Raw genomic sequence first — 100381 nt, forward strand, 5'->3', positions numbered from 1 at the left:
AGCCTGTCGCGGCCTGTCAATTCTGGCGGGCGCGGCGCGCAACGACTTTCGGTAAGATCCGTTGCGCCATCCGAGGCCGTTCATACCAGTGCGCTTTTCAAGAGCGCCATCCATACAAGCGAAGCATCGTTCACATGCCACTCCGTCTGACTTCCCGTCTCAACCGCACTGCGAAGCGCGTCGCACCGTCCGCTCCCGCCCGCCCGCTGCGCCATCACCGCGCACGTACACGGGCGCTCGCCGAGCATACGCACGCGCACAGCCGGCTGGACGGCATCCGCGCCTGGTTCCACGCGTTCTTCTCGATGATGAGCGCGCAGGCGTTCGCACGCCGCGCCGGCCTGCGCTCGCTGCTGCAGAAGCCGTCGTCGCTGCGCGCGCTCGCGCTGCGCCGCACGCTGGGCCCGCAGCGCCGCATCAACCGCCCGCGCCGCCTCGCGGCCAGCAACGGCTGGTTCGGGTTCAGCGCACGCTGAAGCCGCGCCGGCGGGCAGCGCTCGCCACGATCGCAGCGATGCCGTCATCCCGCCGGCGATCGACGCGCATAAAAAACCCCGGCATGCCGGGGTTTTTTGTTTCGGGCGGACGACGCTTACGCGACGCGTGCCGTCGGCTCCACGCCGGCCGCTTCGGCCAGTGCGAGCGCCTTGTCGGTCGCTTCCCACGAGAATTCCGGCTCTTCGCGGCCGAAGTGGCCGTAAGCTGCCGTCTTCTCGTAGATCGGGCGCAGCAGGTCGAGCATCTTGATGATGCCCTTCGGACGCAGGTCGAAATGCTCGCGCACGAGCTTCGTGATCACCGCATCCGACACGCGGCCCGTGCCGAACGTGTTGACCATCACCGAGGTCGGCTCGGCCACGCCGATCGCGTACGACACCTGGATCAGCGCGCGCGAGGCGAGGCCTGCCGCGACGATGTTCTTCGCGACGTAACGGCCGGCATACGCTGCCGAACGGTCGACCTTCGACGGATCCTTGCCCGAGAACGCGCCGCCGCCGTGCGGTGCGGCACCGCCGTAGGTGTCGACGATGATCTTGCGGCCCGTCAGGCCGCAGTCGCCCTGCGGACCGCCGATCACGAACCGGCCGGTCGGGTTCACCAGGAACTTGATGTCGCCCTTGATCAGGTCGGCCGGCAGCGTCGGCTTGATGATTTCCTCGATCACGGCTTCGCGCAGCGCCGGCAGTTCGATGTCCGGTGCATGCTGCGTCGACAGCACGACGGTGTCGATCGAATCGGGCTTGCCGTCGACGTAGCGGATCGTCACTTGCGACTTCGCGTCCGGGCGCAGCCACGGCAGGCGGCCGTCGCGGCGCAGGCTCGCCTGGCGCTCGACGAGACGGTGCGACAGGTGGATCGGCAGCGGCATCAGTTCCGGCGTTTCGTCGCATGCGTAACCGAACATCAGACCCTGGTCGCCCGCGCCTTGATCGAGGTTGTCGTCATGCGCGCGGTCGACGCCTTGCGCGATGTCCGGCGACTGCTTGTCGTACGCGACGAGCACCGCGCAACCCTTGTAGTCGATGCCGTAGTCGGTGTTGTCGTAGCCGATGCGCTTGATGGTGTCGCGCGCGATCTGGATGTAATCGATGTTGGCCGTCGTGGTGATTTCACCGGCCAGAACGACGAGACCCGTGTTGCACAGCGTTTCGGCTGCAACGCGGGAGTATTTGTCCTGCTCGAGGATGGCGTCGAGAATCGCGTCCGAGATTTGGTCCGCGACTTTGTCCGGATGGCCTTCGGAGACGGATTCGGACGTGAAGAGATAATCGTTTGCCACTTTTTCAGGCTCCTGTGTGGTTACGGTTGGTTTCACGTAGCCAGCTTCGTTGGGCCTGAAGCGGCGACGCTTTAGCGGATTACCAGGACCGGGCAGCGCGCTTCGCGCCAGCCGGCTTCGCCCCGCAAGTTGTCAGTTAACTCGGCGAAGCCCGTATTATAGCGGCTTTCGTGAATTGTCACAGAGCGCCACTCGTGCTGCATCGTCCGCTGTCCTACCCCCCTGTTCGCAACGTGCCGGCCAGCCGGCCCCACGGAGATTCCGCATGCTAGGCCGCCTCGGCACGCACCTCGCCATCGGCTTGCTGAAGCTGCTCGCCCTGCTGCCGTACGGCTTGACCGCACGGTTCGGCGACGGCCTCGGCTGGCTGCTGTACCAGATTCCCAGCCGGCGAAAGCGCATCGTACATACCAATCTGAAACTCTGCTTCCCCGACTGGAGCGACGAACGGCGCGAGGAAGTGGCGGGCCAGCACTTCCGCCACGCGATCCGCAGCTACGTCGAGCGCAGCTACCAGTGGTTCGCGTCGGAACAGGCCTACCGCAAGCTGTTCACGATCGACAGCGAGATCGACCTGAGCGATCCGGACATGCCGCCCACCCTCCTGCTCGGTCTCCATTTCGTCGGCATCGAGGCCGGCTCGATGGCGATCAATCTCGCACTCGGCCGTGTGTGCGGATCGCTCTACACGCCGATGAAGAACCCGGAAATCGACGCCGCCGCCAAAGCCGGCCGCAGCCGCTTCGGTGCGGAACTGGCGGGCCGCGCAGACAGCGCGCGTATCGTGCTGCGCTGGCTGCGCGACCGCAAGCCCGTGATGCTCGGCGCGGACATGGACTACGGGATGCGCAACTCGACGTTCGTCCCCTTCTTCGGCGTGCCGGCGTGCACGCTGACGGCCGTCGGCCGGCTCGCCAAGACGGGCCGCGCGCAGGTCGTGCCGTTCATCGGCGAGGTGCTGCCGAACTACAAGGGCTACCGGCTGAAGGTGTTCAAGCCGTGGGACAACTACCCGACCGGCGACGACGATCTCGACGCGCGGCGGATGAACGAATTCCTCGAGGAGCAGATTCCGCTGATGCCGGAGCAGTATTACTGGGTGCACAAGCGCTTCAAGACGCGCCCGCCCGGCGAGCCGAGCCTCTACTGAGCCGAACCCGCGGGCGCGCGGCACGATGCGCGCCTGCAGCCGTGCCACCTTCGGCGCGCCTTGCGCGCGCCCCTGCCAGAGACCGTGGGCCGATTGCTGCGCGAGCCACGGATCCGCCGTCCCGCCGCTTTCCCCGCCTAGCCACCCGAATGACGCCCCGCCCGCGCAGGACGCCCCTGTCGGCTGCATGTATCATTTGCGGTTGAGATCAGCACGACGAACGACGCCGCACGCCATCGCGGCACGCCGCGTCCGCCGTGCCGACCGCCCTGTTCGCCATGGAATTCCGGACCCAGTGAAACTCTCGTTCACCAAGATGCACGGCGCGGGCAACGACTTCGTCGTGCTCGACAGCTATTCGCGCGCGCTGCCGCCGCTCACCGAGGCGCAGGTGCGCGCGCTCGCCGACCGACACTTCGGCATCGGCGCCGACCAGTTGCTGCTCGTCGAGAAACCGACCGTCGACGGCGCGGATTTCAAGTACCGGATCTTCAATTGCGACGGCGGCGAGGTCGAGCACTGCGGCAACGGCGCGCGCTGCTTCGTGAAGTTCGTCAGCGACCGCGGCCTGACCGACAAGCGCAGCGTGCGCGTGCAGGTGATGAAGGGCCTGATCACACTGACGATGCAGGACGACGGCGAAGTCGTCGTCGACATGGGCGCACCCATATTCGCGCCGGCGCAGGTGCCGTTCGACGCCTCGGGGCTCGACGGCCGGACGGAAGGTAACGACACCCTGTGGCCGCTCGACGTCGGCGGCGCGACGCGCTGGATCTCGACGGTGTCGATGGGCAACCCGCACGCGGTGCAGGTCGTCGAAGACGCCGAAGCGTATCCGGTGCTCGAAGAAGGCCCGCTGATCGAGCTTCACGTCCGCTTCCCGCAGCGCGTGAATGCCGGCTTCATGCAGATCGTGTCGCGCAACGAGGTGAAGCTGCGCGTGTACGAGCGCGGCGCGGGCGAGACGCTCGCGTGCGGCACCGGCGCGTGCGCGGCGGTGGCGGCCGGCATCCGGCGCGGCCTGCTCGATTCGCCGGTAACCGTGCACACGCACGGCGGCACGCTGACGATCAGCTGGGACGGCGCGCGCGACGAAACCGCCGCGCTGATGATGGCCGGGCCCGCCGCGACCGTGTTCGAAGGCGAGATCGACCTGAACGTCTGACCCTGCAACGTCCTGATAACTGAACGCTCCAGCCACATGAACGATCGCGAAGTCGCTGACTACCTGCTCGCCAATCCCGAATTCTTCGCGCAACACGCGGAACTGCTCGCGACGATCCGTCTCGCGAATCCGCACGGCAAGGCCGCGATCTCGCTGCAGGAGCGGCAGATGGAAATGCTGCGCGACAAGAACAAGCATCTCGAGCGCCGGCTCGCCGAGCTCGTGCGCTACGGCCACGAGAACGACAGCCTGTCCGCGAAGTTCAGCCGCTGGACCGCGCGCGTGATCGCGGAACGCGATCCGTACGCGCTGCCGCGCACGATCGCCGACGGCATCGCCGAGGTGTTCGACGTGCCGCAAACCGCGCTGCGCGTGTGGGACGTCGCCGACACCTACTCGCAGGCCGACTTCGCGCGCCAGGTCGGCGAGGAAGTGCGCCTGTTCACGAACGGGCTGTCGACGCCGTACTGCGGCGCGAACACCGGATTCGAAGCGGCCCAGTGGCTCGCACCCGCGCTCGCGGCGCCGGCCGCGAATGCGGCGGAAGGCGCTGAAGCCGCGCCGGCCGGCGACGGCGCGGCCACGTCGGTCGCGCTGCTCGCGCTGCGCGCGCCGCTCGGCGGCACCGACGCCCCCGCGTTCGGCCTGCTGGTGCTCGGCTCGCCCGATCCGCGCCGCTTCCACGACGGGATGGCGACCGACTTCCTCGCACAGATCGCGACGCTCGCGAGCGCCGCGCTCACGCGCCTCCTGCCGCACTGATGCCGCGCCCATGACCGACGATCCGATCGCCGCCTACCTGTCGAACCTGAAGCACGTCAGGCAGCTGTCGGAACACACGCTGCGTGCGTATACGCACGAACTCGACGAACTGAAGAAGCTCGCCGCCGGCCGCCCGCTCGAGGCGCTCACGGCTGCCGACATGCGCGGCGCGGTCGCGCGCGCGCATGCGGGCGGGCTGTCCGCGCGCTCGATCTCGCACCGGCTGTCCGCGTGGCGCGCGTTCTACCGCTGGCTCGCGCAGCGCATCGAGATGCCGGCGAACCCCGTCGCCGCGGTGCGTGCGCCGAAGCGCCCGAAAACCCTGCCGAAGGCACTTTCGGTCGACGACGCATCGGCACTGATGGACGCGCCGCTCGCCGGTACGACCGAAGGCATCCGCGATCACGCGATCCTCGAACTCTTCTATTCGTCCGGGTTGCGCCTCGCCGAACTGGTCGGGCTCGACGTCATGTACACGCAGGCGGACGGCTACCGCTCGGCCGGCTGGCTCGATCTCGCCGAGGCCGAAGTCACCGTGCGCGGCAAGGGCAACAAGGAACGCAAGGTGCCGGTCGGCCGCAAGGCGATCGAGGCGCTGAACGCGTGGCTCGCCGTGCGCGGCGAATTCGTGAAGCACGATCCGCATCCGCTGTTCGTGTCCGTGCGCGGCAACCGGATGGCGCCCGGCGTCGTGCGCGACCGCGTGAAGCGCGCGGCGCTGGCCGCGGGCATTCCCGCCAACGTCCACCCGCACGTGCTGCGCCATTCGTTCGCAACGCACGTGCTGCAGTCGAGCGGCGACCTGCGCGCGGTGCAGGAACTGCTGGGCCACGCGAGCGTCTCCGCCACGCAGGTCTATACGTCGCTCGACTTCCAGCATCTCGCGAAAATTTACGACAGCGCGCATCCGCGCGCGAAGAAGCGCGACTGACGCGCTTCCCGTGTTACCCGCCGCGCGCGGCGACCGGCCAAGGTCGGCTTCGCGCACGGCCCCTTTCGATCTCATCATGCAAACCGTCACCCTCAAGCCGTCCAAGGAAAAATCGCTGCTGCGCCGCCATCCGTGGATCTACGCCAATGCGATCGACCGCGTCGACGGCAAGCCCGCGCCCGGCGCGACCGTGATCGTCCGCGCGCACGACGGCCGCTTCCTCGCGCGCGGCGCGTACAGCCCGCAGTCGCAGATCCGCGTGCGCGTGTGGAGCTTCGACGAGAACGAACCGATCGATCACGCCTTCTTCAAGCGCCGCGTGCAGCGCGCGGTCGCGCACCGCACGACGATGGTGTCGGGCACGGGCGCGGTGCGGCTCGTGTTCGGCGAAGCCGACGGGCTGCCGGGGCTGATCGTCGACTATTACGTCGCGGACACGGCCGAGCCGGGCGCCGCACCGCGCGGCCAGCTCGTGTGCCAGTTCATGGCGGCGGGCGTCGAGGCGTGGAAGGACGCGATCGTCGCGGCACTCAGCGGCGCGACCGGCTGCCCGAACGTGTACGAACGCTCGGACGTGTCGATCCGCGACAAGGAAGGGCTCGAACAGACGACCGGCGTGCTCGCCGGCGACGCGCCGCCCGCGACGCTGATCGCGAACGAAAACGGCGTGCGTTATCACGTCGACGTGCCGAACGGCCACAAGACGGGCTTCTACGTCGACCAGCGCGATAACCGCGCACTCGTCGCGCAATACGCGGCCGGCCGCGACGTGCTCAACTGCTTCTGCTACACGGGCGGCTTCTCGCTCGCGGCGCTCAAGGGCGGCGCGAACCGTGTCGTGTCGATCGACTCGTCGGGCGACGCGCTCGCGCTCGCGCAGCAGAACGTCGTCGCGAACGGCTTCGATGCCGAGCGCGCGACCTGGCTCGACGCGGACGCGTTCAAGACACTGCGCCGCCTCGTCGACGAAGGCGAGCGCTTCGACCTGATCGTGCTCGATCCGCCGAAGTTCGCGCCGACCCGCGACAGCGTCGACCGCGCATCACGCGCATACAAGGACATCAACCTGAGCGGCTTCAAGCTGCTGCGTCCGGGCGGCCTGCTGTTCACGTATTCCTGCTCGGGCGCGATCGACATGGACCTGTTCCAGAAGATCGTCGCGGGCGCGGCCGCCGACGCGAAGGTTGACGCGCGGATCCTGAAGCGGCTCGGCGCGGGCGTCGATCACCCGCTGCTCGCCGCGTTCCCGGAAGGCGAATATCTGAAGGGCCTGCTGTTGCAAATCGTCTGATCGCCCCGATCTACGCGCACACCCGCGTCCGCCGGGCCGCCCGGCTGGCGGCCACGCGCTCGAGCCTGTCGTCCGGACGACAGGCGAAGGCTTGACAGGTATGTTTCAATGGATGGTTGTGCGCCCCGGCTTGCGAGTCGACGGCGCGACGCACACATCCTGGTTTTGACCCCGATTCACGAACCACAGGCGACCGACATGGCCACTCCCGTCACCATCCTCACCGGCTTCCTCGGCAGCGGCAAGACGACCCTGCTCAAGCGCATCCTGAACGAACAGCACGGCATGAAGATCGCCGTGATCGAGAACGAGTTCGGCGAAGAAAACATCGACAACGAGATCCTCGTTCAGGACACGAACGAGCAGATCATCCAGATGAGCAACGGCTGCATCTGCTGCACGATCCGCGGCGACCTCGCACGCGCGCTCGGCGATCTGGCCGCGAAGAAGCGCGAAGGCAAGCTCGACTTCGACCGCATCGTGATCGAAACGACCGGCCTTGCGAACCCGGGCCCCGTCGCGCAAACCTTCTTCATCGACAGCGAAATCGCCGACGATTTCCTGCTCGACGCGGTCATCACGCTGGTCGACGCCAAGCACGCGAACGCGCAGCTCGACGAACACGAAGTGGTGCAGCGCCAGGTCGGCTTCGCCGATCGCCTGTTCATCACGAAGTCGGACCTGGTCGACGACCAGGCCGTCGCGGCGCTCAAGCACCGCCTGATGCACATGAACCCGAAGGCGACGATCAAGGTCGTGAACTTCGGCGAAGCCGACATCAAGGAAATCTTCGACCTGCGCGGCTTCAACCTGAATGCGAAGCTCGAGATCGATCCGGACTTCCTCGCCGAGGACGACCACGCGCACCATCACCACGATCACGACCATGATCACGATCACGCGCATTGCGACCACGATCACGGTCAATGCGCGCACGATCACGACCACGGCCACCACCACGCGCACCACGACGACAAGATCAAGTCGTTCGTGTACCGCAACGACCGCCCGTTCGACCCGAACAAGCTGGAAGACTTCCTCGGCGGCATCCTGCAGATCTACGGCGAACGGATGCTGCGCTACAAGGGCGTGCTGTACATGAAGGGCGTCGACCGCAAGGTCGTGTTCCAGGGCGTGCACCAGATGATGGGCAGCGACCTCGCCGCGAAGTGGCTGCCGGTCGAGAAGAAGACCAACAAGATGGTGTTCATCGGCGTCGACCTGCCGCAGGACCTGATCACCGACGGCCTCGACGCCTGCCTCGCCTGAGCCTTCTGGCCCGGCGTCGCGCGCCTTCCATGCGGCCGCCTTCCGGGGCGGCCGCGGCGCTTGCGCGGTGCCTTTTCCGGGCAGGGTTTCGCCGTCATCGCTTTTTCGCGATTTGCGCGTTATATTTTCTAGATATTGGCGCAGCCGACGGGGATCGACCCGATACGGCGCCCGCTTGCGATTCAGTTACAATACGTGCCCGCTGGAGTACGGCAATAACAGGCCCGGTTCTTGCTGAACCATTGACCGGGCATCGCAACCGCGCCGGATCGCCCATCCGCCACCCGGCCGCGGCCGATGCGATCTGCCGCGCAGCACACCGGTTCGCCGCGCGCGCAAATCCGCGCCAGGGCTATCCTGGTATTTGAGAACCGGTTTTCCAGAGGCTTTCGGCCCCGCGGCGGCATATCGCAAATGATTGCAAGCGCAGTTGCGGGTAATCCCAAAGTGCAGGCAATATCTCTTGATTTGCCGCACATTGAAGAAGCAAGCAGATGACGAAGAAACTCTTGACCGAAGCCGAAATCCTGAAGATGAGCGACAAGGATTACATGAATGAGGATCAGCTCGCCTTCTTCAAAAATCGGCTCGAACAGTTGCAGGCGGACATCCTCAAGAACGCAGGCCAGACGACCGAGAACCTGCGCGAGACGGTGATCGTGCCCGATCCCGCCGATCGCGCGACGATCGAGGAAGAGCACGCGCTCGAACTGCGCACGCGCGATCGCGAACGCAAGCTCCTCAAGAAGGTTCAACAGTCGCTCGCCCGCATCGATTCCGGCGATTACGGCTGGTGCGAGGAAACCGGCGAGCCGATCGGCATCCCGCGCCTGCTCGCGCGCCCGACGGCCACGCTGTCGCTCGAGGCGCAAGAGCGCCGCGAACTGCGCCAGAAGCTGTTCGGCGACTGATCGAGCGGCGTTCCGCTCCGACACGCTGCTTCCCGAAAGCGCGCGGCCTGCCGCGCGCTTTTTGTTTTTCCGGCACCGGTTCCCGGCCCGCCGGCCGATTTGCCCCCCCCTCTTGATATCCCGGCGCCCGCCCTAAAATGAATCGGACGCGCGCCGGGCCGCTCCCCGGCGCACTGCGATTCAAGCGGCGGCGCCCCGCGCCGCCCGACTCTTCCCCGTTTTTCTCAAGGAACGCAGATGGAGCAATTTCACGGCACGACCATCGTTTCGGTCCGGCGCGGCGACAAGGTCGCGCTTGGCGGCGACGGCCAGGTAACCCTCGGCAACATCGTCATGAAGGGTGGCGCGCGGAAAGTGCGGCGGATCTACAACAACCAGGTACTGGTCGGATTCGCGGGCGGCACCGCCGATGCGTTCTCGCTGCTCGATCGCTTCGAGGCGAAGCTCGAGAAGCACCAGGGCAACCTGACCCGCGCGGCCGTCGAGCTCGCGAAGGACTGGCGCACCGACCGGATGCTGCGCCGCCTCGAGGCGATGCTGATCACGGCCGATGCGACCACCACACTCGTGATCACCGGCAATGGCGACGTGCTCGACCCGGAAGGCGGCATTTGTGCGATCGGTTCGGGCGGCGCCTATGCGCAAGCTGCGGCCCGCGCGCTCGCGGAGAACACCGAGCTGTCCCCGCGCGAGATCGTCGAGAAATCGCTCGAGATCGCCGGCGACATGTGCATCTACACGAACCACAACCGCATCATCGAAACGATCGAGTAAGGACCGCACCATGAGCACCATGACCCCTGCCGAGATCGTCTCGGAACTCGACAAGCACATCATCGGCCAGAACAAGGCGAAGAAGGCCGTCGCGGTCGCGCTGCGCAACCGCTGGCGCCGCCAGCAGGTCGCCGATCCGCTGCGCACGGAAATCACGCCGAAGAACATCCTGATGATCGGGCCGACCGGTGTCGGCAAGACCGAAATCGCGCGCCGCCTTGCGAAGCTCGCCGACGCGCCGTTCATCAAGATCGAGGCGACCAAGTTCACCGAAGTCGGCTACGTCGGCCGCGACGTCGACAGCATCGTGCGCGACCTGATCGAGATCTCGGTCAAGCAGACGCGCGAATCCGAGATGCGCAAGGTGCGCAGCAAGGCAACCGACCAGGCGGAAGACCGCATCCTCGACATCCTGCTGCCGCAACCGCGCGCGGTGGGCTTCGGCGGCAACGCGGATCACGCGAACGACGACAACAACGCGACGCGCCAGACCTTCCGCAAGCGCCTGCGCGAAGGCCAGCTCGACGACAAGGAAGTCGAACTCGACCTCGAGCAGCCGACGGCCGGCATGGAAATCATGGCGCCGCCGGGGATGGAGGAAATGACCGAGCAGATCCGCTCGATGTTCTCGAACCTCGGCAGCGGCAAGAAGCAGCGCCGCAAGGTGAAGATCAAGGAAGCGCTGAAGCTGCTGACCGACGAGGAAGCGGCGAAGATGCTCAACGACGAGGAAGTGAAGACGAAGGCCGTGCAGAACGTCGAGCAGAACGGCATCGTGTTCCTCGACGAGATCGACAAGATCACGTCGCGCAACAACGAAGGCAGCGGCGGCGAAGTGTCGCGCCAGGGCGTGCAGCGCGACCTGCTGCCACTCGTCGAAGGCACGACGATCAACACGAAGTACGGGATGGTGAAGACCGATCACATCCTGTTCATCGCGAGCGGCGCGTTCCACCTGGCCAAGCCGAGCGACCTGATTCCCGAACTGCAGGGGCGCTTTCCGATCCGCGTCGAACTCGATTCGCTGTCGGTGGAAGACTTCGAGGCGATCCTCGACGCGACCGACGCGAGCCTCGTCAAGCAGTACCAGGCGCTGCTCGCCACCGAAGACGTGCAGCTCGAGTTCGCCGAAGACGGCATCCGCCGCCTCGCCGAGATCGCGTACGCGGTCAACGAGAAGACCGAGAACATCGGTGCGCGCCGGCTGTATACGGTGATCGAGAAGCTGCTCGAGGAAGTGTCGTTCTCGGCCGGCAATCACGCCAGCGAGCGCGTCACGATCGACGCGAAGTACGTCGATCGCGCGCTCGGCGAAGTGTCGCAGGACGAAGACCTGTCGCGCTACGTGCTGTAACGCACGCGGCGTCGAATGCGAAACGGGCGGCCCGGCGGGCCGCCCGTTTTCGTTGGTGCGCCCGGCCGATGCCGCCGCGCCCCTTACTGCCGCACCGGCTTCTTCGCGAGCTTGCGTTGCAGCGTGCGGCGGTGCATGTTCAGCGCGCGCGCGGTCGCCGAGATGTTGTTGTTGTTCTCCGCCAGCACGCGCTGGATGTGCTCCCATTCGAGCCGGTCGACCGACAGCACGACCGGATTCTCGAGCGCCTCGTCTGCCTGCACTTCGCTCGCGTTGGTCTGCAGCGCGGCCAGGATCGACTCGATGTTCGCGGGCTTCGCCAGATAGTTGTCGGCGCCTTCCTTCACCGCCTGCACGGCGGTCGCGATGCTCGCGTAGCCGGTCAGCACGAGAATCCGCGCGTCGGGCTGCAGGTCGCACAGCGGCGCGATCAGGCTCAGGCCCGAATCGTCGCCGAGATGCAGGTCGACGGTGATGAACTGGAACTTGCCGCCGGCCGCCAGCCGCAGCGCCGCCTCCTTGTCGTGCGCCTGCTGGACCGCATAGCCGCGGCGCTCGAGGCCGCGCGCGAGCGTGCCCGCGAACACCTCGTTGTCGTCGATCACCAGGAAATTGTTCTCGCTCATGTGGTTTCTCCGTCTACGTGTTGGTTGAGGCGGCCGGCACCGCGATACGCGCCACCGGCAGGCGCAGCACCGCGCGCGTGCCGCGGCCGGGGGTGCCGGCCGGGCGGCCGTCCGGCGTGGCCGTCGCTCGTTCGGTCGCGCGCTGGCCCGACGCACCTGCCGCGTGTCCGTTCGCGCCGCCATGGCTGCGCCCGTTGCCGCCCCCCGCGCGCGGCGTGACATCGGACAGCTCGATCTCGCCGCCGAGACGCACGGCCGCGCTGAACGCGAGGTACAGGCCGACCCCGTGGCCGCCCTGCGTGCTGTCGACCGGCATCGAGCCGAGCGATTCGCGCAGCGCGGCCGGAATACCGGGGCCGTCGTCGCATACCTCGAATTCGATCTGGTCCGCAGCCCGCTCGTGGTGCGCAAGCTTCGCGGCCAGCGTCACGCGGTGCGGGCTCGCCCGCGCGGCGTTGTCGAGCAGGATCGTCAGGATCTGGCCGGCCGCGACCGTGTCGTCGAGCCCAACGCCCGACGGGCGCGCGCCGAGCAGTTCGAACTGCACGTGCGGATGCCTCAGGCGCCAGTGCTCGACGAACGTGTCGAGCCAGTCGTCCACCGGCTGGCGGCTCGCCGGCGCGCTCGCCCGGCTGCGCAGGCGCGCGAGCGCCGACGTGCAGAGCGTCATCTGTTCTTCCAGCACCTTCAGGTCGGCCTCGTAGCGCGCGAGCCCCGGATCGGCGCGTGCCGCATCGCGCAGCTCCTCCGCAAGCATTGCGATCGTCGACAGCGGCGTACCCATCTCGTGCGCGACGGTGGCGGCCTGCACGCCGAGCGCGACCGCCCGCTCGTCGCGCAGCAGGTGCGCCTGCGCTTCGCCGAGCGCCGCATCGCGCTGGCGCAACGCGTTCGACATGCGCGCGACGAACCATGCGATCAGCCCGACGCTGACCATGAAGTTCGCCCACATCCCCGTGCGGTAGTAGTCGAACAGATTCGCCGGATTGTCCATGTTGAGCGGCACCGAATCGAATCCGAGCGCCGCGTAGCACGCGACCGCGAACGCCGCGAGCCAGATCATCAGGTGCCACGGCAGCACGGCCGCCGCGATCGCGAGCGACGGCAGGTACAGCGACACGAACGGGTTGGTCGTGCCGCCCGACAGGAACAGCAGCGCCGACAGCGCGCCGAGGTCGACCCACAGCTGGCCGAGCAGCTCGAAATTGGTCTCGGGCCGCGCGCGCAGCACGCGCACCCAGGTCAGCGCGTTGAAAACGATTTCGAGCGCGATGACCATCAGCATCGCCGGCAACGGCAGATGCACGCCGAAATAGGTCTGCACGACGCCGATCGTCACGAGCTGGCCGATGATCGCGAGATTGCGCAGCCAGAACAGGTGACTGAGGTTGACGCGCCCGGTGGTGGTAATTCGTTGCATCCGGGCAGTTTACCCGTTTAGCGCCCGGCACCTCTATCGGGGGCCGGTTCAGCGAAGACGGACGGCGCACCGGACGAGCCGGCGTCGAGTCGGGTTGCACGGGCCCGCGCCGTCAGCCGGCCTCGCGTGCCATGCGCTGGGCGATCTCGGCGGCGAGGCACTCCGGGCAGAGGCAGCGCGTACCGGCCGCCGGCGGCGCGCCGCCGGACAGGGTCGGCATCGACGCGCACCAGCAGTCGAATGGCTGGGTGTGAGCGCCGCAGTCGAAGCCGCGCCCGCAGCGCGGGCAACGCGCGCGGCGCGGCGTCGAGCGGGCGTCGGCGGCGGTATCGGTCATGGCGGAAACGCGGAAGCGGGCAGGAACGTCACCCTACGCGACAAGCATAGCGCGGCGGACGGATTTTGCACGTCGGCCGCTCGGCCGATGCATGCCGCCGACGCAGGCCGTCGCGCTGTCCACCCCGCCGCCGCGGCCGCCCCGCGCGGGGTCCGGCACCAGGGCCGGCGGGCCGCCGCGCGTGGCGACCGGCCCGCGCGATCGGCCGTCCGGCCAGCCCAAAAACCCGATGCTGCGCTGCGCCACTCCTGTACAATTCGCCCTGTTTCAACCGTTCCCAGCCAGAGCCGCCGCCATGTCCGAGCCCATCGACCTCTCGCAGATCGCCCCCACGCTGAAGGCAGAAATCCTCGCGGAGGCACTGCCGTACATCCGCCGCTACCACGGCAAGACCGTGGTGATCAAATACGGCGGCAACGCGATGACGGAAGAGCGGCTCAAGCAAGGCTTCGCGCGCGACGTGATCCTGCTGAAACTGGTCGGCATCAATCCGGTGATCGTCCACGGCGGCGGCCCACAGATCGATCACGCGCTGAAGAAGATCGGCAAGGCCGGCACCTTCATCCAGGGCATGCGCGTGACCGACGAAGAGACGATGGAAGTCGTCGAATGGGTGCTGGGCGGCGAAGTCCAGCAGGACATCGTGATGCTGATCAACCACTTCGGCGGCCATGCGGTGGGCCTGACGGGCAAGGACGGCGGCCTGATCCACGCACGCAAGCTGCTGATGCCGGACCGCGACAATCCGGGCCAGTACATCGACATCGGCCAGGTCGGCGAAGTCGAGGCGATCAACCCGGCGGTCGTGAAGGCGCTGCAGGACGACGCGTTCATCCCGGTGATCTCGCCGATCGGCTTCGGCGAGGACGGCCTCTCGTACAACATCAACGCGGACCTCGTCGCGGGCAAGCTCGCGACGGTGCTGAACGCCGAGAAGCTGCTGATGATGACCAACATCCCCGGCGTGATGGACAAGGACGGCAACCTGCTGACCGACCTGTCGGCGCGCGAGATCGACGCGCTGTTCGCGGACGGCACGATCTCGGGCGGCATGCTGCCGAAGATCTCGTCGGCGCTCGACGCTGCAAAGAGCGGCGTGAAGTCGGTGCACATCGTCGACGGCCGGATCGAGCACTCGGTGCTGCTGGAAATCCTGACCGAGCAGCCGTTCGGCACGATGATCCGCTCGCATTGAGCGCGCGCCGCAAAACCTCCAGCCCCGACCTGCCGGCGTCGCTGCGACGCCGGCGCATCTCCCGCAGCCGGCCGCGCGCCGGCGCGCCCGTCTGGCTGTTCGATCTCGACAACACGCTCCATCACGCATCGCACGCGATCTTTCCGGAGATCAACCGCGCGATGACGCAGTACATCATCGACACGCTCCACGTCGGGCGAGCCGAAGCCGACCGGCTGCGCACCGGCTACACGCAGCGCTACGGCGCCGCGCTCCTCGGCCTCGCGCGCCATCACCCGATCGATCCGCACGACTTCCTGCGCGTCGTCCACACGTTTTCCGACCTGCCCGCGATGCTGCGCGCCGAGCGCGGCCTCGCGCGCATCGTCGCCGCGCTGCCGGGCCGCAAGTTCGTGCTGACCAACGCGCCCGAGAACTACGCGCGCGCGGTGCTGCGCGAGTTGCGCATCGAGCGCCTGTTCGAGCGCGTGATCGCGATCGAGCACATGCGCGACCGTCGCACATGGCGCGCGAAGCCCGACCACACGATGCTGCGCCGGATTCTGCGCGCCGCGCATGCGCGGCTCGAAGACGCGATCCTCGTCGAAGATACCCGCAGCCACCTGAAGCGCTACAAGCGCCTCGGCATCGGCACGGTGTGGATCACCGGGCACCTGCCGGGCCATCTGCCGAACATCGGCCGCCCGCAATATGTCGACCAGCGCATTCGTTCGTTAAAATCGCTCCGACTGGGCACACGATCGGGGCGACAGAAATGCAGCCGACTTACCCGCAGGACCAAGCCGTAAAGGAAGACCAGGCCACGCCGTCCCGCACGCGCCCGAAGCCGGGCGAGCGTCGCGTGATGATCCTGCAGACGCTCGCCGCGATGCTCGAGGCGCCGAAGCCCGAAAAAATCACGACGGCCGCGCTCGCGGCCCGCCTCGACGTGTCGGAAGCCGCGCTGTACCGGCATTTCACCAGCAAGGCGAAGATGTACGAAGGCCTGATCGAGTTCATCGAGCAGGCACTGTTCGGGCTCGTCAACCAGATCGTCGCGAAGGAGCCGAACGGCGTGCAGCAGGCGCGCACGATCGCGCTGACGATGCTCAATTTCGCGGCGAAGAATCCGGGCATGACGCGCGTGCTGACGGGCGAGGCGCTGGTCGGCGAGGACGAGCGGCTCACCGAGCGCGTGAACCAGCTGCTCGACCGGATCGAGGCGACCGTCAAGCAGTGCCTGCGGGTCGCGCGTACCGAGGCGCAGGCGCCCGATGGCGCCGCGCCGTTCGTGCTGCCGGCCGATTACGATCCCGCCGCGCGCGCGAGCCTGCTCGTCAGCTACGTGATCGGCAAGTGGCACCGGTTCGCGAAAGGCGGCTTCCAGAGGCCGCCCGGCGAGCAGGCCGATGCGCATTTGCGGCTGATCCTGCAGTAGCCGGGCGCAGCCGGCCCGCGAAATCCGCGCTCCGCGGAATTCCGCTATACTCCTCCGACCTGCCACCTTGGGTGGCGGGTCGGAAGCGCGCCGATTTGCTGACTCGATTGCGGGCGCGCGAACCGACCAGGGCCTTGATGCGTCTTCGTCCCGGCGGTTCACTACAAATGCGGCTAAAGAGGTCGTCAGCCGCGCACCTTCGCCTCCGCGCATCGCCGACACCGTTTAGCCGCCCAGTCATAAGGCGGAACGAATGGAATCGATCGGCATCGTCGCTCCACAGACCATGCACTTCGCCGAACCGCTGCGCTTGCAAAGCGGCAGCGTGATCGGCAACTATCAGCTCGTCGTCGAGACGTACGGCGAACTCAACGCCGCGCGCTCGAACGCGGTGCTCGTCTGCCACGCGCTCAACGCGTCGCACCACGTCGCCGGCGTCTACGCGGACGATCCGCGCAGCACCGGCTGGTGGGACAACATGGTCGGCCCGGGCAAGCCGCTCGACACCAACCGCTTCTTCGTGATCGGCGTGAACAACCTCGGCTCGTGCTTCGGCTCGACCGGCCCGATGAGCATCGATCCGTCGTCCGGCAAGCCGTATGGCGCACGCTTTCCGGTCGTCACCGTCGAGGACTGGGTGCATGCGCAGGCGCGCGTCGCCGACGCGTTCGGCATCGAGCGCTTTGCCGCCGTGATGGGTGGCAGCCTCGGCGGGATGCAGGCGCTCGCATGGAGCCTGATGTATCCGGACCGCGTCGCCCACTGTATCGACATCGCGTCGACGCCGAAGCTGTCCGCGCAGAACATCGCGTTCAACGAGGTCGCGCGCTCCGCGATCCTGTCCGATCCCGACTTCCACGGCGGCAACTACTACGCGCACGGCGTGAAGCCGAAGCGGGGCCTGCGCGTCGCGCGGATGATCGGCCACATCACGTATCTCTCCGACGACGACATGGCCGAGAAATTCGGCCGTGCGCTGCGCCGCGCGGACGGCGCGCTCGACGCGTACAACTTCAGCTTCGACGTCGAATTCGAGGTCGAGTCGTACCTGCGCTACCAGGGCGACAAGTTCGCCGACTACTTCGACGCGAACACCTACCTGCTGATCACGCGCGCGCTCGACTACTTCGACCCGGCCAAGGCGTTCGACGGCAACCTGACGGCCGCGCTCGCGCACACGCAGGCGAAATACCTGATCGCGAGCTTCTCGACCGACTGGCGCTTCGCGCCCGCGCGGTCGCGCGAGATCGTGAAAGCGCTGCTCGACAACAAGCGCACGGTCAGCTACGCGGAGATCGACGCGCCGCACGGCCACGACGCGTTCCTGCTCGACGACGCGCGTTATCACAACCTGCTCCGCGCGTATTACGAACGAATCGCCAACGAGGTGGGTGCATGAACCAGCAAGCGCTGAACTCCCTGTCCGCACGCGCGGACTTCCGTGCGATCGCCCGCTGGGTCGAACCGCGCTCGACCGTGCTCGATCTCGGCTGCGGCGACGGCTCGCTGCTGTCGCTGCTGTCCGAGGAACTGGACGTGTCCGGTTACGGGATCGAACTGAATGACGCCGGCGTGCTCGCGAGCACGAAGAACGGGATCAACGTGATCCAGCAGAACCTCGAGGACGGCCTGCGCCTGTTCGAGGATCACAGCTTCGATTTCGCGATCCTGTCGCAAACGCTGCAGACGATCCACCAGACGGCCGCGATCCTGCGCGAAACCGCGCGTGTCGGACGCGAATGCATCGTTTCGTTCCCGAACTTCGGCTACTGGGCGCACCGGCTGTCGGTGCTGCGCGGCCGGATGCCGGTGTCGAAGTCGCTGCCTTACCAGTGGCACAACACGCCGAACGTCCGGGTGCTGACGATCAAGGATTTCGAGGCGCTCGCGCCCGAAGTCGGCGTCACGATCCTCGACCGCATCGTGCTGCACGAAGGCCAGCCGATTCGATGGGGAGCCAACTGGCGTGGTAGTCTTGCTGTCTACCGCGTCAAGCGCAGCTGAGCCGGGGAGCCGTTGACGGATGATCCGGCCCGCACCCGCGTGCGGCCGCCCCTCCTGCGCCGCCCGCGCTGCCTGCGCCGCCGCCGCAATCAGTCAACGCTACCCAGTTTCTGTCCATGTCCAAAAGGCCACACGAGGCGCCCGCACTCACCGCTCACGAGGATCACCCCGGCTGGCGCGCCTATCTGAACACGCACATGCTGATCTGCGTGTTCCTGGGCTTCACGTCCGGTCTGCCGCTCTTCACGCTCGTCTACCTCGTGCAGGCATGGCTGCGCTCCGAGGGCGTGAACCTGAAGGAAATCGGCCTGTTCGCGCTGATCCAGTTCCCGTATACGTGGAAGTTCCTGTGGGCGCCGCTGATGGACCGCTACGTCCCGCGCCTGCCCGGCTGGCGGCCGGGACGCCGGCGCGGCTGGCTGCTGCTCACGCAGGTGCTGGTCGCCGGCGCGATCGCCGCGCTCGGCTTCGTGTCGCCGCGCGACTCGATCTGGACGGTCGCCGCGCTCACCACGCTCGTCGCGTTCTTCGGCGCAAGCGCGGACGTCGTGATCGACGCCTACCGTCGCGAGCTGCTGCGCGACACCGAGCAGGGCCTCGGCAACGCGATACACGTGAACGCGTACAAGCTCGCCGCGCTGATCCCCGGTTCGCTCGCGCTGATCCTGTCCGACCACATGCCGTGGGACGTCGTGTTCGCGATCACCGGCGCATTCATGCTGCCGGGCATCCTGATGACGCTCGTCGTGCGCGAGCCCGAGGTGATCGGCGCGCCGCCGCGCAACCTGCGCGACGCGATCGTGCTGCCGTTCCGCGAATTCATCCAGCGCGACGGCTGGCGCGGTGCGCTGCTCGTCATCGCGTTCATCTTCCTGTTCAAGATCGGCGACACGATGGCCACCACGCTGTCGACGTCGTTCTTCCTCGATATCGGCTTCACGCGCACCGAAATCGGCATCGTCGCGAAAACCACCGCGCTCGTCGCGAGCGTTGCCGGCGGCATCATCGGCGGCATCTGGCTCGTGAAGATCGGCATCGGCCGCGGGCTGTGGATCTTCGGCGCGCTGCAGATGGTGTCGACGCTCGGCTTCGCGTGGCTCGCGCAGGTCGGCCCCGGCTCGCCGGTGCTCGCGGTGCTTTACGACTTCACGGTCGCGGCAAGTCACGCGCTCGCGTCGTTCCTGTCGGTCTTCGGCTTCGAGGTCACGCCGCATCTGAGCCCGATGACGGTCGCGCTCGCGCTCGTCTACGCCGCCGAAACGTTCACCACCGGCCTGACGATGGCCGCGTTCGTCGCGTATATCGCGAGCACGACCGATCCGCGCTACACGGCCACGCAGTTCGCGCTGTTCACGAGTCTCGCGTCCGTGCCGCGCACGCTCGCCTCGGCCGCGAGCGGCTTCATCGTCGCGAAGATCGGCTGGTTGGACTACTTCATCGTGTGCACCGCGCTCGCGATCCCCGGCATGCTGCTGCTGTTCAAGATCGCGCCCTGGAACGGCACCGCGCGCAACGGCGAGGCCAGCCGTGCGCAATGATCGACTGCATCGCGCGGCACGCGTCGCCGCCGCGCTGAGCGTCGGCCTCGCGACGCTCGGCGCGGCGGGAAGCGTGCATGCGACCGACACAAGTGCGGCTGCGGCCGGCTCCGCGCCCGCCATCGCGCCGGCTGCGCCGTCCACGCCCGCCGCTCCGGTTGCGCAGTCCGCCGCCGAAGCCGCGCAGCCGACCGGCGCCGCCGTGCCTGCGAAGGCCTACACGTCGACGTCGCAGCAGGTGCGCTACGGCAACGCGATCGCGTTCCGCACGCTGATCCCGTCGCCGCTGCTCGAGCAGCTCACCACGAGCGAATACGCGCAGATCGTGCAGGCGGCCGCCGACAGTGACCGTCTGCTGCCCGCCAACCAGCCGCGCGTGAAGCGACTGCGCGCGATCGTCATGAAGCTCGCGCCGTATTCGGTGAAGTGGAACGATCGTGTGAAGAACTGGGCATGGGACGTCAACGCGATCCGCTCGCGCGACATCCGCGTCACGTGCCTGCCGGGCGGCAAGGTGCTCGTGTACGGCGGGATGCTCGATCGCGTCCGCCTGAACGACGACGAGTTCGGTGTGCTGCTCGCGCACGGCATCGCGCATGCGCTGCGCGAACACGCACGCAGCAATTTCAGCACGACGTCGCAAACGTCGCTGCGCGCGGCCTCGCTGCCGCCGCTGTTCGGCGTCGGCGAGCCGCTGCCGCAGGCGCTGAACCTCGGCGCGCGTCTGCAGACGCTGCGCTACGACCCGACCGACGAAACCGAAGCCGACGTGATCGGCGGCGACATTGCCGCCCGCGCGGGCTTCGATCCGCGCGCGGCGATCACGCTGTGGGACAAGCTCGCGGCGGCGACGCGCGCGAACAGGACATCGGGCTTCATCTACATGCACCCGTACAACGCCGCGCGGCGGCAGGATCTGCTGAACCGCCTGCCGGACCTGATGCCGCTGTATGCGAAGGCAGTCGGCAAACGGGTCGACACGCTCCCCGACTACGCGGGCATCAGCGCGCAGCGGCGCAAGATCGTGCGGCGCTGAGCGCCGCATCCGGCGGCTTCCCGCCGCGCATCGCCGGCGCGCGTCAGCGGCGTATGAGGCCGGGCGCTACGCGCCGACTTCCGACTCGACGGGCCGGCTGCCGCTTTCGCGCATCCAGCGCACGTCGTCTCCCGGGCTGCGGCCGAACAGCCGCTTGAACTCCCGGCTGAACTGCGATGCGCTCGCATAGCCGACCCGCGCCGCGGCGGCACCTGCCCCGAGACCGTCCTGCACCATCATCAGCCGCGCCTGGTGCAGGCGCGCGGCCTTCACGTACTGCATCGGCGACGTCGCCGTCACGTGCTTGAACTGCGCGTGAAACACCGCAAGGCTCATCCCGGCCTCGCGCGCGAGCGTCTCGACGTCGAGATCGGCCTTCAGGTCCGCATGGATGCGCCGCAGCGCCTTCGCGATGCGGCCGAAATGATGTTGCTGAACGAGCGCCGCGCGAATCGCGTCGCCCTGCGCGCCCGTCAGCACGCGATACGCGATCTCGCGCATGATCGCCGGCCCGAGCACGCGCGTGTCGTGCGGCGACGCGAGCACTTCGAGCAGCCGCACCACCGCGTCGGCGAGCGGCGCATCCAGCGGCGTCGAACAGACGCCGTGCGGCTCGCCGACCGCCGCACCGAGCGTCTCGTCGAGCAGGATCGCGAGTTCGGCGATCACCGCGAGATCGACGCGGATCGAGATCGCGAGAAACGGCTCGTCCATGCTCGCAAAGGTCTCGCATTCGAACGGCAGCGGCACCGACAGCACGAGATACTGCTGCGCGTCGTAGACGAACGAGCGATCGCCGAGATAGCCGAGCTTGCGACCCTGGCACACCACGATGATGCTCGGCTCGTACAGCACCGGCATGCGCGGCACCGGACGGCTCACGCGGATGAAGCGCACGCCGTCGAGCGCCGCCAGCGTATCGCCGTCGTTCGGTGCGAGACGCGAATGCAGCTCGATCATGCGGCGCCGCACACGGTCGCCCGCGTCTTCTGAAAGGGGCTGGAAGCTCATCGGCGTCATCCTGTCCTGCAAGAGAATCAGGCTCGCAATGTAGCACCTTGAAAGCGTTTTTACGGCCGTTCGCGCGCAATTCGAGAGGAATAGGCAAATCTTCGAGACCTTCGTGTATTTCGCCGACGCCGCTCGCTCCTTACGATGGGCACCTGTCTCGCCGCGTCGCCACATGACGCGGCGGCAGTCTGATTCGCCGGATGTTTTCCCGGACAAGGAGCCCCTGCATGAGCACAACCTACGCTTACGCGGCGACCGACGCGCAGTCACCGCTCGCCCCGTTCGAATTCCAGCGCCGCGCGCTGCGCGACCTCGACGTCCAGATCGAGGTGCTCTACTGCGGCGTCTGCCACTCGGACCTGCATCAGGCCCGCAACGAATGGCGCAACACGATCTACCCGGTCGTGCCGGGCCATGAAATCGTCGGCCGCGTGACCGCGACCGGCCCGCAGGTGTCGCGCTTCAAGGTCGGCGAGCTGGTCGGCGTCGGCTGTCTCGTCGATTCGTGCCGCACCTGCCCCAGCTGCGCGGAAGGCCTCGAGCAGTATTGCGAGAACGGCTTCGTCGGCACCTACAACGGCCAGGATCGCGTGACCGGCGATGTCACGTACGGCGGCTATTCGACGCAGCTCGTCGTCGACGAGGCATTCGTGCTGCGCGTGCCCGAGACGCTCGACCCGGCCGGCGCCGCGCCGCTGCTGTGCGCGGGGATCACGACCTATTCGCCGCTGCGCCAGTGGAACGTCGGCCCCGGCAAGAAGGTCGGGATCGTCGGCCTCGGCGGGCTTGGCCACATGGGCGTGAAACTCGCGCGCGCGATGGGCGCGCACGTCGTGCTGTTCACGACGTCGCCGTCGAAGATCGAGGACGGCAAGCGCGTCGGCGCGCATGAAGTGGTGATCTCGAAGGACGAGGCGCAGATGAACGCGCACCTGAACAGCTTCGATTTCATCCTGAACACGGTCGCCGCGCAGCACGACCTGAACCCGTTCCTGCACCTGCTGAAGCGCGACGGCACGATGACGCTCGTCGGCGCGCCGGAGCACGACCATCCGTCGCCGCAGGTGTTCAACCTGATCTTCAAGCGCCGCCGCCTCGCGGGCTCGCTGATCGGCGGGATCGCGGAGACGCAGGAAATGCTCGATTTCTGCGCGAAGCATGGCATCACGTCGGATATCGAGACGATTCCGATGCAGCAGATCAACACCGCTTACGAGCGGATGCTGAAGAGCGACGTGAAGTACCGGTTCGTGATCGACATGGCGTCGATCAAGCAGTAAGCCACGCGCCAAACGAAACGGGCCGCATGTTCGACATGCGGCCCGTTCTGCATCCGGCGACCGGACGGCCCGACGGCTACGCGCGCGGCGGTGCGCCGACGATCACTTCTTGTAGTCGTAATCCACCGTCAGCGGCGCGTGATCGCTGAACTTGATGCCCTTGAAGATCGACGTGCTTTTCGCGGTACCGGCCACACCGGGCGTCGCGATCTGGTAGTCGATCCGCCACCCGACGTTCTTCGCATACGCCTGGCCGCGGTTGCTCCACCACGTGTACTGCTCGGGGCGCTGGTCGAGCGTGCGGAACACGTCGACGTAGCCGACATCGTCGAACAGCTTCGTGAGCCACTCGCGTTCTTCCGGCAGGCAGCCCGAGTTCTTCTGGTTGCTCTTCCAGTTCTTGATGTCGATTTCCTTGTGCACGATGTTCACGTCGCCGCACAGGATCACCTCGCGCTTCTTCTTCAGCTCGGCGAGGTGCGGCATGAATTCGTCCATGAAGCGGTACTTCGCCTGCTGGCGCTCTTCGCCGCTCGAGCCGGACGGCACGTACACCGACACGACCGACAGCTTGCCGTAGCGCGCCTCGACGTAGCGCCCCTCGGAATCGAATTCGCTGCTGCCGAAGCCGATGATCACGTCATCGGGCTCGTGGCGGCTGTACACGCCCGCGCCGCTGTAGCCCTTCTTCTCGGCGTGGTGGAAATAGCTCCTGAAGCCGTGCGGCTCGACGAATTCGGCCGGCAGGTCGTCGGCCGATACCTTGATTTCCTGCACGCACACGCAATCGGCGTTCTGTTCGCCGAGCCATTCGAAGAAGCCCTTCTTCGCGGCGGAGCGGATGCCGTTCAGGTTGGCGGTAATCACTCGCATCATGTCGGGTTCCGTTGTTCAGTTCAGTTCGATGTTGTTACAGGATCGCAGGCTAGCGGATCTTCACGCCTTCGAGCTCGGGCTTCGGCAGCGGGAATTCCAGCTTCATGTCGGTCATCGTGCGCAGCAGCAGCTCGGCGATCATCACGTTGCGGTGCGTCTTCGAGTCCGCCGGGATCACGTACCACGGCGCATGCTCGGCCGACGTCGCGGCGAGCGTGTCGCGGTACGCGGACTGATATGCGTCCCAGCGCTTGCGCGCGTCGAGATCGGAGATGTCGAACTTCCAGTGCTTGGTCGGATCGTCGATACGCGCCTGCAGCCGCGCGCGCTGTTCGTCCTTCGAGATGTGCAGGAAGCACTTGATGATGGTCGTGCCGTTCTCGACCAGCATCGTCTCGAAATCGCGGATCTGCCGGTAACGGCGCTCGCACTCCTTGCTGTCGATCGCGTCGAGCACGCGCGGCACGAGCACGTCTTCATAGTGGCTGCGGTTGAAGATCGCCAGCTCGCCCGCGGCCGGCGCTTGCGCATGCACGCGCCACAGGAAGTCGTGCGCGGCTTCGATCGGCGTCGGCGCCTTGAACGACACGACGCGCAGGCCGAGCGGATCGACCTCGCGGAACACGGCGCGCACGGTGCCGTCCTTGCCGCTGGTATCCATCCCCTGCAGCACGAGCAGCACGCGCTTCTTCTGCTGCGTGTGCAGACGTTCCTGCTGCACGTCGAGCTCGATCGACACGGCCGACAGCCGTTCGCGGTCGGCATCCTTCGACCCCGACGAGAACGGCTTCGCAGCCGGGTCGAACGCATCGAGCGTGAATGCGGCGGCTTCCTTCTCGCGCGTGCTGTACGGCACGCGGAAATCGTCGAGCGACGGTTGTTTCGCCATTCGTTCCTCCGTTGGACGGTGCAAGGCACACGCGCACACGATAACGCATGCACCAAAACGACGGGCCGCCCCGAACAGGTTCGGCGGCGGCCCGTCGTCAGGCGCGGTTCAGGCGCGCGGCCATGCTCAGCCGAGCTTCTTCTTCAGCAACTCGTTGACCTGCTGCGGATTGGCCTTGCCCTTGGTCGCCTTCATCGCCTGGCCGATCAGCGCGTTGAACGCCTTTTCCTTGCCCGCGCGGAATTCCTCGACCGACTTCGCGTTCGCCGCGAGCACCTCGTCGATGATCGCTTCCAGCGCGCCGGTGTCGGAGATCTGCTTCAGCCCCTTCGCATCGATGATGCGGTCGGCCGCGCCGTCGTCGGTCGCCTTCTCGTCCCAGATCGTCGAGAAGATTTCCTTCGCGATCTTGTTCGAGATCGTGCCGTCGGCGATGCGCTGCAGCACGAGTGCGAGCTGGGCCGCCGATACCGGAATCGCGTCGATCTCGATGCCGTCGCGGTTCAGCTGCGACGATACGTCGCCCATCAGCCAGTTCGCGGCGATCTTCGCGTTCGCCGCGCCGGCCTTTGCGACCACGGCCTCGAAATACGCGGCCATCGCCTTGCTCGACGTCAGCACGCCCGCGTCGTACGCGGACACGCCGTACTGCTCGACGAAGCGCTGCTGCATCGCGGCCGGCAGCTCGGGCATCCCGGACTGCACGCGCTCGATCCAGTCCTGGCCGATCACGAGCGGCATCAGGTCCGGATCGGGGAAGTAGCGGTAGTCGTGCGCGTCTTCCTTGCTGCGCATCGAACGCGTCTCGCGCTTGTCCGGATCGTAGAGGCGCGTTTCCTGCACGACTTCGCCGCCGTCCTCGATCAGCTCGATCTGGCGGCGCACTTCGTAGTTGATCGCTTCCTCGAGGAACCGGAACGAGTTCAGGTTCTTGATCTCGGCGCGCGTGCCGAACTTCTCCTGGCCGACCGGCCGCACCGACACGTTCGCGTCGCAGCGGAACGAGCCTTCCTGCATGTTGCCGTCGCAGATGCCGAGCCACACGACGAGCGCGTGCAGCGCCTTCGCATAGGCCACGGCCTCGGCCGCGCTACGCATTTCCGGCTCGGTGACGATCTCGAGCAGCGGCGTGCCCGCGCGGTTCAGGTCGATCCCCGTCATACCGGCGAAGTCTTCGTGCAGCGACTTGCCCGCGTCTTCCTCGAGGTGCGCGCGGGTCAGGTTGACCGTCTTCTCGTACGCTTCCTTGCCGGCCTTTTCGTTGGCGGGCACCTGGATCGTGATCGAGCCGCCCTGCACGACCGGAATCTCGTACTGGCTGATCTGATAGCCCTTCGGCAGGTCGGGGTAGAAATAATTCTTGCGCGCGAAGATGCTGCGCGGCGCGATGGTCGAGCCGATCGCGAGGCCGAAGCGGATCGCGCGTTCGACCGCGCCGCGGTTCAGCACCGGCAGCACGCCCGGCAGCGCCAGGTCGACCGGGCAGGCCTGCGTGTTCGGCTCGGCGCCGAACTGCGTCGACGCGCCGGAGAAAATCTTCGAGACGGTCGACAGTTGCGCGTGCGTCTCGAGACCGATGACGACTTCCCATTGAGTCATATGCTTACACCCCCGCCGGAACTTGCTTGTGCCAGTCGGTCGCGCGCTGGAACGCGTCGGCGACCTGCAGCATCCGGGCTTCGTTGAAATAGTTGCCGATGATCTGCAGACCGACCGGGCGCTTCGCGTTCGCGCCGGCGCCGAAGCCGCACGGCACGCTCATGCCGGGCAGGCCTGCGAGGCTCACCGACAGCGTGTAGATATCCGCGAGATACATCTGCACCGGATCGTCGCCCTTCGCGCCGAGATCCCATGCGACCGTCGGCGACGCCGGGCCCATGATCACGTCGCAGGACTTGAACGCTTCCTGGAAATCGTTCGCGATGATGCGGCGGATCTTCTGCGCCTGCAGGTAGTACGCGTCGTAGTAGCCGTGCGACAGCACGTAGGTGCCGACCAGGATCCGGCGCTTCACCTCGGGGCCGAAGCCTTCGGCGCGCGACTTCTTGTACATGTCGAGCAGGTCGCCGTACTGCGCGGCGCGGTGGCCGAAGCGCACGCCGTCGAAACGCGACAGGTTCGACGACGCCTCGGCCGGCGCGATCACGTAATACACGGGGATCGACAGTTCCGTCTTCGGCAGCGACACCGGCACGAGTGTTGCGCCGAGCGCCTCGTATTGCTTGAGCGCCGCGTCGATCGACGCGCGCACGTCGTCGGCGAGGCCGTCGCCGAAGTATTCCTTCGGCAGGCCGATGCGCAGGCCCGCGAGCGGCTTGCCCGCATCGTTGCCCGGCGCCCACGGCTGGCCGAGGTGGCGCGTGAAGTCTTCATCGTCGCGCTCGAGGCTCGTCGAGTCGCGCTCGTCGAAGCCGGCCATCGCATTCAGCAGCAGCGCGCAGTCGGACGCGCTCTGCGCCATCGGGCCGCCCTGGTCGAGCGACGACGCGAACGCGATCATCCCGTAGCGCGACACGCGGCCGTAGGTCGGCTTGATGCCCGTCACGCCCGCGAACGACGCGGGCTGGCGGATCGAGCCGCCGGTGTCGGTGCCGGTCGCGGCCGGCGCGAGGCGCGCGGCGATGGCGGCCGAGCTGCCGCCCGAGCTGCCGCCCGGCACGGCGGTCGTGTCCCACGGGTTCTTCACCGCGCCGAACGCCGAATTCTCGTTGGACGAGCCCATCGCGAACTCGTCCATGTTGGTCTTGCCGAGCGTGACCATGCCGGCCGCCTGCAGGCGGGCGACGACGGTCGCGTCGAACGGGCTTTCGTAGTTCGCGAGCATCTTCGAGCCCGCGGTCGAGCGCCAGCCGCGCGTGACGAACACGTCCTTGTGCGCGATCGGCAGGCCGGTCAGCGCGCCGCCCGCGCCGCGCGCGAGTTCGGCGTCGGCGGCCTTCGCCTGCGCGAGGGTGAGGTCGGCGTCGACATGGACGAACGCGTTCAGGTCGCGTGCCGCGTCGATCCGTTTCAGGTAGAGCTGCGCGAGCTCGACGGCCGAGCATTCCTTGGCGGCGAGCGCGGCGCGCAGTTCGGTCAGGCTTTTTGCGTGCATTGAGTGGTTTTCCTGGGAATTCTGGGTGGCGCGCGGCGCGAAGGCGGCGCGCTTGTCATCGAATGCTTACTCGATCACCTTCGGCACGAGATAGAGGCCGTCCTGGACGGCCGGCGCCGGACGCTGGTTGTCGTCGCGATTGACGACTTCCGTCACGGCGTCGTCGCGCAGGCGCTGCGCGACTTCCTGGATCTGTTCGATCGGGTGGGCGAGCGGCGCGATGCCGGCGGTGTCGACCGCCTGCATCTGCTCGACGAGGCCGAAGAATTCATTGAGCTGGCCGAGCGTATGCTCGGCGTCGGCGTCGGCCATTTCGAGTCGCGCCAGGTGCGCGATGCGTTTCACATCGGTCAGGGTCAGGGCCATGCGATCACCGGAAAAACAAGGCTGCGCAGCGCATGAAAACCGCGCTGCGGCGGGGGGTTGGAGGGTGCGATCCCACCCTCAAAAATCAGGGCCGAAGCGGCAAAAATACCGTCCGTTTCGATTCAAATACCGAGAAATTATAAGGTATCATTACGCGTTCGACCCAAACCCGGCAGCCTTTTCCCGCACCGTTTCGCCCCGCTTCGGCAAGCCGTGCGTGCTTCGTGCGATCCCCGGTAGCCATCACTCGCAGCTTCGTGCGCCGCGGCGGCCGCTTCCGCCACGCTTCCCGAGGCTGTTATTTTTTCCGCTGCCGCCCTCAGCGTTCGCTATGCAGGGCCGGCCCAGAGCGAAACAGGATTCTGAATGTTCGGTTTTTTGCGCAGCTACTTCTCCAACGATCTGGCGATCGACCTCGGCACCGCAAACACCCTGATCTACATGCGCGGCAAGGGCATCGTGCTCGATGAGCCGTCCGTCGTGTCGATTCGCCAGGAAGGCGGCCCCAACGGCAAGAAGACGATCCAGGCGGTCGGCAAGGAAGCCAAGCAGATGCTCGGCAAGGTGCCGGGCAACATCGAGGCGATCCGCCCGATGAAGGACGGCGTGATCGCCGACTTCACCGTCACCGAGCAGATGATCAAGCAGTTCATCAAGACGGCGCACGAGTCGCGCATGTTCTCGCCGTCGCCGCGCATCATCATCTGCGTGCCGTGCGGCTCGACCCAGGTCGAGCGTCGCGCGATCAAGGAAGCCGCGCATGGCGCCGGCGCGTCGCAGGTCTACCTGATCGAGGAACCGATGGCGGCTGCGATCGGCGCGGGCCTGCCGGTGTCGGAAGCCACGGGCTCGATGGTCGTCGACATCGGCGGCGGCACGACGGAAGTCGGCGTGATCTCGCTTGGCGGCATCGTGTACAAGGGCTCGGTGCGCGTCGGCGGCGACAAGTTCGACGAGGCGATCGTCAACTACATCCGCCGCAACTACGGGATGCTGATCGGCGAGCAGACGGCCGAGGCGATCAAGAAGGAAATCGGCTCCGCGTTCCCGGGCTCCGAAGTCAAGGAAATGGAAGTGAAGGGCCGCAACCTGTCGGAAGGCATTCCGCGCAGCTTCACGATCTCCAGCAACGAAATCCTCGAAGCACTGACCGATCCGCTGAACCAGATCGTGTCGTCGGTAAAGATCGCGCTCGAGCAGACGCCGCCGGAACTCGGCGCCGACATCGCCGAGCGCGGGATGATGCTGACGGGCGGCGGTGCGCTGCTGCGCGACCTCGATCGCCTGCTCGCGGAAGAAACCGGCCTGCCGGTGCTCGTCGCCGAAGATCCGCTCACCTGCGTCGTACGCGGTTCGGGCATGGCGCTCGAGCGCATGGACAAGCTGGGCAGCATCTTCTCGTACGAGTGATCGCCTAAGCAGTCCCGTTTGATATGACGCACCCGCGGCGTGGCCGGATCGCTCGTTCAGAACGAACCGCCACGCCGTTTGCGCGTCTGAGCATTATTTAACCGATCCCACGCGCCCGGCGCCGACCATGGAATACAGTCCGCCGCCCCTCTTCAAGCAAGGTCCGCCCGCGCTCGCGCGGCTCATCTTCTTCGTCGCCCTCGCCATCGCGCTCCTCGTGTCGGACGCGCGCTTCAGCACGCTCGAAATCGTCCGCGGCGTGCTGGGCACCGTGCTGTACCCGCTGCAGCGCGCGGCGCTCGTGCCGCGTGACTTGTTCATGGGCGCGGCCGACATCGCCGTCACGGGTGCATCGCTGCGCCACGAGAACGACGCGCTGCGCAAGCGCAACCTGCAGCTGTCCACGCAGGCCAACCAGGCCGCGGTGCTCACGCAGGAAAACATGCATCTGCGCGCGGTGCTCGAGTTGCGCCAGCACATCGCGACGCAATCGACGCCCGTCGAGATCCAGTACGACACCAGCGACCCGTTCACGCAGAAGATCGTGATCGGGCAAGGTTCGCAGCAAGGCATCCAGAACGGCGCACCGGTCGTCAGCGAGGACGGCGTGATCGGCCAGATCACGCGCGTGTTCCCGCTGCAGGCCGAAGTCACGCTGATCACCGACCGCGATCTCGCGATCCCCGTGCAGGTGCTGCGCACCGGCCTGCGCAGCGTGATCTACGGGACGCCGAAGGGCGATTCGCTCGACCTGCGCTTCGTGCCGACGAGCTCGGACCTCGTCGCCGGCGACGAACTCGTCACGAGCGGCCTCGACGGCGTGTACCCGCCGGGCCTGCCGGTCGCGAAGGTCGTGCGCGTCGACAAGCTCGCCGATACCGCATTCGCGCGCGTGACCTGCGCGCCGGTCGCCGCCGTGCGCGGCGCGCGCCAGATGCTCGTGCTGCACTACCAGAACGACGTCCCGCCGCGCCCGGTCGAGCCCGACCCGGCCGCCGAGAAGAACGCGAAGGGCAAGAAGGGCGCCAAGGCCGCCGCGAAGGGTGACAAGGCAGAAAAGGCCGACGCGAACGCGAAGGCGGCCGCCGCGGCCGCGCCCGGCGCGAAACCCGCGCCGTCGGCACCCGTCGCTCCGGCCAAGCCCGCCGTCGCGCCCGCGAAGCCCGCGGCCGGGCAACCAGGAGCCCAGCGATGAACCGCCCGCAATACATCCTGCAGCCGGTCAACCCGTATTTCATCGTCTTCAGCCTCGCCGCCGCGTTCCTGCTGAACCTGATGCCGTGGGGCCGCCTGCCGGGCGTGCCCGACTTCGTCGCGCTCGTGCTGCTGTTCTGGAACATCCACCAGCCGCGCAAGGTCGGGATGGGTGTCGCGTTCGCGCTCGGCATCCTGATGGACGTGCATGACGCGGGGCTGCTCGGCGAGCACGCGCTTGCCTATACGCTGCTGTCGTACGGCGCGATCACGATCCACCGCCGCGTGCTGTGGATGCCGATCGGCGTGCAGGTGCTGTACGTCACGCCGCTGCTCGTCGTCGCGCAGCTGGTGCCGTTCGTGATCCGCCTCGTGATGGGCGCCGCGTTTCCCGGCTGGCGCTATCTGGTGGACGGCTTCGTCGAGGCCGCGCTGTGGCCGATCGCGAGCCACCTGCTGCTGATGCCGCAACGCCGCCCGGTCGACCCGGACGATACGCGCCCCATCTGAGCCGGACCGACCTTGAATACCTGCCGCCCCCACGCCCGCGCGCCGCGCTCCGGGGCGGCTCCTCGCCCGCGCGTGGTCGCCGCGCACGGGCCAGATCGATCGTAACCGCATGACCGAATTCAACGACACCCAACAGCAGCTCTCGAAGTTCCGCCTGCGCGTCGCGGCGGCGGGCGTGTTCGTGTTCGTCTGCTTCGGGCTGCTCGCGAGCCGCTTCTTCTATCTGCAGTTGATGCAGCACGGCAAATACGCGCTGCAGGCCGAGGAAAACCGCATCTCGGTCGCGCCGATCGTGCCGAACCGCGGGATCATCACCGATCGCAACGGCGTGGTCCTCGCGAAAAACTATTCGGCGTACACGCTCGAGATCACGCCGTCGAAGCTCGACGACACGCTCGACAACACGATCGACAAGCTGTCCGCGATCATCCCGATCGACGCGCGCGACCGCCGCCGCTTCAAGAAGCTGCAGGAAGACTCGAAGAACTTCGAGAGCCTGCCGATCCGCACGCGCCTCACGGACGCGGAAGTCGCGCGCTTCACGGCGCAGCGCTTCCGCTTCCCCGGCGTCGACGTGCGCGCGCGCCTGTTCCGCCAATATCCGCTCGGCACGACCGCCGCGCACGTGATCGGTTACATCGGCCGGATCTCGAAGCGCGACCAGGATCGCATCGACGCGATCAGCGACGACAACGACAGCGACCAGGAACACTACGATCCGCGTCGCGACGCGAACAACTACAAGGGCACCGACTACATCGGCAAGATCGGCGTCGAGCAGAGCTACGAAACCGAGCTGCATGGCCTCACGGGCTTCGAGGAAGTCGAGGTGACGGCCGGCGGCCGGCCCGTGCGCACGCTGTCGCGCACGCAGGCGACGCCCGGCAACAACCTCGTGCTGTCGCTCGACATCGGGCTGCAGCAGGTCGCCGAGCAGGCGTTTGCCGGCAAGCGCGGCGCGCTCGTCGCGATCGAGCCGAAGTCGGGCGACGTGCTCGCGTTCGTGTCGTCGCCGAGCTTCGACCCGAATTCGTTCGTCGACGGCATCGACCAGCAGACCTGGGACGAGCTGAACAACTCCACCGACAAGCCGCTCCTGAACCGCCCGCTGCACGGCACCTACCCGCCCGGCTCGACGTACAAGCCGTTCATGGCGCTGGCCGGCCTGACGCTCGGCAAGCGCTCGCCGGGCTGGGGCTTCCAGGATCCCGGCTACTTCACGTTCGGTGGTCACACGTTCCGCAACGACGTGCGCTCGGGCCAGGGCTGGGTCGACATGAACAAGGCGATCATGGTGTCGAACGACACCTACTTCTACATGCTCGCGCGCGACCTCGGCGTGAACGCGATCGCGAACTTCATGAAGCCGTTCGGTTTCGGCCAGATCACCGGCATCGACATCCAGGGCGAGGCGCGCGGGATCCTGCCGTCGACCGACTGGAAGAAGAAGGCGTTCAAGAAGGCCGCTCAGCAGAAGTGGTTCGACGGGGAGACGATCAGCCTCGGGATCGGCCAGGGCTACAACTCGTTCACGATCCTGCAGCTCGCGCACGCCACCGCGACGCTCGCGAACAACGGCGTCGTGATGAAGCCCCACCTCGTGAAGGAGGTCGAGGATCCGATCACGCGCGGGCGCCATCTGACCGTGCCGAAGGAAAGCGAAACCATTCCGCTCAAGCAGGCCGACATCGACGTGGTGAAGCGCGGGATGGAGAACGTGATCGAGAACCCGTCCGGCACCGCGTACAAGGTGTTCCGCGGCGCGCCGTACCTCGCGGCCGGCAAGACCGGCACCGCGCAGGTGTTCTCGCTGCAGGGCTCGAACTATAAGGGCCACCTGCTCGCCGAGCACTTGCGCGACCATGCGCTGTTCATCGCGTACGCGCCGGTCGACCATCCGCAGATCGCCATCGCGCTGATCGTCGAGAACGGCGGTTGGGGCGCGCAGGCCGCGGGCCCGATCGCGCGCCGCGTGCTCGATTTCTACCTCGTCGATCGCCAGAAACCGGAGAACGAGGCGGCCGCCGTCGCCGCCGCTGCGTCGGCGACCGAGCCGATCAACGCGCCGGTGATCGGCGATGCCTCGAAGACCGTGTCCGTCGCGGCCGGCTTCAAGGCGCTTCCCCAGCCCGTCGTGCCGGTCGCGGCCAGCGCGGCGGATGCGGCATCGGCCGCGTCGGCGCCCGATGCATCGGGCGCGGCCGGGGCAAGCGCGGCGCAGCCCGCCGTCGCGAGCGCAGCAGCGCCGATGGCCGCGAGCCTGCCGCCGATCCGGCGCCCGCACCGGCCTCGCCGGCCCGCCAGCGACGCGCAGCCGCTCGCCACCGCGCCGCGCGACGACAACTCCCGTGCCCCGGCCGCCGCGAAAGCGGCGAACGCCGGCACCGCTCATTAACGGAGAAAGGCATGCAATTCGACAAGCGCGCCTGGCTCGACAAGATCAAGCAGATGTTCGCGGGCTTCGACCGCCCGCTCGCCCTCATCGTGTTCCTGCTGCTGTGCGTCGGCATCGTCACGCTGTACAGCGCGTCGATCGACATGCCGGGCCGCGTCGAGGACCAATTGCGCAACATCCTGCTGACGTTCGTGCTGATGTGGGTGATCGCCAACATTCCGCCGACGACGCTGATGCGCTTCGCGGTCCCGCTGTATTCGTTCGGGGTCGCGCTGCTGGTCGCGGTCGCGCTGTTCGGGATGACCAAGAAGGGCGCGAAGCGCTGGCTGAACGTCGGCGTCGTGATCCAGCCGTCGGAAATCCTCAAGATCGCGACACCGCTGATGCTCGCGTGGTATTACCAGCGCCGCGAAGGCGGGCTGCGCTGGTACGACTTCGTCGCCGCGTTCGGGATCCTGATGGTGCCGGTCGGGTTGATCGCCAAGCAGCCCGATCTCGGCACGGGCCTGCTCGTGTTCGCGGCCGGCTTCTTCGTGATCTACCTCGCCGGCCTGTCATTCAAGCTGATCGTGCCGGTGCTCGTCGCGGGCGTGATCGCGGTCGGCTCGATCGCCGTATTCGAAGAGCGCATCTGCCAGCCCGAAGTGCAGTGGCCGCTGATGCACGACTACCAGAAGCACCGTGTGTGCACGTTGCTCGACCCGACCTCCGACCCGCTCGGCAAGGGCTTCCATACGATCCAGGCCGTGATCGCGATCGGCTCGGGCGGCGTGCTCGGCAAGGGCTACCTGAAGGGCACGCAGGCCCACCTCGAGTTCATTCCGGAGAAACATACCGACTTCATCTTCGCGGTGTTCTCGGAGGAATGGGGGCTCGTCGGCGGCCTCGTGCTGCTGACGCTCTACATGGCGCTGATCGCGCGCGGGCTCTACATCGCCGCGCAGGGCGCGACGCTGTTCGGACGTCTGCTCGCGGGCTCGCTCACGCTCGCGTTCTTCGTCTATGCGTTCGTCAACATCGGGATGGTGAGTGGCGTGCTGCCCGTCGTCGGCGTGCCGTTGCCGTTCATGAGCTACGGCGGCACCGCGCTCACGACGCTCGGCATCGCGATCGGGATGATCATGAGCGTCGGGCGACAGCGGCGGCTGATGAAGAGCTGACGCCGCGCACGGCACGCAGTCGCCAGCGGAGCAGTCGCGGCAATGAAAAACGGCGCACGAGGCGCCGTTTTTCATTGGGCAGGTCGAATGCAGTGCGTGCCGCCCGCTCACTACGGCGTCGCGCGCGGGTTCCCATGGTCCGCGCCCGATGCCGGCTCCTGCGTCTTCAGGCGCGCGCTCAGCTCCTTGAATTTCAGCCCGGCCGTCTCGTCGCCCTGCGCGGCCGCGGCCGCGTAATACGCGCGCGCGATGTTCAGGTTCTGCGTGACGCCGTCGCCGCCGCGCTCGTAGAACGACGCGGTCACGTACTGCGCGGTCGGCTCGCCCGCGTCGGCTGCCTGCTTGTACCACGCGAACGCCTGCCGGTTGTCGCGCTGCGTGCCACGCCCGTCGAGGAACTGGTTCGCGAGCGACAGCTCGGCCTGCACGTGCCCCTGCTTCGCCGCGCGCAGGAACCAGCGGTGTGCTTCGGCCGGATTACGCGCGACAAACTCACCGTCGTCGAACATCCGCCCGTACACGTACTGCGCATGCGACATATTCGCGTCGGCCGCCCGCTTCAGCCAGCGCAGCCCTTCGTCGACGTTCGCGGTCACGCCGACGCCGGTGAGCAGCATCATCGCGTAGTTGAACTGCGCGAGCCGGTCGCCGCGTTCGGCCGCGTCGTGGAACTGCACCAGCGCCGCGCGATAGTCGCCGGCGTTGTAGTCGGCCACCGCCGATTGGGTCTCGCGCGCCGGGTCCGGCTTCGCATGCGGCGCATTCTGCGCGACCGCCGCGACGCACACGGCCCACAGCCCGAGCATCGTGCCGATGCGCCCGCGTACGCCGGCCGTACGCCGCGCGCGTCCGGATCCCGCGCCGTCGCTGCCGTTCATGACCGCACCTCCTGCAGCGCCTGGCGCGTCGCACGCAGCAGCCAGCTCACGTCGGCCGACAGCGTGATCATCCGGTAGCCAGCCTCGCGATACTGGCGCGCGGTTGCCGTATCGTTCGCGAAGATGCCGACCGCGACGCCGGCCTGCTTGCCGGCCGCGAGCACGCGCGCCATCGCGGTTTCGACGTCCGGGTGGCGGCTGTCGCCGAGATGCCCGAGGCTCGCCGCCAGATCGGCCGGGCCGACGAACAGGCAGTCGACGCCCGGCGTCGCGGCGATCCGCTCGACTTCATCGATGCCCCGCGCCGATTCGATCTGCACGATCACCGCGACCTGCGCATTCGCCGTCTGCAGGTAATCGCGGCGCATGCCGAACGCCGCCGCACGCACCATGCCGGCCACGCCGCGCAGCCCGTCGGGGGAATCCGGCGACGGGAAGCGCGTGAGACGCACGGCGTGCGCGGCCTCGTCGGGCGTCTCGATGCACGGGAACATCAGCGTGCGCGCGCCGGCGTCGAGCGCGCGCTTCACGAGCCACGGCTCGCGCCCCGGCACGCGCACCACGGGCTCGCTCGGCAGGTGCGCCGCCGCCAGCGCGCGCAGTTGCGACGCGACGTCGCGGCTGTCGTTCGGCGCGTGCTCCATGTCGATGCAGAGCCAGTCGTAGCCGGCGTGCGCGAGCGCTTCCGCGACCGAATCGCTGCCGAGCGACAGCCACAGGCCGTACAGCGGCTCGTCGCCGTCGTGCAGACGTTGTTTGAGGGAATTGGTGAGCGTGCTCATCGATACGGCCTCCTGGACGGAACGGCAATCGAACGGGACAAGCAACAAGCAAAGCGGGCGTAACACGCCGGGCCGCCATGCACGGCGGCGCCGGACCGGGGCCCTGAACGTTGGTCGGACGTAGGCGGCCGATCTGACAGCGCGGGTCGCGCGGATGCGTTTTCCGGTGCCACGCAACGATCATAGCGCGGCGTTACGCGGAATGTGGGAACAGGTGGAAAGCGGCGCCGGACGAGGCCGCACGGCGCGGTGGCAGGCAGCCCGCACCGGTTGGCGAGGCTGCCGGAAGGGCAATATCAGCGGCCGGGCTGGCGCTCGACGTCGGCCCAGCAGTTCGGCGTTTCGTACAGACGCACACGTTCCAGGCGCAGGTTCACGCCGTAGTGCGCGTCGTACACGTTCGCGAGGATGTCGAATGCGATCGCCGCGAGGTTCTCGACGGTCGGGATCCGGTCGAGCACGACGGTCTTGTGGTCGGCCATCTGCTCGAGGAACGAGCGCACGACTTCGTCGCGCGCGTAGACCAGGAACGCGTGATCCCACTTGTTGACGAGGTGCTCGACCGCGAGCGCCTTCACGTCGGCGAAATCCATCACCATGCCGCGGTCGGGCGCCCCCTCGGTATCGACGAGATCGCCGCGCAGCGTGACTTCGAGCACGTAGCGATGGCCGTGCAGGTTCCGGCACTGGCTGCGGTGATCGGGAATGCGGTGGCCCGCATCGAATTCGAGTTTTCGGGTAATCAGCACGATGTCAAAAGCCGTGGCTCAGGGAATGTTCAGATATTTGTGGGTCTGCATCGACAGCCGCCACTGCGGATGCCGCTTGCACCAGTCGATCGCGAGCTTCGTATTGAGATCGCGCGACGGGCCGTCCATCGGCTGCACGAGAAAATACTCGAAATCGAGCTTCGCGTAGTCGGCCAGCCGCTGGTTGTCCTGCGGGATCACGACCTTCAGCTCGTTGCCCTTCGTGACGACGAGCGGCGCGTCGGCCTTCGGGCTCACGCAGATCCAGTCGATCGTCTCGAGCACCGGCAGCGAGCCATTGGTCTCGATCGCGATCTCGAAGCCTGCTGCATGCAGCGCGTCGACGAGCGGCTGGTCGAGCTGCAGCATCGGCTCGCCGCCCGTGCAGACGACGAAGCGATGCGCTTCGCCGTCCGGCCACAGGCCGGCGATCGTCGCGACGAGCGCTTCGGCGTCCTTGAACTTGCCGCCGTTCTCGCCATCGGTGCCGACGAAGTCCGTATCGCAGAAACGACACACGGCGTCCGCACGATCCTCTTCGCGGCCCGACCACAGATTGCAGCCGGCGAACCGGCAGAACACGGCCGGACGGCCCGCGTTCGCGCCCTCGCCTTGCAACGTGTAGAAAATTTCCTTGACCGCGTAAGTCATCGTGCTTCGTCCGGCTTGCGCCGCTCGTTGTCGATCAGAATCCGTTATTCATCCAGCGCCGCCGACGCACCCGCGTCACAGCGGCGCTTCGGTCACCCGCTCGCCCTTCAGGTAGGCCTCGTAGCCACGCTTGCGCAGCTTGCAGGCCGGGCATTCGCCGCAGCCGAAGCCCCAGTCGTGCAGTTCCGCGCGCTCGCCCACGTAGCACGTGTGCGTCTCGACGCGGATCAGTTCGACGAGTGCCTCCCCGCCGAGTTGCTCGGCGAGTTGCCAGGTCTGCGCCTTGTCCAGCCACATCAGCGGGGTCTCGAGCACGACACGCGTGTCCATGCCGAGGTTCAGCGCGACCTGCAGCGCCTTCATCGTGTCGTCGCGGCAGTCCGGGTAGCCCGAGAAATCGGTCTCGCACATTCCGCCAACCAGCACGCGCAGACCGCGGCGATAGGCGATCGCGGCCGCGATCGTCATGAACAGCAGGTTGCGGCCCGGCACGAACGTGTTCGGCAAGCCGTTCGCCGAGGTCTCGATCTCGATCGTGCGCGTCATCGCGGTATCGCTGATCGCGCCAAGCACCGACAGATCGATCATGTGATCGTCGCCGAGGCGGTCCGACCACGCCGGAAACTTGCGCTTCAGCGCTTCGCGCACGCCTTCGCGACACTCGAGTTCGACGCGATGACGCTGGCCGTAATCGAAGCCGAGCGTCTCGACCGTCTGGTAGCGTTCCAGGGCCCAGGCCACGCACGTGGCGGAATCCTGCCCGCCGGAAAACAACACGAGCGCGCCGTCTTTAGCGTCTGTCCGAATCACCGTGATACTCCGTGAATGTGTAGGCTCGCGTCGCACTGCGCCCCGAGGCCGGCTGCCGCCGGGCGGCCCGACGCGGCCGGCCTGCGCCGGCCCGACCAGTATAGGCAGCGCGGTCAGCCGCGAATGCGGCGGCGCGCTTATACCGCTCATCGCGCGGCATCGTTGCCGCGCACCACGGCAGGCGCGCCACGGGCGACCGGCCATGCGCATGAAGCGATGCGCTAAGTCATTGAGCGGGCACGGATTTTATCATGCCCCGGCGAATGCTGCCGGGCACGCCGCCCACGACACGCAATACCCACCACAAACGAAAAACCCCAAGAATCTTCCGATTCTTGGGGTTTTAAATGCTGGTGGCCTGGGACGGAATCGAACCATCGACACGCGGATTTTCAATCCGCTGCTCTACCAACTGAGCTACCGGGCCAACGAAGAATGAAAGTATATCGAGCTATTCGTTCCTGAGCAAGTGTTTTCGCGAAATATTTTATGCGGCGCCTTCGGACGGTTTCTTGCCGAGCTCGACGCCGAGTTGCTTGAGCTTGCGATAGAGGTGCGTGCGCTCGAGGCCCGTCTTTTCCGCGACGCGCGTCATGCTGCCGTTCTCGCGTGCGAGGTGATATTCGAAGTACGCGCGCTCGAATGCGTCGCGCGCTTCGCGCAACGGGATGTCGAACGGAATCGCGGCCGTCTGGCCCGCGAGGCCGAGCGCCGTGGCCATGTCGTCGCCGAGCGTCGGCAGCGCGGCCGCGGATGCGACTGCCGCCTGCCCCGATGCTTGCCCGACACCGGCTTTCGCGGCCGCGTTGACGGACACCGGCGCCGCGCCGCGCGCGAGACCGTGCTCGACGGACTTCAGCAGCTTCTGCAGCGCGATCGGCTTCTCGAGGAAATCGAGTGCGCCGATCTTCGTCGCCTCGACGGCCGTGTCGATCGTCGCGTGCCCGGACATCATGATCACGGGCATCGTCAACAGGCCCTGCGCCGCCCATTCCTTGAGCAGCGTGACGCCGTCGGTATCGGGCATCCAGATATCGAGCAGCACGAGATCGGGCGCCTGATTCAGGCGGTATTCCCGCGCGGCCTGCGCGTTCTCCGCCGCCTCGACGACATGTCCTTCATCGCTGAGGATCTCCGAGAGCAATTCCCGGATGCCCATTTCATCATCTACCACCAGGATGGTTGCCATTTACGCTGCCTTTGTCTGCATACTTGCTTTTGTCTTGGCGGGAGCCGTCCCGCCCTGCGCGCCAGATTCGGCGCCTGGCGTATCGCTCGCCATCTGCAGGAACAGGATCGACACCTGCGCACCCTCGACGGTCTCGCCGTGCATGCGATTGCGCAGATCGATCCGCGCGCCGTGCTCGTCGACGATTTTCTTGACCGTGGCCAGCCCGAGCCCCGTGCCCTTCGCCTTCGTCGTCACGTAAGGCTCGAACGCACGGGTCAGGATGCGTGCCGGAAAACCGGGCCCGTTGTCGGACACGGTAAGACGGACCGCGACGCGCGTTTTGCCCTCGGCGTCGGGGTCGCCATATTCTACTGTCTTGGTTTCGATCAACACACGCGGATGCGCGACTTCCGCGACCGAGTCCTGCGCGTTCTGCAGCAGGTTGTGAATCACCTGGCGCAGTTGCGTCGCGTCGCCGCGAATCACCGGCAGCGACGGCGCGAGTTCGGCGACGATCGCGCTCTTGCCTTCGCCGACACCATACAACCCGAGCACCTCGCTTGCCAGTTCGTTCAGCTGTAGGTTCGCGAGCACCGCCGGCGGCGTGCGCGCATATTCGCGGAAATCGTCGACCATCCGCTTCATCGCGGCCACCTGGTTGACGATCATCGTCGCGCCGCGCTTGAGCACGTCCGCATCGGGCGGCGCGAGCTTGTCGGACAGCTTCATCTGCAACCGCTCGGCCGACAACTGGATCGGCGTCAGCGGGTTCTTGATCTCGTGCGCGAGCCGCCGCGCGACCTCGCCCCATGCGACCGAACGCTGCGCGGAAATCACGTCGGAGATGTCGTCGAAGACGACGACGTAGCCGGACGTCTGTGGATCGTCGGCCTCGCCCTCGACCGTCGACACGAGGCGTGTGCCGCGCACGAGCAAGGTCAGCGGATCGGCTTCGCCCGGCACCTCGATCGCGAACTGCTGCTGCCAGTGACCGCGATCGCCGCTGCCGCCGTCCGAAGCCGCTTCGCGATCGGCGAATGCCTTGCGCACCATCGCGCCGAATTCCGCGACGACGCCGATCCGGTCGAGCGCCGTGCCGATCATCGCGCCGAACGGCTGCCGGAAGATCCGCTCGGCGCCGCGGTTGGCCGTCGTCAGCCGGAACTGGCGATCGAGCACGAACACGCCGGCCGTCAGGTTCGCGAGGATGCTCTCGAGATACGTCTTCGAATGCTCGAGCGCGATTCGGTTCTTCTCGACCGCCTGCCGCGCCTCGGACAGCTGGCGCGTCATCGCGTTGAACGACTGCGTGAGGAAACCGAGCTCGTCGCGCGACTTGATCTCGCGCTTCGGCGTGTAGTCGCCTTCGGTGATCTCCTTCGTGCCCTGCGCGAGCAGGAACAGCGGCCGCGCGAGCTGCTGGCCGAGTGCGAGCGCGAGCATCATCGCGATGAAGGTCGCGAGGAACAGCGCGAGCGTCAGCGTGCCGATGTACATCTTGCGCAGCCCGGTGCGGCCGAGCGCTTTTTCCTGGTACTCGCGATACGCGCGCTGCACCGCGTCGGCGTTGTGCGCGAGCGTGGGCGGCACCGGCTGTGTGAGCTGCAGGAATCGCTCCGCCGGTTGCAGCAGCGACGTCGTCGCATCGGGTATCGGCCGCACGACGCGCAGCCGCAGCGCACCCTTCGCGCCGTGCGCGCGCGGGTCGCCGTCGACCTCGCCCTCGATCGCCGCGTACGCGCCGTGTTCGCGCGCCTGGCTCAGCATCAGCGGAGTCGGCAGGTCGTCCGGAATCAGCGCGGCGAAATTGCCCGATGCCTGCGCGACGATGTGCAGGTCGGGCGCCGCGCCGGAGCCGCCGCGGCTCGGCTCGACAATCGTCGCATCCTGCACGCCGAACTGGTCGCGCAGGCGCAAGAGCGTGAGTGTCGTGCCGTTCGTGTTCGCATCGACGCTCGCGAGCTGGTCCGACATCAGCCGCGCCTTCGTCTGCAGGTCGGACAGCGACGCGTCGAGCATCCCGCGGCCGAGGTTCAGGCCGGCGGTCAGCGCGGTCTCGACGTTCACGTCAAACCACGACTCGATACTGCGCGACACGAACTGGTACGACACGATGTAGATGATCCCGCCCGGCACCACGCCGACGAGCGCGAAGAACACCGCGAGCTTCGCGAGCAGCCGCGTGCCGAACTTGCCCTTCCTCAGGCGCACGACGATCATCCCGATCAGCCCGAGCACCACCAGCAGGAACACGAGCGCAACGATGATGTTCATCGCGTACAGCCACGAGTAGTAGCGGTCGAAGAATTCGGTGTTCGCGCTCGCGGCCGCGAGCAGCACGAGCAGCAGCAGCGCCGTGAGCGCGACGGTCGAGACGATCACACGAACGAGGAGGCTCTTCCCGCTGGCCGCGCGGCGCACTTTATTTAGCACGTTCGGTCACCGTGAAAGTGAAGCGCTTCCAGTCCGACCCGAGCGTCCAGTCGCGGTTGTTCACCGCATCGACCTGGAACGGTTTCGGCATCAGCGCCGTATCGAGCTGCATCCGCACCGAGGCGGTGTAGGTTTCGCCGGCGCGCACCTGGTTGCGGTCGATCACGTGCCACGACGTGATGTGCCGGACGACCGCGAGCGCATCCTTCAGAGACGGGAAGCCGAGTTGCAGCCCGCCCGTCGACACGCGGTATTCGCGCGTGAGCGGCTGGAACGACAGGCGGATCGTCTGCGACACCGACACCGGCTGCTCGTCGAACCAGTACCAGCGCGCGCGGCCCAGTTCGAAATCGGTCGTGAAGTAAAGCGGGATGCCCTTGTTGACGGCATCCTCGAGGTTCGGATTCAGCTCGAAATCGAAGCGGGCATCGAGGCTCCAGCCGCTTCCGTCAGCCTGCAGCGATGCGCGCTGCACGGCGATCGACTCGGCACGCGCCGGCCGAACGACAGTCAGGCACAGCGCCAACGCGACCAGCAGGACGGCCGCGAGCCGAAGTGGAAAAAGGTGTTTGATCGTCACCGTTTCTGAAACCGCGCGTAGAAGAATCCGTCGTGATCGGTGTTCTGGTCGAGTGCGCCGGCCGCCCCGCCGTGCACGCCGCCCGGCAGCAGTTGGCCGGGCGCGTCCAATCGTACCGCATCTTCACAGGCCGCTTCAAACCAGCGAGCCTGCAACTCACCTTCCTCGGGGAAGATCGAACAGGTCACGTAGAGCAGTTCGCCGCCTGGCTTCACGAGCGGCCACAACGCTGTCAGGATGCGACGCTGCTCCGCGACGAGCGCGGCAATATCGGCTTCGCGGCGCAGCCAGCGAATGTCGGGATGACGACGCACGATGCCGGACGCCGAGCACGGCACGTCGGCCAGGATGCGGTCGAACGGACGGCCGTCGTACCACGCGTCCGGCGCGCCCGCGTCGCCCACGCGCACGTCCGCCGCGAGAGACAGACGCGCGAGGTTCTCGCCGATACGCGCCGCGCGGGTCGCGTCGCTTTCGAGTGCGACGACTTCGGCGTCGGCCAGCTCGAGGATATGCCCGGTCTTGCCGCCCGGCGCCGCGCACGCGTCGAGCACGCGCATGCCGTCGCGCGCACCGAGCCATTCGGCCGCAAGCTGAGCACCGGCATCCTGCACCGACACGACGCCGTCGGCAAAGCCCGGAATGCGGTCAACCGGCAGCGCCGACGCGAGCCGCACCGCATGGCGACCGATCCCGGTCGCCTCGATTCCGCTCGCGCGCAGCGTATCGAGATACGCATCGACGGTTGCGCGGCGCGCGTTCACGCGCAGCGTCAGCGGACCCTGGCGCTCGCCGGCCGCAAGAATCGTCTGCCAGGCTTCCGGCCACGCACGCTTCACCGCATCGACCCACCAAGTGCGGTAATTCCAGCGTGCGACGGGATCGTTCTGCATCGCCGCGACGAGCGCGTCGCGCTCACGCTGGAAACGCCGCAGCACGGCGTTGACCAGCCCCTTCGCGAACGCAAATTCGCGCCGTGCGCCGATCACGCTGACGGCCTGGTCGACGATGGTGAATGCCGGATACGCCGCCGCGTCCTCCGGATCGAGCAGCAGCGCAAGCGCACCGGCGAGCACCGCATGCACATGCGCGGGCGGCGCCTTGCTGACCAGCCGGCCGATCAGCCAATCCGCACTGCCGAGACGACGCATCGTCCGATACGCGACGTCCTGCGTCGCGCCGCGCGCCAGCGCCTGCGCGCCGGCCGGCATCTGCGCGAACACCGCGGCCAGTGCCGCCGGCAGCGCGGTACCGCGCCGCACCGCATCGACGGCCTGCGCGGCCGCGTCGAGCGCGAAGCCCAGCGAATCGGGCGCGAGATGCAGCGCGGGCAGGCGCGCGGCGCGGCCGGAGGAAGACTGAGCGGAGGAGCGGGTTCGTGTCATCGGAGCAAAATCGGCAAACGGGTGCCGCGAGCGGCGGAAACCCAGCGGCCGCATGGCCGCCGCGATTCCAAACCGCGCATTGTAGCGTGCGATCATGCGGCCCCTTTACGGGGCGCACAAATGAAACACCCCGCAGCGCGGGGCATGCGGGGTGATGTGTCGAGCGCGACGCGACTTAGTCGAAGCGGCCGGTGCGCGCCATCTCCATCAGGCGCGCGATGCGCTCCTCGGTCGCCGGGTGCGTGGAGAACAGATTCTGCAGACCGCCGCCGTGAAGCGGGTTCATGATCATCATCTGCGCGGTGGCCGGATGCGCTTCGGCCGCCTGGAACGGGATGCCGGCCGCATAGCGATGGATCTTGTCGAGCGCGGTGGCGAGCGACTGCGGATCTCCCGAGATCTGCGCGCCGCCGCGGTCGGCCTCGAACTCGCGCGCTCGCGAGATCGCCATCTGGATCAGCGCACCGGCGATCGGTGCGAGCAACGCGACTGCGATCCCCGCGATCGGGTTGGCCGGACGGCCGTTTTCGTCGCGACCGCCGAAGAACATCGCGAAGTTGGCCAGCGCCGAAATCGCGCCTGCCATCGTCGCGGTGATCGTCGAAATCAGGATGTCGCGATGCTTCACGTGCGCGAGCTCATGCGCCATCACGCCGCGCATCTCGCGCTCGGACAGCACACGCAGGATGCCCGTCGTCGCGGCGACCGCCGCGTGCTCGGGGTTGCGGCCCGTGGCGAACGCGTTCGGCGCGTCCTCATTGATCAGGTAGACGCGCGGCATCGGCAGGTTCGCACGCGTGGCGAGCTCGCGCACCATCCGGTAGAACTGCGGCGCCGTGTTCTCGTCGACCTCCTGCGCGTTGTACATGCGCAGCACCATCTTGTCGGAGAACCAGTACGAGAAGAAATTCATGCCGAGCGCGAACAGCAGCGCGATCGTCATGCCGCGCGAGCCGCCGATCATGCCGCCGATCACGATGAACAGGGCCGTGATCGCGGCCATCAGCATCGCCGTTTTGACCCAATTGAACATACCCACTCCTTATCCGTCAGGGGACCCGCCGCACATTACGATGCACGGCGGAAAATTGTAAGCGATTTGTTAGATAAGGTCTTGCCGGAAAAATTCAATTTCAGCGTTGCGTCGCCGCGAGCCGCAACCCGAGGCCGACGAAGGCGCTGCCCACCGTGCGGTCAAGCCACTTCCTGACGCCCGGCTTGCCGGAAAAGCGCTGCGTGACGCTGCCCGCGACCCACGCGACGATGCAGCTCCAGATCGTGCTCATCACGAGGAACACCGAACCGAGAGCCAGGAACGCCAGCGCCTTGTGCGGGCTGTCGGCCGACACGAACTGCGGGAAGAACGACACGAAGAACAGCACGACCTTCGGGTTCAGCACGTTGGTCCAGAAACCCTGCATGAACAGCTGGCGCAGCGGCTTCGCGGCCGTGGCCCGCGCCGCCTCGGCGCCTGCCGGCGCGGCGGCCTGCCTCGCGAGGATCATGCGCACGCCGAGATAGATCAGGTAAGCGGCACCGACCAGCTTGATCACCATGAACGCGGCGGCCGACGCCGCGAGCAGCGCAGTCAGGCCGAACGCGCACGCAAGCGCGTGCACGCAGCAGCCGGCGGAGATGCCGAGCGCGGACATCAGCCCCGCGCCACGGCCCTGCGCGACGCTGCGGCCGACGATGTACGCCGTATCGGGGCCGGGCGTGACGTTCAGCAGGAAAACCGCGAGCACGAAGAAGCCGAAATGGGTGATGCCAAGCATGAAAACCTCGAAATCGGAAAGCGCAGGGAAATTCTACGCGCGCCTGCTGCGCCGTGCGACTCGGCCATCCGGCCAATTGCGCACGACCGGCATGTCGGGTCGAATGACGCTCACAGCCCGTCGGGCAACGCGAAGCGCTGGCCCGCGGCGAGCGGCGAGCCGGCCAGGAATTCGCGCGCGGGCAGCCGCTTGCCGCCCGGCTTCTGCAGTTGCGTGACGCGCAGCGCGCCGCCACCGCATGCGACGACCACGCCTTCCGGCGAAGCCTCGACGATCGTGCCGGGCACCGCGTCGACAATCCCGCCGCGCGCCGCCACGGGCTCGGCCGCCCACAGCTTGATTGCCGCGCCGTCGAGCATCGCGACGCCGCCCGGGAACGGGTCGAACGCGCGCACCTGGCGCGCGAGCACGTCGGCCGGCTTGCGCCAGTCGAGCGCCGCTTCGTGCTTGCCGATCTTTTCCGCGTAAGTCACGCCGTCGGCCGGTTGCGGGGTGGCGGGCAGCGCGCCGTCGCGCTCGAGCCGCACCAGGGCGTCGACGATCAGGCGCGCGCCGTCGGCGGCCAGCCGGTCGTGAAGCGTCGCGGTCGTATCGTCGGCCGCAATCGCGACGCGCGCTTCGTCGATCATCGCGCCGGTGTCAAGGCCGGCGTCCATCTGCATCAGCGTGACGCCCGTCTCGGCGTCACCGGCCTCGATCGCGCGATGGATCGGCGCGGCGCCGCGCCAGCGCGGCAGCAGTGACGCGTGGATGTTGATGCAGCCGGCGCGCGGAATGTCGAGCACTTCCTGCGGCAGCAGCAGGCCGTATGCGGCGACCACCATCACGTCGTGCGGTGTCGTGCGCAGCAGCTCGATCGCGTCGGCCGCCTCCGTCGGGTACTTGCCCGCGCGGCGCAGCGACGTCGGCTGCGCGACGGACATTCCGTGCTCGACGGCATAGCGCTTCACGGCGCTCGCCTGCAGTTTCATCCCGCGCCCGGCGGGACGGTCGGGCTGGGTGAGCACGAGCGGCACCGGAAAACCGGCCTCATGGATCGCGGCGAGTGCGGCCGCGGCGAATTCCGGCGTGCCGGCAAAAATCACGCGCAACGTATGGGTCATGACAGCGTTCGGGATCGGTCTGGGCAAACGCGCGTCACATCGCGCGTTCGAGTTTCTTCATCTTCGTCTTGATACGGTTCTGCTTCAGCGGCGACAGGTATTCGACGAACACGCGACCCATCAGGTGATCCATCTCGTGCTGCACGCACACGGCGAGAAGGCCCTCGCAGTCGAGCTCGAAGGTCTCGCCCTGCTCGTTGAGCGCACGCACACGCACGTGGTCGGGACGCTCGACTTCGTCGTAGATCCCGGGTACCGACAGGCAGCCCTCCTCGTAGATCTGTTTCACGTCGCTCGACCAGATGATCTCGGGATTGATGAACGCGCGCAGCTCGTTCTTCTCCTCGGAGACGTCGATCACGATCACGCGCTCGTGCACGTCGACCTGCGTCGCCGCCAGGCCGATGCCCGGCGCGGCGTACATGGTTTCGGCCATGTCGGCGACGAGCTTGCGGATCCGGTCGTCGACCTTGTCGACGGGCTTGGCGACCTTGTGCAGCCGCTTGTCGGGGTAATGAAGAATGTTCAGCAAAGCCATGGTGTTCGGTATTCGGTGGAGCGGCACGCCGCATCGGCCATCCGGCCGGCTGGCGCCGCCGCCGGGATGCAATGAAGATGAGGCGGACGCGCGGCATGTCAACGCCGCGGGTCTGCCTCCTGCAATTGGCCGGACGCTCGCGCGCGCGGCCCTGTCGAGTATTTCGGATGATGAAAATTTTATCATGGCGCCACGCGGTTCGCTGGCCGCCGCATTCGAGGGGAACCTCATGTCGCCGCAAGCGCTGACGACCTCCGCGTTGCGTGCGTGGCTGCAGCTCTCGCATGCGCCGGGACTCTCGCCCGCCGTGCTGCGTGCGCTGCTCGATGCATTCGGCTCGCCGACGGCGCTGCTGCGCGCGTCCGACCAGGCCATCGGTGCGGCGAGCAGCGCTGCCACCGCGCGGGCAGTGCGCACCAGCGAGCGGAACGACCTCGATGCGCGCACCGACGCCACACTGGCATGGCTCGATACACCGGGCAACGCGATCGTCACGCTCAACGATCCCGTCTATCCGCCGCGGCTGCGCGACCTGCATGATCCGCCATCGCTGCTATATGTAAAGGGCAGGCTCGACTTGCTGCACGGACGCGGGCTCGCCGTGGTCGGCAGCCGCCATGCAACGCCGCAGGGGCTCGCAGACGCCACGCGCTTCTCGCATGCGCTGTCCGATGCGGGCCTCGTGATCGTCTCCGGTCTCGCGCTCGGCATCGACGGCGCCGCACATCGCGGCGGGCTCGACGGCCGCGCCGGCACGGTCGCGGTGATCGCGACGGGTGCCGATCTCGTCTATCCGGCTCGGCACCGCACCCTTGCGCACGAGATTGCCGCACGTGGCGCGATCGTTTCCGAATGGCCGCTCGGCACACCCGCGCGGGCGTCACATTTCCCGCAGCGCAACCGGCTGATCGCTGCGCTCGCGCTCGGCGCGCTCGTCGTCGAAGCCGCGCCGCGCTCCGGCTCGCTGATCACCGCGCGGCTCGCGAACGAGCTGGGCCGCGACGTGTTCGCGATGCCGGGCTCGATCCACGCGCCGCTCGCGCAGGGCTGCCACGCGCTGATCCGCGACGGCGCGAAGCTCACCGCGACGCCGCTCGACGTGCTTGAGGAATACGGGTTGGGCGAACCGGCTGCTCACGTCGGCCGCGCGGCGAATTCGCGTTCGCGCCCCGATAACGGAGGAACGACCGACACCCCCGGGCAGTGCGCGGGCGAGCACATCGGGAAAGCGGGTTCCGCCATTCCGGCCGCTGCGCCCGCCGAGATCGACGGCACGCCAACCGACAACCCGGCCGAACAATCCGTGCTCGCCGCACTGGGATACGGCCCCGTTACTTACGAGTGGCTCGCCGAGCACACCGGCTTGCCCGACGACGCGCTGCACCGCTCGCTACTCGGGCTCGAACTGGCCGGCCGCGTTGCGAGCATGCCCGGCGGACGCTTCGCGCGGCTTGACGCAACGCCCACCCCGCCCGCGTCCGGCGTGCTACAGTCCCCCGCATAGAGGCGGCCGTGCCGCCGACGCTACTCAAGGAATTCCATGCCCGCGCTGAATCTCGACACCGATGCCGATCGGATCGCCGAGCGCCTCGCCGATCCCGACACGCTGCTGGTCGCCTGCCTGTGCGCCGAATGGTGCGGCACCTGCCGCGAGTACCGAACGGCCTTCGACCAGCTCGCCGACGCCCATCCCGAGGCCTGCTTCGCGTGGATCGACGTCGAAACCCATGCCGACCGGCTCGACGATCTCGACGTCGAGAATTTCCCGACGATCCTGATCGAGGACGCGAACACCGCGCGCTTCTTCGGCACGGTGCTGCCGCACGCGGCGATCGTCGAACGGATGCTGTCCAACCTGAGCGCCGTGCCCGGCGCGCCTCACGCACCGAAATTGCGCAACATCCTGAATGTCGAGGCGTAAGCCGCACGCCAGCCCGGCAGCTTTTCGCGCCGTCGCGCGTGCCGCCACGCCGGGCGCTTGCCGCCATTGCGGCCCCCCACTATGATGAGCCGCTTTTTGCACGCCGCGCCGCCGTCGCCACGGCGTGTGCTATAAAGCCGTCGTAAAAGGGACCCACGCCGGCGAACCCGGTCTACCAACACACATCTGTCATGTCCAAAGCACTGATCATTGCGGAAAAGCCTTCTGTCGCGAACGACATCGCGCGCGCTTTGGGCGGCTTTACAAAGCATGACGAGTACTTCGAGAGCGACGAATTCGTCCTCTCGTCCGCGGTCGGCCACCTGCTGGAAATCGCCGCCCCGGAAGAGTACGAGGTCAAGCGGGGGAAATGGAGCTTCGCTCATCTGCCCGTCATCCCCCCGCATTTCGACCTGAACCCGATCGCAAAAAGCGAGTCGCGCCTGAAAGTCCTGACCAAGCTCATGAAGCGCAAGGACGTCGACCGCCTGATCAACGCATGTGACGCGGGGCGCGAGGGCGAGCTGATTTTCCGCCTGATCGTGCAGCACGCGAAGGCGAAGCAGCCGGTCCAGCGCCTTTGGCTGCAGTCGATGACGCCGCAGGCGATCCGCGACGGTTTCGCGCATCTGCGCAGCGACACGGACATGCAGCCGCTCGCCGACGCCGCACGCTGCCGCTCGGAAGCCGACTGGCTCGTCGGGATCAACGGCACGCGGGCGATGACCGCGTTCAACAGCAAGGGCGGCGGCTTCTTCTTGACGACCGTCGGCCGCGTTCAGACGCCTACGTTGTCGATCGTCGTCGAACGTGAAGAGAAAATCCGCCGTTTCATCCCGCGCGACTACTGGGAAGTGAAGGCCGAGTTCGCCTGCGCGGGCGGCTTCTACGAAGGCAAGTGGTTCGACCCGAAATTCAAGCGCGACGAATTCGATCCGGAAAGGCGCGACTCCCGCCTGTGGAGCCTGCCGGCCGCCGAAACGATCGTCGCCGCGTGCCGCGACCATGTCGGCACGGTGTCCGAGGAATCGAAGCCGTCGACGCAACTGTCGCCGCTGCTGTTCGACCTGACGAGCCTGCAGCGCGAGGCGAACAGCCGCTTCGGCTTCTCCGCGAAGAACACGCTCGGTCTCGCGCAGGCGCTGTATGAAAAGCACAAGGTGCTGACGTACCCGCGTACCGACGCGCGCGCGCTGCCGGAAGACTACATCTCGACGGTGCAGTCCACGCTCGAGATGCTCAAGGAGAGCCACAACTATCTGCCGCACGCGAAGCAGGTGCTCGACAAGGGCTGGGTGAAGCCGAACAAGCGGATCTTCGACAACTCGAAGATCAGCGACCACTTTGCAATCATCCCGACGCTGCAGGCGCCGAAGTCGCTGTCCGAGCCGGAGCAGAAGCTGTACGACATGGTCGTGAAGCGCTTCCTCGCGGTGTTCTTCCCGGCGGCCGAATTCCGCGTCACGACGCGGATCACCGAAGTCGCCGGTCATCACTTCAAGACCGAAGGCAAGGTGCTCGTCGAGCCGGGCTGGCTGCAGGTGTACGGCCGCGACGCCGAAGGCGCGGACGCGAACCTCGTGCCGGTGCAGAAGGACGAGAAGGTGAAGACGGACGAGATCGCCGCCGTCGCGCTCGTGACGAAGCCGCCCGCACGCTACTCGGAAGCGACGCTGCTGTCGGCGATGGAAGGCGCGGGCAAGCTCGTCGAGGACGACGAGCTGCGCGAGGCGATGGCCGCGAAGGGCCTCGGCACGCCGGCCACGCGCGCGGCGATCATCGAAGGCCTGCTCGGCGAGAAATATCTCGTGCGCGAAGGCCGCGAACTGATCCCGACCGCGAAGGCATTCCAGCTGATGACGCTGCTGCGCGGGCTCGGCGTGAAGGAACTGACCGCGCCCGAGCTCACCGGCGAATGGGAATACAAGCTGTCGCAGATGGAGCGCGGCAACCTCGGGCGTGACGCGTTCATGCAGGAAATCGCCCGCATGACGCAGCAGATCGTCAAGCGCGCGAAGGAATATGATTCCGACACGATCCCCGGCGATTACGCGACGCTCGAGACACCCTGTCCGAACTGCGGCGGCCAGGTGAAGGAAAACTACCGCCGCTTCGCGTGCACGAAGTGCGAGTTCTCGATCTCGAAGATTCCGGGCAGCCGACAGTTCGAGATCGCGGAAGTCGAGGAATTGCTGCAGCAGAAGACCATCGGTCCGCTGTCCGGCTTCCGCAGCAAGATGGGCCGCCCGTTCTCGGCGATCCTGAAGCTCTCGTTCGACGACGAGACGAAGAACTACAAGCTCGAGTTCGACTTCGGCCAGGACCAGGGCGGCGAGGAAGGTGAGGCGCCCGACTTCTCCGCGCAGGAACCGGTCGGCGCGTGCCCGAAGTGCAAGGGCCGCGTGTTCGAGCACGGGATGAGCTATGTGTGCGAGCACTCGGTCGCGAATCCGAAGACCTGCGACTTCCGTTCGGGCAAGGTGATCCTGCAGCAGGAAATCACGCGCGAGCAGATGGCGAAGCTGCTGGCCGACGGCCGCACGGATCTGCTGCCGAACTTCAAGTCGTCCCGCACGGGCCGCAACTTCAAGGCCTTCCTCGTGAAGCAGCCGGACGGCAAGATCGGTTTCGAGTTCGAGAAGAAGGAGCCGAAGGCTGCCGCCGCGAAGAAGACGGCAAAATCGGCGACGAAGGACGCCGAAACCGTGACGGAAGGCGCCGAAGAGAAACCGGCACCGGCTCGCAAGACCGCCGCCCGCAAGACGACGGCGCGCAAGACGGGCTCGTAATGCTCGGGTTGCCGGGGGTCTCCCCCCCGGCGCGTCGCGCGCCGGTCGAACGACCATGAAAGCGGCAATAAAAAAACGCGGATCGATCGCTCGATCCGCGTTTTTTCTTGATGCCGGCCGTCTCTGTGCGCGGCCGCCGCGACGTTACAGCGGCGACGGCACCGCGACCCGCGCGCGCGGCGAACGCGCGAGGCGCGGCTGCAGGTTCGGGTCGGTCGATTCGGGTGGCTCGGCACGCATCTCGACGCCGATCGGCGCAGGCGCAGCACCCTGTGCCGCCCACTGTTCGCCCATCGTCGCGTCGGTCGCGTGGCTGAAATACTCGACGAGGTGGTCGATGAACGTCCGCACCTTCGCAGGCAGATGGCGCCGGCTCGGATAGGCGATGTTGATCTCGACCTGCGGCAGCCGGAAATCCGGCAGCAGCCGCACCAGCGCACCGCGCGCGATGTCGCTGCCGATCAGGTAGCTCGGCAGGATCGCGACACCCATCCCGAGCAGCGCGAACTGGCGCAGCATCGCAGTGTTGTTCGCGACGATCACGTTGGTCGGACGCACGCGCACTTCGCCGTCCGGCCCCGTGAACACGCGCTCGTCGCCCCAGTATTCGGTCGGCAAGCTCAGCGCCGGGTGCTCGGCGAGGTGTTCCGGGTGGGTCGGCACGCCGTGCTTTTCCAGGTAGCTCGGCGTCGCGCACACGGTCATGCAGCCCGTGGTCAGCCGCCGCGTGACGATGCTCGCGCTGCGCATCTGACGCGTGACGACGATCCCGACGTCGAAACCTTCCTCGACGAGATCGACCTGGCGGTCGACCAGCGTCAGATCCGGCACCACCTTCGGGAATTTCTCGGTGTACGACTGCAGGACGGGGGCAAGGTTGTGCAGGCCGAACACGACCGGCGCGACGATGCGCAACGTGCCGACCGGCTCGTGATTGCGCGCGACGACCATCTGTTCGACATCCTCGAGCTCATCGAGAATCTGGCGCGCCCGCTCCAGGTAGACCTGGCCCGACTCCGTCAGCGAAAGGCTGCGCGTGGTGCGGTTCAGCAGGCGCGTGCCGAGCCGGCCTTCCAGATCGGCGACGTGACGCGTCGCGACCGCGTTGGAGATATCCATTGCACTCGCGGCCCGCGCGAAACTGCCGAGATCCGCAACCTTGACGAACACGCGCATCGACTGCAAATGATCCATAAACGACTCCTGCCGCTGTTACAACTTCAAAAAGTTGAAGCATATGCGTAATTCTCCTACGACAGCGGAAATGATGCAGAGTTGCTCAACAAGGCCCGCGTTGACGATAAAAATAGTCAAAAATCCTCACCCATCGCGAATGGATGATCCAATTATTCTGATTGCAGCAACAATTGGGTGAACCTCATCCGGTAAGCGGCCGAATCAGGAAGGACGTGTCTGATGCGACACAACATCGCACCCCGTCGCACCCGACGGGAGCGACGCCGGGTCAGGCCAGAGCCGATTGCGGCGGAGCGTAACAACCTGTTAAAAAGACACCAAGACGTCCGCCGACGTAGCATCATGTCGGCCCCGGCCGGGCGGGACGGGTGCGCGACGTGCGCCGCCGCCACTGCCGCTTTCAACGCGCGACTCCCGCTGATCATGAAAATTGCCATCCTCGACGACTACCAGGACGCCGTCCGCAAGCTGAACTGCTTCGAGATGCTTGCCGAGCACGACGTGAAGGTCTTCAACAACACGGTTCGCGGCCTGGGGCAACTCGCGAGCCGCCTGGCGGAAGTCGAGGCGCTCGTGCTGATTCGCGAGCGCACGCCGATTTCGTCGCAATTGCTCGCCAAGCTGCCGAATCTGCGCATGATCAGCCAGACCGGCCGTATCTCGAGCCACATCGACCTCGAAGCATGTACCGACCGCGGCATCGCGGTGCTGGAAGGCACGGGTTCGCCGGTCGCGCCCGCCGAACTGACCTGGGCGCTCGTGATGGCCGCCCAGCGCCGCATTCCGCAATACGTCGCGAACCTGAAACAGGGTGCCTGGCAGCAATCGGGCCTGAAGACGTCGGCGCTGCCGCCGAACTTCGGTCTCGGCCAGGTGCTGCGCGGCCAGACGCTCGGCATCTGGGGCTACGGCAAGATCGGCCGGCTGGTCGCCGGCTACGGCAAGGCGTTCGGGATGAACGTGCTGATCTGGGGCCGCGAGCATTCGCTCGAGGCCGCGCGCGCCGACGGCTACACGGCCGCCGAGAGCCGCGAAGCGCTGTTCGAGCAGAGCGACGTGCTGTCGCTGCACCTGCGCATGCACGACGACACGCGCGGGATCGTCAAGCAGGAAGACCTGATGCGGATGAAGCCGACGTCGCTGCTCGTCAACACGAGCCGCGCTGAGCTGCTCGAGGAAAACGCGCTCGTCAACGCGCTGTCGCACAACCGTCCGGGGATGGTCGCGATCGACGTGTTCGAGAGCGAGCCGATCCTGCAGGGCTACAGCCTGCTGCGGATGGAAAACGTGATCTGCACGCCGCACATCGGCTACGTCGAGCGCGAAAGCTACGAGCTCTACTTCAGCGCGGCGTTCCGCAACATCCTCGCGTTCGACCAGGGCGACATGTCGAGCGTCGTCAACCCGGAAGCACTGACGCCGCGCCGCGTGCGCTGACCGGCGCGGGCCGCGCTCGCCGCGCGGCCCCGTTTCTCCGTTCCCGCCTTCAGGCGGCCACGCGGCCGCCCGTCATCGCGTCGACGCGCGTGAGGAAATGCTCGCCGTCGCGCCGTCCGAGGTCGTACGCATGCCGCATCTGCGACGGACTCGTGTAATCCCAGCTCGAAATCGGCACCTTGCTCGACGGCTGTACATAGAGCCGCCTCTGGTCGCCGTGCGCGACCGTGAACATCTGCGGGCGCGGATACAGCCGCGTGACGAGTACCAGCACGTCACCCGGCGATGCGTCGAGCGCGTCGACCGGCACGTTGTCGACCATCCCCCCGTCGAGTACGGGCCGCCCGCCGCGGCGCAGCACCGGCGTGAACGGCGGCGTGCACGACGACTGCAGGATCAGGTCGGCGAGTTCGTCGACACTTGCGCATGCCTGCGCGCGCACGAATTCGGGCCGGAAGCCGAGCGTGCGCCCGAGCGTCGGGTGCAGCGTCTTGCGCACGTATTTCTCGATGTTGTACGCGACGAGGCCGGCGGCGACCGCACTGCGCGCGCCGAGCCAGCGCGGCACGTGCGACACGCCGATGCGGATCTCCGGCGCCGCGGCGAGCTTCGCGAACGGCTCGCCGTAGATGTCGAGCAATGCCTGACGGTAGATCCGGTAATGCGGAAACACCGGCTCGCGCCCGAACAGGTTGCCCCAGTACGCGTTCTTGCGGTTGTGGCGCAGCGCCTCCTCGTAATAGCGCATCACCCACGCGGCATCGCGCGTATACAGCATGCAGGCGGTCGCCGCGCCGGCCGAGATGCCGGCGATCACGCGCGGGCGCAAGCCGAGCGCCGGCTGGGCAACGTCCCAGAAGCCGGCCTGCCACCAGCAGCGATTGCCGCCGCCCGCGAAAACGATCTGGTCGAACATCGCGCCGCTCAGCTGACGAGCGCGTAGGTCGACGTTGCGTGAACGGCCATCTTGCCGTCCTCGTCGAACAGCTCGACTTCGCCGAATACCAGGTTGCGGCCCATACGCAGCACGCGCGCGGTGACGAGCACGTCGCCCTTGCGCACCGGACGCATGAAATTCGTGTTCAGCGAGACGGTGGTCATCGGCCGGAACTCGCCGAGCGCGGCCGAGATCGCGACCACCATCGCGGTGTCGGCGGCGGCCGTGAACACCTGCCCGCAGATGATGCCGCCCGAATGACGGAATTCGCCGGAAAACGGCAGGCGCATCGTGACGCTGTCGTCGCCGATCGATACGGGGACCAGACCGAGCGAGCGGACCCACGGGGCCAGGAGCCGATCCAGCAATTCGCGGACTGCGTTTTCGTCCATCTTCGAATGTCCAGAAAACGTTGCGCGACCGCCGCGCAACGGGTGTGGACGTCATCATACCGGGAGCGCGCCAACTGCGATCGCTCGTGAGCGCGCGAGCCGCCGCCGGGGCCGTGACGAAGTATTTTCAGGAAATTTGCAGAAAGCGCTTGCCAAGCCCGAAATACCCGTGCATAATCTTTCTTCTGTTGGGGGCGTTAGCTCAGTTGGTAGAGCAGCGGACTCTTAATCCGTAGGTCGAGTGTTCGAGTCACTCACGCCCCACCAGGAATTTCAAAGGCCGGTCAGCGCAAGCTGACCGGCCTTTTTCCATTCCGGCGACCGATTCAGGCGCCCGCCCGACTCCCAAGCATCACGGCATGCAATTACATACATGCCTCGCCCGTGCACTTTCCGCTAGAATCGTCCGACAAAATATCACACGACCGGGACGGCGATCGCCATATCGCCCCCGGCACTGAGAGAGCATGGGACGTCAGACATGGAATCATGTGAGCGAGACGCGACCATTCGGAGGGCACGGTCACGCCGACAGCCGCGCGCACGTCGAGTCGCGCCATCCCCCCGATCGCATCCGGCCCCGTCGCACGACGCGCACCGCGGATCCGGCCATGCCACGTAAGGACGCGCTCGTCGCACTCGCGCTCGGCGTTGCGCTGCTCGTGGTCGCAGCGATGCTCGCCGTCACCGCGAGCCGTGCGGTGGGTGATCTGGTCCGCACGCCGGGCACGGTCGTGCGCATCGTGCAGGACAGCGACGCGATGCGCGGATACCGTCCGATCGTCGCCTATCTCGCGAACGACGGCCACCGCCGTGAAGTCGCCGGCAATACCGCATCGGTGGTCCCGGCGTACGACATCGGCGAAAGCGTCGACGTCCTGGTCGATCCGGCCCATCCGAACCGTCCCGCGCTGATCGACGATTTCACGCAACGCTGGTTTCCCGTCGCGGTGCCGGCACTGCTCGCGGTCGCGTCGCTTGCGGTCGGCTGCCTGCTGTACGGGAGCGAGCGCCGTAGCCGGCGAGACAACGCGCTTGCCGCACCGGCCGCCGGCAAGACGGCCCGGCGCCGCTGGAACATCGCGATCGTGCTGGTACCGATCGCGATCGGCACCGGCTTCCTGGCCGGCGCCGGTGCTGCCGGGCTGCGCCAGTGGCAGATCGCCCGCCATTACGCGCACTCGACCGGCCACGTCGTCGAGATCACCGAATCGGCACAATCGTCCCGCACACGCACGTCGCTCTACTCGGCGACCATCGCGTTCACGACCGACAGCGGCCGCCCGGTCACGTTCGCGCAAGGCTCGGCTTCATCGCGCCCCGGGCTGTACGAAGGCGAGGTGGTCAACGTGCTGTACGACCCCGTCATACCCGAGCGCGCGGTCATCGACCGATTCTGGGACCGGTGGGGACTCACGGCGATCCTGTTCGCGATCGGCGCGCCGTTCCTCGCCACCGGATTGTTCGTCATCGGTGCGCTGTGGCCCGATCATCGGCCGCACGAACTCGCTGAATGATGAACGCGGAGGAGACGGGCCGTCGACGCCGCGGCCATCCGCGAGAAACACCGCAACGTGCGCCCGCATCTCCGGCACTTCGAGCAGGTTCACGCAGCGCAGCAACGTGCGCTTGCATCCAAATCGGCGAACGACATGAGCCGATCGAATAACGCCCGCACCGGCCGCGAAGCCGGTGCGGGCGCGGGCACATTGCGTACCGCTTACCACGGCAGCGAATAGGTCTTCGTGTTCGTGAAGCTCTTCATCGCCTCCTGCACGCCTTCCTTGTAGCCAAGCCCCGAATCCTTCACGCCGCCGAACGGCGTCAGTTCGAGCCGGTAGCCCGGCACCTCGCGCACATTCACGCTGCCGACCTCCAGCTCGGTGATGAAACGCGTGATGTTGTCGAAGCGGTTCGTGCAGACCGACGACGACAGCGCATAGTCGGTGCTGTTCGACATCCGGATTGCTTCGTCGATGTCACGGAAGCGCATGATCGGCGACACCGGGCCGAACGTCTCGTACTTCACGAGCGGCATGTCGGGTGTCACGCGATCGATCACCGTCGGCGAATACAGCGCACCGTCGCGCACGTTGCCGACCAGCAGCCGCGCACCGCGCGCGATCGCGTCGTTCACCTGCTGCTCGCAGAACTTCGCGGCTGCCTCGTCGATCACCGTGCCCATGTCCACCGACGGATCGGACGGATTGCCGTACGACCACGCGCGCGTCTTCTCGACCACCAGCTCGGTGAAGCGATCGGCCACCGACTCGTGCACGAGCATGCGCTTGATCGCGGTGCAGCGCTGCCCCGAGTTCTTGTACGAGCCCGACACGGCGAGCGTGCTTGCTTCGTCGAGATCGGCGTCGTCCATCACGATGATCGGATCGTTGCCGCCGAGTTCGAGCACCGCGCGCCGGTAGCCCATCCGCGACGCGATCGACTTGCCGATCGATACGCCGCCGGTGAACGTGATGAGGTCGATCGCCGGATTCGTGATCAGCTCATCGGCGATCTCCTTCGGGTCACCGGTGATCACTTGCAGCATCTGCGGCGGCAGGCCGGCTTCGTACAGGATGTCCGCAAAGAGGTAGCACGACAGCGGCACCTTCTCCGACGGCTTCACGACGATCCGGTTGTTGGTCGCGACCGACGGCACGACCTTGTGCGCGACCTGGTTCATCGGATGGTTGAACGGCGTGATCGCGGAGATCACGCCGAGCAGCGGTTCGCGCTGCGTGTACACGCGGCGCTTCTTGCCGTGCGGTGTCAGATCGCACGAGAAGATCTGCCCGTCGTCCTTCAGCACTTCGCCCGCGCCGAACGTGAGCACGTCGGCAACGCGCCCGGCTTCGTACGTCGAATCCTTGATGCACAACCCGGCCTCGGCCGTGATCAGCGCCGCGATCTCGGCGGTGCGCGCGCGCACGATGTCGGCCGCGCGGCGCAGGATCGCCGCACGCTCGTGGCGCGTGAGCGTCGGCCGGAATGCACGCGCGGCGGCGAATGCGCGTCGCACGTCATCGAGCGTTGCCTTCGGCACGGTGCCGACGAGCGTTCCGTCGTACGGGTTGCGCACCTCGATCACCGCGTCGCGATGAATCAGCTCCCCATCGATTCGCAGTGCTTCACGATGAAACGAGCGGACCTCCGTCGATGCTGCAATGTCGTTCATGATGTCTTCCTGACGGGTGCGTACGCGTCACTGCAGATGATTGAGCGCGATGTCGATGATGTCGAAGTTGCGCAGTCGCGCGCGGGCCGTGACGTCGGTCGCGACCGGCTTGCTGAAGATCAGCGGCACGATCTGCTCGGAGAGCCCGCCGTGCGAGCGCAGCGGTACGTCGAGGCCCGACAGGTCGTGCTTGATGCGGCGCGTGCCGAGCACGACGTCCTGCTTCGAGATCACGATCAGGTCGCCCATCCGGTCGGGCGGCAGCTCGAAGCGCGCGCAGCCCTCGGCACCCGTCAGCACGACCTCGATGCCGTCCACCGCGGCAAGCCGCGCGCGCAGCGCGTCGGCGTCGGCGGAATCCGGCACGTAGACGGTCGCGAACGAGCCGAGCGCGCCGTGGTGCACGACGTACGGATCGGTGATCGGCAGGATCACGCGCGCGGCATCGTGGCCGAGCCACTCGTCGAACAGCTCCTGCAGGTAGATGACGTTGGGCTCGCCGGTCTCGCCGTCGTGCTTCGCGTTCATCCCGTGGTCGGCCGTGATCGCGACGATCGCGCCGAGCTCGTCGAACCGCTTCAGGTATGCGTCCATCATCTGGTAGAACGCGTTCGCGCCGCCCGTGCCGGGCGCGCACTTGTGCTGCACGTAGTCGGTCGTCGACAGGTACATCAGGTCGATCGGGCGTGTTTCGAGCAGGCGCACGCCGGCCGCGAACACGAACTCGGACAGCTCCGCGCTGTACACGCTCGGCACCGGCTTGCCGACCAGTTCCAGCACGTTGTCGATGCCGTTTTCCTCGATGCTCGCCTCGTTGGCCTTCTCCGACGAGAAGCAGATGCCCTTGAGCCCCTTGCCGAGCAAGCGGCGCAGCTTGTCCTTCGCGGTGACGACCGCGACGCGCGCGCCTCGTTCGGCGAAGGTCGCGAGCACGGTGGGCGCGACGAGATACTTCGGATCGTTCATCAGCACCTCGGCGCCGGTGTCGCGATCGTAGAAGTAGTTGCCGCTTATCCCGTGGATCGCCGGCGGCACGCCGGTAACGATCGACAGGTTGTTCGGGTTGGTGAAGCTCGGCACCACGCACTCGCCCTTGAGCGCCGTGCCCGGCTTGAGCAGCGTGCGCAGGAACGGCGCGACGCCGGCCTCGGCCGCCGTCTCGAGATATTCATAGGCGCAACCATCGACGCAGACCACCACCACGGGGCGGCTCATCCAGTTGTAGCGGCGGCCGTTCACTTCCACGGATACAGGCGTTTCAGACATGACGGTCAGTCCTTTCGGTTCGAAGGGGTTGCGCTGTCGGCGCCCGCACCGCGCCGAGGAGGATGTTTTCCATGCTTGACATTAAAATCGATGATTTGTAGATTGTCAACAATATGGAGAAGACAGAAAGCAAAAGTCGAAGGGACGACGGGCTCGCCGCACACGGCGACCACTATCGGCACAGCTGCCGCGCGCTGGTCGACGGCTTCCGGCCGTTCGGCGATCCGGCGATCCGGCGATCCGGCGATCCGGCGATCCAGCGATCCAGCGATCCAGCGATCCAGCGATCCAGCGATCCAGGTGCCGATCATCGTCACGTTCCATGCGGCGGACGATCCGAACTACGATTTCAAGCGGTTTTATCAGGAGGTCAAAATGCGCGGCTACGTTTTGTATCCGGGCAAACTGCCGGCAGTCGATACGGTCCGCGTCGGCTGCATCGGCCACTTCGGCGAAGCCGGCATTCCGAGCGCGGTCGGCGCGATCGCCGACACGCTGAAGGCGATGGGCGTGCGCCGCGTGTCCGCCGAAGCCGCGGCCTGACGCGATGTACCCGCCGCACGACGACACGCATCGCCGTGCGGCGGTTTCGCTTTCTTTTCCCGCCGTGCGCGGCACGGCGCCCGACCCTTACCGGCACGACAACCGATGCGACCCTTCTGGATCGAACAAGCACTGTTCAACGACGGCGATCTCGCCCCCGCCCTGCAGGGCGCGACGCAGGCCGACGTCTGTATCGTCGGCGGCGGCTTCACCGGGCTCTGGACGGCGATCCAGGCGAAGCAGCAGAACCCGGCGCTCGACATCGCGATACTCGAGGCCGACCTGTGCGGCGCCGGCGCGAGCGGGCGCAACGGCGGGTGCCTGCTCACATGGTCCGCGAAATTCCTGACGCTGCGCCGCCTGTTCGGGGAAGCGGAGGCGATCCGGCTCGTGAAGGCGTCGGAGGCGGCCGTCCAGCACATCGCCGACTTCTGCCGCGCGCATCGCATCGATGCGGAGCTGCGGCTCGACGGCACGCTGTACACCGCGACGTCGCGCGCGCAGGTCGGCACGCTCGCGCCGGTGCTCGACGCGCTCGCCGCGTGCGGCATCCACAGCTACGAGCCTCTGCCGGCCGCCGACGTCGCGCGCCGCTCGGGCTCCGCACGCAATCTCGACGGCGTGTACTCGCCGATCGCCGCGACCGTGCATCCGGGCAAGCTCGTGCGCGGGCTGCGCCGCGTCGCGCTCGACATGGGCATCCGGATCTACGAGCGCACGCCGCTCGTCGACTTCACGCCGGGGCAGCCGGCCGTCGTGCGCACGCCGTCCGGCAGCGTGCGCGCGAGCAAGCTGGTGTTCGCGATCAACGCGTGGATGGCGAGTCGCTTCCCGCAGTTCGAACGCACGATCGCGGTCGTGTCGAGCGACATGGTCATCACGGAGAAATGCCCGGAACTGCTCGAGCAGACCGGACTCGTCGACGGTGTGTCGGTGCTCGATTCGCGGATCTTCGTGTACTACTACCGCACGACGGCCGACGGGCGACTGATGCTCGGCAAGGGCGGCAACACGTTCTCGTGGCGCAGCCGCATCGCGCCGGTGTTCGACCGGCGCTCGCCGTACGAGGCGCGGCTCACGCAGAGCCTGCGCGAATTCTTCCCGTCGCTCGCGGGCGTGCCGATCACCGCGAGCTGGAACGGCCCGTCGGACCGCTCGGTGACGGGCTTCCCGTTTTTCGGCCGCCTCGACGACGCGCCGAACGTGTTCTACGGCTTCGGCTATTCGGGCAACGGCGTCGGGCCGACCTACATGGGCGGGCAGATCCTGTCGTCGCTGGTGCTCGGCCTCGACAACGTCTGGACGCGCAGTCCGATCGTGCGCGGCCCGCTCGGCCATTTCCCGCCGGAGCCGATCCGCTATGTCGGCGCGCACGTCGTGCGCAATGCGATCCGCCGCAAGGAGCGCGCGGAAGACGAGAGCCGACGGCCGGCGAGGGTCGACACGTGGCTCGCGAAATTCGCGAGCGCGGCTGGCAAGGCCGACAAGGCGTGACGATGCGATGACGTCACGCGCAACGAAGCGCAATGAAAAAGGGACGCTGCGAAGCATCCCTTTGCATTTGGCACGACCGCCCGTGCGGCCGCGTCACACGCGCGCGGCTTTCTCACGCGCCACGTTGCCCGCCGAGGGCAGCGCCTGCTCGTGCGTGCGGCGCATCCGCGCAAGGCCGTGCGCGACGTGCTCGCGCACGAGCGCGACGGTCTTCTCCTCGTCGCCGCTCGCGAGCGCCTGCACGATCTTGTCGTGCTCGGCCGCCGACACCGCGATCGCGTCCTCCTCGGCCTCGATCGCGGCCTGGCGCAGCAGCCCGAGCTGGCGCACGAGCCGGCGATAGGTGTCGGTGAGGTGCGTATTGCCGACACCGACCACCATCGCGTCGTGGAACTGCACGTTCAGCTCGGTGTAGCGCGTGACGTCGTGCGTCTTCGCCGCATCCTTCATCGACTGGGTGATGCCCTTCAGCACCTTCAGCGTGTCGGGCGAAATGCGTTTCGCGAGCGCGCGCGCGACCGACTCGTCGAGCATCGCGCGCACTTCGTAGATCTCCTCGGCCTCGCGCAGCGGCACGACGCGCACCGTCACGCCGCGGTTCTTCTCGTTGCGCAGCAGCCCGGCCTGCTCGAGCGCGCGAAACGCCTCACGCACGGGGCCGCGCGACACGTTCAACTTGGTCGCGATATCGACTTCGTTGAGTTTCTCGCCGGGCACATATTCGCCGGACACGATCGCGCGCTCGAGCATGTCCTGGACAAGCATCGCGAGCGACTGGCTTTGCAGGAGTTCGATGGCATTGAGCGCGTTCGGGGCAGTCATGATCGGGCAGGCAGCGAAGCTGCGGATGAGAACGAGGGCGCCATGTCGGCGAATGATCGCTATATACCCTCACCCCGATATATTGTCAACAGTTTTCAGTTTCCAATAGCGAGCGCCTCATGCCGGAATGCGATGAGCGTGCGGCCGGCGCGAGCACGCCGAACCGCACGACGCAGACCAGCCGTCAGGCCGTCTGCTTGACCGGGCCCGGATCGCTCTGGCTCGGCTGGCCCGTCTCGACGTGGCCCGCGAAGCGGCGCACGACATTGTCGTCGCCGCCGCGCAGCGTCGTCGCGGTGATCGTCAGATCGTACCAACCGTGGCTCGACGACAGCTCGAAGTGATCCTCGATGCGCTCGCCCGGCTCCAGCGTGTAGGTGCGCGCATGCGCGTGGCTGTATGCGTTGTCGACGACCACGCGGCATGCCGCACGGCCGCTGTTGCGCAGTTGCAGGTACACGTGGCGGTTGCGCACGTCGTAGCCGATCTTCGCTTCCGGGTTCGCGTGGCGGCCGTCCGCGGCCAGCCGCGTGTTGCCCTGGAATTCGCACAGATAGCCGTTCGGGCCATAGGCGGCGAGATGGTAGTCGCCGCGCGCGGCCGACGTGCTCCAGGTGTCGGCGAAACGGTCGTGCGAGGATACCGCGTAGCGGCGCGGCGGCGTCGCCGGATTGCGGCGGTCGTACACGTAGAACGCGGCGCCCGCGTCACCCGAGTTCGCGAAGTCGAGCGACACGCTGTCGTCGCGCCCGTTCACGCGGGCATGCACGAACAGCTCGTACGGCAGCGCGCGCGCCGGACGCGTGCCGGGCTCCTGCGCCGGCATCGACTGCTGCGCGGGCACCTGGTACGCCTGGCCGGCGGTGGCGATGTGCTGCGGCACCGTGAAGCTCACCGTGCGCGTATCGGGCCGCGCGGAGAAGTCGAATGCCGACGTGAGGTCGCCGCAGACCGACCTGCGCCATGCGCTGATGTTCGGCTCCTGCACGCCGAAGCGCGCTTCGAGGAAACGCAGCACCGACGTATGGTCGAACGTCTCCGAGCAGACCCAGCCGCCCTTCGTCCACGGCGAGATGATGATCAGCGGCACGCGCGGCCCGAGGCCGATCGGCTGGATGCCGCCCGGGTCCGCGCCCGGCACCAGCGGGCTCATCTCGCCCGGATACTTGTTCAGGTCGAGCAGTTCGTCGCCGAGGTTCGACAGCAGGTTCGACGACACGATGCCCTGGCCGCCTGCCCCGCTCGTGACCGGCGGCACCGGCGGCACGACGTGGTCGAACAGCCCGTCGTTCTCGTCGTAGTTGAGGATGAACACCGTCTTCGCCCACACCTCGGGGTTCGACGTCAGCGCCTCGAGCACCATGTTGATGTAGAACGCGCCGTCGGTCGGCGACGCCTGCGGGTGCTCGCTGTACTTGTACGGCGCGACGATCCACGACACCTGCGGCAGCCGGTTCGCCTGCACGTCGGCCTTCAGTTCGGCGAGCGTGTGGTCCGACGCGCCCTTGTCGACCAGCGGGCCGCTCGCGCCTTCCTTCACCTGGAACTTCTTGAAGAACATCAGCGAATTGTCGGTGTAGTTGTCGGTCGGGTCGCCCGGGATGCCCGTGCCGCCCTGGTACACCTTCCAGCTGATCTTCGCGTTCTCGAGACGTTCCGCGTAGGTCGTCCACGTGTAGCCGTTCGTGTCGTTGCGCTCGCCGATGCCGGGGCCGTTCGGCTGCGTGCCGTACACGTTGCGCGAGTCGATCGTGCCGGTCCACAGGTAGATGCGGTTCGGTGCCGTGTCGGCGTGCGCGGAGCAGAAGTACGCGTCGCAGATCGTGAACGCGTCGGCCAATGCGTAGTGGTAGGTGAGATCCTGGCGCTTCAGGTAGCCCATCGTCAGCACGTCCTGCTTCTGGTTCACCCACTGGTCCCACTGGCCGTTGTTCCAGGACAAGTGGCCGCTGCTCCAGCCGTGGTTGGTGCCCGGCTGGAATTCGGTCGTCTGCTTCGGATCGAGGTAGAACGGCAGCACGTACGGCGCGGACGGGTCGAGCCCGCGCGAATGGTAGTTCTTCGTGAACACCGACGCCGGCGGCTGCTGCCACACCGGCACACCGCTCGGCAGCAGGTGCGGGCGCGGGTCGTTGAAGCCGCGCACGCCGCGCAGCCCGCCGAAGTAATGGTCAAACGAGCGGTTTTCCTGCATGAAGATGACGACGTGTTCGACGTCGCGGATCGTGCCGGTGCGATAGGCGGCCGGCATGGCCAGTGCCTTGCGGATCGCGGGCGGGAAGCCGGCGTAGGCGGCCATCGCGCCGGCGGACTGGGCGGCAAGGCGCAGGAAATCGCGTCGATTGGTGGCGGACATGAAGAGGATCCTGTGGGTCGGTAAGGGTGGCGCCGGTCGAGCGGGGCCGGCGGTCGGTGCGTTGCCGCTATTACTCCGCACCGGCGTGTCCCGGCCGTGACCGGTTCCAGCAGGTTTCTTGCGCTCACCCCCAGCTTTTTTTCGAAGCGACGCCCGGCGCGCCTTTCATCCGGCCGACACATGCCTGCGCTACGCTGACGCGCGATGAAGAGGGGGGAGAAGCCGAGTCGTGTTCGATCAGCTGAAGGCGTTCCACGCGACCGTCCGGCAGGGCAGCATCACGCGCGCCGCGCGCCACCTGGGCGTCAGCCAGCCGACGATCGCCGCGCAGATCCGGCAAGTCGAGCAGTTGTACGGCGTCGAGCTGTTCTATCGCAGCGGCCGCAGGCTCGAAGTCACTGAAACCGGCATCGAGCTCCTGCCGCTCGTCGAGAAGATGATCTCGCTCGAGGCGCAGGCCGACATCATGCTGCGCAACGTCGGCGGCCTGTTCGAAGGACACCTGCGGATCGGTGCGACCGGGCCGTACTACATCATGGACGCGGTCGGCCGCTTCTCGCATGCGCATCCGTCGATCGCACTCACGTGCCGGATCGGCAATTCCGAGGAAATCCTGCAGGCGCTGCAGGAATTCCGCATCGACCTTGCCGTGTCGTCGCAGCGCAATGACGCGGAAGGCCTCGAATGCAAGGTGATCTCCACCGATCCGCTCGTGCTCGTCGTGCATCGCGACCATCCGCTCGCGCGCTTCGACACGATCGACGCCGCGCAGCTCGCGAACGTGCGGCTGCTGATTCGCGAGGAAGGGTCGGTCACGCGCCGCTGCACGGAGACGATCCTCGCGGCGGCCGGGGTCGCGCCCACGTCGGTCGCCGAGATCGGCAGCCGCGAAGCGATCCGCGAGGCGATCCTGCATGGCGTGGGCGGCAGCCTGTTTCCGCGCGGAGAGGCCGAGCGTCATCCGGACCTGCGCGTCGTCGCGCTGCGCGGTGTCGACACGACGATCGACGAATATGTGTACTACCTGAAGGCGCGCCGCCAGAGCCCCGCGATCGATGCGTTCCTCGCGTGCATCCTGCCGGCGCAGACCGCGACGCACGAGCCAACGCACGCGACGCGGCCGGTGAACGCGCGCTGAGCCGCCGCGCGTTCACCGGTTCGCGCATTTCCCTGCACCTCCGTGGTCATGTCCGGCGCGTGTCCCGCGCCTTCCCTCTTGCTTCCCGCCGTGTGTTACTTCGGCAGCGCCGGAATCATCCACGTGAACACGTGCTGCTGCAGGAACACGAGCACGCCGAGCAGCAGCGTGAGGATCACGCTGTGCCAGAACGTGCGCGCGAACACGACGCCTTCCTGCCCCTTCAGGTCGGTCGTCGACACGCCCGTGGCGATGTTCTGCGGCGAGATCATCTTGCCCATCACGCCGCCCGACGAGTTGGTCGCGGCCATCAATACCGGATCGAAGCCGAGCTGCCGCGCCGCGACCACCTGCAGGTTGCCGAACAGCGCATTGCCGGACGTGTCGCTGCCGGACAGGAACACCGCGATCCAGCCGAGCGACGCCGACACGAGCGGGAACAGCGCGCCGGTCGACGCGACGCCGGTGCCGAGCGTGTAGCTGATGCCCGAGTAGTTCAGCAAATACGCAAGCCCGACGATCATCATCACCGTGATGATCGCGATCCACGTCTGCCGCCAGGTCTTGACCACGCATTCGAAGAACGCGCCGACGCCGGTGCGCGTCAGCACGGCCGTGATGACCGCCGAGAGCAGGATCGCGGTGCCCGTGCCGAGCGGCTGGAAGTCCCAGATCGCCGCATACGGCTTGTGATACAGCGACACGAGCACCGCGTTGTGCAGGCCCGGCCACTTGATCTTCACGTCGCCGATCGCCGCGACGTTCGCATGCACCCAGACGATCACGACCACCGACACGACGATCCACGGCAGCCAGCCGCCGAAGCCCGCGCGCGCGGCGCCGGCCGCGGCGGGCGCGCTGCGTGCGAGCGCGTATTGCGGATCGGGCTGCGGCTTCCACACCTGCAGGAAGCCGATCGTGACGATCAGCGACGTGAGCGACGACAGCACGTCGGTGAGCTGGTAGCCGAGGAAGTTCGACGTGACGAACTGAGCGATCGCAAAGCTGCCGCCCGATACGAGCAGCGCGGGCCACAGCTTCGAGATCGAGCGCAGGCCGCCGTACGCGCCGACCACGTAGAACGGCAGCAGCAGCGCGAAGAACGGCAGTTGCCGGCCGACCATCGCGCCGAGCGTCGCGGGCGGCAGCGACGTGACCGCGCCGAGCACGGTGATCGGCACGCCGAGCGCGCCGAACGCGACCGGTGCCGTATTGAACAGCAGCGTGTAGGTGAGCGCTTCGAGCGCGGGGAAGCCGAGCGCGATCAGGAGCCCGCTGGTGATCGCGACCGGCGTGCCGAACCCGGAGATCCCTTCGAGCAAACAGCCGAACGAGAACGCGACGACGAGCAGCACGAGGCGGCGGTCGTCGGGCAGGTTGTCGAGCATCCACTGCCGGAACTGGTCGAAGCGGCCCGACTTCACCGCGATGTTGTACAGCAGCAGGGCGTTGAACACGATCCACATCACCGGCACGACCGCGAGCGCCATACCGGCGCCGACCGCGTCGAACGCGAGGCCGGCCGGCATGCCCCACGCACCGATCGCGACCGCGAGGCCGGCGACGAGGCCGGCGAGCGACGCCTGCCACGCTGGCCGGCGCAGCACGCCGAGCGCGATCAGTGCGACCGCGATCGGGACTACGGCGACGAGGAAAGACAGGAACAGCGAGTTGGCGACGGGCGTCAACGGCTGCGCGAACAGGATGCCGGGCGGCAGGGCTGCGGTGGGATTCATCGTGTCTCCGTTGTCGACCGGAGTTGGCGCTTCAGCGCCTTACTCCGGTCCCATGCTTCGCGGTCGACCGGAGTTGACGCTGCAGCACTTACTCCGGTCCCATGCTTCGCGGTCGACCGGGGCTGACGCTTCAGCACTTACCCCGGCCCCTTGCTTCGCGGTCGACCGGGACTCGCGCATCAGCGCCTGCGCACACCTCGATCCCGTTCGAACGTCTGTTCCACGGCCGCAACGATCATCCGACGCTTGCGCACGCAACCATGCCGCAGCGCCAACCGATCGGTCGCTTAAAAGAGGTTAGGAGGCGCATTGCGCTTCCACAAGGAGGGCAAGCCCGATGCGCGCGGTGCCGATACACGGCATCCGCCGCACGTTGAACGGCGGCTGGCGACCCGCTGAGGCGCGCGTCAGCAATCCGCCGGCGCAATGTTGCTCAACCGGAAAAGGTGACTGACGGGACGCGGGGTGTTTCGTTTGGCATCCGAAGCCTAGACTCGCTGCATCGATTCCGCCCGCGCCGACGAAGGCGCGGCTCCGGAACGCTCACGGAGCAAACACGATGAAAACCATGAAACTTGCGGCGTACGCGTTGGTGCTGATCGGCTCGGCCGTCGCCGCCCAGGCTCAGGCTGAGTCGACGCTGACGCGCGCGCAAGTTCGCCAGGAACTCGCGGAACTGCAGGCCGCCGGCTATCGGCCGAGCCTCGCCAGCGGTCCCGACTTTCCGCAAAACATGCAGGCGGTCATGCAGCGCGCCGCGCAGGCGCGCGGCGATGCGGCCGGCCACGGCAACGACGGCCACGCGAATGTGGAATCAGGGAAGCCGGCGCTGCCGCGCGTGGCCGATCGCGACACATACGCGCATCACTGAAGCGGCTGAAACCCGGCCGGGCGCGTGACCGCACCACCATCCGGCCCGCCGCCGGCCTGCCCGCCGCGCGATGCGCAGCGGGCGGCGGCCATCAAACGCTGAAGCGGTTCAGCGTATAGGCACGATAAGCCGCGACGAACGCATCGAACGATCCGGCCTCCTTCGCTTCCAGTTCGGCCTGCTCGGCCAGCGACTTCGCCGCGAGCGCCTGCTCGGTGCGCATCGTCTCCGCCGACGGCGGGTTCGCGCGGAAATGCGCGGCGTGCGCTTCGCTGTGCGCGAGCGCGAACGCGAGGAACGACTGACCGTTCTCGCGCATCGTGCGCAGCACGCGCGCCGACGGCGTGCGCTCCGGATCGGCGAGCTTCTCGCGCTGCGCGGCAATCGCACGCGCATGCTCGTCGCCGCCGCGGATCTCGTCCAGACGGCGCCCGACGGTCTCGATATCGGCCATCAGGTCGTCCGCCCACGCCTGCAGCGTGACCGGCTCACCGTCGCGCACCAGCGTGAGCCCCGGCTTGCGCCCTTCCATCGTCACGCTGCCAAAGTTCGCATTCGCTTCCTTGTACGCGTCGCAGTCGAGCGCAGGGCTGTCGTCGAGCGCGCACGCAAGCAGGAACGCGTCGATGAAGCGTGCGGTTTCCAGCGCGATGCCGGTCGGCTCGAACGGATCGATGTCGAGGCAGCGCACTTCGATGTACTGCACGCCGCGCGACGCGAGCGCATGCAGCGGACGCTCGCCCGAATACGTGATGCGCTTCGGCCGGATCGTCGAGTAGAACTCGTTCTCGATCTGCAGCACGTTCGTGTTGATCTGGATCCACTCGCCGTCGCGATGCGTGCCGATCGCCTCGTACGGCGGATACGGCTCGCTCACGGCCTTCGACAGCGCATCGAGATAGCCAGGCAGCGTGTTGTAGTCGACGTGCAGCGCAGCCTGCGCGGTCGTGTTCGAGTAACCGAGGTCGCTCATCCGCAGGCTGGTCGCGTACGGCCGGTACAGCGTATCGGCATCGAACGCGTCGAGCTTGTGCGGCTTGCCGCGCAGGAATTTCGCGTCGAGCGCGGGCGATGCGCCGAACAGGTACATCAAGAGCCAGCTGCGGCGGCGGAAGTTGCGGATCTGCGCGAGATAGCGCTCCGACTGGTAGTCGACGAGCGTGGCCGTCGAGCCCTCTTCCGCATGCAGGCGCCGCCACACTTCCTCGTGCAACGAGTAGTTGTAGTGGATGCCGGCGATGCACTGCATCGTGCGGCCGTAGCGATACGCGAGGCCGCGGCGGTACACCGTCTTCAGGCGGCCGATGTTCGACGTGCCGTAGTCGGCGATCGGAATTTCATCGTCGGCCGGCAGCAGGCCCGGCATCGAGTCGTTCCACAGCATCTCGTCGCCGAGCGACGCATACACGTAGCGGTGCAGATCGTCGAGACGTTCGAGCGTGATCGACGCGTCGCCTTCCGCCGGCGTGATCAGTTCGATCAGCGCTTCGGAATAGTCGGTCGTCAATGAAGGGTGCGTGAGGGCTGAACCGAGCGCGCGCGGATGCGGCGTGAACGCGATCATCCCGTCGCGCGTCACGCGCAGGCTTTCCTTTTCGATGCCGCGCAGGCCGTCGGGCAGATGCTGCCGCGTCGGGCCCGAGCTCAGCGCTTCGAGACGATTCAGCAGCAGTTCGGACTGGCGGTGAGTCATGGTGTTCGACATGGAGACGCAAGTGCGTGACGGCCGCGCGCGAAATGCCGCGCGCGGCCGGCTGGATTATTGGTCGCTTCGTTGGTAGCGGGCACTTTAACATCTCGCCGTAACACGCGCTTGAGGTGGCGCCGGGCGGTGCGCGCCGGCCGCGGCGGGCCGTCGGGCGGGACGATGGCAACGAACGCCGCGCGCACGGCTGACCGTCGTCGGCATCGACGGACGCAACAATCACGCGACATTCATCGGAGGGAACGTGAGCGACGAGCACGGCAGCGCCGTCAGGTGCAACCCGTTCAGCCGAAGCCGCGATGCATCGTCGTCACGGCCGGGCCAACCGTGCGCGCTGGGGCGTCAGACACCGGAGCGGGTTGATCACCGTCAAACGTCGCAACCATGAGGATCACCGACCGATCGCTGCCGGCGTGATGCCCCTTGCGCGTTGCGTCGCGGCCCTGCCCGGTCGCACCCGCCGGCCTGCGGCCAAGACCGTCATCCGCCGCGCGCGCCGCCGGCCCGGTCCGCCACGTCGTTCCACAAATGAAGCGCCGCATACGCACGCCACGGCCGCCAGCCTTCGGTCCGGCTTTTCTGGCTCGCGAGCCGGTCGAGCGACGGATCGCGCGCCGCGATCGACTGCATCAGCACCAGATCGGACGCCGGCCACGCGTCCGGGTCGCGCCACGCGCGCATCGCGATGTATTCGACGGTCCACGGGCCGATGCCGGGCAGGTCGAGCCACGCGCGACGCAGCGTCGCAAGATCGGCCTGTGCGGGATCGAGCGGCACGTGGCCGGCCGCCACCGCGCGCGCCATGCCCGTCAGCGCCGCGGCCCGCTTGCCCGGCATCCCGATCTTCTCCAGATCGCATGCGGCGAGCGCGTCCGGCGTCGGAAATCGCCAAGCGGGGGCGCCGTCCGGCGCCGCCATGCCGTCGTCGTGCACGACGCGCTCGCCGGCCCGCTGGACGAGCCGGCCGACGATCGTCGTCGCCGCCTTCACGCTCACCTGCTGGCCGACGATCGCGCGCACCGCGAGCTCGAATCCCGACCAGGCGCCCGGCACGCGCAGCCCCGGCGCGGCCTCGACGAGCGGCGCGAACCACGGGTCGCGCGCGAGTCCGCCGCCGATCGCGGCCGGGTCGGCGCCGAGGTCGAACATCGATGCGACGCGGTGCGCGAATGCATCGTCGACATGCCGCGCGGCCGCCCCTTCGAGCGTCGCGATCAGGCAATGCCGGCGCGGATGCTTCGTGACGACGAGCCTGCCCGCGTCGCCGTTCAGATCGACGATCCGGCGATACATGCCGTCGACGACCTGTTCGACACCCGGAATCGCCCGTCCGCTGAAGAAGCGCAGCACGCGCGCCCAGTCGTACGGCGCCTTGAAGCGCAGCGCCATCTGCACGGACGGCGGCACGTGGCCGCCGTTCGCGAGCGATGTCGTGGTGGTTTTGTCGATGCTCAAACTGCGTTGCCCTCCGCAACGGCTTCGGTTTCATCGTCGCGCACATGGCGCGCCTCGGACGCGAGCAGCGTCGCCTTGCGGCGCACGCCCCAGCGATAGCCGGCGAGCGCGCCTCCCTTCTGCACGACACGGTGGCACGGGATCGCGAGCGCGACCGGGTTCGACGCGCAGGCCGATGCGACGGCTCGCACCGCGCGCGGCGAGCCCAGCGCCTCGGCGATCTCCGAATAGCTGCGCGTTTCCCCGTACGGAATGTGCGTCAGCGCTTCCCACACGCGCTGCTGGAACGCGGTCGGCGCAATGTCGAGCGGCAGGTCGAACGCGTGCCGCGTGCCGTCCAGATACGCGCGGATCTGCGCGACGAACGGCGCAAGCCGCGACGGAGATTCGACCAGCTCGGCACGCGCGAACGCGTCCTTCAGTTCGCCGACGAGCGACGCCGGTTCGTCGCCGAACGCGATCCGGCAGATGCCCTGTTCGGTCGCGGCGACGAGCACCGTGCCGAGCGGCGTCGACGCGGTCGCATAATCGATTCTCGAGCCGGCGCCCTGACGACGGAACGCGGACGGCGCCATCCCCAGCTCGCGCGGCACCGATGCGTAGAGCCGCGACGGCGAATTGAACCCCGCGTCGACGGCCGCCTGCGTGACCGGCTGCCCGCTTTGCAGCGCCTCGCGCAATGCGGCGCCGCGCTGCGCGGCCTGATACTGCCGCGGCGACACGCCGACCACGCGCTTGAACAACCGCTGCAGGTGGAACGGGCTCACGTGCACGGCGTCGCTCAGCTGCTGCAGCGTGAGCCGCTCCGGATGCGCGTCGAGCACCGCGCACGCGCGGTTGACGATCTCGAGCTCGCGCGGCAACCCTTCCGGCTGGCAGCGCTTGCATGGGCGGAAGCCGGCCGCACGCGCGGCGGCCGGATCGGCAAAGAAGGACACGTGCTCGCGCCGCGGCAGCCGCGACGCGCAGCTCGGGCGGCAGAACACGCCGGTCGTGCGCACGGCATAGAAGAACGCGCCGTCCGCATGCGGATCGCGGGCGGTCACGGCGCCCCAGCGGGCATCGTCGGTCGAATAGGCGGCTTTCATCTGAACCTCGCACTCTCCAGTGTAGATGGTGCCTACTCTAGACATCGGCATGGGCCGTCGCGCCCTGAATCTTGCTCTGTGATTCGCGCCGGCGAAACCCGAGACTAACTCGGGGAAACAATCGGGGGCACATCGAACTCGTTCAATCGGACGAAAAGCCACGCAGCCGCTGCGTCCACGCCGCTTTCGTCATCATCGCGTCACCATTTTGCTGCAGTGCGGATGCGACAAATCGCCGTGCTGACCATTTTTTACACTCGGAATATTGCAACGCACCATCGCCGTGTGTATAGTTGGAACTGTCTCCTCCATGTCTCCTCCTGATATGGATTAAGCCCGTTCCGCTCTGCGTGAACGGGCTTTTTTTCGTCCGTCGATCGTGCCCGTTCCGGCATGCGTCGCCGGCGCGGTCTACACTCGGTGCACGCCATCCGCGAAGGAGTGCCCGCTCATGAAACCGACCATCCGCGCAATCGATCACGTCGTGCTGCGCGTGACCGACATGGCTGCGATGACGCGCTTTTACTGCGATGCCGTCGGCTGCCACGTGGAGAAGGAACAACCCGACCTGGGCCTTGTACAGTTGCGCGCCGGCGACGCGCTGATCGACCTGCTGTCGGTTGGCGGCCCGATCGACCGTCCCGACAGCGGCCCGCCCGGCACCGGCCGCAATCTCGACCATCTATGCCTGCGCGTCGAGCCATTCGACCCCGATGCACTGATCGAACATTTCGCCGCACATGGTGCGCGCCCTGGCGCGCCCGCCGAACGCTACGGTGCAGGCGGCTACGGGCCGTCGATCTATCTGTTCGATCCCGAAGGGAACATGCTGGAATTCAAGGGGCCACCCGCCGCGCTCGGCTGAGCGCCGGCCGTCACGCGCCGGCGCGCGCCTTCAGGACCGTCCATTCGACCGCGACGGGATCGTGATCGGCGCTCGAGATCCAGGCGGCGCCGTCCTGGACCGTGCACTGCAGGCGCATCGTACGCTCGGCGAGACGCCCGAGCGCGGCCGCGACGCCGTCGGCCAGCGACAGCACCTGGACGTTGCGCAGTCGCTCCACCTTGCTGCGCACGCCCTGCCACCAGATGTCCGAGGTCTTGCCGCCATACGCGATCACGGTGACCTGCCCGGCGCGGCCGGCCGCCTTCGAGATGCGCCGCTCGTCGGGCTGGCCAGCCTCGATCCACACGTCGATCGCGCCGGTCAGGTCCTTCTGCCACAGATCGGGTTCGTCGACGTCCGACAGCCCCTTGCAGAACTCGAGACGCTCGTGCGCGAACAGCGCGAACGCGACGATGCGCACCATCATCCGGTCGTCGGTTTCCGACGGGTGACGGGCGACCGTCAACGCGTGATCGGCGTAGTAGTGCCGATCCATGTCGGCAATTTGAAGCTCGGCTTTGTAGATCGTGGATTTCAGCGCCATGCGGATACGGCCCGGGCGGGCATTCGGTTCGGTCGGGCCGTGATGATACCGAATGCGCGCCGCCCGGCGCGTGACGGGCGCTCCACAGCACGACGGCCCGGCATCGGCCGGGCCGCGTTCGTGCCGCGCCACCGGCAGTTCCGGCCGGCGCGCGGGTGCGAGAGGTGCGTGCGGGTTACTGCTTGACGAAGCGCGAATCGGTCCAGAGGCCCTGCTGGTCGCTGTTGTCGGCGCTGACGAACTGGACGTCGCCCTGATCGACCGACACCACGCGGAAGCGCTGGCCTTCCGGCACCGACAGGCAACGGTAGTCGTCGAAGTATTGCTGCTTCGCCTGCGACTTGCCGTCACGCTCGTGACTCAGTACGGAGTCCAGATTGTCTTTCGAGAGACAGCCCCATGCATTCTTCGTCAGCTGGATTTCCTGCTTCGGCTGGACAGCCGCATCGCCGCCCGCCTGGGCGATCGACACCAGGGAAAATGCGCCGACAAGGGCGAAAAGGACACCGGTACGCTTCATCATGTTCTGTCTCCAGGCTTGCGGGCACCAGGCTCGGTTAGCTATGTGTTTAAAGGTGATCGTGAACCCGCGTTTTTCAATTTAGAAGACTGGCAAGCGATAGCAAGCACATTTGTTGTGCGACCGCAATAGCGGCGAATTGTCGCACCGTGCGCACCTCCGATTTTTTGCTTGCCGCGCACGCGCGGCGGCGGCTGTCATCAGGCGAATTCGCCCGCGCCGCCGGGCGCAATGCGTTGTCCCGCAAGACCGTCAGCGAAATTGCAATACGCCGGTTGAACGGTTTGGATAATTCATTTCAATATCCAAACCATTTTGATGCGTTGCACACAAAGTCATCCGAAACGATATGAATTTACCGCAGTGCGGAACCGGATTTACCTGATACAAGAAAAATGCCAGGTATAAGCGCACTCGTATTTACCCGTATTTACCCGTATTTATCCGTATTTATCCGTATTTATCCGTATTTACCCGTATTTACCCGTATTTTCCCGAATGGGCCGTGCGCCCGCAGCGCGTGGCCGAAGGCCGTCTTCACCCGTGTTTTACCCGGCGTTATTCAGACCGATTGCGGCCGCTCGAAATAATCGAGCTGGAAGATGCACATGCGATAAGCGTTGTGATACGCGCCGTTTCCGAAAAATTCTTCCTTCAATTCCGCCTCGTGCTGGAATCCGCATTTCTCGTACACGTGGATTGCCGCCGCATTCGACGTATCGACGATCAGGTACAGCTTGCGCATGTTCAGCACCTTGAACGCATATTCGATCGCGAGGCGCGTCGCCTGGCCCGCATAGCCACGCCCCTGGCACTGGGGCGCGATGATGATCTGGAACTCGCCGCGACGGTGAATGTAGTCGAGCTCGATCAGCTCGACGAGGCCGACCAGTTCGTCCTGAGGATCGACCGCGACGAAGCGGCGCTCGCGCTGGTCGTGCACGTGGCGGTCATACAGTTGCGACAGCTCGGAGAATGTTTCGTACGGCTCCTCGAACCAGTAGCGCATGATCTTCGCGTCGTTGTTCAGCTCGTGAACGAAGCGCAGGTCCTGACGCTCCAGCGGCCGCAGTGCAAGCGTGTGCTTGTCGTTCTGGAGTTGCATGGTCGTGTCCTTTTTGATGCCCGCGTGCGCGTGAAACGTCCGTGCCGCGGCACTGCGACAGGAGCGCGTTCCGCGCTGTAAGAAGTTGACCGCGGGCGAAGTTCAGAGCCTAGAATGGGACCAAGGGTTCCTGCCACCGCAAGGAGGCTATCGTGATCGAGCAAGTCATACTCGGCATCTTCCTCGTATTGCCACTCGTGATCGTGGCTGCACTGTTCTCCGACGAACTGTGGCAGGAACATCGGCGGCAGCACCCGCGCGACGAAAACGCACCGCACATCGACTGGAAGCATCCGTGGCGTCGCGTGCGGCGCGGGCACTGAGTCGATCGCCATCCCCGCAGGCACTCCGTCCGGGGCCGGTCGCCCAGAGCCGAACGGTGCCCCTTCCGCTACGAACCCATTCCCGCTCAACCAGCGAGACGCCGACGTGAACGACAAACCCGCCCTCCCTCCGCACGATATCCCTGGCGAAGCGATCGATCTGCAGATCGCCGACGTGCTGGCCGCCGTCCGCTACCCGGCGAACAAGGATGCGATCGTCGACGCCGCACGCGACGCCGGCGCGAGCAACGAAGTGCTGTCGATGCTCGACGGCCTGCCCGAACAGGACTATGCGGACGTCGATGCCGTCACGCGCTGGGTCGCCGGCAACTTCGGCCCCGGCCTCGGGATTTGAGCGCGCGCCAATAACGCGATAGGATCGGGCCGCACCGGTCGCATCGCGGCCGGATGCATGCCGTCCGGCGCCAAGACCGGGCGTGACCGCACGAGCGCCCGGGGGAAATCCATGGAAGGCATTCTGATCCAGCACACGACGCGTCGTCAGCTCTGGTTCGGCGCACTGACGGCGCTCGTCATCCTGCTCGCGCTCGGGATCGCGATGCCTCACGCGAACGTCGCGCTGCCGGCCGTCGAGCCGTTCATGCCGATGTGCGCGCTGACCGTGTTCACCACCGCGAGCATCGCCGCCTTCTTCCTCGGCGCGCAGTTCACCGTCACCCGCCAGCCCGTGCTCGGTGCGCTCGGCGGCGCCTATGCGTTCACCGCACTCGCGGTCGCGCTGCAGCTGCTCACCTTTCCCGGCGTGTTCGCGCCGCACGGCTTGCTCGGCGCACGTCCGCAAAGCGCCGCGTGGATGTGGGTCTTCTGGCATGCCGGCTTTCCGTGCTTCGTGATGGCCGCGCTGCTCGCTCGCGAGCGGCTCACGCGTGCGCCGGTCGGCACGGCGCAGACGCGTTTGTGGACGTTCGCGCTGGTCGGCGGCCCTGCCATCGCGGCTGCGCTGCTGTGCGTGCTCGCGCTGAACGTGGCACTGCCGCCCGCGTTCCATCCGCCGGCCGACGCGGCCGTACTGCCCGTCAACGGGATCGCGCTGGTCGTATGGATCCTCAATGCGCTCGCGCTCGTCGCCGTGCTGGCCGCCGGCCGGCTGCGCACGACGCTCGACCTGTGGCTCGCGATCGCGGTGCTCGCCTGCCTCACCGACACGACGCTGAACCTGCTGACCACGAATCGCTTCACGGTCGGCTGGTATCTCGCGCGCATGTTCAGCATGTTCACGCCCGGCGTACTCGTGTGCGTGCTCGCATGGGAGGTGACGAAGCTGTATCAGGAGCTGTTCGAAGCACATGCGACGCTGGTTCGTTCGTCCGCGCGCGACGGGCTGACCGGCGCGTTCAACCGCAGCCACTTCAACGATCACTTCCACACGTTGTTCCTGCAGGCGCGGCGGCAAAGCGAGCCGTTGTCGCTGCTGATGATCGACGTCGATCACTTCAAGGCCTACAACGACGCGTTCGGTCACGTGAAGGGCGATGCATGCCTGATCGCCGTCGCGAATGCGCTCACCGCTGTGGTGCGGCGTCCCGCGGATATCGTCGCGCGCTATGGCGGCGAGGAGTTTGCGATCGTGCTGCCGAACACCGGTGCGCGCGGTGCGCGGATCGTTGCCGAGGAAGCGCGCGAAGCGGTGCTGCGGCTCGATCTCGCGATGCCTTCGTCGCCGGCGGGGCGCGTGAGCGTCAGCGTCGGTTGCGCGACGGTGTCGGCCGAGGATCTGTCGACGCCCGATGCATTGATCGAAGCCGCCGATGCCGCGCTGTACCATGCGAAGGATGCGGGGCGAAACCGCGTCGTCATGGCGTGAAAACGTCTGCGGATTGGCGATTTGTTACGGTCATTGTGACCGGAATAATCCGCCGTTACGGATTGCGGCACCGGGAAACGATCGCTTACAGCCCGTGTCGACGGCGCTCGCTATGCTGGATTCATGTCGAATCCGAGCAGGTGAACGCGATGAAGAAAACCCTTTTGCTGATTGCCGGCGTGGCCGTGTTGCTGAGCGGCTGTATCGTGGTGCCCGATGGTGGCGGGTATTACGGCGGTGGCGGGTATTACCATCATCATCGGCATTGGGATTGATGCATTCCGGCCCGGCCGCCGCGATTGCGCCATCCGGATCGGATGAGCCGATTGATCCGGACTGCCGGGAGCGGCAATCGCGTCTTTCCTCATGAACCGCGGGAAAGTCTTCGCAAGGCTTCGGCGCGGATCCCTGGATTCTGACGACATCACATCTGGCCTCGAATTCGAGGCCGATCTCGGCAAGCTTTCCCGACATCTGCGCTGAATGGTCCGCCGCTCGGTGCGTGGCACGGCGTCCGCCATCGACAAGGCACTCATCCCGGAACGGGACCGATGCGCCAAAGGGAAACAGCGGGACGTGAAGTGCCCGCTCACTTCCCGATACAAAACCTGCTGAAAATCACCCCCAGCAGATCATCCGACGTGAACTCACCGGTAATCGCATTGAGCTGCTCCTGCGCCAGCCGCAGTTCCTCGGCAAACAGATCGAGCGATTGCGCCCTCTGCTCCGCATGATCGGCCGCCTGCGTGAGATGCGCCTGCGCAGCCCGCAGCGCGATCAAATGCCGTTCGCGCGCCAGATAAACGCCTTCGGCCCCGGCCTGCCACCCCGCGATTCGCAGTAGCTCCGCGCGCAGCATGTCGATCCCGTCACCGCGCTTCGCCGACAGATGCACCTCGGTCAGGTCGCCTTCGGCCGCCGGATGCTCGACGCACGCCGGCACGCCGGTCAGATCCGTCTTGTTCAGCACCCGCACCACCGGCACGTCAACCGGAAACCGCGCCGCGATCGCCTCGTCGTCCGCCGTCATCCCCGTGCGCGAATCGAGCAGGTGCAGCACGACGTCCGCGCGCTCGATCTCACTCCATGTCCGCGCGATCCCGATCCGCTCGACTTCGTCCTCCGTCTCGCGCAACCCGGCCGTATCGATGATGTGCAGCGGGATCCCCTCGACCTGGATCGTCTGCGCGACCTTGTCGCGCGTCGTGCCCGCGATCGGCGTGACGATCGCCAACTCCGCGCCGGCCAGCGCATTCAGCAGCGACGACTTGCCGACGTTCGGCTGCCCCGCGAGCACGACCGACAGCCCCTCGCGCAGCAGCGCGCCCTGGCGCGCGTCGCCGAGCACGTGCGCCAGTTGCTCGCGGATCTTCGCGAGCTTGCCGCGCGCATCGGCCGCTTCCAGGAAGTCGATTTCCTCTTCCGGGAAATCGAGTGTCGCCTCGACCAGCATCCGCAGCGTGATCACATCCTCGACGAGCGCGTGGATCTGCCGCGAGAACGCGCCGTCGAGCGAGCGCCCGGCCGAACGCGCCGCCGCTTCGGTACTCGCCTCGATCAGGTCGGCGACCGCCTCGGCCTGCGCCAGGTCCAGCTTGTCATTCAGAAACGCACGCCGCGTGAACTCGCCCGGTTCCGCGAGCCGCAGCCCGAAGCCGCGCCCCGCATCCAGGCAGCGCTGCAGCAGCAGCTGCATCACGATGGGCCCGCCATGCCCCTGCAGTTCCAGCACGTGCTCGCCGGTGTACGAATGCGGCGCGGTGAAATACAGCGCGATCCCGCGGTCGAGCGGCGCGCCGTGCTCGTCGAGAAACGGAACGTAGCTCGCATGGCGCGGTGCGAGCCGCTGCCCGCACAACGCGTCGATCAGCGGCAGCGCGGCCGCCTCGCCGCCGCGCCCGAACGAGACGCGGACGACGCCGATGCCACCCCGGCCGGCAGCAGTGGCAATGGCGACGATCGGATCGGAATCGGTAGCAAGCATGGGAATCGGAAGAATCGGGTGAACAGACGGTCAATGATGCGCCCGCGCAACGGTTTGGGCATCGGGACGCCGGCATTGTAGCGTGCCGGCCTGCACGCTACCGGACGCCGCGTCGGTTTCGGAATCGCCCGAATTTATCCCGACGGAGCTAAGGCGAGTATCGATTCCACGCCGACACGTACTGTCCCTTTCGGACGAGTATGCCTGTCCGATTGACCGGGCTCCCGATTCCTCGATACGCTCCGCAACAAGTTCGGATTCGTCTAAATGAGTTATGTTTAGCCTGTGTGGTTGTCTGATAGGCGTCGGTGGAATTGCACAATCACCCCATGCCGACACCCGAAGAAAAATCAGCGTTTTCGGAACGCCTGAAATTCGCCTTGAGGCGCAGCCCGGAGAAGGTCACCGGCGCGACCGAACTCGCGAACCGGTTCAATCTGCGTCACCACGGTGCGCAACCGGTTTCACCGCAAACCGCGCACAAATGGCTGACCGGTCGGACGATTCCGACGCCGGACAAACTCGAAACGCTCGCCGACTGGTTGCGCGTCGAACTGCATTGGCTGCATTACGGCCCATCGCCGAGCGTGACCGAACATCTGACGCCGCAGCCGCTGCCGCGCGACGAGCGCTATCCGCCAACGCCCGAGACGATCGAACTCGCGTCGAAGATCGAGGCGCTGCCACCGCATCAACGTTACCTCGTTCAGGAACTGATCGAGCAGTTCTACGGCAGCGACGCGAAAATCGAAGCGAAGAAAGCCTGAACGGCAGCGGTGGGACTCCGCACACGCCGCCGCGCCGCCATCCGCCGGAAACAAAAAAGCCGCATGGATAAAACCATGCGGCTTTTTTACGCGCGTTGCGGGCGGCTGGCCGCCCGCGTGTGCGACATGCGTCAGGCCTTCTTGCCGCCGCCGAGCTTGCGCGTGATGTAGTACTGCTGCGCGATCGACAGCACGTTGTTCACGACGTAGTACAGCACCAGACCGGCCGGGAAGAAGAAGAACATCACCGAGAACGCGATCGGCATGAACTTCATCATCTTCGCCTGGACCGGGTCCGGCGGCGTCGGGTTCAGGCTCGTCTGCACGAACATCGAGACGGCCATCAGCACCGGCAGGATGAAGAACGGATCGCGCTGCGACAGGTCGTGAATCCACAGAATCCACGGCGCACCGCGCATTTCGACCGAGGCGAGCAGCACCCAGTAGAGCGAGATGAACACCGGGATCTGGATCACGACCGGCAGGCAGCCGCCGAACGGATTGACCTTCTCGGTCTTGTACAGCTCCATCAGCGCGGCATTCATCTTCTGCGGATCGCTCTTGAAGCGTTCGCGCAGCGCCTGCATGCGCGGCGTGATTTCCTTCATGCGCGCCATCGACTTGTAGCTCGCAGCCGACAGCGGGAAGAACACGGCCTTGATCAGGACGGTCAGCAGCACGATCGCCCAGCCCCAGTTGCCGACGACGCCGTGGATCTTCTCGAGCAGCCAGAACAGCGGCTTCGCGATGATCGTCACCCAGCCGTAGTCCTTCACGAGTTCCAGGCCCGGCGCGATGCCTTCGAGCATGCGCTCTTCTTCCGGACCGGCGAACAGGCGTGCCTGCACGTCGGCCGACTGGCCCGGTGCGATCGCGGCCACCGGCTGCTTCACGCCCACGCGGTACAGCGTCGGATCGATCTTTTCAGCGTAGATGTCGCGCTTCGCGCCCTGCTGCGGAATCCAGGCCGACGCGAAGTAGTGCTGCACCATCGCGACCCAGCCGTTGTCGGCGGAGTTCACGAAGTCGGCCTTGTTCTTGTCGAGGTCGCTGAAGTTGATCTTCTGGAAGTGCTTCGCGTCCGTATAGACCGCCGGCCCGAGGAACGTGTGCGAGAACATCGGCGTTTCGACGGCCGTGTTGTCGCGCACCAGTTCCATGTAGACCGTCGGCGTGACCGGTGCCGTGCCGACGTTGTCGATCTTGGTGTCGACGCCGATCACGTAGCTGCCGCGCGTGAACGTGTAGGTCTTCACGACCTTCACGCCGCCCTTCACCGGCGATTCGAACGACAGCTTCAGCGTGTTCTGGTCGCCCGTCAGCGACGTCGGGCCCGCATTGACCTGCGTGTAGACGTCGTTGTGGTTCGGGAAGTCGCCGCCGAGCAGGCCCGTGCGTGCGAGATACGTGTGGCCGGCCGTGTGGTCGAACAGCGTGATGTACAGGTCGGGCTGCTTGCCGTCGCCCTGCTTCTTCAGCGTCAGCTTCGCGAGCGTGCCGCCACGCGTGTCGATTTCGCCGTCGTACACGTCGGTCGAGAACTTCACGAGCTGCGCCTGCGCGGCCGGTGCCGTCGTCGACGGTGCGGTGCCCGCCGCGGCGGCCGGTGCGTCACCTGCGGTCGTCGTCGCGCCCGTGCCCGAAGCGCCGCCTGCCGCGGCCGCGGGGGCCGTCTGCGTGGCGCTCGGGAAGAACATCGACGGGCGTCCATGGTCGCGCTGCCAGTTGTCGTACAGCATGACAGCTGACATGAAGAAGATCACCCATAGGACGGTGCGTTTGATATCCATGCGTTGTCTCAGAGTCGATGGGACCGCGCGTCGGCTTCGCCGCGAGCGCGAGTGTCGGAGTTGGGCGGCGGGACGAGGTCGATGCCGCCCGCGGAAAACGGATGGCATCGGCACACGCGCCTGACGGCGAGATACGTGCCGCGCGCGGCGCCATGATACTGGATTGCCTCGCGCGCGTAATCCGAACAGGAAGGATAAAAACGGCAACGGTTGCCGAGCATCGGGCTCACGGCAACCTTGTAGAAGCGCAGCAAGGCGATCAATACCGTTTTCATACCTTGGGCGGCGCCATTCGGCACCGCGTCAAAACCGGCCGGGCGGGCGCGAACGCCGCACCGCGAACGGATGCGTCACTCGGACGCGGGCTTCGACGCACGGCGCTCGATCTCCCGAACCGCCCTGTCGAGCAGCTCGCGGATTTCGGCCGCGCACATCGCCGCGAGCGGGGCGGAAGCCGCACTCGGCAGCGCTTTCTTGTCGAAGCGCGTGTGCTGCCGCAGCAGCAGGTCGTAACCGGCGAATTCGGCGCGGCGCAGGCGAAACGCGTCGCGCGCCAGCCGCTTCACGAGATTACGCGTGACTGCACGCGGCGCATACTTCTTGCCGATGACGAGCCCCAGGCGGGCAGGCTGGCCGGTCGGCTTGCCGTAAATCACGAAGTGCGCGGAACGCCGCCAGGGGCGCAAACGAAAAACGGATGAAAATTCATCCGTTTTCAAAAGTCGCGCAGCTTTCGGGAAGGCGGCTTTCGTCTGCGACGGATTCGCACCCGGCTCGACGGCACCTTCCGCGGGACTGCGGACGGCGGACACAGCGCGCAACCTGCCTTAGATGGCGAGGCGCTTGCGGCCCTTCGCGCGGCGAGCGTTGATGACCTTGCGGCCACCTGCCGTCTTCATGCGGACACGGAAGCCATGGGTGCGCTTGCGGCGCGTCACGGACGGTTGGTAAGTACGTTTCATGATGTTCTCACTTGTTCGAGAATGTCGAAATTCAGGGGACCGCGTGCCCTTAACCGGAGGCATTCGGGCGAACGCAATCGCCGGGAATACAGGATTGGTTTTCGCGGAACCCGCTATTTAAACCGTTTTTCTCTTGACGGTCAATACTTTAGGAGCCGCTCGCCTGTGCCGAGCCACTCCGATCCGGCCCCGCGACCCACAACCGCAGCCTGTGGATAAGTCCCGCTGTGGCCGCGTTTGGCGTTAGAATCTCGCCTTATCTCCAAGAATCCCGCACGCCGCTTCGGCCCGCGCCTGCCCCTCCAAGACTGTGACGCAGGCGTCCGAGGCACGCTCGCACGACCGCTTCGGGCCTTGTTGCGCAATCGCGACAAGGGCGCCGGCGAGCCGCGCTGTGCACGCAAAAAACGACAGCTACTTGATGAACGATTTCTGGCAACACTGTTCCGCACTGCTGGAGCGCGAGCTGACGCCCCAGCAGTACGTGACGTGGATCAAACCCTTGGCCCCGGTGGCCTTCGATGCGTCGGCGAACACGCTGTCCATCGCCGCGCCGAACCGCTTCAAGCTGGACTGGGTCAAGAGCCAGTTTTCGGGCCGGATCTCCGATTTGGCCCGCGATTTCTGGAATGCGCCGATCGAAGTCCAGTTCGTCCTCGATCCGAAAGCCGGTATGCGCAGCGCCACCGCGAACGCCGCGCCGGCCGCCCAGCGCGCGCCGCTGACACCGAACGGCCCCGCCGCGACGGTCGCCGCGATCGCCGCCAACCTGGCCGCGAATGCCGGTGCCGCGCCCAGCGCGCCGGCCGACGTGCCGATGACGGCGTCGGCAGCCGCAACGCACCACCTGAACGCCGACGACGCCGACATCGACCTGCCGAGCCTGCCCGCGCACGAAGCAGCCGCCGGCCGCCGCACGTGGCGCCCGGGCCCCGGTGCCGCACCCGCGAACGGCGGCGAAGCCGACTCGATGTACGAACGTTCGAAGCTGAACCCCGTGCTCACGTTCGACAACTTCGTGACCGGTAAGGCCAACCAGCTCGCGCGCGCCGCCGCGATCCAGGTCGCGGACAACCCCGGCATCTCGTACAACCCGCTGTTCCTGTACGGCGGCGTCGGCCTCGGCAAGACCCACCTGATCCACGCGATCGGCAACCAGCTGCTGCTCGACAAGGCCGGCGCGCGGATCCGCTACATCCATGCCGAGCAATACGTGTCGGACGTGGTGAAGGCGTACCAGCGCAAGGCATTCGACGACTTCAAGCGCTACTACCACTCGCTCGACCTGCTGCTGATCGACGATATCCAGTTCTTCTCCGGCAAGTCGCGCACGCAAGAGGAATTCTTCTACGCGTTCGAGGCGCTCGTCGCGAACAAGGCGCAGGTGATCATCACCAGCGACACGTATCCGAAAGAGATTTCGGGCATCGACGATCGCCTGATCTCGCGCTTCGACTCGGGCCTCACCGTCGCGATCGAGCCGCCCGAGCTGGAAATGCGCGTCGCGATCCTGATGCGCAAGGCGCAGTCGGAAGGCGTGAACCTGTCGGAAGACGTCGCGTTCTTCGTCGCGAAGCACCTGCGCTCGAACGTGCGCGAGCTCGAAGGCGCGCTGCGCAAGATCCTCGCGTATTCGAAGTTCCACGGCCGCGAGATCTCGATCGAGCTGACCAAGGAAGCGCTGAAGGACCTGCTGACCGTGCAGAACCGGCAGATTTCGGTCGAGAACATCCAGAAGACCGTCGCCGACTTCTACAACATCAAGGTCGCCGACATGTACTCGAAGAAGCGTCCCGCGAACATCGCGCGGCCGCGGCAGATCGCGATGTATCTGGCGAAGGAACTGACGCAGAAAAGCCTGCCGGAGATCGGCGAGCTGTTCGGCGGGCGTGACCACACCACCGTGCTGCACGCCGTGCGCAAGATCGCGGACGAGCGCAGCAAGGACGCGCAGCTCAACCACGAGCTGCACGTGCTGGAACAGACGCTGAAGGGCTGAGCGCGCGCACCGCGCTTGATAATTCGGCCTCCGCCCCAATTTAAGGGGGGCGGTTCGGTTTTGAGGCACAATACTGGTTTGACCGCCCCGGTGGTGGCGGGCCAAGAGCCCGGCCGGCGGGGCGCTGCGTGGCTGCTGCGCTGCAGGCCGTTACTCAACGAAGGAACTCTATGCAACTGGTCAAGACCGAACGAGACACACTCCTCAGGCCGCTGCAAACGGTCAGCGGCATCGTCGAACGCCGCCATACGTTGCCGATCCTCGCCAACCTGCTGATCACCAAGAACGGCCCGGACGTTTCATTCCTGTCGACCGACCTGGAGCTGCAGATCACCACGCGCGCCGATTTCGGCGTCGGCGGCGACCAGGTGGCCACCACCGTCGCGGCCCGCAAGCTGCTCGACATCCTGCGCGCGATGCCTGACGGCCAGGTCACGCTGTCGCTCGCCGACAAGCGCCTCACCGTTCAGTCCGGCAAGAGCCGCTTCGCACTGCAGACGCTCGCGGCCGACGAGTTCCCGACCGTCGCGCAGGCAAAGGATTTCGGCGCGACCCTGACCGTCCCGCAGAAGTCGTTCCGCCAGTTGCTCGGCATGGTGCACTTCGCGATGGCGCAGCAGGACATCCGCTACTACCTGAACGGCATGCTGCTCGTCGTCGACGGCGACCAGCTGATGGCCGTGGCCACCGACGGCCACCGCCTCGCGTTTTCGTCGATGAAGATCGAAGGCGGCACGTTCGGCCGCCAGGAAGTCATCGTGCCGCGCAAGACGATTCTCGAGCTGCAGCGCCTGCTCGAGGACATCGACGACACCGTCACCATCGACATCGCGCAGACCCAGGCCAAGTTCACGTTCGGCCAGGTCGAGCTCGTGTCGAAACTCGTCGAGGGCAAGTTCCCCGACTTCCAGCGCGTGATCCCGAAAGCGCACAAGAACACGTTCGAGATCGGCCGTGAAGAGCTGCAGCGTTCGCTGCAGCGCGCGGCGATCCTGACCTCGGACAAGTTCAAGGGCGTGCGCTGCATCATCGCGCCGGGCCAGCTGAAGATCATGTCGACCAACGCCGATCAGGAAGAGGCGCAGGAAGAACTCGAAATCGCCTACCAGGGCGATACCGTCGACATCGGCTTCAACGTCACGTATCTGCTCGACGTGCTCGCGAACCTGAAGGTCGACACCGTGCAGGTGAGCCTTGGCGACGCCAGCTCGAGCGCGCTGATCACCGTGCCCGAGAACGACGAATTCAAGTATGTCGTGATGCCGATGCGCATCTGACGCGCTCGACATCAAGATACACACCAGGGGGCGGCAAGCCCCTTTGGCGTTTTTATGGCGAACCGACAACCCGTCCCTTTGGCGCCTTTTCGGCGCTTCGGGCGGGCCAGGAAACTGGAGCGGCCCGGCGATTTCTCTCGCTGAAACGCACCGCGCCGCCACGAGAGTGGCCTCGCAGAACCGGAAGATATCCATGAGTGAACAGCACAATTCGCAACCCGATAACAGCAGCTACGGCGCCTCGTCGATCCAGATCCTCGAAGGTCTGGAAGCGGTGCGCAAGCGCCCCGGGATGTACATCGGCGACACGTCGGACGGCACCGGTCTGCACCACCTCGTGTTCGAGGTGCTCGACAACTCGATCGACGAAGCGCTGGCCGGATACTGCAACGACATCCACGTGACGATTCACGCCGACAACTCGATTTCCGTGACCGACAACGGCCGCGGGATTCCGACCGACGTGAAGATGAACGACAAGCACGAGCCGAAGCGCAGTGCTGCGGAAATCGTGATGACCGAGCTGCATGCCGGCGGCAAGTTCGACCAGAACAGCTACAAGGTTTCCGGTGGTCTGCACGGCGTGGGTGTGTCGTGCGTGAACGCGCTGTCGAGCTGGCTACGCCTCACCGTGCGCCGCAACGGCAAGAAGCATTTCATGGAGTTCCATCGCGGCATCGCGCAGGATCGTGTGCTCGAGAAGGTGGACGGCGTGGAAGTGTCGCCGATGCTCGTGACCGGTGACACCGAGAACCGCGGCACCGAAGTGCACTTCATGGCCGATCCGACCATTTTCGGCACGGTCGAGTATCACTACGACATTCTCGCGAAGCGGATGCGCGAGCTCTCGTTCCTGAACAACGGCGTGCGGATTCGCCTCACCGACCTTCGTTCGGGCAAGGAAGACGATTTCGCGTTCGCCGGCGGTGTGAAGGGCTTCGTCGAGTACATCAACAAGACGAAGACCAACCTGCACCCGACGGTTTTCTTCGCCAACGGCGAGAAGGATGGCGTGGGCGTCGAAGTCGCGATGCAGTGGAACGACAGCTACAACGAGAACGTGCTGTGCTTCACGAACAACATTCCGCAGCGCGACGGCGGCACGCACCTGACCGGCCTGCGGGCCGCGATGACGCGCGTCATCAACAAGTACATCACCGATAACGAAATCGCGAAGAAGGCGAAGGTCGAGACGACCGGCGACGACATGCGCGAAGGGCTGTCGTGCGTGCTTTCCGTGAAGGTGCCGGAGCCGAAGTTCAGCTCGCAGACGAAGGACAAGCTGGTTTCTTCCGAGGTTCGCGCGCCGGTTGAAGAAGTTGTGGCGAAGGCGCTCGAAGAATTCCTGCTGGAAACGCCGATCGACGCGAAGATCATCTGCGGGAAGATCGTTGAGGCTGCTCGTGCGCGCGATGCTGCGCGGAAGGCGCGTGAAATGACACGACGCAAGGGCGTGCTCGACGGCGTCGGTCTGCCCGGCAAGCTCGCGGACTGCCAGGAGAAAGACCCGGCGAAGTGCGAAATCTACATCGTCGAGGGTGACTCGGCAGGCGGCTCGGCCAAGCAAGGTCGTGACCGGAAGTTCCAGGCGATCCTGCCGCTGCGCGGTAAGGTGCTGAACGTCGAGAAGGCGCGCTACGACAAGCTGCTGTCGTCGGAGCAGATCGTCACGCTCGTGACCGCGCTTGGGTGCGGGATCGGCAAGGACGATTACAACCTCGACAAGCTGCGCTATCACCGCATCATCATCATGACTGACGCGGACGTGGACGGTGCGCACATCCGGACGCTGCTGCTCACGTTCCTGTATCGCCAGATGCCGGACATGATCGAGCGCGGGTACGTGTATATCGCGCAGCCGCCGCTTTACAAGATCAAGGCGGGCAAGGATGAGCGGTATCTGAAGGATGACGTGGAGCTGAACGCGCACATGCTGCGGTTGGCACTGCAAGGGTCGGAACTGGTGCCGGGTGAGAATGCGGCGGCGATTTCGGGCGATGCGCTTGGGGAGTTAGCGCGGTCGTATCTGCTGTCGCAGAGCGTCATTGACCGGTTGAGCCGGTTGTATGACCCGGCGGCGCTGGAAGCCGTCATGGATGGCGTGGTGATCGACCTCTCCAACGAGGCTTCGACCGAGGCTTCAGCGAAGGCGCTGCACGCTGCGTTGCATGACGAAGCGCTGAAGAACGAAGTGCGGGTTGTGCCTGCGTATGACGCGGTTCGCGAACAGCGGTCGCTGCATGTCGAACGGACGCATCACGGCAACGTGCGGGTTTCGGTCATCGACCAGGAATTCCAGCATACGGCGGATTATCAGCAGCTCGTGACCACCGCGAATACGTTCAAGGGGCTTATTGGGGAAGGTGCGGTTATCAAGCGCGGTGAGCGCAGCATGGCTGTCGCGGACTTCAAGAGTGCGATGAAGTGGCTGCTGGCGGATGCTGAACGGAACGTTTCGAAGCAGCGGTATAAGGGGCTCGGTGAGATGAACCCCGAGCAGCTCTGGGAAACGACGATGGATCCGGCGGTGCGGCGACTCCTGCGTGTGCAGATCGAAGACGCGATTGCCGCAGACGGGATCTTTACTACGCTCATGGGGGATGATGTCGAGCCGCGGCGGGCGTTTATCGAGTCGAATGCGTTGCGGGCGGGGAATATTGACGTTTGAACCTGCATTTTCGGATGTCACAGAAAGTGAAAACTGTGCCAGGTAAGTGAAAAATTACTCCCGCAGTTGGTGAAAAATCTGACTGCTGCTGAGAATCAAAACGCCCGGGACACCCGGGCGTTGTCTTTGGTGAGCAGGAGGCGCCGTTGGCGACGCCGGTAGGCGCGCACCCTAAGAACAACAGGCTGAGGTTAGCAAAGAGAGAATGGCAATGGATTGGGGCAGCATCTTTGACACTTACGGCACAAAGACGGTTACGGCAACAGACAAGAAAAAGAACGCATATGTGCCAAACAAGGACCAGCGCGCGGCAATCGAATCATCTGGCATCGAGCCCGCTAAAGAGCGGCCAGCGCCGGAATTCGTCATCCTCGTACTGTTCGACACGAACGTTAAATCAATCAAGTCGTCCTACTACTATGCCGAGCGCTCGTCCGCAGCAGATCGCGCTCCCGAAGCACGTATGGGCCACGAAATCATCAGTTCATGGCTCAACCAAGGTGATGAAGTTGTCATTGGGAGTGTCGGGGCGCAACTGTTCGCAATTAAGACCAAAGTCGCACCCAAATCCGTCACAGCTATAACAGCCGAGGTAGTGGCGCGCGCAGACAAGAAGACCGTCCTCGAGCGCGCAAAAGAGGCAAAGGGAAAACCAGAAAAGCAAGAGATACGGCGAAATGACTTCGCCCGAAACCCCTACGTTGTACGAGGCGCGATACTGCGCTCAGCGGGGAAGTGCGAGATGCCGGGGTGCAAATGCGAGTTGTTCGAAAAGGAAGACGGTGCCACATACTTGGAAGTACACCATGTGACCCCATTGAGCGAAGACGGCGACGACACCATGGCCAATGCGGCCGCACTATGCCCCCGCTGCCATCGCGAGCTCCATTTCGGAAAGGAACGACTCACCCTCCGAAAAAAGCTTGCGACCCATATTGCCGCGATAAGCTGAGCACGGTGGCAACCGCAAGAGCAGCCATGGGTACGCAAGAGCCGTAGCCCTTCCGTCAGGTTTCGAGGCAGTGACGCTGTTCCAAAGATAGGGTGCCCGGCACACGTTGGGGGCATCAAAAGATACGTTGACGATCCGAGCAGGTCTGTTGCGTTGTTTCGCTCTAGCGCATTTAAAGCTCAATTGACGTCAACTCTTGGGCTTTTATCCAGTCGGCAAGTCGATTGAAAAAGCTCTCGTCATTTGACTTGATGGCTGTTCGCAAGGAGCATTCCCACACGACAGCAACCCTCCAACCGTCTTGCAGCAGCTTAGTCATGTGTTCACGGTCCCTCTCCCGATTCCGGTCCAGCTTCTCCCTCCAGAACTCTGGACGAGATGATGGCATCTTGAATAGAGCACAATTGTGCCGATGCCAGAAGCACCCATGGACAAATACGACTGCTTTGTAGCGCGGGAAGACGAGGTCAGGGGTGCCGGCCAGACTGCGGACATGCAGTCGGTAGCGAAGACCCCGCTCGTACAATGCCTTACGGACAACCAGCTCGGGTTTTGTATTTTTACCCCGAATACCTGACATCATCCGACTACGCGTCGCCACGTCTGTGATGTCCGTCATACCCGATACCTATGCCACTACTGGAATTTTAACGGGCCGCGACGGCAGGTTCGGGGTACCCTTCAGAATTGCCGCTGGCTTCTCGGGGGTCTTTGCCACACCCGAGGCCTTTCCGTTCATCTTGAGAGCCAGCCTCAGATAGGGTTCCATGGCCCTAGCGACCGCCTCGACTGCGGGTACAACCACTGAATTGCCAAATTGTCGATACAACTGAGTGTCGGAGACAGGCAACACAAAGCTGTCCTCGAAACCCATGAGTCGTGCGCATTCACGAGGGGTAAGGCGACGTGGATTGAGGCCTGGGCCACGATGCACGAGAATCTCTGAGCCGTCCTTGTGATAGCGGGCCGACAGGGTCCGGGTCGTCTCGTTGCGCGTCACAACAGAACAACCAAATCCATTACCTGCCTTGGAATGCTTGTCCCGATAGGCCTGCAGGTAATTCCAAAGCTTATCGGTGAGGATATATTTCGCGTCGACCTTTTCCTCCGGCTCCAAGATGGAGCCCAACTTGATAGAACCCGGTTCTGGCCATGCAGACTCATCGGGCCATTCGAACCCCACATCCTCACGAAAACCCACGATATAAATCCGCTCACGATGCTGCGGCGTCCATCGCTTACCATCGATGACCTTCCAACTGATGTGATAGCCAAGTTCCTTTTCCAGCACGTGCTGAATGACACGGAAGGTATGTCCCTTGTTGTGGGAAACGAGGTTTTTCACGTTCTCCAGCATGAAGGCTGCCGGACGTTTTTCCTTCAGAATTTCAGCAACACGGAAAAATAAGGTGCCTTGTGCGTCACAAGCGAATCCATGAGTCCGACCCAGCGCGTTCTTCTTCGAAACGCCAGCCAGCGAAAATGGCTGACAAGGGAACCCGCCCACCAGGACGTCATGGTCAGGAATGACGTCAAGCGGAACAGACCAGATATCCCCTGCGATGTCTGCTTCCGTCTCGTTATGGTTGGCTGCGTAGGTGATACGGGCGAATTTGTCCCACTCGCTGGTAAAGACGCACTTTCCGCCGATATATTCAAATCCTCTTCTGATGCCACCAATGCCGGCAAAGAGGTCGATGAAGGTGAATTTTGGAACTGCCATACGTAGCTTTCAGTAGTTGTTCATCGCCTGGAGCGTGACAAAATTAATTCCCCAGGATTCCTGGCGGCCACTTGGCAAAAAAAACAAATAGCCTGTCCGGACGCCTCAAAGAACCTGCACTTCCAACTGGCCTCGCCCTGCCAACGACAACGTTCTTCGCGTGCCAGACATCCGCATCACCCAGCCAACGGCGGCGGCGCCGGAATGCGTACTGCTCCATAAGGAAACAAGTGACATCTATCCTGTATGCGATACCCACTTTCATGACGCTGAAGCAGCCGGCTGATTCGCTCTCCCCACGGCTGCAACCGCAAAGGCCTCTCCCCACGGCTGCAACCGCAAAGGCGCGTCCCAGCAAGATTTTCCTAGAAGTTTGCATCACTTTACCAGGTCCTGCTCCAATTCGCCAGGAATGCGACAAAAGGCTTCAGTGGCCCTGCGGCCTAGCGGCTTTGCGGGCATTCAGCTGGGCACGCAGGTCCTCCACGACTGTTGGAGGGTCCGTCCGGTGGACCATGGCGTGACAGTTGCCGCACAGCGGCACCAAGTCCCTGACGGGGTCGACAACGTAATCGCCTCCCAGTTTCGAGACAGGCGTGCGATGATGTACCTCGATGTAGCCGTCCCCCAAGTCGCCGTAGAAATCAGCGAAATCGAAGCCACAGCACTGACATTGGAGTCCGTAGTGCTCGATGCAGGCAGCCCGATTGACGGGGCTGCGCTCATAGCGGTTTACCTCAACCCGGAGCTTGGCACCCTCTGGCAAACCCTTGACGGCGTTATCCGGGGCCGCATCGGTCTCTTCGCCAATACCTGTCAAGGCCAAAACAAGAGCGAGGCAAGACGAAGCGACGTGGAAGGCCGTTGCCACTATTTCGTCTGCCGTCTTGCCTGAACGAAATCGGCTAGAGACGTCAATCTCCACTCGGGTCCAAGTGTCCTTCCGAGTAAGGTAGCTCTCGTCATCGTTGCCGTTAATGGCCACGTAAACCTGCGCCCCTGAAGCCTCAGCAGCCGCTCGCGCACGAAAGAACGCCTTTTTCTGACCGTCACTGGCCTCCGACATGCCGCGCAGAAGCGCGCCAGCGAAATTGTCGGCTTTGAAAGATGCCTCAAACTGCCTATGCGTTCTGGAGAGGAGAATGGCGAAGCCATTGCCCTGCTCCAGCTCCACTGGACGCAACGCATCGAAGTCCCCGCCATCAACAGTCTCTGACTGAGAATACAGAGCAACTTGGAACCTACCTTCGAGCTTGCGCCGCAACACCTCAATATCAAGCCCTTCCGACATCAGCTATCCTCGTTGTCGACCGGGTCCGGCAAATCGGCCACCAGCTTCTTGAGATTGCGTGAGACTTCAATACGAAACTCTTCAAATGCCTCCTGGTTGTCCGGATTGATATTGTTGAGTTCGGCTTGAGCAAGCGCCCAAAGCAGGTAGTCCATGGCTTGGACGACTGTACTGTTGGCCTTGTTGGGCAAATATGCTTTCGTATAGAAGGGATGGCCCGTGTTAAGAGCTACCGCCGCCTTGCTGTTCTTGCCAATGGTGGGCTCCCAAAGTACTCCATGCTCGAGAGTTCCGCTGGTAACCACGTGGGCACTGCCAATGTCATCCGAATTCAGCAAGCGAACCGTGGTCGTGGTCACGCCCGAATTGTTGTTGACCGTAACCATGCCGGTCTTTTCGTCAACCTGAGCGACCGCTGCAGTCTTGAGTGCGGAGGCCTTCTGCTCGATGACGTTGCTGGCCGGGGTGTGGAGCAGAACAGCCGCCCCCTTGGCAACTCCAGCGGCCCCCTTGCGGTACCGGGTTTCCGCTTCTCGCCGCGGCCCCGCAAGAAATTTGTCGCGCAGCCATTCGTAAAGACCTGAATTCAGCTCGATACGGGATTTCTTGATGTCCACCTGGAATGCGTTATCAAGCGAGTGGTCAAACGACAGCTCGACACGGAGCAAGGAATAGTGGGGTTCCTGCTTAAACATGTTCATCCAGTCAGGACCGTGAATGAGCCGGTTTTCCCGGTAGATGTATAGCCCCTGACGCTCATTCGAGATACGCGCCGCGATGCGATTCGCGTCAGAAGAGAACTCTTCTTTTCGCGGTAGCACGAAAGCTCGAACGATGAACGAGGTCTGCGTTCCATCTGGCAGCTGCACGTCCATCTTCTTTTCGGCGATTGATTCCTTGGTTTCTACAATGCAAAACGGGTCCCATGCGGCAATAGGCTCACCATTGAGCTTGATATGAACGTTTCGCTCGCGAGCATCATTGGCATCAAGGAAGCGCTGAAAGACAATCGCGATATGGTCGCGAAGAACAGTTGCCAGCTTTTCAACGGTCTTCCGAATAGGTTGCCCCTCAGGTGCACCGATTCGGTCAATATTCTCCCAAAGCACAACCGTACCAGATGCTCCCAGCGCAACCTCATCAAGCAGTTGTTTGTGAGCTGCATCAGCAGCGGCAATTTCGAGGTTCCAGCTATTCGAAGCTGCCATGTCATCAAGGTCCCACGTGGCTCGCAGCACTGGCGACTCCCCTGAGTCACGCGAGATAACCGACAGACGCCGACAAAAGGCCGTTGAAGCCGTCTTAAGCCCCAAACCAAATTTGCCAAGGCTCTTGGCATTCGCTCGCTTGCTGGAGCCGTACTTCATGGCGTTGACGAGACCTTCTTCGTTCATGCCGTGGCCGTTGTCCATGATGGAAATAACGACGCTGTCTGCGAAGTCGACTTCTAGTCGAACATGAATCTTATCGGCACCGGCTGCGATTGAATTGTCGAGGATGTCCGCGACGGCAGCATTGAAATCGTACCCAGTATCTCGCAGGCCCTCGCTGATACGGGCCACGTCAGGTGGTACGCTGATATGTTTTTCTGTCATAGGATGCTCTAAAATCTGTTAGCGCGATTGAATAATCGTCCAGCCTCCACCCAAAACAAGGGTGTTACCGTCTATTTCCGAACCGAATGACGCGGTCGAGCGGATGATATCCACCTCAAAGGAAGCGTTTTCGTCGCGGGAAAAGACAAGTACGTCATCGACCTTGGCGTCAATTGCACGCATGAACTTCGTCATTCCAGTGAGGCGGTATTCATTGCGCGTGCCCTCTTTGAACAGTTTGTTGTTGTAATATATAAAGTTAAATTCCCATCGTTCGCGATTTTCACGCTCAAATACGACGAGCTTCATCCTCGGATTTTTCACCGACTTGTCGAGCGCGGGAAAGAACAAGAGAATATGCTCTTCCTTGGGAACCAGAATACCCGCCTGATGGCCACCGGTAGTCCCAACGTCGTTAGGACTAAGCTTCTTCCGAATTTCTGCTGTCATTGGTCACAAATCCCTTTTTAGGTCAGCGGCGAAACGTGCAGTGCCTGCGCAATGGCCATGGGGTCGATGTCTCCCTCGTGACCAGTTACAGCTTCACGGGCAAGGTCTTGCTTGAAGGCTGCCGCGCCTCTAATCACGTCCTCTACCGTCTGGACGTAGAACAAATGATGAATCGTCACTGGCCTTGTCTGCTTTCTTCTGTAGGAACGCGCCGACGCCTGAGCCGTTAGTGCTGGGTTCCACTCAGGGTTATAGTGAATCACGTGGTTGGCCGTCGTGATATTAAGGCCGGACCCAGCTGCCTTCGGATTTAGGAAGAGTACGCCATACCCTCGGTGTTCAAAGAACCGGTCGACGACGGCCTGTCGCATAGTCCCCTCGACACGCCCATCGATAAAGTCAAGGAATGCCTTCGGAAATCGCCTCGGCATATCAGACATAAAAAGGTCTGCCATAGCCTGATATGTAGAGAAAATGAGTGCTTTCTCCCCTCCACTAAAGATTTCCTCTAGAAGCTCCACCGTCCGCTCGTATTTAGGCATTTCGATGGACGGATCCGCGTACCAGCTACCAACAAGTCGAGGGTGGGCGCAGAGCATGCGAAGCCGTGTCGTTGCGACCAGTCCCCCCGTCGGCCCAAACTCCTCCAAAGTCCGCTTACGCAGAGCCTCATATACCTGAGCAAGGTGCAATGGCATCTGCAAGGCCTGTGGCACTTCAATCCGCTCGGGCAGGTCCTGCGCAACGTCCATCACCTTGCGCCGCAACAGCATCGGGGCAACAATGGGCGCTAACCGAACAGCATCCTCTATCTCGTTGCCAAATTGGGAAAGGAATGCGTTCCGTCCACCCAGTAATCCGGGCATCGCGAAGTCCGCCAAAGACCATAGGTCATCAATGCGGTTCTCCAGCGGCGTACCGGTTACGGCAATCGAGACCCTGCGAGGCAGCCGCTTCACGGTAACTGTCCGCTGTGCCTCGGGGTTCTTAATAGCTTGCGCCTCATCAAGTACGATGACGTTCCACGCTACCTGGCTGAGTATTTCCTCGTCGCGCATTGCTGTGTCATAAGAGACGAGAATGATGTCAGTGCCCTGTAGCCGGGCGGATATGCCGGCCCGGTCTGCTCCAGCGTGAAGCGAGACAGTGAGCGTAGGCGCGAAGGACGCGAGCTCTCTCCGCCAGTTTTCGAGTAGTGTTGCTGGAGCAACGACAAGGGCCGGTCCACGCCCAGCATTCTTCTCAATCTGCAGCAGCGCAATAACCTGCGCGGTCTTACCCAATCCCATCTCGTCACCAAGGATGCAACCAACGCCCTGCTCAGCCACAAGGGACAGGAAGGCAACGCCCGACAACTGGTATGGGTAGAGAGCTCCGGAGAAGCCCGCAATCGGCGCCCGCGGCTCATCAATGACTGATTTCGCAGCATCGAAGACTACTTCATCGAATACCGCAAACGGCGTCTCCTTTTGAGCTCGCAGGGCGACTAGCTCACCAACAGTGATGAGCCCATCGGGTTTCACTCCCGCAATCTCCAGCCAGTCGAAAGCCGACTGCACTAGGTCCGCCCTGATGGGGTACCAGCGTCCGTCGTGAACGAGCTGGTCGCTCTCGCCATGTACCCGAACAAAGCCCGTGTCCGTAGCGTGACCAAAAGTGAGTCGGAGGTTGCGGCCATCACTCCCCGAAAGACGAACTGCCGGCTGGGCCGGCGCCCGTGAGAACGTCAACGAGGAAATGTCGTCTAGAGGGCTCCGGACAGCCTCATCGGCACAGACACGCAGACGGCCGAAGACTGCCCTGAAAATGTCAATCGCTGGGGGAACCACGCGCTCTCCCGATGCCTTCCTGAGGAGAATTTGGCAGTTTTCGACCACCCACGTTGCAGTATTCATGCCAGTGATTTTGAGTCCTGTAATAAATTCGCGCGAACGTGGTTAACATTTCCCACATTCGTGTCCCAGCGTACCCGCTATTGTATGTGTGAAGATGGATGTCGGCCGATATAGAGACCGAATTACTTATTCTCCTTAGCTGGCATCCAAGTCGCGCAGCTTGCTGATCTGGTGCAGTTGCATTCGAGTCACGGCGGAAGGTCGCGCAAAGCAAGCTACAGGATGGTCTGTTTGGGCACCGGCCGGTCGAGCAGCAGTTCGAAATGTGCGACAACGCTGGACCCGTTTTCGGCAAGTACGTGAGCTGACTCGCTCGTAGGCCAGTGCATCGAACAGCGCCGAGGTCAGCCGCGAGTGTTGCGTGGCCAGCAGACGGCCACACTATTTCAACCGGTCGCACGACCGCATCGGTTCATCGACTTTCGCAACGATGCGGAGTTGCTTGCCCGTTTTGCTAAATGATCTGTGCGGCAGCTCTCGATATCGATCGCCCCTCGTTCGAATCGCGTCGAGCCAGTCATCCCGCTCCCCGTCGTTCGAAGGGACGCCGCCCCCGGCACGCATTAATAAAATCACCAAACATTCTCTTCAGGATCGACACTGCAACTTCTCACCACTTCTCAATGATGTTCCTTCTTGAGATAGAACGGTTTCATTGTTGTTGGCTTTATTTTATTGGTTATGAAAAGTCATATTGTTACCATCATCAGCAAACCATTGGACAGGTACGAAAGTCTCTCTACGACCGATGCCTCTCCCTCGCAGCGCATCCTCCGTTTGGTTATCCGGAAAATAAACTGAGTTATGAGATGCGCCACCCACTAAACTGTCTGAACCACGCGCGATAGAGAAGATCGTTTCGCTAGAAATCGCGAACTCGAAGGAAGGCTGAAGAGAGACCAAAGCAGTAAGAGCGCGGGCCGCATGGGCTGCCACCCATACGACCCGCTGACCACAACCAACTCACCTCAGGAGTCGGAAATGACTAACGCCAATCATAAGTCACGCCCCGTCGTAACGGAACGCTTCGTCACTGTTCAAGAGTCAGCGCGCCATCATTCCTTGTCTCGGGTCCTCCGTGCCATAAGAGCGCACCGGAAACTGAACACGACATACTTCCCGTGGATCAAATTGGCTGGAGTATGGCTTGAGGACGCGGGATTCGAGGCTGGAGAACGCGTCCGGATTACCGTCGAGGACAAGCGACTCATCATCACGCCGATGTGATCAGCGCATTGTCGATGGTGAGCGTCGCAAGCCACTATCCGTCTGGAAGGTCGGTACCCGATGCTCCAGACCGTTAGTAACTGTGACAAGCGACGATTGTTCTGAAACTGCAACGGGCCGGTCACTCAGGTGCGCTGCCGTGTAGCCTTTCGGCACGAGCTGCAACCCATGCCAGGCGCACCGCACATTTCGGCGGTCGAAATGCAAAAACCCCCGCCTTTTGGGCGGGGGTTCTTGGCTTAGGGAGCCTGACGATTACCTACTTTCACACGGGAA

92 protein-coding genes, 2 tRNA genes and 1 pseudogene are annotated in these 100381 nt (G+C 65.5%); 45 read left to right on the top strand and 50 right to left on the bottom strand.

The window, feature by feature from the left end; genetic code table 11:
- Positions 1-134: 134 nt before the first annotated feature.
- Complete coding sequence (locus BTE28158_RS19990) at positions 135-476, top strand: hypothetical protein (protein ID WP_151051084.1); 342 nt, start codon at positions 135-137, stop codon at positions 474-476.
- 116 nt (positions 477-592) lie between these two features.
- On the opposite strand, the gene metK is transcribed toward BTE28158_RS19990, so the two are convergent.
- The gene (gene metK / locus BTE28158_RS19995) at positions 593-1780 is read right to left on the bottom strand and encodes a methionine adenosyltransferase (protein WP_059607451.1); all 1188 of its coding nucleotides are present in this window, start codon (positions 1778-1780) and stop codon (positions 593-595) included.
- 265 nt (positions 1781-2045) lie between these two features.
- Between metK and BTE28158_RS20000 the strand changes: the two genes are divergently transcribed.
- The 9 genes from BTE28158_RS20000 (at position 2046) to hslU (ending at position 11387) form a co-directional block, all read left to right on the top strand.
- The gene (locus tag BTE28158_RS20000) at positions 2046-2930 is read left to right on the top strand and encodes a lipid A biosynthesis lauroyl acyltransferase (protein ID WP_151051082.1); all 885 of its coding nucleotides are present in this window, start codon (positions 2046-2048) and stop codon (positions 2928-2930) included.
- 295 nt (positions 2931-3225) lie between these two features.
- Complete coding sequence (gene dapF, locus BTE28158_RS20005) at positions 3226-4095, top strand: diaminopimelate epimerase (protein ID WP_151051079.1); 870 nt, start codon at positions 3226-3228, stop codon at positions 4093-4095.
- Between the two features lie 36 nt (positions 4096-4131).
- Positions 4132-4857, top strand: coding sequence for a DUF484 family protein (locus tag BTE28158_RS20010; RefSeq protein ID WP_059607457.1), 726 nt, complete (start codon positions 4132-4134; stop codon positions 4855-4857).
- Positions 4858-4867: 10 nt separating this feature from the next.
- Positions 4868-5788 (top strand): tyrosine recombinase XerC, encoded by a 921-nt coding sequence (gene xerC, locus BTE28158_RS20015; protein ID WP_059607459.1) that lies wholly within the window; start codon positions 4868-4870, stop codon positions 5786-5788.
- Positions 5789-5864: 76 nt separating this feature from the next.
- Positions 5865-7079 carry a class I SAM-dependent rRNA methyltransferase gene (locus tag BTE28158_RS20020; RefSeq protein WP_059607461.1) on the top strand — a complete coding sequence of 405 codons (1215 nt, stop codon included), beginning with the start codon at positions 5865-5867 and terminating at the stop codon, positions 7077-7079.
- A 198-nt stretch (positions 7080-7277) separates the two neighbouring features.
- Positions 7278-8348 (top strand): CobW family GTP-binding protein, encoded by a 1071-nt coding sequence (locus BTE28158_RS20025; RefSeq protein WP_059607463.1) that lies wholly within the window; start codon positions 7278-7280, stop codon positions 8346-8348.
- Between the two features lie 494 nt (positions 8349-8842).
- Complete coding sequence (gene dksA / locus BTE28158_RS20030) at positions 8843-9259, top strand: RNA polymerase-binding protein DksA (RefSeq protein ID WP_006477498.1); 417 nt, start codon at positions 8843-8845, stop codon at positions 9257-9259.
- Between the two features lie 237 nt (positions 9260-9496).
- Positions 9497-10033, top strand: coding sequence for an ATP-dependent protease subunit HslV (gene hslV / locus BTE28158_RS20035; RefSeq protein WP_006760749.1), 537 nt, complete (start codon positions 9497-9499; stop codon positions 10031-10033).
- Between the two features lie 10 nt (positions 10034-10043).
- Positions 10044-11387: an ATP-dependent protease ATPase subunit HslU gene (gene hslU, locus BTE28158_RS20040; RefSeq protein ID WP_124902916.1), complete on the top strand. Its 1344-nt coding sequence runs from the start codon at positions 10044-10046 to the stop codon at positions 11385-11387.
- Between the two features lie 83 nt (positions 11388-11470).
- Here hslU and BTE28158_RS20045 read toward each other — a convergent pair whose 3' ends face one another.
- From BTE28158_RS20045 to BTE28158_RS20055, 3 genes are all read right to left on the bottom strand, one after another.
- Entirely contained in the window at positions 11471-12013 is a 543-nt protein-coding gene (locus BTE28158_RS20045) for a response regulator transcription factor (RefSeq protein WP_044847841.1), read from the bottom strand.
- A gap of 13 nt (positions 12014-12026) precedes the next feature.
- On the bottom strand, positions 12027-13433 hold the full coding sequence (locus BTE28158_RS20050; RefSeq protein ID WP_174920050.1) for an ATP-binding protein: 1407 nt from the start codon (positions 13431-13433) through the stop codon (positions 12027-12029).
- A gap of 112 nt (positions 13434-13545) precedes the next feature.
- Entirely contained in the window at positions 13546-13770 is a 225-nt protein-coding gene (locus BTE28158_RS20055) for a cysteine-rich CWC family protein (protein ID WP_174920052.1), read from the bottom strand.
- Positions 13771-14065: 295 nt separating this feature from the next.
- On the opposite strand from BTE28158_RS20055, the gene argB reads away from it, so the two are divergent.
- The 7 genes from argB (at position 14066) to BTE28158_RS20090 (ending at position 20960) form a co-directional block, all read left to right on the top strand.
- Positions 14066-14965 (top strand): acetylglutamate kinase, encoded by a 900-nt coding sequence (argB, locus tag BTE28158_RS20060; RefSeq protein WP_059534964.1) that lies wholly within the window; start codon positions 14066-14068, stop codon positions 14963-14965.
- Entirely contained in the window at positions 14962-15753 is a 792-nt protein-coding gene (locus BTE28158_RS20065) for a pyrimidine 5'-nucleotidase (RefSeq protein WP_059607470.1), read from the top strand. The genes argB and BTE28158_RS20065 overlap by 4 nt, the downstream gene beginning before the upstream one ends.
- On the top strand, positions 15720-16382 hold the full coding sequence (slmA, locus tag BTE28158_RS20070; protein WP_124627020.1) for a nucleoid occlusion factor SlmA: 663 nt from the start codon (positions 15720-15722) through the stop codon (positions 16380-16382). The genes BTE28158_RS20065 and slmA overlap by 34 nt, the downstream gene beginning before the upstream one ends.
- Before the next feature lie 253 nt (positions 16383-16635).
- A complete protein-coding gene (gene metX, locus BTE28158_RS20075; protein ID WP_124902912.1) occupies positions 16636-17781 on the top strand; it encodes a homoserine O-succinyltransferase MetX in 1146 nt (381 codons plus the stop codon).
- On the top strand, positions 17778-18386 hold the full coding sequence (gene metW, locus BTE28158_RS20080) for a methionine biosynthesis protein MetW (RefSeq protein WP_124627025.1): 609 nt from the start codon (positions 17778-17780) through the stop codon (positions 18384-18386). The genes metX and metW overlap by 4 nt, the downstream gene beginning before the upstream one ends.
- A 116-nt stretch (positions 18387-18502) precedes the next feature.
- Complete coding sequence (locus BTE28158_RS20085; RefSeq protein WP_151052256.1) at positions 18503-19924, top strand: AmpG family muropeptide MFS transporter; 1422 nt, start codon at positions 18503-18505, stop codon at positions 19922-19924.
- A complete protein-coding gene (locus tag BTE28158_RS20090; protein ID WP_174920054.1) occupies positions 19914-20960 on the top strand; it encodes a M48 family metallopeptidase in 1047 nt (348 codons plus the stop codon). Before BTE28158_RS20085 ends, BTE28158_RS20090 begins: the two co-directional genes overlap by 11 nt.
- A gap of 66 nt (positions 20961-21026) precedes the next feature.
- On the opposite strand, the gene BTE28158_RS20095 is transcribed toward BTE28158_RS20090, so the two are convergent.
- Positions 21027-21971 (bottom strand): AraC family transcriptional regulator, encoded by a 945-nt coding sequence (locus BTE28158_RS20095; RefSeq protein ID WP_151051629.1) that lies wholly within the window; start codon positions 21969-21971, stop codon positions 21027-21029.
- Positions 21972-22198: 227 nt separating this feature from the next.
- Between BTE28158_RS20095 and BTE28158_RS20100 the strand changes: the two genes are divergently transcribed.
- Positions 22199-23251 carry an NAD(P)-dependent alcohol dehydrogenase gene (locus tag BTE28158_RS20100; protein WP_059607484.1) on the top strand — a complete coding sequence of 351 codons (1053 nt, stop codon included), beginning with the start codon at positions 22199-22201 and terminating at the stop codon, positions 23249-23251.
- A gap of 102 nt (positions 23252-23353) precedes the next feature.
- Here the strand turns inward: BTE28158_RS20100 and BTE28158_RS20105 are convergent, their stop codons facing one another.
- The 5 genes from BTE28158_RS20105 to gatC form a co-directional block, all read right to left on the bottom strand.
- Positions 23354-24127, bottom strand: coding sequence for an exodeoxyribonuclease III (locus BTE28158_RS20105; RefSeq protein ID WP_151051627.1), 774 nt, complete (start codon positions 24125-24127; stop codon positions 23354-23356).
- 49 nt (positions 24128-24176) lie between these two features.
- Positions 24177-25016, bottom strand: a complete 840-nt coding sequence (locus BTE28158_RS20110; protein ID WP_059607488.1) for a PPK2 family polyphosphate kinase — start codon at positions 25014-25016, stop codon at positions 24177-24179.
- Between the two features lie 126 nt (positions 25017-25142).
- Positions 25143-26615, bottom strand: a complete 1473-nt coding sequence (gatB, locus tag BTE28158_RS20115; RefSeq protein ID WP_059678975.1) for an Asp-tRNA(Asn)/Glu-tRNA(Gln) amidotransferase subunit GatB — start codon at positions 26613-26615, stop codon at positions 25143-25145.
- Between the two features lie 4 nt (positions 26616-26619).
- Complete coding sequence (gene gatA / locus BTE28158_RS20120; RefSeq protein WP_151051625.1) at positions 26620-28110, bottom strand: Asp-tRNA(Asn)/Glu-tRNA(Gln) amidotransferase subunit GatA; 1491 nt, start codon at positions 28108-28110, stop codon at positions 26620-26622.
- Positions 28111-28176: 66 nt separating this feature from the next.
- A complete protein-coding gene (gene gatC, locus BTE28158_RS20125; protein ID WP_006407213.1) occupies positions 28177-28476 on the bottom strand; it encodes an Asp-tRNA(Asn)/Glu-tRNA(Gln) amidotransferase subunit GatC in 300 nt (99 codons plus the stop codon).
- Between the two features lie 366 nt (positions 28477-28842).
- Between gatC and BTE28158_RS20130 the strand changes: the two genes are divergently transcribed.
- From BTE28158_RS20130 to rodA, 5 genes are all read left to right on the top strand, one after another.
- A complete protein-coding gene (locus tag BTE28158_RS20130; RefSeq protein WP_004189550.1) occupies positions 28843-29886 on the top strand; it encodes a rod shape-determining protein in 1044 nt (347 codons plus the stop codon).
- Positions 29887-30013: 127 nt separating this feature from the next.
- Positions 30014-31081, top strand: a complete 1068-nt coding sequence (gene mreC / locus BTE28158_RS20135; protein ID WP_174920056.1) for a rod shape-determining protein MreC — start codon at positions 30014-30016, stop codon at positions 31079-31081.
- Positions 31078-31590, top strand: coding sequence for a rod shape-determining protein MreD (mreD, locus tag BTE28158_RS20140; protein ID WP_009687274.1), 513 nt, complete (start codon positions 31078-31080; stop codon positions 31588-31590). Before mreC ends, mreD begins: the two co-directional genes overlap by 4 nt.
- Positions 31591-31699: 109 nt before the next feature.
- On the top strand, positions 31700-33985 hold the full coding sequence (gene mrdA, locus BTE28158_RS20145) for a penicillin-binding protein 2 (protein WP_124902898.1): 2286 nt from the start codon (positions 31700-31702) through the stop codon (positions 33983-33985).
- Between the two features lie 11 nt (positions 33986-33996).
- Positions 33997-35145 carry a rod shape-determining protein RodA gene (rodA, locus tag BTE28158_RS20150; protein ID WP_059448422.1) on the top strand — a complete coding sequence of 383 codons (1149 nt, stop codon included), beginning with the start codon at positions 33997-33999 and terminating at the stop codon, positions 35143-35145.
- 110 nt (positions 35146-35255) lie between these two features.
- Here rodA and BTE28158_RS20155 read toward each other — a convergent pair whose 3' ends face one another.
- The 14 genes from BTE28158_RS20155 to def all read right to left on the bottom strand — a co-directional run bounded on the left by BTE28158_RS20155 (position 35256) and on the right by def (position 48000).
- Positions 35256-36023, bottom strand: a complete 768-nt coding sequence (locus BTE28158_RS20155; protein ID WP_151051663.1) for a tetratricopeptide repeat protein — start codon at positions 36021-36023, stop codon at positions 35256-35258.
- Positions 36020-36805: an HpcH/HpaI aldolase family protein gene (locus tag BTE28158_RS20160; RefSeq protein ID WP_059607501.1), complete on the bottom strand. Its 786-nt coding sequence runs from the start codon at positions 36803-36805 to the stop codon at positions 36020-36022. Before BTE28158_RS20160 ends, BTE28158_RS20155 begins: the two co-directional genes overlap by 4 nt.
- Before the next feature lie 296 nt (positions 36806-37101).
- Positions 37102-37554, bottom strand: a complete 453-nt coding sequence (gene queD, locus BTE28158_RS20165; protein ID WP_044847357.1) for a 6-carboxytetrahydropterin synthase QueD — start codon at positions 37552-37554, stop codon at positions 37102-37104.
- Positions 37555-37572: 18 nt separating this feature from the next.
- A complete protein-coding gene (queE, locus tag BTE28158_RS20170) occupies positions 37573-38205 on the bottom strand; it encodes a 7-carboxy-7-deazaguanine synthase (RefSeq protein WP_059468636.1) in 633 nt (210 codons plus the stop codon).
- Positions 38206-38280: 75 nt separating this feature from the next.
- Positions 38281-39015 carry a 7-cyano-7-deazaguanine synthase QueC gene (gene queC / locus BTE28158_RS20175; protein ID WP_059607503.1) on the bottom strand — a complete coding sequence of 245 codons (735 nt, stop codon included), beginning with the start codon at positions 39013-39015 and terminating at the stop codon, positions 38281-38283.
- A gap of 351 nt (positions 39016-39366) precedes the next feature.
- Positions 39367-39442 (bottom strand) — tRNA-Phe (locus tag BTE28158_RS20180).
- A 60-nt stretch (positions 39443-39502) separates the two neighbouring features.
- Entirely contained in the window at positions 39503-40204 is a 702-nt protein-coding gene (gene esaR, locus BTE28158_RS20185; protein ID WP_059607505.1) for a response regulator transcription factor EsaR, read from the bottom strand.
- Positions 40205-42619 carry a sensor histidine kinase EsaS gene (gene esaS, locus BTE28158_RS20190; protein WP_059607507.1) on the bottom strand — a complete coding sequence of 805 codons (2415 nt, stop codon included), beginning with the start codon at positions 42617-42619 and terminating at the stop codon, positions 40205-40207.
- Positions 42609-43199 carry a DUF4390 domain-containing protein gene (locus BTE28158_RS20195; RefSeq protein ID WP_059607510.1) on the bottom strand — a complete coding sequence of 197 codons (591 nt, stop codon included), beginning with the start codon at positions 43197-43199 and terminating at the stop codon, positions 42609-42611. The genes esaS and BTE28158_RS20195 overlap by 11 nt, the downstream gene beginning before the upstream one ends.
- Positions 43196-44584 carry a 16S rRNA (cytosine(967)-C(5))-methyltransferase RsmB gene (gene rsmB, locus BTE28158_RS20200; RefSeq protein WP_174920058.1) on the bottom strand — a complete coding sequence of 463 codons (1389 nt, stop codon included), beginning with the start codon at positions 44582-44584 and terminating at the stop codon, positions 43196-43198. The genes BTE28158_RS20195 and rsmB overlap by 4 nt, the downstream gene beginning before the upstream one ends.
- Positions 44585-44759: 175 nt before the next feature.
- The gene (gene htpX / locus BTE28158_RS20205) at positions 44760-45617 is read right to left on the bottom strand and encodes a zinc metalloprotease HtpX (RefSeq protein ID WP_006485774.1); all 858 of its coding nucleotides are present in this window, start codon (positions 45615-45617) and stop codon (positions 44760-44762) included.
- Between the two features lie 100 nt (positions 45618-45717).
- Positions 45718-46359, bottom strand: coding sequence for a LysE family translocator (locus BTE28158_RS20210; protein ID WP_151051217.1), 642 nt, complete (start codon positions 46357-46359; stop codon positions 45718-45720).
- Positions 46360-46469: 110 nt separating this feature from the next.
- Positions 46470-47462, bottom strand: coding sequence for a methionyl-tRNA formyltransferase (gene fmt, locus BTE28158_RS20215; protein ID WP_151051215.1), 993 nt, complete (start codon positions 47460-47462; stop codon positions 46470-46472).
- 34 nt (positions 47463-47496) lie between these two features.
- Complete coding sequence (def, locus tag BTE28158_RS20220; RefSeq protein ID WP_151051213.1) at positions 47497-48000, bottom strand: peptide deformylase; 504 nt, start codon at positions 47998-48000, stop codon at positions 47497-47499.
- 184 nt (positions 48001-48184) lie between these two features.
- Here def and dprA point away from each other — a divergent pair, with 184 nt between their 5' ends.
- The 3 genes from dprA to BTE28158_RS20235 all read left to right on the top strand — a co-directional run bounded on the left by dprA (position 48185) and on the right by BTE28158_RS20235 (position 52710).
- Entirely contained in the window at positions 48185-49504 is a 1320-nt protein-coding gene (dprA, locus tag BTE28158_RS20225; RefSeq protein ID WP_151051211.1) for a DNA-processing protein DprA, read from the top strand.
- Positions 49505-49540: 36 nt separating this feature from the next.
- A complete protein-coding gene (locus tag BTE28158_RS20230; RefSeq protein WP_151051209.1) occupies positions 49541-49921 on the top strand; it encodes a thioredoxin family protein in 381 nt (126 codons plus the stop codon).
- Positions 49922-50112: 191 nt separating this feature from the next.
- Positions 50113-52710 carry a DNA topoisomerase III gene (locus tag BTE28158_RS20235; RefSeq protein ID WP_151051204.1) on the top strand — a complete coding sequence of 866 codons (2598 nt, stop codon included), beginning with the start codon at positions 50113-50115 and terminating at the stop codon, positions 52708-52710.
- Positions 52711-52854: 144 nt separating this feature from the next.
- Here BTE28158_RS20235 and BTE28158_RS20240 read toward each other — a convergent pair whose 3' ends face one another.
- Positions 52855-53904, bottom strand: coding sequence for a LysR family transcriptional regulator (locus BTE28158_RS20240; RefSeq protein WP_124902882.1), 1050 nt, complete (start codon positions 53902-53904; stop codon positions 52855-52857).
- Between the two features lie 426 nt (positions 53905-54330).
- On the opposite strand from BTE28158_RS20240, the gene BTE28158_RS20245 reads away from it, so the two are divergent.
- Positions 54331-55344 carry a D-2-hydroxyacid dehydrogenase family protein gene (locus BTE28158_RS20245; protein WP_059678959.1) on the top strand — a complete coding sequence of 338 codons (1014 nt, stop codon included), beginning with the start codon at positions 54331-54333 and terminating at the stop codon, positions 55342-55344.
- Between the two features lie 49 nt (positions 55345-55393).
- Here BTE28158_RS20245 and BTE28158_RS20250 read toward each other — a convergent pair whose 3' ends face one another.
- The gene (locus tag BTE28158_RS20250) at positions 55394-56260 is read right to left on the bottom strand and encodes a patatin-like phospholipase family protein (protein WP_124627060.1); all 867 of its coding nucleotides are present in this window, start codon (positions 56258-56260) and stop codon (positions 55394-55396) included.
- Positions 56261-56268: 8 nt separating this feature from the next.
- Positions 56269-56673 carry a PaaI family thioesterase gene (locus BTE28158_RS20255; protein ID WP_011886440.1) on the bottom strand — a complete coding sequence of 135 codons (405 nt, stop codon included), beginning with the start codon at positions 56671-56673 and terminating at the stop codon, positions 56269-56271.
- A 191-nt stretch (positions 56674-56864) separates the two neighbouring features.
- Here BTE28158_RS20255 and BTE28158_RS20260 point away from each other — a divergent pair.
- Both BTE28158_RS20260 and BTE28158_RS20265 read left to right on the top strand, forming a co-directional pair.
- Positions 56865-56940: transfer RNA gene (locus BTE28158_RS20260), tRNA-Lys, on the top strand.
- Between the two features lie 200 nt (positions 56941-57140).
- Complete coding sequence (locus tag BTE28158_RS20265; protein ID WP_151051202.1) at positions 57141-58190, top strand: DUF3592 domain-containing protein; 1050 nt, start codon at positions 57141-57143, stop codon at positions 58188-58190.
- 203 nt (positions 58191-58393) lie between these two features.
- Here BTE28158_RS20265 and phnY read toward each other — a convergent pair whose 3' ends face one another.
- Genes phnY through BTE28158_RS20280 form a run of 3 tightly spaced genes read right to left on the bottom strand, consistent with a single transcriptional unit; the run spans position 58394 to position 61425 of the window.
- The gene (phnY, locus tag BTE28158_RS20270; RefSeq protein WP_174920059.1) at positions 58394-59848 is read right to left on the bottom strand and encodes a phosphonoacetaldehyde dehydrogenase; all 1455 of its coding nucleotides are present in this window, start codon (positions 59846-59848) and stop codon (positions 58394-58396) included.
- Positions 59849-59875: 27 nt separating this feature from the next.
- A complete protein-coding gene (gene phnA, locus BTE28158_RS20275) occupies positions 59876-61114 on the bottom strand; it encodes a phosphonoacetate hydrolase (RefSeq protein WP_151049702.1) in 1239 nt (412 codons plus the stop codon).
- A 5-nt stretch (positions 61115-61119) separates the two neighbouring features.
- Complete coding sequence (locus BTE28158_RS20280) at positions 61120-61425, bottom strand: hypothetical protein (RefSeq protein ID WP_151049704.1); 306 nt, start codon at positions 61423-61425, stop codon at positions 61120-61122.
- On the opposite strand from BTE28158_RS20280, the pseudogene BTE28158_RS20285 reads away from it, so the two are divergent.
- Both BTE28158_RS20285 and BTE28158_RS20290 read left to right on the top strand, forming a co-directional pair.
- Positions 61400-61657: pseudogene (locus tag BTE28158_RS20285) on the top strand (2-aminoethylphosphonate--pyruvate transaminase); the annotation flags it as partial. The gene BTE28158_RS20280 and the pseudogene BTE28158_RS20285 overlap by 26 nt on opposite strands.
- 105 nt (positions 61658-61762) lie before the next feature.
- The gene (locus BTE28158_RS20290; protein WP_151049706.1) at positions 61763-63151 is read left to right on the top strand and encodes an FAD-dependent oxidoreductase; all 1389 of its coding nucleotides are present in this window, start codon (positions 61763-61765) and stop codon (positions 63149-63151) included.
- Positions 63152-63244: 93 nt separating this feature from the next.
- Here BTE28158_RS20290 and BTE28158_RS20295 read toward each other — a convergent pair whose 3' ends face one another.
- Both BTE28158_RS20295 and BTE28158_RS20300 read right to left on the bottom strand, forming a co-directional pair.
- Positions 63245-63973 carry a phosphonate utilization associated transcriptional regulator gene (locus tag BTE28158_RS20295; protein WP_151049708.1) on the bottom strand — a complete coding sequence of 243 codons (729 nt, stop codon included), beginning with the start codon at positions 63971-63973 and terminating at the stop codon, positions 63245-63247.
- A gap of 184 nt (positions 63974-64157) precedes the next feature.
- Positions 64158-66329 (bottom strand): phosphocholine-specific phospholipase C, encoded by a 2172-nt coding sequence (locus tag BTE28158_RS20300; RefSeq protein WP_151049710.1) that lies wholly within the window; start codon positions 66327-66329, stop codon positions 64158-64160.
- Between the two features lie 229 nt (positions 66330-66558).
- On the opposite strand from BTE28158_RS20300, the gene BTE28158_RS20305 reads away from it, so the two are divergent.
- Positions 66559-67467, top strand: coding sequence for a LysR family transcriptional regulator (locus tag BTE28158_RS20305; RefSeq protein WP_059602989.1), 909 nt, complete (start codon positions 66559-66561; stop codon positions 67465-67467).
- A gap of 95 nt (positions 67468-67562) precedes the next feature.
- Here BTE28158_RS20305 and BTE28158_RS20310 read toward each other — a convergent pair whose 3' ends face one another.
- Positions 67563-69203: an L-lactate permease gene (locus tag BTE28158_RS20310; RefSeq protein ID WP_151049712.1), complete on the bottom strand. Its 1641-nt coding sequence runs from the start codon at positions 69201-69203 to the stop codon at positions 67563-67565.
- Positions 69204-69762: 559 nt separating this feature from the next.
- Here BTE28158_RS20310 and BTE28158_RS20315 point away from each other — a divergent pair.
- Positions 69763-70074 carry a DUF4148 domain-containing protein gene (locus BTE28158_RS20315; RefSeq protein WP_124906056.1) on the top strand — a complete coding sequence of 104 codons (312 nt, stop codon included), beginning with the start codon at positions 69763-69765 and terminating at the stop codon, positions 70072-70074.
- 91 nt (positions 70075-70165) lie between these two features.
- On the opposite strand, the gene gshA is transcribed toward BTE28158_RS20315, so the two are convergent.
- The 3 genes from gshA to ada form a co-directional block, all read right to left on the bottom strand.
- The gene (gene gshA / locus BTE28158_RS20320; RefSeq protein ID WP_170296439.1) at positions 70166-71779 is read right to left on the bottom strand and encodes a glutamate--cysteine ligase; all 1614 of its coding nucleotides are present in this window, start codon (positions 71777-71779) and stop codon (positions 70166-70168) included.
- A gap of 480 nt (positions 71780-72259) precedes the next feature.
- Positions 72260-73234 carry a DNA-3-methyladenine glycosylase family protein gene (locus BTE28158_RS20325; protein WP_151049715.1) on the bottom strand — a complete coding sequence of 325 codons (975 nt, stop codon included), beginning with the start codon at positions 73232-73234 and terminating at the stop codon, positions 72260-72262.
- Entirely contained in the window at positions 73231-74322 is a 1092-nt protein-coding gene (gene ada, locus BTE28158_RS20330; RefSeq protein WP_151049717.1) for a bifunctional DNA-binding transcriptional regulator/O6-methylguanine-DNA methyltransferase Ada, read from the bottom strand. Before ada ends, BTE28158_RS20325 begins: the two co-directional genes overlap by 4 nt.
- A 451-nt stretch (positions 74323-74773) precedes the next feature.
- Between ada and BTE28158_RS20335 the strand changes: the two genes are divergently transcribed.
- Positions 74774-75187, top strand: a complete 414-nt coding sequence (locus BTE28158_RS20335; RefSeq protein WP_059602970.1) for a VOC family protein — start codon at positions 74774-74776, stop codon at positions 75185-75187.
- A 10-nt stretch (positions 75188-75197) separates the two neighbouring features.
- On the opposite strand, the gene BTE28158_RS20340 is transcribed toward BTE28158_RS20335, so the two are convergent.
- Positions 75198-75752, bottom strand: coding sequence for a YaeQ family protein (locus BTE28158_RS20340; protein ID WP_124627092.1), 555 nt, complete (start codon positions 75750-75752; stop codon positions 75198-75200).
- A gap of 175 nt (positions 75753-75927) precedes the next feature.
- Entirely contained in the window at positions 75928-76275 is a 348-nt protein-coding gene (gene sap1, locus BTE28158_RS20345; protein ID WP_059602967.1) for a surface attachment protein Sap1, read from the bottom strand.
- A 146-nt stretch (positions 76276-76421) separates the two neighbouring features.
- Between sap1 and BTE28158_RS20350 the strand changes: the two genes are divergently transcribed.
- Positions 76422-76625, top strand: coding sequence for a hypothetical protein (locus tag BTE28158_RS20350; RefSeq protein WP_170296440.1), 204 nt, complete (start codon positions 76422-76424; stop codon positions 76623-76625).
- A 209-nt stretch (positions 76626-76834) separates the two neighbouring features.
- Here the strand turns inward: BTE28158_RS20350 and speG are convergent, their stop codons facing one another.
- Positions 76835-77377, bottom strand: a complete 543-nt coding sequence (gene speG, locus BTE28158_RS20355; protein WP_151049719.1) for a spermidine N1-acetyltransferase — start codon at positions 77375-77377, stop codon at positions 76835-76837.
- A gap of 152 nt (positions 77378-77529) precedes the next feature.
- Between speG and BTE28158_RS20360 the strand changes: the two genes are divergently transcribed.
- The 4 genes from BTE28158_RS20360 to BTE28158_RS32810 all read left to right on the top strand — a co-directional run bounded on the left by BTE28158_RS20360 (position 77530) and on the right by BTE28158_RS32810 (position 79800).
- The gene (locus BTE28158_RS20360; protein ID WP_006489933.1) at positions 77530-77700 is read left to right on the top strand and encodes a hypothetical protein; all 171 of its coding nucleotides are present in this window, start codon (positions 77530-77532) and stop codon (positions 77698-77700) included.
- Positions 77701-77806: 106 nt separating this feature from the next.
- The gene (locus tag BTE28158_RS20365; protein WP_006756942.1) at positions 77807-78055 is read left to right on the top strand and encodes a DUF2795 domain-containing protein; all 249 of its coding nucleotides are present in this window, start codon (positions 77807-77809) and stop codon (positions 78053-78055) included.
- Between the two features lie 111 nt (positions 78056-78166).
- Positions 78167-79525, top strand: coding sequence for a GGDEF domain-containing protein (locus BTE28158_RS20370; protein WP_151049721.1), 1359 nt, complete (start codon positions 78167-78169; stop codon positions 79523-79525).
- Between the two features lie 149 nt (positions 79526-79674).
- A complete protein-coding gene (locus tag BTE28158_RS32810) occupies positions 79675-79800 on the top strand; it encodes a hypothetical protein (RefSeq protein ID WP_006750105.1) in 126 nt (41 codons plus the stop codon).
- A gap of 314 nt (positions 79801-80114) precedes the next feature.
- On the opposite strand, the gene mnmE is transcribed toward BTE28158_RS32810, so the two are convergent.
- Entirely contained in the window at positions 80115-81509 is a 1395-nt protein-coding gene (gene mnmE, locus BTE28158_RS20375; protein WP_124627096.1) for a tRNA uridine-5-carboxymethylaminomethyl(34) synthesis GTPase MnmE, read from the bottom strand.
- A gap of 329 nt (positions 81510-81838) precedes the next feature.
- On the opposite strand from mnmE, the gene BTE28158_RS20380 reads away from it, so the two are divergent.
- Positions 81839-82276 (top strand): helix-turn-helix domain-containing protein, encoded by a 438-nt coding sequence (locus BTE28158_RS20380; RefSeq protein WP_059602938.1) that lies wholly within the window; start codon positions 81839-81841, stop codon positions 82274-82276.
- Between the two features lie 131 nt (positions 82277-82407).
- Here BTE28158_RS20380 and yidC read toward each other — a convergent pair whose 3' ends face one another.
- From yidC to rpmH, 4 genes are all read right to left on the bottom strand, one after another.
- On the bottom strand, positions 82408-84066 hold the full coding sequence (gene yidC / locus BTE28158_RS20385) for a membrane protein insertase YidC (RefSeq protein WP_124627098.1): 1659 nt from the start codon (positions 84064-84066) through the stop codon (positions 82408-82410).
- An 8-nt stretch (positions 84067-84074) separates the two neighbouring features.
- Complete coding sequence (gene yidD / locus BTE28158_RS20390; RefSeq protein WP_006489939.1) at positions 84075-84341, bottom strand: membrane protein insertion efficiency factor YidD; 267 nt, start codon at positions 84339-84341, stop codon at positions 84075-84077.
- A gap of 75 nt (positions 84342-84416) precedes the next feature.
- Positions 84417-84878: a ribonuclease P protein component gene (gene rnpA, locus BTE28158_RS20395; protein ID WP_059605250.1), complete on the bottom strand. Its 462-nt coding sequence runs from the start codon at positions 84876-84878 to the stop codon at positions 84417-84419.
- 15 nt (positions 84879-84893) lie between these two features.
- Positions 84894-85028: a 50S ribosomal protein L34 gene (gene rpmH / locus BTE28158_RS20400; protein WP_004198824.1), complete on the bottom strand. Its 135-nt coding sequence runs from the start codon at positions 85026-85028 to the stop codon at positions 84894-84896.
- A 421-nt stretch (positions 85029-85449) separates the two neighbouring features.
- On the opposite strand from rpmH, the gene dnaA reads away from it, so the two are divergent.
- The 4 genes from dnaA to BTE28158_RS32815 all read left to right on the top strand — a co-directional run bounded on the left by dnaA (position 85450) and on the right by BTE28158_RS32815 (position 91924).
- Positions 85450-87027: a chromosomal replication initiator protein DnaA gene (gene dnaA / locus BTE28158_RS20405; RefSeq protein ID WP_217481644.1), complete on the top strand. Its 1578-nt coding sequence runs from the start codon at positions 85450-85452 to the stop codon at positions 87025-87027.
- Between the two features lie 170 nt (positions 87028-87197).
- A complete protein-coding gene (gene dnaN / locus BTE28158_RS20410; protein WP_059605245.1) occupies positions 87198-88304 on the top strand; it encodes a DNA polymerase III subunit beta in 1107 nt (368 codons plus the stop codon).
- A 193-nt stretch (positions 88305-88497) separates the two neighbouring features.
- Entirely contained in the window at positions 88498-90972 is a 2475-nt protein-coding gene (gene gyrB, locus BTE28158_RS20415; protein ID WP_124627102.1) for a DNA topoisomerase (ATP-hydrolyzing) subunit B, read from the top strand.
- 205 nt (positions 90973-91177) lie between these two features.
- Positions 91178-91924 (top strand): HNH endonuclease, encoded by a 747-nt coding sequence (locus BTE28158_RS32815; protein WP_151051151.1) that lies wholly within the window; start codon positions 91178-91180, stop codon positions 91922-91924.
- Positions 91925-92096: 172 nt separating this feature from the next.
- On the opposite strand, the gene BTE28158_RS20425 is transcribed toward BTE28158_RS32815, so the two are convergent.
- From BTE28158_RS20425 to BTE28158_RS20450, 6 genes are all read right to left on the bottom strand, one after another.
- Positions 92097-92543 carry a very short patch repair endonuclease gene (locus tag BTE28158_RS20425; RefSeq protein ID WP_151051148.1) on the bottom strand — a complete coding sequence of 149 codons (447 nt, stop codon included), beginning with the start codon at positions 92541-92543 and terminating at the stop codon, positions 92097-92099.
- Between the two features lie 9 nt (positions 92544-92552).
- Complete coding sequence (dcm, locus tag BTE28158_RS20430; protein ID WP_151051146.1) at positions 92553-93647, bottom strand: DNA (cytosine-5-)-methyltransferase; 1095 nt, start codon at positions 93645-93647, stop codon at positions 92553-92555.
- A gap of 427 nt (positions 93648-94074) precedes the next feature.
- The gene (locus BTE28158_RS20435) at positions 94075-94938 is read right to left on the bottom strand and encodes an HNH endonuclease (RefSeq protein ID WP_203249529.1); all 864 of its coding nucleotides are present in this window, start codon (positions 94936-94938) and stop codon (positions 94075-94077) included.
- Positions 94938-96533, bottom strand: coding sequence for an ATP-binding protein (locus BTE28158_RS20440; RefSeq protein WP_151051144.1), 1596 nt, complete (start codon positions 96531-96533; stop codon positions 94938-94940). The genes BTE28158_RS20435 and BTE28158_RS20440 overlap by 1 nt, the downstream gene beginning before the upstream one ends.
- Positions 96534-96551: 18 nt before the next feature.
- Entirely contained in the window at positions 96552-96983 is a 432-nt protein-coding gene (locus tag BTE28158_RS20445; RefSeq protein WP_151051142.1) for an EcoRII N-terminal effector-binding domain-containing protein, read from the bottom strand.
- Positions 96984-97000: 17 nt separating this feature from the next.
- Positions 97001-98878: a DEAD/DEAH box helicase gene (locus tag BTE28158_RS20450; protein ID WP_151051140.1), complete on the bottom strand. Its 1878-nt coding sequence runs from the start codon at positions 98876-98878 to the stop codon at positions 97001-97003.
- Between the two features lie 981 nt (positions 98879-99859).
- Between BTE28158_RS20450 and BTE28158_RS20455 the strand changes: the two genes are divergently transcribed.
- Positions 99860-100105 carry a SymE family type I addiction module toxin gene (locus BTE28158_RS20455; protein ID WP_151051138.1) on the top strand — a complete coding sequence of 82 codons (246 nt, stop codon included), beginning with the start codon at positions 99860-99862 and terminating at the stop codon, positions 100103-100105.
- The last annotated feature ends 276 nt before the right edge of the window (positions 100106-100381 follow it).

The sequence above is a fragment of the Burkholderia diffusa genome (genome assembly GCF_902499115.1).
GTDB lineage: Bacteria > Pseudomonadota > Gammaproteobacteria > Burkholderiales > Burkholderiaceae > Burkholderia > Burkholderia diffusa.

What these genes read in the sequence shown, in the direction of transcription:
- BTE28158_RS19990 (WP_151051084.1), top strand. Translation starts at nt 135, where the DNA reads ATGCCACTCCGTCTGACTTCCCGTCTCAACCGCACTGCGAAGCGCGTC.
- BTE28158_RS20000 (WP_151051082.1), top strand. Translation starts at nt 2,046, where the DNA reads ATGCTAGGCCGCCTCGGCACGCACCTCGCCATCGGCTTGCTGAAGCTG.
- BTE28158_RS20010 (WP_059607457.1), top strand. Translation starts at nt 4,132, where the DNA reads ATGAACGATCGCGAAGTCGCTGACTACCTGCTCGCCAATCCCGAATTC.
- xerC (WP_059607459.1), top strand. Translation starts at nt 4,868, where the DNA reads ATGACCGACGATCCGATCGCCGCCTACCTGTCGAACCTGAAGCACGTC.
- BTE28158_RS20020 (WP_059607461.1), top strand. Translation starts at nt 5,865, where the DNA reads ATGCAAACCGTCACCCTCAAGCCGTCCAAGGAAAAATCGCTGCTGCGC.
- BTE28158_RS20025 (WP_059607463.1), top strand. Translation starts at nt 7,278, where the DNA reads ATGGCCACTCCCGTCACCATCCTCACCGGCTTCCTCGGCAGCGGCAAG.
- dksA (WP_006477498.1), top strand. Translation starts at nt 8,843, where the DNA reads ATGACGAAGAAACTCTTGACCGAAGCCGAAATCCTGAAGATGAGCGAC.
- hslV (WP_006760749.1), top strand. Translation starts at nt 9,497, where the DNA reads ATGGAGCAATTTCACGGCACGACCATCGTTTCGGTCCGGCGCGGCGAC.
- hslU (WP_124902916.1), top strand. Translation starts at nt 10,044, where the DNA reads ATGAGCACCATGACCCCTGCCGAGATCGTCTCGGAACTCGACAAGCAC.
- BTE28158_RS20045 (WP_044847841.1), bottom strand. Translation starts at nt 12,013, where the DNA reads ATGAGCGAGAACAATTTCCTGGTGATCGACGACAACGAGGTGTTCGCG.
- BTE28158_RS20050 (WP_174920050.1), bottom strand. Translation starts at nt 13,433, where the DNA reads ATGCAACGAATTACCACCACCGGGCGCGTCAACCTCAGTCACCTGTTC.
- BTE28158_RS20055 (WP_174920052.1), bottom strand. Translation starts at nt 13,770, where the DNA reads ATGACCGATACCGCCGCCGACGCCCGCTCGACGCCGCGCCGCGCGCGT.
- argB (WP_059534964.1), top strand. Translation starts at nt 14,066, where the DNA reads ATGTCCGAGCCCATCGACCTCTCGCAGATCGCCCCCACGCTGAAGGCA.
- slmA (WP_124627020.1), top strand. Translation starts at nt 15,720, where the DNA reads ATGCAGCCGACTTACCCGCAGGACCAAGCCGTAAAGGAAGACCAGGCC.
- metX (WP_124902912.1), top strand. Translation starts at nt 16,636, where the DNA reads ATGGAATCGATCGGCATCGTCGCTCCACAGACCATGCACTTCGCCGAA.
- metW (WP_124627025.1), top strand. Translation starts at nt 17,778, where the DNA reads ATGAACCAGCAAGCGCTGAACTCCCTGTCCGCACGCGCGGACTTCCGT.
- BTE28158_RS20085 (WP_151052256.1), top strand. Translation starts at nt 18,503, where the DNA reads ATGTCCAAAAGGCCACACGAGGCGCCCGCACTCACCGCTCACGAGGAT.
- BTE28158_RS20095 (WP_151051629.1), bottom strand. Translation starts at nt 21,971, where the DNA reads ATGAGCTTCCAGCCCCTTTCAGAAGACGCGGGCGACCGTGTGCGGCGC.
- BTE28158_RS20100 (WP_059607484.1), top strand. Translation starts at nt 22,199, where the DNA reads ATGAGCACAACCTACGCTTACGCGGCGACCGACGCGCAGTCACCGCTC.
- BTE28158_RS20105 (WP_151051627.1), bottom strand. Translation starts at nt 24,127, where the DNA reads ATGATGCGAGTGATTACCGCCAACCTGAACGGCATCCGCTCCGCCGCG.
- BTE28158_RS20110 (WP_059607488.1), bottom strand. Translation starts at nt 25,016, where the DNA reads ATGGCGAAACAACCGTCGCTCGACGATTTCCGCGTGCCGTACAGCACG.
- gatB (WP_059678975.1), bottom strand. Translation starts at nt 26,615, where the DNA reads ATGACTCAATGGGAAGTCGTCATCGGTCTCGAGACGCACGCGCAACTG.
- gatA (WP_151051625.1), bottom strand. Translation starts at nt 28,110, where the DNA reads ATGCACGCAAAAAGCCTGACCGAACTGCGCGCCGCGCTCGCCGCCAAG.
- gatC (WP_006407213.1), bottom strand. Translation starts at nt 28,476, where the DNA reads ATGGCCCTGACCCTGACCGATGTGAAACGCATCGCGCACCTGGCGCGA.
- BTE28158_RS20130 (WP_004189550.1), top strand. Translation starts at nt 28,843, where the DNA reads ATGTTCGGTTTTTTGCGCAGCTACTTCTCCAACGATCTGGCGATCGAC.
- mreC (WP_174920056.1), top strand. Translation starts at nt 30,014, where the DNA reads ATGGAATACAGTCCGCCGCCCCTCTTCAAGCAAGGTCCGCCCGCGCTC.
- mreD (WP_009687274.1), top strand. Translation starts at nt 31,078, where the DNA reads ATGAACCGCCCGCAATACATCCTGCAGCCGGTCAACCCGTATTTCATC.
- mrdA (WP_124902898.1), top strand. Translation starts at nt 31,700, where the DNA reads ATGACCGAATTCAACGACACCCAACAGCAGCTCTCGAAGTTCCGCCTG.
- rodA (WP_059448422.1), top strand. Translation starts at nt 33,997, where the DNA reads ATGCAATTCGACAAGCGCGCCTGGCTCGACAAGATCAAGCAGATGTTC.
- BTE28158_RS20155 (WP_151051663.1), bottom strand. Translation starts at nt 36,023, where the DNA reads ATGAACGGCAGCGACGGCGCGGGATCCGGACGCGCGCGGCGTACGGCC.
- BTE28158_RS20160 (WP_059607501.1), bottom strand. Translation starts at nt 36,805, where the DNA reads ATGAGCACGCTCACCAATTCCCTCAAACAACGTCTGCACGACGGCGAC.
- queE (WP_059468636.1), bottom strand. Translation starts at nt 38,205, where the DNA reads ATGACTTACGCGGTCAAGGAAATTTTCTACACGTTGCAAGGCGAGGGC.
- esaR (WP_059607505.1), bottom strand. Translation starts at nt 40,204, where the DNA reads ATGGCAACCATCCTGGTGGTAGATGATGAAATGGGCATCCGGGAATTG.
- rsmB (WP_174920058.1), bottom strand. Translation starts at nt 44,584, where the DNA reads ATGACACGAACCCGCTCCTCCGCTCAGTCTTCCTCCGGCCGCGCCGCG.
- htpX (WP_006485774.1), bottom strand. Translation starts at nt 45,617, where the DNA reads ATGTTCAATTGGGTCAAAACGGCGATGCTGATGGCCGCGATCACGGCC.
- BTE28158_RS20210 (WP_151051217.1), bottom strand. Translation starts at nt 46,359, where the DNA reads ATGCTTGGCATCACCCATTTCGGCTTCTTCGTGCTCGCGGTTTTCCTG.
- fmt (WP_151051215.1), bottom strand. Translation starts at nt 47,462, where the DNA reads ATGACCCATACGTTGCGCGTGATTTTTGCCGGCACGCCGGAATTCGCC.
- def (WP_151051213.1), bottom strand. Translation starts at nt 48,000, where the DNA reads ATGGCTTTGCTGAACATTCTTCATTACCCCGACAAGCGGCTGCACAAG.
- dprA (WP_151051211.1), top strand. Translation starts at nt 48,185, where the DNA reads ATGGCGCCACGCGGTTCGCTGGCCGCCGCATTCGAGGGGAACCTCATG.
- BTE28158_RS20230 (WP_151051209.1), top strand. Translation starts at nt 49,541, where the DNA reads ATGCCCGCGCTGAATCTCGACACCGATGCCGATCGGATCGCCGAGCGC.
- BTE28158_RS20235 (WP_151051204.1), top strand. Translation starts at nt 50,113, where the DNA reads ATGTCCAAAGCACTGATCATTGCGGAAAAGCCTTCTGTCGCGAACGAC.
- BTE28158_RS20240 (WP_124902882.1), bottom strand. Translation starts at nt 53,904, where the DNA reads ATGGATCATTTGCAGTCGATGCGCGTGTTCGTCAAGGTTGCGGATCTC.
- BTE28158_RS20245 (WP_059678959.1), top strand. Translation starts at nt 54,331, where the DNA reads ATGAAAATTGCCATCCTCGACGACTACCAGGACGCCGTCCGCAAGCTG.
- BTE28158_RS20250 (WP_124627060.1), bottom strand. Translation starts at nt 56,260, where the DNA reads ATGTTCGACCAGATCGTTTTCGCGGGCGGCGGCAATCGCTGCTGGTGG.
- BTE28158_RS20255 (WP_011886440.1), bottom strand. Translation starts at nt 56,673, where the DNA reads ATGGACGAAAACGCAGTCCGCGAATTGCTGGATCGGCTCCTGGCCCCG.
- BTE28158_RS20265 (WP_151051202.1), top strand. Translation starts at nt 57,141, where the DNA reads ATGGGACGTCAGACATGGAATCATGTGAGCGAGACGCGACCATTCGGA.
- phnY (WP_174920059.1), bottom strand. Translation starts at nt 59,848, where the DNA reads ATGAACGACATTGCAGCATCGACGGAGGTCCGCTCGTTTCATCGTGAA.
- phnA (WP_151049702.1), bottom strand. Translation starts at nt 61,114, where the DNA reads ATGTCTGAAACGCCTGTATCCGTGGAAGTGAACGGCCGCCGCTACAAC.
- BTE28158_RS20280 (WP_151049704.1), bottom strand. Translation starts at nt 61,425, where the DNA reads ATGATCGGCACCTGGATCGCTGGATCGCTGGATCGCTGGATCGCTGGA.
- BTE28158_RS20290 (WP_151049706.1), top strand. Translation starts at nt 61,763, where the DNA reads ATGCGACCCTTCTGGATCGAACAAGCACTGTTCAACGACGGCGATCTC.
- BTE28158_RS20295 (WP_151049708.1), bottom strand. Translation starts at nt 63,973, where the DNA reads ATGACTGCCCCGAACGCGCTCAATGCCATCGAACTCCTGCAAAGCCAG.
- BTE28158_RS20300 (WP_151049710.1), bottom strand. Translation starts at nt 66,329, where the DNA reads ATGTCCGCCACCAATCGACGCGATTTCCTGCGCCTTGCCGCCCAGTCC.
- BTE28158_RS20310 (WP_151049712.1), bottom strand. Translation starts at nt 69,203, where the DNA reads ATGAATCCCACCGCAGCCCTGCCGCCCGGCATCCTGTTCGCGCAGCCG.
- BTE28158_RS20315 (WP_124906056.1), top strand. Translation starts at nt 69,763, where the DNA reads ATGAAAACCATGAAACTTGCGGCGTACGCGTTGGTGCTGATCGGCTCG.
- gshA (WP_170296439.1), bottom strand. Translation starts at nt 71,779, where the DNA reads ATGTCGAACACCATGACTCACCGCCAGTCCGAACTGCTGCTGAATCGT.
- ada (WP_151049717.1), bottom strand. Translation starts at nt 74,322, where the DNA reads ATGAAAGCCGCCTATTCGACCGACGATGCCCGCTGGGGCGCCGTGACC.
- BTE28158_RS20335 (WP_059602970.1), top strand. Translation starts at nt 74,774, where the DNA reads ATGAAACCGACCATCCGCGCAATCGATCACGTCGTGCTGCGCGTGACC.
- BTE28158_RS20340 (WP_124627092.1), bottom strand. Translation starts at nt 75,752, where the DNA reads ATGGCGCTGAAATCCACGATCTACAAAGCCGAGCTTCAAATTGCCGAC.
- sap1 (WP_059602967.1), bottom strand. Translation starts at nt 76,275, where the DNA reads ATGATGAAGCGTACCGGTGTCCTTTTCGCCCTTGTCGGCGCATTTTCC.
- speG (WP_151049719.1), bottom strand. Translation starts at nt 77,377, where the DNA reads ATGCAACTCCAGAACGACAAGCACACGCTTGCACTGCGGCCGCTGGAG.
- BTE28158_RS20370 (WP_151049721.1), top strand. Translation starts at nt 78,167, where the DNA reads ATGGAAGGCATTCTGATCCAGCACACGACGCGTCGTCAGCTCTGGTTC.
- BTE28158_RS32810 (WP_006750105.1), top strand. Translation starts at nt 79,675, where the DNA reads ATGAAGAAAACCCTTTTGCTGATTGCCGGCGTGGCCGTGTTGCTGAGC.
- mnmE (WP_124627096.1), bottom strand. Translation starts at nt 81,509, where the DNA reads ATGCTTGCTACCGATTCCGATCCGATCGTCGCCATTGCCACTGCTGCC.
- BTE28158_RS20380 (WP_059602938.1), top strand. Translation starts at nt 81,839, where the DNA reads ATGCCGACACCCGAAGAAAAATCAGCGTTTTCGGAACGCCTGAAATTC.
- yidC (WP_124627098.1), bottom strand. Translation starts at nt 84,066, where the DNA reads ATGGATATCAAACGCACCGTCCTATGGGTGATCTTCTTCATGTCAGCT.
- yidD (WP_006489939.1), bottom strand. Translation starts at nt 84,341, where the DNA reads ATGAAAACGGTATTGATCGCCTTGCTGCGCTTCTACAAGGTTGCCGTG.
- rpmH (WP_004198824.1), bottom strand. Translation starts at nt 85,028, where the DNA reads ATGAAACGTACTTACCAACCGTCCGTGACGCGCCGCAAGCGCACCCAT.
- dnaA (WP_217481644.1), top strand. Translation starts at nt 85,450, where the DNA reads ATGAACGATTTCTGGCAACACTGTTCCGCACTGCTGGAGCGCGAGCTG.
- dnaN (WP_059605245.1), top strand. Translation starts at nt 87,198, where the DNA reads ATGCAACTGGTCAAGACCGAACGAGACACACTCCTCAGGCCGCTGCAA.
- gyrB (WP_124627102.1), top strand. Translation starts at nt 88,498, where the DNA reads ATGAGTGAACAGCACAATTCGCAACCCGATAACAGCAGCTACGGCGCC.
- BTE28158_RS32815 (WP_151051151.1), top strand. Translation starts at nt 91,178, where the DNA reads ATGGCAATGGATTGGGGCAGCATCTTTGACACTTACGGCACAAAGACG.
- BTE28158_RS20425 (WP_151051148.1), bottom strand. Translation starts at nt 92,543, where the DNA reads ATGACGGACATCACAGACGTGGCGACGCGTAGTCGGATGATGTCAGGT.
- dcm (WP_151051146.1), bottom strand. Translation starts at nt 93,647, where the DNA reads ATGGCAGTTCCAAAATTCACCTTCATCGACCTCTTTGCCGGCATTGGT.
- BTE28158_RS20435 (WP_203249529.1), bottom strand. Translation starts at nt 94,938, where the DNA reads ATGTCGGAAGGGCTTGATATTGAGGTGTTGCGGCGCAAGCTCGAAGGT.
- BTE28158_RS20440 (WP_151051144.1), bottom strand. Translation starts at nt 96,533, where the DNA reads ATGACAGAAAAACATATCAGCGTACCACCTGACGTGGCCCGTATCAGC.
- BTE28158_RS20445 (WP_151051142.1), bottom strand. Translation starts at nt 96,983, where the DNA reads ATGACAGCAGAAATTCGGAAGAAGCTTAGTCCTAACGACGTTGGGACT.
- BTE28158_RS20450 (WP_151051140.1), bottom strand. Translation starts at nt 98,878, where the DNA reads ATGAATACTGCAACGTGGGTGGTCGAAAACTGCCAAATTCTCCTCAGG.
- BTE28158_RS20455 (WP_151051138.1), top strand. Translation starts at nt 99,860, where the DNA reads ATGACTAACGCCAATCATAAGTCACGCCCCGTCGTAACGGAACGCTTC.